Annotated in this window: 108 protein-coding genes (2 of these 108 only partly in view); 54 read left to right on the plus strand and 54 right to left on the minus strand. The window is 57.9% G+C overall.

The genetic code is table 11. The annotated features are described in order from the left end of the window. Positions 1-909 carry the 5' portion of a DNA topoisomerase IV subunit A gene (parC, locus tag ABIE59_RS06660; RefSeq protein ID WP_354445422.1) on the minus strand. Its footprint begins 1,398 nt before the window's first position, so the window shows 909 of its 2,307 coding nt (coding positions 1-909); it begins with the start codon at positions 907-909; its stop codon lies beyond the left edge, outside the window. A 220-nt stretch (positions 910-1,129) separates the two neighbouring features. Here parC and ABIE59_RS06665 point away from each other — a divergent pair, with 220 nt between their 5' ends. After that, positions 1,130-1,366 (plus strand): hypothetical protein, encoded by a 237-nt coding sequence (locus ABIE59_RS06665; RefSeq protein ID WP_354445424.1) that lies wholly within the window; start codon positions 1,130-1,132, stop codon positions 1,364-1,366. Positions 1,367-1,479: 113 nt separating this feature from the next. Further along, the gene (locus ABIE59_RS06670; RefSeq protein ID WP_354445426.1) at positions 1,480-3,117 is read left to right on the plus strand and encodes a methyl-accepting chemotaxis protein; all 1,638 of its coding nucleotides are present in this window, start codon (positions 1,480-1,482) and stop codon (positions 3,115-3,117) included. A 34-nt stretch (positions 3,118-3,151) separates the two neighbouring features. Here the strand turns inward: ABIE59_RS06670 and ABIE59_RS06675 are convergent, their stop codons facing one another. Together ABIE59_RS06675 and ABIE59_RS06680 are read right to left on the minus strand one after the other, a co-directional pair. Continuing rightward, positions 3,152-3,733: a YceI family protein gene (locus ABIE59_RS06675; RefSeq protein ID WP_354445428.1), complete on the minus strand. Its 582-nt coding sequence runs from the start codon at positions 3,731-3,733 to the stop codon at positions 3,152-3,154. 51 nt (positions 3,734-3,784) lie between these two features. Further along, positions 3,785-4,333, minus strand: a complete 549-nt coding sequence (locus ABIE59_RS06680) for a cytochrome b (RefSeq protein ID WP_354445430.1) — start codon at positions 4,331-4,333, stop codon at positions 3,785-3,787. 598 nt (positions 4,334-4,931) lie between these two features. Here ABIE59_RS06680 and ABIE59_RS06685 point away from each other — a divergent pair. Further along, the gene (locus ABIE59_RS06685) at positions 4,932-6,215 is read left to right on the plus strand and encodes an EAL domain-containing protein (RefSeq protein ID WP_354445432.1); all 1,284 of its coding nucleotides are present in this window, start codon (positions 4,932-4,934) and stop codon (positions 6,213-6,215) included. On the opposite strand, the gene ABIE59_RS06690 is transcribed toward ABIE59_RS06685, so the two are convergent. The 8 genes from ABIE59_RS06690 to ABIE59_RS06725 form a co-directional block, all read right to left on the minus strand. Continuing rightward, positions 6,203-7,969 (minus strand): SLC13 family permease, encoded by a 1,767-nt coding sequence (locus ABIE59_RS06690; RefSeq protein ID WP_354445434.1) that lies wholly within the window; start codon positions 7,967-7,969, stop codon positions 6,203-6,205. The genes ABIE59_RS06685 and ABIE59_RS06690 overlap by 13 nt on opposite strands. A 97-nt stretch (positions 7,970-8,066) precedes the next feature. Continuing rightward, positions 8,067-9,962 (minus strand): DNA topoisomerase IV subunit B, encoded by a 1,896-nt coding sequence (gene parE, locus ABIE59_RS06695; RefSeq protein ID WP_354445436.1) that lies wholly within the window; start codon positions 9,960-9,962, stop codon positions 8,067-8,069. Positions 9,963-10,062: 100 nt separating this feature from the next. Beyond that, positions 10,063-10,560, minus strand: coding sequence for a protease complex subunit PrcB family protein (locus ABIE59_RS06700; RefSeq protein ID WP_354445438.1), 498 nt, complete (start codon positions 10,558-10,560; stop codon positions 10,063-10,065). Continuing rightward, entirely contained in the window at positions 10,557-13,196 is a 2,640-nt protein-coding gene (locus tag ABIE59_RS06705; RefSeq protein WP_354445440.1) for a S8 family serine peptidase, read from the minus strand. Before ABIE59_RS06705 ends, ABIE59_RS06700 begins: the two co-directional genes overlap by 4 nt. Positions 13,197-13,495: 299 nt before the next feature. Beyond that, the gene (locus tag ABIE59_RS06710; RefSeq protein ID WP_354445442.1) at positions 13,496-15,547 is read right to left on the minus strand and encodes a TRAP transporter large permease subunit; all 2,052 of its coding nucleotides are present in this window, start codon (positions 15,545-15,547) and stop codon (positions 13,496-13,498) included. Positions 15,548-15,561: 14 nt separating this feature from the next. After that, the gene (locus tag ABIE59_RS06715) at positions 15,562-16,572 is read right to left on the minus strand and encodes a putative solute-binding protein (protein WP_354445444.1); all 1,011 of its coding nucleotides are present in this window, start codon (positions 16,570-16,572) and stop codon (positions 15,562-15,564) included. Between the two features lie 60 nt (positions 16,573-16,632). Next, complete coding sequence (locus tag ABIE59_RS06720; RefSeq protein WP_354445446.1) at positions 16,633-17,697, minus strand: hypothetical protein; 1,065 nt, start codon at positions 17,695-17,697, stop codon at positions 16,633-16,635. 277 nt (positions 17,698-17,974) lie between these two features. Continuing rightward, positions 17,975-18,595, minus strand: a complete 621-nt coding sequence (locus ABIE59_RS06725; protein WP_354445448.1) for a TetR/AcrR family transcriptional regulator — start codon at positions 18,593-18,595, stop codon at positions 17,975-17,977. Positions 18,596-18,727: 132 nt separating this feature from the next. On the opposite strand from ABIE59_RS06725, the gene ABIE59_RS06730 reads away from it, so the two are divergent. The 8 genes from ABIE59_RS06730 (at position 18,728) to ABIE59_RS06765 (ending at position 30,313) form a co-directional block, all read left to right on the plus strand. After that, positions 18,728-20,524, plus strand: coding sequence for an acyclic terpene utilization AtuA family protein (locus ABIE59_RS06730; RefSeq protein ID WP_354445450.1), 1,797 nt, complete (start codon positions 18,728-18,730; stop codon positions 20,522-20,524). A gap of 187 nt (positions 20,525-20,711) precedes the next feature. Next, the gene (locus tag ABIE59_RS06735) at positions 20,712-21,578 is read left to right on the plus strand and encodes an SDR family oxidoreductase (protein ID WP_152438726.1); all 867 of its coding nucleotides are present in this window, start codon (positions 20,712-20,714) and stop codon (positions 21,576-21,578) included. Positions 21,579-21,587: 9 nt separating this feature from the next. Next, on the plus strand, positions 21,588-23,204 hold the full coding sequence (locus ABIE59_RS06740; protein ID WP_354445452.1) for an acyl-CoA carboxylase subunit beta: 1,617 nt from the start codon (positions 21,588-21,590) through the stop codon (positions 23,202-23,204). A 30-nt stretch (positions 23,205-23,234) separates the two neighbouring features. After that, positions 23,235-24,395 (plus strand): citronellyl-CoA dehydrogenase, encoded by a 1,161-nt coding sequence (gene atuD, locus ABIE59_RS06745; RefSeq protein WP_354445454.1) that lies wholly within the window; start codon positions 23,235-23,237, stop codon positions 24,393-24,395. A gap of 181 nt (positions 24,396-24,576) precedes the next feature. After that, positions 24,577-25,401 carry an enoyl-CoA hydratase-related protein gene (locus tag ABIE59_RS06750; protein ID WP_354445456.1) on the plus strand — a complete coding sequence of 275 codons (825 nt, stop codon included), beginning with the start codon at positions 24,577-24,579 and terminating at the stop codon, positions 25,399-25,401. Positions 25,402-25,635: 234 nt separating this feature from the next. Further along, a complete protein-coding gene (locus ABIE59_RS06755) occupies positions 25,636-27,594 on the plus strand; it encodes an acetyl/propionyl/methylcrotonyl-CoA carboxylase subunit alpha (protein WP_354445458.1) in 1,959 nt (652 codons plus the stop codon). Beyond that, positions 27,591-28,415: an SDR family oxidoreductase gene (locus tag ABIE59_RS06760; protein ID WP_354445460.1), complete on the plus strand. Its 825-nt coding sequence runs from the start codon at positions 27,591-27,593 to the stop codon at positions 28,413-28,415. Before ABIE59_RS06755 ends, ABIE59_RS06760 begins: the two co-directional genes overlap by 4 nt. A 68-nt stretch (positions 28,416-28,483) precedes the next feature. Then, positions 28,484-30,313, plus strand: a complete 1,830-nt coding sequence (locus tag ABIE59_RS06765) for a long-chain-acyl-CoA synthetase (RefSeq protein WP_354445462.1) — start codon at positions 28,484-28,486, stop codon at positions 30,311-30,313. A 97-nt stretch (positions 30,314-30,410) separates the two neighbouring features. Here the strand turns inward: ABIE59_RS06765 and ABIE59_RS06770 are convergent, their stop codons facing one another. Continuing rightward, positions 30,411-31,391: an NADPH:quinone oxidoreductase family protein gene (locus tag ABIE59_RS06770; protein ID WP_354445464.1), complete on the minus strand. Its 981-nt coding sequence runs from the start codon at positions 31,389-31,391 to the stop codon at positions 30,411-30,413. Between the two features lie 163 nt (positions 31,392-31,554). Further along, positions 31,555-32,124, minus strand: coding sequence for a BLUF domain-containing protein (locus tag ABIE59_RS06775; protein WP_354445466.1), 570 nt, complete (start codon positions 32,122-32,124; stop codon positions 31,555-31,557). 221 nt (positions 32,125-32,345) lie between these two features. Here ABIE59_RS06775 and ABIE59_RS06780 point away from each other — a divergent pair, with 221 nt between their 5' ends. From ABIE59_RS06780 to ABIE59_RS06800, 5 genes are all read left to right on the plus strand, one after another. Further along, positions 32,346-32,963 carry a trimeric intracellular cation channel family protein gene (locus ABIE59_RS06780; protein ID WP_354445468.1) on the plus strand — a complete coding sequence of 206 codons (618 nt, stop codon included), beginning with the start codon at positions 32,346-32,348 and terminating at the stop codon, positions 32,961-32,963. Between the two features lie 137 nt (positions 32,964-33,100). Then, on the plus strand, positions 33,101-34,399 hold the full coding sequence (locus ABIE59_RS06785) for an NCS2 family permease (RefSeq protein ID WP_061331616.1): 1,299 nt from the start codon (positions 33,101-33,103) through the stop codon (positions 34,397-34,399). Between the two features lie 22 nt (positions 34,400-34,421). Continuing rightward, positions 34,422-34,964, plus strand: a complete 543-nt coding sequence (locus ABIE59_RS06790) for an adenine phosphoribosyltransferase (protein WP_072676649.1) — start codon at positions 34,422-34,424, stop codon at positions 34,962-34,964. Positions 34,965-34,985: 21 nt separating this feature from the next. Continuing rightward, positions 34,986-35,648, plus strand: coding sequence for a fumarylacetoacetate hydrolase family protein (locus tag ABIE59_RS06795; RefSeq protein ID WP_072676648.1), 663 nt, complete (start codon positions 34,986-34,988; stop codon positions 35,646-35,648). A 59-nt stretch (positions 35,649-35,707) separates the two neighbouring features. Next, a complete protein-coding gene (locus ABIE59_RS06800) occupies positions 35,708-37,012 on the plus strand; it encodes an ABC1 kinase family protein (RefSeq protein WP_354445471.1) in 1,305 nt (434 codons plus the stop codon). A 169-nt stretch (positions 37,013-37,181) separates the two neighbouring features. Here ABIE59_RS06800 and ABIE59_RS06805 read toward each other — a convergent pair whose 3' ends face one another. Together ABIE59_RS06805 and ABIE59_RS06810 are read right to left on the minus strand one after the other, a co-directional pair. After that, positions 37,182-37,859: an SIR2 family NAD-dependent protein deacylase gene (locus ABIE59_RS06805; protein WP_354445473.1), complete on the minus strand. Its 678-nt coding sequence runs from the start codon at positions 37,857-37,859 to the stop codon at positions 37,182-37,184. Between the two features lie 32 nt (positions 37,860-37,891). Beyond that, the gene (locus ABIE59_RS06810; protein WP_106694960.1) at positions 37,892-39,295 is read right to left on the minus strand and encodes a D-2-hydroxyglutarate dehydrogenase; all 1,404 of its coding nucleotides are present in this window, start codon (positions 39,293-39,295) and stop codon (positions 37,892-37,894) included. A gap of 187 nt (positions 39,296-39,482) precedes the next feature. On the opposite strand from ABIE59_RS06810, the gene serA reads away from it, so the two are divergent. Beyond that, positions 39,483-40,712, plus strand: coding sequence for a phosphoglycerate dehydrogenase (serA, locus tag ABIE59_RS06815; RefSeq protein ID WP_354445475.1), 1,230 nt, complete (start codon positions 39,483-39,485; stop codon positions 40,710-40,712). A 200-nt stretch (positions 40,713-40,912) separates the two neighbouring features. After that, a complete protein-coding gene (locus tag ABIE59_RS06820; protein WP_354445477.1) occupies positions 40,913-41,197 on the plus strand; it encodes a hypothetical protein in 285 nt (94 codons plus the stop codon). A gap of 92 nt (positions 41,198-41,289) precedes the next feature. Here the strand turns inward: ABIE59_RS06820 and ABIE59_RS06825 are convergent, their stop codons facing one another. Beyond that, on the minus strand, positions 41,290-41,946 hold the full coding sequence (locus tag ABIE59_RS06825; RefSeq protein WP_354445479.1) for a YiaD family glycine zipper/OmpA-like lipoprotein: 657 nt from the start codon (positions 41,944-41,946) through the stop codon (positions 41,290-41,292). 56 nt (positions 41,947-42,002) lie between these two features. After that, positions 42,003-42,992, minus strand: coding sequence for an alpha/beta hydrolase (locus ABIE59_RS06830; protein ID WP_354445481.1), 990 nt, complete (start codon positions 42,990-42,992; stop codon positions 42,003-42,005). 70 nt (positions 42,993-43,062) lie between these two features. Between ABIE59_RS06830 and ABIE59_RS06835 the strand changes: the two genes are divergently transcribed. Continuing rightward, positions 43,063-43,956, plus strand: a complete 894-nt coding sequence (locus ABIE59_RS06835) for an alpha/beta hydrolase (RefSeq protein ID WP_354445483.1) — start codon at positions 43,063-43,065, stop codon at positions 43,954-43,956. On the opposite strand, the gene ABIE59_RS06840 is transcribed toward ABIE59_RS06835, so the two are convergent. Both ABIE59_RS06840 and ABIE59_RS06845 read right to left on the minus strand, forming a co-directional pair. Further along, positions 43,934-44,212 carry a GIY-YIG nuclease family protein gene (locus tag ABIE59_RS06840; RefSeq protein ID WP_354445485.1) on the minus strand — a complete coding sequence of 93 codons (279 nt, stop codon included), beginning with the start codon at positions 44,210-44,212 and terminating at the stop codon, positions 43,934-43,936. The two genes, ABIE59_RS06835 and ABIE59_RS06840, sit on opposite strands and share 23 nt — an antisense overlap. Continuing rightward, positions 44,205-45,110: a DMT family transporter gene (locus tag ABIE59_RS06845; protein WP_354445487.1), complete on the minus strand. Its 906-nt coding sequence runs from the start codon at positions 45,108-45,110 to the stop codon at positions 44,205-44,207. Before ABIE59_RS06845 ends, ABIE59_RS06840 begins: the two co-directional genes overlap by 8 nt. A 134-nt stretch (positions 45,111-45,244) precedes the next feature. On the opposite strand from ABIE59_RS06845, the gene dctP reads away from it, so the two are divergent. After that, positions 45,245-46,300: a TRAP transporter substrate-binding protein DctP gene (gene dctP, locus ABIE59_RS06850; RefSeq protein WP_354445489.1), complete on the plus strand. Its 1,056-nt coding sequence runs from the start codon at positions 45,245-45,247 to the stop codon at positions 46,298-46,300. 14 nt (positions 46,301-46,314) lie between these two features. Here the strand turns inward: dctP and ABIE59_RS06855 are convergent, their stop codons facing one another. The 3 genes from ABIE59_RS06855 to ABIE59_RS06865 are packed head-to-tail and all read right to left on the minus strand — an operon-like array spanning position 46,315 to position 49,197. Beyond that, a complete protein-coding gene (locus ABIE59_RS06855; protein WP_354445491.1) occupies positions 46,315-47,118 on the minus strand; it encodes a mechanosensitive ion channel family protein in 804 nt (267 codons plus the stop codon). Between the two features lie 9 nt (positions 47,119-47,127). Then, the gene (locus tag ABIE59_RS06860; RefSeq protein ID WP_354445493.1) at positions 47,128-48,339 is read right to left on the minus strand and encodes a MarR family transcriptional regulator; all 1,212 of its coding nucleotides are present in this window, start codon (positions 48,337-48,339) and stop codon (positions 47,128-47,130) included. An 18-nt stretch (positions 48,340-48,357) separates the two neighbouring features. Further along, a complete protein-coding gene (locus ABIE59_RS06865) occupies positions 48,358-49,197 on the minus strand; it encodes a 23S rRNA (adenine(2030)-N(6))-methyltransferase RlmJ (protein WP_354445495.1) in 840 nt (279 codons plus the stop codon). 156 nt (positions 49,198-49,353) lie between these two features. Here ABIE59_RS06865 and ABIE59_RS06870 point away from each other — a divergent pair, with 156 nt between their 5' ends. Further along, positions 49,354-50,667, plus strand: a complete 1,314-nt coding sequence (locus ABIE59_RS06870; RefSeq protein ID WP_354445497.1) for an MFS transporter — start codon at positions 49,354-49,356, stop codon at positions 50,665-50,667. A gap of 8 nt (positions 50,668-50,675) precedes the next feature. Here ABIE59_RS06870 and ABIE59_RS06875 read toward each other — a convergent pair whose 3' ends face one another. The 5 genes from ABIE59_RS06875 to ABIE59_RS06895 form a co-directional block, all read right to left on the minus strand. Then, positions 50,676-51,044 (minus strand): DUF4870 family protein, encoded by a 369-nt coding sequence (locus ABIE59_RS06875; protein ID WP_354445499.1) that lies wholly within the window; start codon positions 51,042-51,044, stop codon positions 50,676-50,678. A gap of 42 nt (positions 51,045-51,086) precedes the next feature. After that, positions 51,087-52,727: a methyl-accepting chemotaxis protein gene (locus ABIE59_RS06880; RefSeq protein ID WP_354445501.1), complete on the minus strand. Its 1,641-nt coding sequence runs from the start codon at positions 52,725-52,727 to the stop codon at positions 51,087-51,089. Positions 52,728-52,944: 217 nt separating this feature from the next. Then, positions 52,945-54,978: a PhoX family protein gene (locus tag ABIE59_RS06885; protein WP_354445503.1), complete on the minus strand. Its 2,034-nt coding sequence runs from the start codon at positions 54,976-54,978 to the stop codon at positions 52,945-52,947. A 264-nt stretch (positions 54,979-55,242) separates the two neighbouring features. Continuing rightward, entirely contained in the window at positions 55,243-55,536 is a 294-nt protein-coding gene (locus ABIE59_RS06890; RefSeq protein ID WP_354445505.1) for a hypothetical protein, read from the minus strand. Positions 55,537-55,615: 79 nt separating this feature from the next. Then, on the minus strand, positions 55,616-55,867 hold the full coding sequence (locus tag ABIE59_RS06895) for a hypothetical protein (protein WP_354445507.1): 252 nt from the start codon (positions 55,865-55,867) through the stop codon (positions 55,616-55,618). Positions 55,868-56,113: 246 nt separating this feature from the next. On the opposite strand from ABIE59_RS06895, the gene ABIE59_RS06900 reads away from it, so the two are divergent. Further along, positions 56,114-57,415 carry an alkane 1-monooxygenase gene (locus ABIE59_RS06900; protein ID WP_354445509.1) on the plus strand — a complete coding sequence of 434 codons (1,302 nt, stop codon included), beginning with the start codon at positions 56,114-56,116 and terminating at the stop codon, positions 57,413-57,415. A 75-nt stretch (positions 57,416-57,490) separates the two neighbouring features. On the opposite strand, the gene ABIE59_RS06905 is transcribed toward ABIE59_RS06900, so the two are convergent. Continuing rightward, on the minus strand, positions 57,491-58,270 hold the full coding sequence (locus tag ABIE59_RS06905; RefSeq protein WP_354445511.1) for a crotonase/enoyl-CoA hydratase family protein: 780 nt from the start codon (positions 58,268-58,270) through the stop codon (positions 57,491-57,493). Between the two features lie 207 nt (positions 58,271-58,477). Beyond that, positions 58,478-60,280 carry an acyl-CoA dehydrogenase gene (locus ABIE59_RS06910; RefSeq protein WP_354445513.1) on the minus strand — a complete coding sequence of 601 codons (1,803 nt, stop codon included), beginning with the start codon at positions 60,278-60,280 and terminating at the stop codon, positions 58,478-58,480. A 107-nt stretch (positions 60,281-60,387) separates the two neighbouring features. Here ABIE59_RS06910 and ABIE59_RS06915 point away from each other — a divergent pair, with 107 nt between their 5' ends. Together ABIE59_RS06915 and ABIE59_RS06920 are read left to right on the plus strand one after the other, a co-directional pair. Next, the gene (locus ABIE59_RS06915; RefSeq protein ID WP_354445515.1) at positions 60,388-61,380 is read left to right on the plus strand and encodes a GlxA family transcriptional regulator; all 993 of its coding nucleotides are present in this window, start codon (positions 60,388-60,390) and stop codon (positions 61,378-61,380) included. 141 nt (positions 61,381-61,521) lie between these two features. After that, positions 61,522-61,686, plus strand: a complete 165-nt coding sequence (locus tag ABIE59_RS06920; protein ID WP_354445517.1) for a hypothetical protein — start codon at positions 61,522-61,524, stop codon at positions 61,684-61,686. A 68-nt stretch (positions 61,687-61,754) separates the two neighbouring features. On the opposite strand, the gene ABIE59_RS06925 is transcribed toward ABIE59_RS06920, so the two are convergent. Further along, complete coding sequence (locus ABIE59_RS06925; RefSeq protein WP_354445519.1) at positions 61,755-63,809, minus strand: FAD-dependent oxidoreductase; 2,055 nt, start codon at positions 63,807-63,809, stop codon at positions 61,755-61,757. A 269-nt stretch (positions 63,810-64,078) separates the two neighbouring features. On the opposite strand from ABIE59_RS06925, the gene ABIE59_RS06930 reads away from it, so the two are divergent. The 8 genes from ABIE59_RS06930 to ABIE59_RS06965 are packed head-to-tail and all read left to right on the plus strand — an operon-like array spanning position 64,079 to position 71,556. Continuing rightward, positions 64,079-66,382: a putative monovalent cation/H+ antiporter subunit A gene (locus tag ABIE59_RS06930; RefSeq protein ID WP_354445521.1), complete on the plus strand. Its 2,304-nt coding sequence runs from the start codon at positions 64,079-64,081 to the stop codon at positions 66,380-66,382. Continuing rightward, entirely contained in the window at positions 66,379-66,804 is a 426-nt protein-coding gene (locus ABIE59_RS06935) for a Na+/H+ antiporter subunit B (protein WP_058092147.1), read from the plus strand. The genes ABIE59_RS06930 and ABIE59_RS06935 overlap by 4 nt, the downstream gene beginning before the upstream one ends. A gap of 34 nt (positions 66,805-66,838) precedes the next feature. Beyond that, entirely contained in the window at positions 66,839-67,186 is a 348-nt protein-coding gene (locus tag ABIE59_RS06940; protein WP_058092148.1) for a Na+/H+ antiporter subunit C, read from the plus strand. Next, the gene (locus tag ABIE59_RS06945) at positions 67,183-68,697 is read left to right on the plus strand and encodes a Na+/H+ antiporter subunit D (RefSeq protein ID WP_354445524.1); all 1,515 of its coding nucleotides are present in this window, start codon (positions 67,183-67,185) and stop codon (positions 68,695-68,697) included. Before ABIE59_RS06940 ends, ABIE59_RS06945 begins: the two co-directional genes overlap by 4 nt. Continuing rightward, positions 68,694-69,167 (plus strand): Na+/H+ antiporter subunit E, encoded by a 474-nt coding sequence (locus tag ABIE59_RS06950; protein ID WP_061333096.1) that lies wholly within the window; start codon positions 68,694-68,696, stop codon positions 69,165-69,167. The genes ABIE59_RS06945 and ABIE59_RS06950 overlap by 4 nt, the downstream gene beginning before the upstream one ends. 11 nt (positions 69,168-69,178) lie before the next feature. Further along, positions 69,179-69,451 carry an MrpF/PhaF family protein gene (locus tag ABIE59_RS06955; RefSeq protein ID WP_058092151.1) on the plus strand — a complete coding sequence of 91 codons (273 nt, stop codon included), beginning with the start codon at positions 69,179-69,181 and terminating at the stop codon, positions 69,449-69,451. Then, positions 69,444-69,863 carry a monovalent cation/H(+) antiporter subunit G gene (gene mnhG, locus ABIE59_RS06960; protein ID WP_072676620.1) on the plus strand — a complete coding sequence of 140 codons (420 nt, stop codon included), beginning with the start codon at positions 69,444-69,446 and terminating at the stop codon, positions 69,861-69,863. The genes ABIE59_RS06955 and mnhG overlap by 8 nt, the downstream gene beginning before the upstream one ends. A gap of 46 nt (positions 69,864-69,909) precedes the next feature. Next, positions 69,910-71,556 carry a fatty acid--CoA ligase gene (locus tag ABIE59_RS06965; RefSeq protein WP_354445527.1) on the plus strand — a complete coding sequence of 549 codons (1,647 nt, stop codon included), beginning with the start codon at positions 69,910-69,912 and terminating at the stop codon, positions 71,554-71,556. A gap of 65 nt (positions 71,557-71,621) precedes the next feature. Here the strand turns inward: ABIE59_RS06965 and ABIE59_RS06970 are convergent, their stop codons facing one another. The 4 genes from ABIE59_RS06970 to ABIE59_RS06985 all read right to left on the minus strand — a co-directional run bounded on the left by ABIE59_RS06970 (position 71,622) and on the right by ABIE59_RS06985 (position 74,500). Then, positions 71,622-72,875, minus strand: coding sequence for a D-amino acid dehydrogenase (locus ABIE59_RS06970; protein WP_354445529.1), 1,254 nt, complete (start codon positions 72,873-72,875; stop codon positions 71,622-71,624). A gap of 36 nt (positions 72,876-72,911) precedes the next feature. Further along, positions 72,912-73,271 carry a translation initiation factor Sui1 gene (locus ABIE59_RS06975; RefSeq protein ID WP_061333092.1) on the minus strand — a complete coding sequence of 120 codons (360 nt, stop codon included), beginning with the start codon at positions 73,269-73,271 and terminating at the stop codon, positions 72,912-72,914. Positions 73,272-73,292: 21 nt separating this feature from the next. Next, on the minus strand, positions 73,293-73,820 hold the full coding sequence (locus ABIE59_RS06980; protein WP_354445531.1) for a DUF4136 domain-containing protein: 528 nt from the start codon (positions 73,818-73,820) through the stop codon (positions 73,293-73,295). Between the two features lie 74 nt (positions 73,821-73,894). Beyond that, entirely contained in the window at positions 73,895-74,500 is a 606-nt protein-coding gene (locus ABIE59_RS06985) for a YigZ family protein (RefSeq protein WP_342630895.1), read from the minus strand. A gap of 10 nt (positions 74,501-74,510) precedes the next feature. Here ABIE59_RS06985 and ABIE59_RS06990 point away from each other — a divergent pair, with 10 nt between their 5' ends. Next, on the plus strand, positions 74,511-74,729 hold the full coding sequence (locus ABIE59_RS06990) for a hypothetical protein (protein WP_354445534.1): 219 nt from the start codon (positions 74,511-74,513) through the stop codon (positions 74,727-74,729). Here ABIE59_RS06990 and ABIE59_RS06995 read toward each other — a convergent pair. Next, on the minus strand, positions 74,706-76,022 hold the full coding sequence (locus tag ABIE59_RS06995) for a sensor histidine kinase (protein WP_354445536.1): 1,317 nt from the start codon (positions 76,020-76,022) through the stop codon (positions 74,706-74,708). The genes ABIE59_RS06990 and ABIE59_RS06995 overlap by 24 nt on opposite strands. Further along, positions 76,019-76,708: a response regulator transcription factor gene (locus ABIE59_RS07000; RefSeq protein ID WP_354445538.1), complete on the minus strand. Its 690-nt coding sequence runs from the start codon at positions 76,706-76,708 to the stop codon at positions 76,019-76,021. Before ABIE59_RS07000 ends, ABIE59_RS06995 begins: the two co-directional genes overlap by 4 nt. A 182-nt stretch (positions 76,709-76,890) precedes the next feature. On the opposite strand from ABIE59_RS07000, the gene ABIE59_RS07005 reads away from it, so the two are divergent. From ABIE59_RS07005 to ABIE59_RS07020, 4 genes are all read left to right on the plus strand, one after another. Beyond that, positions 76,891-77,268, plus strand: a complete 378-nt coding sequence (locus ABIE59_RS07005) for a hypothetical protein (protein WP_354445540.1) — start codon at positions 76,891-76,893, stop codon at positions 77,266-77,268. Positions 77,269-77,327: 59 nt separating this feature from the next. Further along, positions 77,328-78,494, plus strand: a complete 1,167-nt coding sequence (locus ABIE59_RS07010) for a GNAT family N-acetyltransferase (RefSeq protein ID WP_354445542.1) — start codon at positions 77,328-77,330, stop codon at positions 78,492-78,494. 48 nt (positions 78,495-78,542) lie between these two features. Continuing rightward, positions 78,543-79,211, plus strand: coding sequence for a hypothetical protein (locus ABIE59_RS07015; protein WP_354445544.1), 669 nt, complete (start codon positions 78,543-78,545; stop codon positions 79,209-79,211). Positions 79,212-79,305: 94 nt separating this feature from the next. Further along, positions 79,306-80,076, plus strand: a complete 771-nt coding sequence (locus ABIE59_RS07020; RefSeq protein ID WP_354445546.1) for a DUF3750 domain-containing protein — start codon at positions 79,306-79,308, stop codon at positions 80,074-80,076. 192 nt (positions 80,077-80,268) lie between these two features. Here the strand turns inward: ABIE59_RS07020 and ABIE59_RS07025 are convergent, their stop codons facing one another. From ABIE59_RS07025 to ABIE59_RS07035, 3 genes are all read right to left on the minus strand, one after another. Continuing rightward, positions 80,269-81,609, minus strand: coding sequence for an SPM autocatalytic domain-containing protein (locus ABIE59_RS07025; protein ID WP_354445548.1), 1,341 nt, complete (start codon positions 81,607-81,609; stop codon positions 80,269-80,271). A gap of 85 nt (positions 81,610-81,694) precedes the next feature. Continuing rightward, entirely contained in the window at positions 81,695-82,006 is a 312-nt protein-coding gene (locus tag ABIE59_RS07030) for an AzlD family protein (protein WP_354445550.1), read from the minus strand. Next, the gene (locus ABIE59_RS07035; RefSeq protein ID WP_061333081.1) at positions 81,996-82,742 is read right to left on the minus strand and encodes an AzlC family ABC transporter permease; all 747 of its coding nucleotides are present in this window, start codon (positions 82,740-82,742) and stop codon (positions 81,996-81,998) included. The genes ABIE59_RS07030 and ABIE59_RS07035 overlap by 11 nt, the downstream gene beginning before the upstream one ends. A gap of 303 nt (positions 82,743-83,045) precedes the next feature. On the opposite strand from ABIE59_RS07035, the gene ABIE59_RS07040 reads away from it, so the two are divergent. The 4 genes from ABIE59_RS07040 (at position 83,046) to ABIE59_RS07055 (ending at position 90,207) form a co-directional block, all read left to right on the plus strand. Then, positions 83,046-86,549: an indolepyruvate ferredoxin oxidoreductase family protein gene (locus ABIE59_RS07040; protein WP_354445552.1), complete on the plus strand. Its 3,504-nt coding sequence runs from the start codon at positions 83,046-83,048 to the stop codon at positions 86,547-86,549. Between the two features lie 65 nt (positions 86,550-86,614). Beyond that, positions 86,615-87,715, plus strand: a complete 1,101-nt coding sequence (locus tag ABIE59_RS07045) for a Leu/Phe/Val dehydrogenase (protein WP_354445554.1) — start codon at positions 86,615-86,617, stop codon at positions 87,713-87,715. Between the two features lie 91 nt (positions 87,716-87,806). Next, positions 87,807-89,219 (plus strand): sodium-dependent transporter, encoded by a 1,413-nt coding sequence (locus tag ABIE59_RS07050; protein ID WP_354445556.1) that lies wholly within the window; start codon positions 87,807-87,809, stop codon positions 89,217-89,219. Between the two features lie 160 nt (positions 89,220-89,379). Continuing rightward, entirely contained in the window at positions 89,380-90,207 is an 828-nt protein-coding gene (locus ABIE59_RS07055; protein WP_286251204.1) for a metal-dependent hydrolase, read from the plus strand. Positions 90,208-90,229: 22 nt separating this feature from the next. Here the strand turns inward: ABIE59_RS07055 and ABIE59_RS07060 are convergent, their stop codons facing one another. The 3 genes from ABIE59_RS07060 to ABIE59_RS07070 form a co-directional block, all read right to left on the minus strand. Next, complete coding sequence (locus ABIE59_RS07060; protein ID WP_354445559.1) at positions 90,230-90,961, minus strand: polyamine aminopropyltransferase; 732 nt, start codon at positions 90,959-90,961, stop codon at positions 90,230-90,232. A 194-nt stretch (positions 90,962-91,155) separates the two neighbouring features. Then, on the minus strand, positions 91,156-91,725 hold the full coding sequence (locus tag ABIE59_RS07065; RefSeq protein WP_354445561.1) for a DUF1415 domain-containing protein: 570 nt from the start codon (positions 91,723-91,725) through the stop codon (positions 91,156-91,158). Positions 91,726-91,923: 198 nt separating this feature from the next. Continuing rightward, positions 91,924-93,510, minus strand: coding sequence for an ABC-F family ATPase (locus ABIE59_RS07070; RefSeq protein WP_354445563.1), 1,587 nt, complete (start codon positions 93,508-93,510; stop codon positions 91,924-91,926). Between the two features lie 190 nt (positions 93,511-93,700). Here ABIE59_RS07070 and ABIE59_RS07075 point away from each other — a divergent pair, with 190 nt between their 5' ends. Beyond that, entirely contained in the window at positions 93,701-93,979 is a 279-nt protein-coding gene (locus tag ABIE59_RS07075; protein ID WP_022987955.1) for a peptidylprolyl isomerase, read from the plus strand. A gap of 49 nt (positions 93,980-94,028) precedes the next feature. Here ABIE59_RS07075 and ABIE59_RS07080 read toward each other — a convergent pair whose 3' ends face one another. After that, positions 94,029-94,859, minus strand: a complete 831-nt coding sequence (locus ABIE59_RS07080; protein ID WP_354445565.1) for a DUF2059 domain-containing protein — start codon at positions 94,857-94,859, stop codon at positions 94,029-94,031. A 90-nt stretch (positions 94,860-94,949) separates the two neighbouring features. Between ABIE59_RS07080 and ABIE59_RS07085 the strand changes: the two genes are divergently transcribed. After that, positions 94,950-95,678 (plus strand): transglycosylase SLT domain-containing protein, encoded by a 729-nt coding sequence (locus ABIE59_RS07085; RefSeq protein ID WP_354445567.1) that lies wholly within the window; start codon positions 94,950-94,952, stop codon positions 95,676-95,678. A 2-nt stretch (positions 95,679-95,680) separates the two neighbouring features. Here ABIE59_RS07085 and ABIE59_RS07090 read toward each other — a convergent pair whose 3' ends face one another. Further along, positions 95,681-96,580: a LysR family transcriptional regulator gene (locus ABIE59_RS07090; protein WP_354445569.1), complete on the minus strand. Its 900-nt coding sequence runs from the start codon at positions 96,578-96,580 to the stop codon at positions 95,681-95,683. Between the two features lie 128 nt (positions 96,581-96,708). Here ABIE59_RS07090 and ABIE59_RS07095 point away from each other — a divergent pair, with 128 nt between their 5' ends. After that, on the plus strand, positions 96,709-96,903 hold the full coding sequence (locus ABIE59_RS07095) for a hypothetical protein (RefSeq protein WP_061333071.1): 195 nt from the start codon (positions 96,709-96,711) through the stop codon (positions 96,901-96,903). Positions 96,904-96,994: 91 nt separating this feature from the next. Here ABIE59_RS07095 and ABIE59_RS07100 read toward each other — a convergent pair whose 3' ends face one another. Next, on the minus strand, positions 96,995-98,677 hold the full coding sequence (locus ABIE59_RS07100) for an AMP-binding protein (RefSeq protein WP_354445571.1): 1,683 nt from the start codon (positions 98,675-98,677) through the stop codon (positions 96,995-96,997). Positions 98,678-99,021: 344 nt separating this feature from the next. Beyond that, complete coding sequence (locus ABIE59_RS07105) at positions 99,022-99,450, minus strand: Lrp/AsnC family transcriptional regulator (RefSeq protein WP_354445572.1); 429 nt, start codon at positions 99,448-99,450, stop codon at positions 99,022-99,024. A gap of 117 nt (positions 99,451-99,567) precedes the next feature. On the opposite strand from ABIE59_RS07105, the gene ABIE59_RS07110 reads away from it, so the two are divergent. Both ABIE59_RS07110 and ABIE59_RS07115 read left to right on the plus strand, forming a co-directional pair. Next, positions 99,568-100,647 carry an arginine N-succinyltransferase gene (locus ABIE59_RS07110; protein ID WP_354445573.1) on the plus strand — a complete coding sequence of 360 codons (1,080 nt, stop codon included), beginning with the start codon at positions 99,568-99,570 and terminating at the stop codon, positions 100,645-100,647. Continuing rightward, positions 100,637-101,443, plus strand: a complete 807-nt coding sequence (locus tag ABIE59_RS07115) for a DUF1338 domain-containing protein (protein ID WP_354445575.1) — start codon at positions 100,637-100,639, stop codon at positions 101,441-101,443. The genes ABIE59_RS07110 and ABIE59_RS07115 overlap by 11 nt, the downstream gene beginning before the upstream one ends. A gap of 24 nt (positions 101,444-101,467) precedes the next feature. Here ABIE59_RS07115 and ABIE59_RS07120 read toward each other — a convergent pair whose 3' ends face one another. After that, positions 101,468-102,127 carry a protein-L-isoaspartate(D-aspartate) O-methyltransferase gene (locus ABIE59_RS07120; protein WP_354445577.1) on the minus strand — a complete coding sequence of 220 codons (660 nt, stop codon included), beginning with the start codon at positions 102,125-102,127 and terminating at the stop codon, positions 101,468-101,470. Positions 102,128-102,298: 171 nt separating this feature from the next. Between ABIE59_RS07120 and ABIE59_RS07125 the strand changes: the two genes are divergently transcribed. The 3 genes from ABIE59_RS07125 to ABIE59_RS07135 all read left to right on the plus strand — a co-directional run bounded on the left by ABIE59_RS07125 (position 102,299) and on the right by ABIE59_RS07135 (position 105,185). Continuing rightward, positions 102,299-102,964, plus strand: a complete 666-nt coding sequence (locus ABIE59_RS07125; protein ID WP_354445579.1) for an AbiTii domain-containing protein — start codon at positions 102,299-102,301, stop codon at positions 102,962-102,964. Between the two features lie 89 nt (positions 102,965-103,053). Next, a complete protein-coding gene (locus ABIE59_RS07130) occupies positions 103,054-104,733 on the plus strand; it encodes a L,D-transpeptidase family protein (RefSeq protein ID WP_354445581.1) in 1,680 nt (559 codons plus the stop codon). Beyond that, positions 104,733-105,185: a hypothetical protein gene (locus ABIE59_RS07135; protein WP_354445583.1), complete on the plus strand. Its 453-nt coding sequence runs from the start codon at positions 104,733-104,735 to the stop codon at positions 105,183-105,185. The genes ABIE59_RS07130 and ABIE59_RS07135 overlap by 1 nt, the downstream gene beginning before the upstream one ends. Positions 105,186-105,214: 29 nt before the next feature. On the opposite strand, the gene ABIE59_RS07140 is transcribed toward ABIE59_RS07135, so the two are convergent. From ABIE59_RS07140 to ABIE59_RS07150, 3 genes are all read right to left on the minus strand, one after another. Then, a complete protein-coding gene (locus ABIE59_RS07140; protein ID WP_354445585.1) occupies positions 105,215-105,997 on the minus strand; it encodes a substrate-binding periplasmic protein in 783 nt (260 codons plus the stop codon). A gap of 141 nt (positions 105,998-106,138) precedes the next feature. Beyond that, positions 106,139-107,041, minus strand: a complete 903-nt coding sequence (locus ABIE59_RS07145; protein ID WP_354445587.1) for a DMT family transporter — start codon at positions 107,039-107,041, stop codon at positions 106,139-106,141. A 97-nt stretch (positions 107,042-107,138) separates the two neighbouring features. Next, positions 107,139-107,378, minus strand: coding sequence for a TIGR02647 family protein (locus ABIE59_RS07150; protein WP_354445589.1), 240 nt, complete (start codon positions 107,376-107,378; stop codon positions 107,139-107,141). Between the two features lie 183 nt (positions 107,379-107,561). Here ABIE59_RS07150 and ABIE59_RS07155 point away from each other — a divergent pair, with 183 nt between their 5' ends. From ABIE59_RS07155 to ABIE59_RS07170, 4 genes are all read left to right on the plus strand, one after another. Beyond that, positions 107,562-108,917: a dicarboxylate/amino acid:cation symporter gene (locus ABIE59_RS07155; RefSeq protein ID WP_354445591.1), complete on the plus strand. Its 1,356-nt coding sequence runs from the start codon at positions 107,562-107,564 to the stop codon at positions 108,915-108,917. A 129-nt stretch (positions 108,918-109,046) separates the two neighbouring features. Beyond that, positions 109,047-109,760 (plus strand): lytic transglycosylase domain-containing protein, encoded by a 714-nt coding sequence (locus tag ABIE59_RS07160; protein ID WP_354445701.1) that lies wholly within the window; start codon positions 109,047-109,049, stop codon positions 109,758-109,760. After that, a complete protein-coding gene (locus tag ABIE59_RS07165; protein ID WP_354445593.1) occupies positions 109,760-110,548 on the plus strand; it encodes a spermidine synthase in 789 nt (262 codons plus the stop codon). The genes ABIE59_RS07160 and ABIE59_RS07165 overlap by 1 nt, the downstream gene beginning before the upstream one ends. Beyond that, complete coding sequence (locus ABIE59_RS07170; protein ID WP_354445595.1) at positions 110,545-111,240, plus strand: pseudouridine synthase; 696 nt, start codon at positions 110,545-110,547, stop codon at positions 111,238-111,240. Before ABIE59_RS07165 ends, ABIE59_RS07170 begins: the two co-directional genes overlap by 4 nt. 17 nt (positions 111,241-111,257) lie before the next feature. On the opposite strand, the gene efpL is transcribed toward ABIE59_RS07170, so the two are convergent. From efpL to ABIE59_RS07190, 4 genes are all read right to left on the minus strand, one after another. Beyond that, entirely contained in the window at positions 111,258-111,824 is a 567-nt protein-coding gene (gene efpL / locus ABIE59_RS07175; RefSeq protein ID WP_058092192.1) for an elongation factor P-like protein EfpL, read from the minus strand. A 74-nt stretch (positions 111,825-111,898) separates the two neighbouring features. Beyond that, on the minus strand, positions 111,899-112,396 hold the full coding sequence (locus ABIE59_RS07180) for an acyl-CoA thioesterase (RefSeq protein ID WP_072678156.1): 498 nt from the start codon (positions 112,394-112,396) through the stop codon (positions 111,899-111,901). A gap of 107 nt (positions 112,397-112,503) precedes the next feature. Next, positions 112,504-113,202 (minus strand): crotonase/enoyl-CoA hydratase family protein, encoded by a 699-nt coding sequence (locus ABIE59_RS07185; RefSeq protein ID WP_152438793.1) that lies wholly within the window; start codon positions 113,200-113,202, stop codon positions 112,504-112,506. Positions 113,203-113,331: 129 nt separating this feature from the next. Continuing rightward, the gene (locus ABIE59_RS07190) at positions 113,332-113,709 is read right to left on the minus strand and encodes a hypothetical protein (protein WP_354445598.1); all 378 of its coding nucleotides are present in this window, start codon (positions 113,707-113,709) and stop codon (positions 113,332-113,334) included. Between the two features lie 318 nt (positions 113,710-114,027). Here ABIE59_RS07190 and ABIE59_RS07195 point away from each other — a divergent pair, with 318 nt between their 5' ends. Beyond that, positions 114,028-114,148 carry the start of a sensor domain-containing diguanylate cyclase gene (locus tag ABIE59_RS07195; RefSeq protein WP_354445600.1) on the plus strand. 818 nt of this gene lie beyond the right edge of the window, so the window shows 121 of its 939 coding nt (coding positions 1-121); its start codon is at positions 114,028-114,030; its stop codon lies beyond the right edge, outside the window.

Consider the following 114,148-nt stretch of genomic DNA (forward strand, 5'->3'; position numbering starts at 1 on the left):
CAGACGAGTGGGGTTCTCATGGTCGGATTCATCACGCAGGTCCGCCACCATGGGCAGCTTCTTGCCCTGCATCTGCTGGGCAATCTGCTCCAGCACCCGGTTACCGGATACCTGATGTGGCAGATCGGTAATCACGATCTCGCCACTTTCACGAACCCAGCGCGCTCTCATGCGCAGAGAGCCGCGACCGGTTTCATAGATCTGCATCAAATCCTTGCGGGGGGTAATGATCTCCGCATAGGTAGGAAAATCCGGCCCCTTGATGTGCTCGCAGAGTTGGTCAACGGTGGCTTCCGGATCGTCCAGCAAGCGAATACAGGCAGCGGTGACCTCTCGCACGTTGTGCGGCGGAATATCCGTGGCCATGCCCACGGCAATGCCGGTAGTGCCGTTCAGCAGTACGTGAGGCAACCGGGCAGGCAACACCGAAGGCTCTTCCATGGTGCCGTCAAAGTTCGGCGTCCAGTCCACGGTACCCTGCCCCAGCTCACCCAGCAGTACGTCAGCAAAAGCGGCCAACCGTGACTCGGTATAACGCATGGCAGCGAAGGATTTGGGATCGTCCGGCGAGCCCCAGTTACCTTGGCCATCCACCAGCGGATAGCGGTAAGAGAACGGCTGCGCCATCAGCACCATGGCTTCATAGCAGGCGCTGTCACCGTGGGGGTGGAACTTACCCAGCACATCACCAACAGTACGAGCGGATTTCTTGTACTTGGAGGTGGATTTCAGCCCCAGCTCCGACATGGCGTAAACAATCCGGCGCTGCACCGGCTTGAGCCCATCCCCTACGTTGGGCAATGCACGGTCCAGGATCACGTACATGGAATAGTCGAGGTAGGCCTTCTCGGTATAATCCCGTAGCGATACCCTTTCGAAACCTTCATCCGTTGTCTGAAACTCTGGCATAGATGCCTCTTTGCCTTAACTGCCTGTTTTGAAATGCGGCTTTGACGCAGCCCTGGTAACCCGGTACAAACACCGGGCGATGTGGCGCACATTATATGGACGCAAGCAACGATACACCAATTTCCAATAGCGGAATTCCCGCATGGAGAGTCTGTAAGGTGCACCGTATTCTCGCCCCAGTGAATAGAAAGCCGTTTTATCCTCTGACAAGCGGAAACCTATGAAACCCAATCTCAAAGCCTGCGGGCACGCCTTGGCGACAGCCCTGGTGAATGCCACCCTGGCCGTTGCCCTGATGCTGCTGGTGGAATTCGCCATCAGTGGATCATTCCAGATGCCGGAGCCCTACCTTTGGGCCGGCCTCGTCATCGGTGTCGTTATCTTTATCGCCCAATTCTGGCGACAACGACATCTGTGCCGAACCAGTGAACAGTCTGGCAACGTCCAACAGCCCTGATTAGCTATCAAATTCTGAGCTAAATCAAGATTTCACCCCCTTGTTCAAGGTGACAACCCCCCGCCCCCTGCTACGCTTAGCCTCAAGAGCAACAAGAATAATCTGGAGGCTGAATGAACGCTTTGAACAATCTGGGATTGCGCACCAAGATCGCCCTACCCTTCTTCATCACCGCTCTAGCATTGGTTGTCGCCGGTGGATTCGGCATGCTGACTGCCAAAAACCTGGTGGAAGATACCGAAGAGATTGCCGTCACCTTCCTGCCCTCCGTCGCCGAAATACTCAACGGCGACCGTGACCTGTATCAGGCTTTGGTTGCTCAGATGATGGTCGTTGACCAGACCCTGAACGGAGAGGACACCACAGACGCCATCGCAGATTTCGAGGAGAACGTCGAGCAGGCCCGCCGGCGTTTTACCGACAGCGTCGCGCGGCTCCGGGGCACCGGGATCAGCTCAGTGACCGGAGGCTTTGACCAGGCCTTTGACCAATGGGAACACTCTGCGCGCCAGGTTCTGGCGCTGGCGGAACGGGGGGATGGAACGCAAGCCAGAAATCTTGCAGCCACCGAAACCATCGGGCTGTTCCAGCGGCTACGGGCATTCTACGACACAGCCGAGGGCCACGCGGATGAACAGGCCCAGAGTCGCTACGCCGAAGCCCGCGCCGAAGGCAATTCCAGCACGGTGACCATTACCGCCATCACGGTCACGGCCATCATTATCAGCATTGCCCTGTTCCTGATTTTCCTGAGACTGATCATCCGATCCATTCAGGCCCTGCGCAGCCAGCTCGATAACATTGCCCAGGGTGAAGGCGATCTGACCCAACGAATACCGGTGGCCGTGGAGGACGATCTGGGACAACTGGCCAAAAGCTTCAACAAGGTACTGGAGAACCTTCAGGGCATGATCGGTTCAATACAGACCCTGAGCCGGGACCTGGGCCAGGGCGCCACTGAGCTGGCCTCTGCAGCGCGGGATAACAATGAGGGTGTTGCCAGCCAGACCGACTCCATTTCCATGGTGGCAACCGCCATCAATGAGATGCAAAGCGCAATCGAAGAAGTTGCCGGGAATGCCTCAAGGGCAGCCGAGATCACCCGGGAAGCTGATGCCAAGGGACAGAACAGCGCTGAGATCATCCGAAATTCGTCAAAACAGGTGCACAGGCTGGCCGCACAAATCTCCAAGGCAGTTGGCGTGATCCGCAAGTTGTCTGATGATTCTGACAACATCACCTCGGTTCTGGATGTGATTCGGGGCATCGCGGAGCAAACCAACCTGCTGGCGCTGAACGCTGCCATCGAAGCCGCAAGGGCTGGCGAGCAAGGCCGCGGTTTTGCGGTTGTGGCGGATGAGGTCCGAACCCTTGCCCAACGAACCCAACAGTCCACCGAGGACATTCAGACCATGATCACATCGCTGCAAAGTGGGGTCTCGGATGTGGTCAGTGTGATGGAAACCGGCAGCAAAGAAGCGGCTGAGACCGAGAAACTCGCCACCGAAGCCGAGCAGGAACTGCAAGCCATTCTGGAGGCCATCGCCAATATCACCGATGTAAATACCAGTGTGGCATCGGCTACCGAGGAACAAACTCAGGTTGTGGACGAGATCAATCGCAGCATTACCGACATTAACGACCTGGCCGCGGCCAGTGCTGAACGCTCCCGTGCCATCGATGGGATCAGCAAGTCACTTGAGGGCTATGCTTCAGAGCTGGAGCAACAGGCAGGCAGGTTCCGGGTTTAACCCCGGAACCTGATCACAGAGTGTTCGGTCAGGATTACTGACGAATGCCTTCGATGGAGATCTTGATTTCAACGGTTTCTGAGGCTTTACCCAGATCCATCGGAATACCGAAATCCTTTAAACGGAATTCGGTCTCGGCCTCAAAGCCCATACGGTAGTCGCCCCAGGGGTCTTCGCCGTGGCCAAGCATTTCGGCTTCCAGAGTGATCTCACGGGTCACGCCGCGCAGGGTGAAGTCGCCGATGATATCAGCCTCGCCGTCGTCATCCACAACCACCCGCTTGCTTTTGAAGGTGGCCTGCGGAAACTCGCCCACATGCAGGAAGTCCTCGCTGCGCAGGTGCTTGTCGCGCTCGGCGTGGTTGGAGTCCACACTGGCGGTGTCGATGGTAACGTTAACCGTGCTGTTCTCCGGGTTCTCGGCGTCGTAGACAAATTCGCCGTCGAAGTCGTTGAACCGGCCATACAGCCAGCTGTAGCCCAGATGGGAAATTTTGAAGGTGATAAACTGGTGGGCACCCTCTTTATCGAAGGCATAAGTGCCACTGTGTTCGCTGGCGTTGGCAGTGCCAATCAGTGCCACGGAAACGGCCGATGCGAGCAAGAGTTTTTTCATGGTGTTCTCCCTGTGTGAGTTATGGTTTTCGTTTGAGTCTTCTGATCAGGCTCAACCGCGGCCAAGCATGCGCTTGAGCGTGGCATCCCGATCAATAAAATGGTGCTTCAGTGCCGCCAGGGCATGCAGTCCGGCCAGCCCGATCAGTGACCAGGTACTCCAGTAATGGACAACGCCAGCGGTATCTTCCATTCCTCGAACCCGCCCGGTGACTGAGGGCACGTCAAACCAGCCGAATACGCTGATGGACGAACCGTCTGCCGTGGTGATCAGGTAACCGCTGATCATCGCAAAGAACAGCAGCAGGTAAAGCAGCCAGTGGGCCCCATGGGCGACCATTACCTCCCACCGCTGATGCTCCGGTAGCGGCTTGGGCGGTGGGCTTACGAACCGCCACACCAGCCGGGCCACCACCACTATGAACAGCAGTATGCCAATGCTCCGGTGAATGTGTGGCCCCTGTCGGTACCAGGGGTCGTAGTAGGACAGCTCCACCATCCACCAACCGAGCCCGAACAGCCCAATGACGGCCAGCGCCACCAGCCAGTGCAGGCTAACCGATATCGGGCCATAGGCCATTTTGGTATTGCGTAATCTCATAATCTGGGAACTCCTCCATCCCTGGACTGCGCCAGTCTGGGCCACAGCTTCGGTAAAATAAGTCTAGGCCCCGAACTCCCGGGTGAAAATCAAAATATTCTGCCGGGATGCATCAAATTATCTGATGAAGCGTGAGCGGAATGTCATCTCTGGTGCTGGCCACTTTGGTCGAATACGGGTTCTACGGATTGTGCAAAATCACAGCAACGCTAAACTTCTCACATACTTTAATTCGCCCCGTCGGGGGCCTCAGTGACCGAGAGGAAACGACATGGAACTGGAATTCGACGAATCCGTAGTAGTACCCAGCAACAATTGATCTGCCCATTCTGAATCCCCGGCCTGCCGGGGGTTTTGCTTTCCAACTCTCCCCTCCCGAAACACCGATACCAACACAAAGTCACAAACTGTTTCGAGTTTTACCGGTTAAACAGTGGTAATGATTCTTGTTTTTTGGCAATCTGCGCTTTAGCTAATCAGTTAACGCCTTGAAATACAGGCAATCGTGCCAGGGATGTGGGCACTCTGGCTAACAGTTCAGTAGTCGGCGCCTAACAGCGACGCCCTGATGTGTTCGTTAAACGATTCAGAATCGCCTATGTCCCACAGCCTTACCGATATCCTGCCAGCGCCAGAATTGGACCTGCTCTCCCCCATGCTCACCCAGCAGGGAGATTCCTGGACAGCCGATTTCAGAGGGCTAAAGCTCAGAACCGCCCTGCAACCGATTTACAGCATCTCCCACAAAAGGACCGTTGGTTATGAGGCCCTGATCCGGGCATTTGACAACGACAACGCGGCTGTACTCCCTAATCATCTGTTTGAACTTCCGGACACCGACGCTGAAAACCTGCTGCTGGACCGACTTTGCCGATACCTGCACATCCGTAACTACAGTGGCATAAAAGATCAGCTGAACTGGCTGTTTCTGAACGTATCCCCCCGGGTAGTGACCAGTGGCAGCCAGTCGGATTCGTTTTTCGGGTCACTGCTGAAGAAAACCGGGCTGCCGCCACACCGGATCGTTATGGAGATAGTTGAGCAGCCCACAGACGATGCTGAGAGACTGAAAGATACCGTCGCCTACTACCGGAAACTCGGCTGCCTCACCGCCATCGATGACTTCGGCGCAGGCCACTCGAATTTCGAGAGAATCTGGAACCTGTCGCCGGATATCGTCAAACTGGACAGGACGCTGTTAACCCGGGCCACAGATGATCAGCGGGCGCGGCAGATTCTGAATGGAATGGTGTCATTGTTGCACCAGTCGGGATGTCTGGTGCTGCTGGAAGGCGTAGAAACCCGGGACCAGGCCATGATAGCGATCGACGCCGGCGTAGACTTCGTACAGGGATTCTATTTCCGGCGCCCCTGCCTTGAACTGGAAGAACTTCCCCATACGCCGGCGGATCTCGAAGACTTGCTGCTGGAATACAAGAAGCGCAAACAGATTACCCAGGACCCGACACAGCAACTCGTCAGCTACTTCAGCGTGCCGTTCCGGCGGGCTATTGAACGGCTACAGGAAGGCAGCCTGATGTCACAGGCCTGCTTTGAGCTGCTGAACCATCCCGCGGTGTCCCGCTGCTATCTCGCAGACGACAAAGGTATCCAGATTGAAGACACCCTGGTCTCCGATTCCGCGATTGAGAAGCGGGACCCCCGATTCCGGCCGCTGGAGAACACCACCAGCGCCGACTGGTTCCGCCAGCAGTACCTGCGCCAGGCTCTGGCTCAGCCTGAGAGCCTGCACGTTACAACACCCTACCTGTGCGTGACCGGCGCTTACATGTGCGTCACTCTGTCACTGGCCTACCAGCATCAGGGGCGCTTGCAGGTGCTGTGCTGCGACATCCTCGCAAACCCCCATCAAACGCCGTAAACCAGAGAAATTACCCCGACAGTTATCAGCCCGATAAAGACATTCATCGGCAAGCCGACCCGGACAAAATCCCCGAAACGGTAGCCACCCGGCCCGAACACCATCATGTTGGTCTGGTAACCCAGCGGCGTTGCGAAGCTGGCCGAGGCGGCCATCATCACGGCAATGATAAACGGCTCTGAATCCACCCCCATGGCAGAGGTGAGCGACAACACCACCGGCACAATCAATACCGCGGCGGCATTGTTGGTGATCACTTCTGTCAACACCGACACCACCAGATAAACCAGCAGTAACGCCAGGAGAGTGTTGCCGTCGCTCAGGTTGAACACAGTACCAGCCAGGTAGCTTGCCGCGCCGGTCTGTTCCAGCGCGCCACCGAGGGCGAAAGACGCGGCGATGGTCAGAATCACCGGAACATCCACAGCTTTCTGGGCCTGGCCGACCGAACAGCAGCCAGAAAGAATCATCAGAAATGCCCCCACCAGGGCGGCGTTCAGCATAGTCATAATACCGCAGGCGGCGAGCCCGACCAGCGCCAACAGAATCCCCCAGGACAACCAGGCCCTGTCATGGCGCGGCGCTTCGGTCTCGAGGTCGTTGATCAGCAGGAAATCCTTGTTGTACCGCTGTCGGCTGACAAACGCAGGGCGCGCTTCCAGCAACAACACATCGCCGGGCTTTAACCGAATGTTGCCCAGGTTACCCGGCACTCGCTCACCACCGCGTGCAACCGCCAACACCACGGCACCGTAACGATCCCGGAAGCGGGCATCCCGGATGGTCTGCCCGAGTACGTCTGACTGGGGCGACAACACAGCCTCCACCAAACGCCGCTCGGCGCGGTCCTTGCTCAGTGATGGTTCATCATCGTGCACTGAGGGCACAATGCCGTTGATCCGCAACAAATCAGAAATCGCCTGGGTATCGCCGGCAAAGACGAGGCGGTCACCACCCCGAAGACGTTCTTCTGAGGGCACTGCGGTGACAACGCTGCCATCCCGCTCGATTTCAACCAGGTACAGGCGGTCCAGCTCCCGAAGCCCGGCTTCGCCGACGCTCTTGCCGACCAATGGGCCTTCGAACGCGACAGCCACCTCCAGGGTGAACTCTTTGACCGAGCCGAACTTCTGCTTGTCTTTTCGGTCTGGCAGCATTCGTGGCAGTACCAACAACATTACCGCAACCCCAATGATGGCAACCGGCAATCCCACCTGGGTAATGGCGAAGATTGAAAAGCCTTCCTCGCCGGTCAACTGCTGGTACTGACCATTGACCACCAGATTGGTACTGGTCCCGATCAGGGTTAACGTACCGCCAAAGATGGCGGCATAGCTGAGGGGAATCATCAACTTGGAAGGGGAAATACCGATCTTCCGCGACCAGGCGTGAACCGCCGGAATCATGGTGGCAACCACCGGCGTGTTGTTCAAGAAACCACTGAGAAGAGTAACAGGCAGGGCAATACGCGCCTGGGCACCGCGCACCGTTTTCGGGCTGCCCAGGATGTAACGCACGAGCAGATCCACGCCGCCGGAGTGATGCACTCCAGCCGCAACCACAAACATCGCCACCACAGTGATCAGCCCGGTATTACTGAACCCCACCAAGGCCTGTTCCGGGCCGATGATGCCCGTGGCGCTGAGAATCACCAGTACACCGAGCATCACCAGATGAGGGCCAAACCGACCAAAACTCATCAGCAGCAGGGCCGCTACCGCTAACCCGAGAGAAAACCAACCTTGCCAGACCATAAGCCCGAGTCATCCTAAAACATGAACGGGCAGGATAACGGCACACACCAATTCTTAGAAAGAATAAGTGATAATTTTTATAGCACGCAAAAGAATATCATACGGCAATATCCGCCATGTTGCCGTAGGCTTCCAGCCAGACTCGGCGGTCCGATGCCCGCTTCTTGCCCAGCAACATATCCATGCGCTCATCAGTATCGTCTCCCTCTTCCAGGGTGAGCATCACCAGGCGGCGAGTGTCTGGCGCCATGGTGGTTTCACGCAATTGCAGGGGATTCATCTCACCCAGGCCCTTGAAGCGCGTCACCTGAATCTTGCCCTTGCGCTTCTCGGCCGCCAGGCGGTCGATGATGCCCTGTTTTTCGTGCTCATCCAGGGCATAGAAGGTTTCCTTACCCAGATCCACCCGGTACAGCGGCGGCATGGCCACAAACACATGGCCGGCTGAAACCAGTGGGCGGAAGTGTTTTACAAACAGCGCGCACAGGAGCGTTGCGATATGCAGTCCGTCAGAGTCTGCATCCGCCAGGATACAGACCTTGTTGTAGCGCAAGCCGGTGAGATCGTCTGAGCCAGGATCGACACCGATGGCCACGGCAATGTCATGAACTTCCTGAGAGGCCAGGATTTCACCGGAATCCACCTCCCAGGTATTCAGGATCTTGCCCCGCAGTGGCATGACCGCCTGGAATTCCCGATCCCGAGCCTGCTTGGCGGAACCACCGGCCGAATCACCCTCCACCAGGAACAGCTCTGATCGGGTGGTATCGGCACCGGAGCAGTCGGCCAGCTTGCCAGGCAACGCCGGGCCAGAGGTGACCTTTTTACGGGCCACCTTCTTGCTGGCCCTCAGCCGGCGCTGGGCGTTGCTGATAAACAGCTCAGCCAGGGCTTCAGCAATATCGGTGTGCTGGTTCAGCCACAGGCTGAAGGCGTCTTTCACCACGCCGGAGACAAACGCCGCCGCCTCACGGGACGACAGGCGTTCTTTGGTCTGGCCGGAGAACTGCGGTTCCTGCATCTTGAACGACAGGACATAGGCCACCCGTTCCCAGATATCCTCGGGCGACAGTTTGACGCCGCGGGGCAATAAGCTGCGGAATTCGCAGAATTCCCGCATGGCTTCCAGCAGGCCCGTACGCAAACCATTCACATGGGTACCGCCCTGGGCAGTAGGAATCAGGTTGACGTAGCTTTCCATGACGGCATCACCGCCCTCCGGCAGCCACTGAATTGCCCAGTCCACCGCTTCCTTATTACCGGAAAAACTGCCGGTGAACGGCTCCAGCGGCACGGCTTCAATATCGGCCAGAGCGGTGCGCAAATAATCCCGAAGCCCGTCTTCGTAGAACCACTCGTCCTTTTCTCCGGTTTTCTCCTGCACAAAGGTGACGGTCAGGCCGGGACAAAGCACGGCCTTGGCCCGCAGGTTATGCCGCAGACGGCTGACGGAGAAATTGGGACTGTCGAAATATTTCGGATCGGGGGTGAACTTCAGCCGGGTACCGGTGTTGCGCTTGCCAACGGTATCGATCACTTCCAGCTCGGAGGCCTTGTCGCCATTGGCGAAGGTCATCCGGTGAACCTGACCATCCCGCCGGATGGTCACTTCCAGGTGGGTAGACAGAGCGTTAACGACAGACACACCTACACCATGCAGGCCGCCGGAGAAGTTGTAGTTACCCTCGGAAAACTTACCACCCGCGTGCAGGCGGGAGAGGATCAGCTCTACCCCCGGAACGCCCTCTTCCTTGTGGATATCGACGGGCATGCCGCGGCCATCGTCTTCCACACTCAGGGAGTTGTCACTGTGCAGGATCACATCAATCCGGCGGGCATGGCCGGCCAGCGCCTCATCCACGCTGTTGTCGATGACTTCCTGAGCCAGGTGGTTCGGCCGTGAGGTGTCGGTGTACATGCCCGGGCGCTTGCGCACCGGGTCAAGACCGCTCAGAACTTCAATGGCATCGGCGTTGTATTGTTGCTGGCTCATAGTAACGGCATGGCTCCGCAAGTGGTCGTTAAAGCTGAGCCATAGCTTAGGGATTCGGGCTGAAAGATCAATGTTTGTTTTGTGGCGACGCCAAGTGGTTTCAGTTTCCGAGGTCTTTCACCAACGGTGTTTCAGACAACCCGGAAACTTCCAGGCGCTGCCACTGGCTGTCCGCCACCGCGAGCACCACACAAGGCGAGGTAATCACCTGCGCCACCATCATGTCCGGCGCGGGCGAGTTGACCTTCATGGCCAGTTTCAGGGTTTTCCTGTCCGCCGTGGCAGACTCAAGGCCCACACTGTAGCCGGCGGTTGGTTTCTGGCCCAGGGTGACAATCACCAGTGACTCCCGATCCAGATTCACCTGGCGAATCACCCCGGTGGCCATGTTCTGCCCACTGACATCCAGCAATGCCTCAAGCTCGCCCTCAGAGCGCACGTGGGCAACCCCTGGGCCGGTCAGGCCGCAGTGGGCAGACTGGGTAACCTGGCGAACCTGGGGCTGCATGCCGGTACCTTCGCCACCGGTGGCACTGCAGGCTGTCAGCATCGCAGCGGTTAAAGGCACAAAGAAAAACCGGGCAAAACGTAGTGTCATTGTGTGATCCTGGGTCGGCTTTCATCATCGGCCGGAGCGCGGTCCCGCTCGGGTGAGATCAAACGGTAACCCTGAAAGCCCGGCCGGGGCAACACGTCGGGCGTGGCGGCAGAAATCGTCGGGCGGGTAAAACTGGTGGTCATCCGGATATCCAACAGGCTTTGCCCCTCCTCAATCGTAATTACCTCCCGCAAACCGGATATCGGGTACTCGGCGCAGGCCTCGCCAGGCTGACAGATTATGCCGTCGCCATCGATATCCGTGCCCGCCACCAAAAAGTAGTCGCCCGGACTGACTTCATTCAGCCGGCGCGGCTCCTCGCCGTCATCGGCATCAAAGCGGAAGCGATAACTTCCCTCAGAGGCTTCAACGGCTACCTGGGCCTCGGCCCAGTAGAATCCATCGTCATCCGGAGTGGTGTCTACCAGCAGGACGAAGTGGGTGCCGGCGTTCCGGGCCTGTTCGTCGCTGATGAGCTGGGCTATGACAGGAATGCGCAGGCTACGCGGGGTTCCATCATCTTTATAGGACACGCTGATATCACCTCGGTAAGCCTTATCCGGCTCGATCTCCGACTCCACCAATGATACGTGGAACACATACTGTTCGTTCTCAAGGGTCGGTTGAGTTGAGCTCAGCCAGACCAGGTTTTCGGTAAGAACAACGTCAGAAATTACCCCTTCACCAATCTGGTTCAGGGTCACCGTCGCACTCGTCGCTCCCTCATTGCTGAGCGAAACCTGAGAGGGTGATGGAGACAAAATCGTCACGTTGCCGTCCAGATTTGCCTGAAGCGCCTTGGCGGCATCAAGAACGCCATAGCCCAGCTGATCATTCCGGCTTCCCGGAAAATCGGTGAGTTCGCCGCTTTCCAGCAGGGCTCGGACGTCGCTGTAGGTGAGCGCACGTTCCTGAGCGTTCACCTGCGCTTTCAACAGTGCCATGACACCAGACACATGCGGAGTAGCCATAGACGTACCCTGAAGCCCGGTATAACTGGCAACAAACTGGCCGTCCTGCTCTACCGCACTGGTGCTCCAGATCACATCGGCCCGGCCATCGTTATTGCCATCCCGGCTGGCATCCCCACCGGGTGCTGCCAGATCAATCCAGCTGCCAAAATTTGAATAAGACGCCAGTCGCCCACCAGCATCTACGGCGCTGACCGCCAGCACGTTAGGCGATGCCGCCGGGAAAGACTGCGTGGAAGTTGCCGAGTTTCCTGCTGCGCCGACAAAGATCATGCCTCGCCCCACCCCGAAGGCAATGGCGTCTTCCAGGGCCTGGATACGAGGCAAACCGCCGAGGCTCAGATTGACGACATCGGCCCTCGGAGAGTTCAGAACCGGAGATTGACCTGTCACCCAACGTATAGCATCAATCAGGTCGGTGGATGAGCCGGCTCCACCCTCACCGAGAACGCGCACGGGTACGATTTTGGAACCGAAGGCAACGCCTCCAATACCATCTCCATTAACGACTGCCGCAACCGTCCCCGCCACATGGGTTCCATGGAAAACGCTGGCACCGACACTGCTACCAGGGTCTTCCGGATAATTGTCACCATCGACAAAGTCCCTGCCCGGGATTACGTTCTCGTTCAAGTCCGGATGCCAGGACGTCACTCCACGGGGGCTAAACAAACCACTATCCAGCACCGCTACCTCAACATCCTGACCACCATCCGACGCCAACTGCCAGGCACCCGGCCCATTGATCAGGTCGTAATGCCACTGCAAACGGTATAGAGGTTCATCCACCGGCGAGCTCTGCATGCTCGACATGGTGTAGTTGGGCACCGCATCTTTCACTCCCGGCATCTGCCGAAGCTGGGTAACCCAGGACAAGGTTTCCGCCTGCCTCTGAGTCGCACTGACAGCACGGGAAGAAGCCTGAGCCGGCATCCGCATCAACCAGTCCGAACCACCCAGATGCCGCTCAGCATTGGCCATACCGGTCGCCAGCGTGGACATGGTTCCAGAGTCGGTTGTATCCAGAGTGACAATGGCCTGGCCGGGGAGGAATTGGTGATCCGGCCAGTCAAGACTTAGGTTATCGAGTTGGGTGTCGGCCGCTTTAACCAGCACATAGCGGGCGGGACCGCCCCCGTTGGCCACAGTGACCTCAACAGAGTAATTCCGTTCCGGGGCGCCGCTATCTAGGGTCACGCTAACTGAAGGCTTGCCCGCCTCGGTCTCCTCTGCCCCATAGAGAATCCCTCCGGCGGTAACACGCAACCCAAGTTCCGCATTGCCGTCACGGCCACCAAAATTTCTCAGAATCACCGTTTCACCCGGCCCCATCGGCACAGTGAAAGTATCTACCGGGTCTGCCGCGTAACTGAACAACTGCCCGTTCAGCAGCGGATAGGAACCGCTACCTGAGCTGACATAGCCTGCCAGAACAAAACTGGCCGGCAGGGTTTGGGCACCCGAAGCGGGGCTGGCATCGGTAAACCGCAACTGATCCATCGTGTCCTGATCAATCCGGCTACCAGATTCGATACTGATGACGCCAGACAACGGGCCAAGATCAATGGCCGGAGGCTGGGAATCGGAGCTTCCGGAACCACCACCGCATCCTGCGAACAACACCACTCCCGAGAGCACAAGATACTGCGGCAATGTTCTTTTCACGGTCACCCTCTTTGCCTGTTTTTTATGAACGTCCTTATCCATACGCAAACTATAGGTCAAAAGTTCCAAAATCGTTTAATCCCGGCCCGGGGAAAATGAGCGCGAGGATGGAGGAGCAGGTTGGAGGGGCTTTCCGAAACACGCTGTGAATACATCCCTGTACGCTCCGCTCCGCCATCCATGGCTCCGCAGGGTTTCAGAAAGCCCCTCCAACCTTCTCCCTCCCCCAACATTTGCGGTCAACCAAAACAAGAAAACCCGTGAAGCAGAACTCCACGGGCTTCCGGTCTTCACGCCAACTACAAGGCGTAGAACAGCATCGGCACAAAGGCCACCAGCAGCAAGCTGGGTATCATCACCGCCAGCGGCAACAGCAGGCGCTGATAACGGTGCCAGAAGGTACCGGTGCGCTCTGCCGCCAGCACTTCAGTCTCACCAACCACCTGCCGCGTTAACAGATGGTTCAAGGCCACAGGCGGGCTCAGATAACCCAGCTCGAAGGCCACCAGACACACAATCCAGAAGTGCAGCGGGTCTACGCCAATCTGAATTGCTGGCTGGGCGATGGTGGCGGATACCAGAATCACCGCACCGAACGGGTCCATCACCATGCCGATCAGCGTCAGCATCACAACGATCACCATCATGGCAATCCAGGGGCTGGTCAGGGTCTCCGGGAAAATCGCGTGGACAATGTCGGAGCGCTCCAGAATACCGCCCAGGCAGATGGAGAACCCGATCAGGGCCAGCAGCGCTCCAATGTGAACGGCTGAATCACTGGCGGCATTGCTGCTGCGCTCAAAGAATGTCTGCATCCGGGAGACGGAAAGTTCCTTGCTCTCCCTGCCGGAGTCCAGCACCACCAGGGCCAGCATAACCAGCGGCAGAATCATCGGTGCACTGTATTCGTTGAACTTCAGGCCCAAGACCACCCAGATAGCAAAGATGACAGCGGCAGCGGTCAATGCATAAGGCACCAGTGGCAACAGTTGCTTCAGCGCAAGACGGAAAGCGCCCGGTGCCGGCTTAGGCTTCCAGTTACCCTCGGTCTTGCACACGATGAACGAGAACAGGCTAGCAGACAGAATGAACACCCAGAAGCCCCACCCGTACATTTCAGAGGTGGTCACTTCTTTGTTCAGCGCTGCAATAACCACAATCAGCAAGCATGGGTTGAGCACCACGCCCAGACTACCGGACATAGCCGTCGTCGCCAGGGAAAGCTGCCGCCCGGCACCGGCCTTGCGCAGTTCGTCATACACCACACCACCTACAGCCAGGATGAAGATACCGGAGGCGCCGGTGAAGGCGGTCGGAAAGGCGGTGGCAAAAATGATCACCGAGGCCAGCATGGGCGCTGGCAGGTTGAACGGTTTGACAATATTCAGCAACAGTTCGGGCACACGAGTCTGCTTGAGCATCATGCCCACCAAAACGTACAAGCCGATGTTGATGAACATGGAGGACAGGTTCGCCATCATGCCAAAGTAGATCGCCAGTCCCGAAGTGTAGCCGTCCACAAAAAAGAAGTAGGACATGGCGATCAAGCCCATGATGCAGTACAGGGGGATGACCAGACCGGAGGACAGGTTGAGGCTACCCGGCTTCATGCGCTCGGGAATATGGAAGAAACGAATGGCATTGATCACCATGAACATACCGAACACGCCGGCCCAAGCATATTGCAGAATCATCGTGCTCTCAGTGCCGGGCGATGTCGATAATCTCCCGAGATAGGCGTTGAGTGACAACACCATCAAACCGTTTACGATAAACTGGACTCCCTGGCTGAGCCGCCACTCCGACCTGTTGCGTGAGAGGCGCAGGGCAATATGGTCTGCATCGAGCGCGGAGATCGCAGCTGCCATGGCAAACATGGCAATAAACAGGTACTTGGTCAGCTCAATGTTATCAAGCAGAAAACCGGCCAAGCCCTGCTCAACACTCTTGTAAACTCCCAGCGCCCAGGTGGCGTGCTTCTGGTTCTCGGCAAACTGCAGGTGCCGCTGCTCGCACAAGGCCAGATTGCTTTCCAGTGATTGGCGAAGTGCCTCGGCATTGGGCGGCGAGCTGAACAGGTCGTCCGGGTCTGGCTTGTAGGCCTGGAGCCTTCGTTCCACCTCGGCCTCCACATCCATAAACATATTACAGGTGGGCTCCGTGGCATCCGGATTCAGCAGGTAATAGTTCGGCCAGACCTGCTCCCCTACCCACAACAACCGGGAATGAAGAGAATTCCCCATCCCCAGAAGCAGGGTCGATAGCAGCAGTAGCAAGAGAATAACCCCATGCATCCTGTGCACGGGGTACAGCGTCCTTGCTCCTGAGGCAGTCATCGCGCGCCAATTCATGTGCTTTTCTCCGATTATTCCCGGTTGTCAGCCGTGCACTCAGACGCACCCGGATTGCTGGCGCAGCGAATATTGCTCAAAAGGTTCATCATGCGCGGGTCGTAAACACTCGGGGCGCCATTGACACCATCACGCATTTCCAGACGATTCTCGCGGAACATTTCCTGGTAGCCGACAATGTCTTCATCCGGAATTCTTATCCATTGCTCTTCAGGAATGGCTTTTTCCTGACTTTCGATAAGGCTCATCGCCTGAGAGAACATACCCCAGGCAACTTCCCGCGATTTCTGAGCAGCTTCATCACTCAGTGCGCCTTCGCGGGCAACAATCTGGATAGTCAGTTGGGCCAGGGGATAATCGACGATACCGCCTTTGTCTCCAATGCCCTTGTAGAGCTCCAGTGCCTCGTAGGCAAACGCCGGAGCATAGGCGGCATCCACGGAACCATTATTGAACTTGCCGGCAAAGTTGGTAATGTCGGAGGGAACCACCGTCGCTTTCACATAATTGACCATATGAATGGCGTCGCGCTGGTAATCCAGAGTGGCCATTCGCTTACCCGCCAGCTTGGCGGCGGTATTGATGTTTCTGTCGTTAACGAACAGGTAGCCGGCCCCTGCGGGAACAATACCCAACACCTCGTAACCCTCAGACTTCATCAACGACGCGGCCCGTGGCTGAACGATGGTCGCCAGCAGAGTTTCCAGGTCGTTGTAGGTAGGAATCGCGCCCACCGCACTGACGCTGCCGGTGAACCGATTAAACGGCCGGATACGAATATCAGTGGCCGCAACAGCGTCACACTGGCCGGCATTGAAATCGCCAACGGCTACACCTTCATCAGTGTAGGGGCGAAGGTTGAAGTCCACTCCGTGGGCCCTCATTTCAAGTGCGTAGTCTTTGACCAGATTGTATACGTCGCCATTAGCGCCGATAACGTCAAACACACACATGGAAACTGTTTGGGCGGATGCCAATGGAGCAGCAACTGCCAGCGACAGGGCAGCAAGGGTTTTGCGGATCATAACGACCTCCGGGTCATTCTTGTGTTTGTAGATCAATCAGTGCGTAATCGGACGATTGCGTTAAAGCAACCCATCCAGATCCATGATTTCAATATTCTCTCGCTCGCGTTCAGGGCTCATCTTGCCGAAGAAGTTACGTGGCGTGCGATGGCCATACTCGGCGGTCCAGTGCTTATCAGAGGAGAACTGAACCATGGTGTAGGCTACTTCATCCAACAACCTGTAGTCGTCCCAAACGTTGATTCGGCCCTCGGAATCAGCGAAGCTCGCAATCGCACTCGCAAGCACATCCGGGCGCCCAAAGGTTTCGGCAGCCAAAACCTGCACCGCATGGGGTACACGCATACCAGCCTCTACACCCATCTCGCTGCTGTTATCAAGCACCTGCCAGGGGTCCGGCGACAGCTCAGGACGGGTATCTGGCAGCAGCAACCAGACCATTGCCCGCACAGCGTTAGGCAGCCCAGCCCATTTTTCATTGTCAAGGCACTGGAGGGCACGTTCCGTCCGGGGCGCAATATTGCGGGGCACACCGGCAAGCGCACCGGAATTGGCGTCGTTCACAATCGCCTGCATACCCGTCAGCAAACCGAGCAAAAAGGTCAGCTCATCTTGGTCGGTGAACAGGAACGGGCATTCGAGGGGTTCTGCAGATGGGTCAAAGTCATAGGCAGCCATCGCGCGCAGGTAAGAGCTATACCGGCGCTCAGCCGTTCTTGCATACAAACGCTTAGACCGCTCACGAGCGTCCCTCGCAGCCGGGACATCACTGTTGTACCGAGCCCGCAGGTAATCAAGCTCGGCATCCCAGGCGCGGTATTCCATGCAATTGCCCGCCAACAGCATCAGCAAGGCGCCGGTAGTGTCCGGGGGAGACGTTACCCTTGAGAATGAGTACACCAGTGGGTCGGTACCCTCACCCAGTGCGCAGGCCATTTCTGTGTCTGACATCTGCAACACGTAGGGTGTAGCCTCAGACTCCGCGTAGCCAGAAATCACCATGCCGGTGGTGGAGTATATCGGGTTCGCAGAGCAGCCGGCCAGCGCCACGGCCAGCCCTGCAAGTACAAACTTCTTGACCAAGGCTGAACCTCGGCCCAATAGAAAAACCTCTGGATTGAACATAATTTGACCTGTCTAGCTTTGTTATTGTCAGCAAGGGATGACGAGTGTTTTTATCACAATTTTTTCTCGCCAAACGGGTAACCAGAGCCTCTACAACCAATGCTCAGAACGCCCCAAGGAACCGATTTCTACGGCGCGAAGAATGCTTTGATTTTTGTCAGACAAGAATGGCTGGAATGACGAAAACAATAAGCCGATCAGGCCAATGGCCCACAAGGGAAGCATGGAAAATATAATTAAATTATAATAAACAATAGGTTATGAATCCGGCCTATTACTACAACCCGAGCATTACCATCACCTGGTCGGTCAGCCCATCCAGTGTCAGATCACCCCGTTCCGGCTTGTACCAGGTCACAGTCCAGCTCAGCGCACCGGTCAGCATACGCCGAACGATAAAGGGTTCCGCTTTGAGTTGCCCGAGCCCGCTAAGCTCCTCCAGAACGGACAGCCAGAGCCCTTCATAAATCTCACGCAATTCCAGCACCAGGCCTTGAGAGCTCTCAGAGAGGCTGCGCCATTCATAGACCAGCACCGCCATCGCCTCGCCGGTCTGGCCATTGATGGATTCCAGCTCGCTGCGCACCAGAGCCCTAAGTTTGTCCCGGGCCGATTCCTCGCTGTCGGCAGCCGCCTGCATCAACGCGGTGTTGAGCCGAATGGTCTCAACCATGACGGCTTTGAGAATTTCTTCTTTGGAGCGGAAGTGATGAAACAGGCTACCGGACTGGATGCCGACCGCTGCTGCCAGATCGCGCACGGTAGTGCGCTCATACCCTTTATCCCGGAACAACCTAGCCGCCTCTTTCAACAAGCGGCCGCGAGCACTGGTGGGGTCGGAAACAAGCTGCTCGGTAATCAGGGATTGAAGGATCTGGTTCTGGTTCACAAAGGCCATCCGGTTGTCTTGGTGGGACTTTTTATTCTACCTGAGATTTGCCTGTTTACAAACCAAGCGCTTGCTTGGTATTGTCATTCTCAACGTTGGATAACTTCCCGCCGACGCGGGCTTCACAACAAGGCCAAGAACATGTCACACGCCAACAAAACCATCCGCATCGGTTGCTCTGCCGCGTTCTGGGGCGACACTGAAACCGCCGCCGCCCAACTGGTGCGCCAGGGAAATATCGATTATCTGGTGGCCGATTACCTGGCCGAGATCACCATGTCGATCATGGCCGGCCAGAAGATGAAAGACCCGACCCAGGGCTATGCCCGGGATTTTGTACAAACGGTGATGGCGCCCCTATTGGGAGAGATAAAAGAAAAGGGCGTCCGGGTGCTGGCCAACGCTGGCGGTGTTAACCCGGTGGCTTGCCGAGATGCACTCCAGGCCCTGTGCGAAAAAGCGGGTGTCGACCTGAAAATTGCCCTGGTGCTGGGCGACGACCTGTTAATGAAGAAAAAGAAGCTGGCCGATGCCGTTATCACCGAGATGACCACCGGCCAGCCCTTCCCCGCCATGATGGTCAGTTTGAATGCCTATCTGGGCGCGCCTGGCCTGGTAGCTGCCTTGGAACAGGGTGCTGACATCATTATTACCGGCCGGGTGGCGGACAGCGCGCTGGTGCTGGCGCCGCTGGTGCATGAATTCGGCTGGGCCTGGAACGATTACGACAAGCTGGCCCAGGGCAGCCTGGCCGGGCATTTGCTGGAATGCGGCGCCCAGTCGACCGGCGGTAATTTCACCGATTGGGAACTGGTGGCTGACGGCTACGCCAATATGGGCTTCCCCATTGCTGAAGTGAACGCCTCCGGCGATTTTGTGATGACCAAGCCCGAGGGCACCGGCGGCCTGGTCAGCCGGGGCACGGTAAGCGAGCAGCTGGTGTATGAGATTGGTGATCCAAGGGCCTATCTGTTGCCCGACGTTACCTGCGATTTCACCCAGGTTGCGCTTGAGGAAATCGGTAAGGATCAGGTTCGCGTTTCCGGTGCCAAAGGTCTGCCACCTACCAACAGTTACAAGGTTTCCGGCACCTGGCCGGATGGTTTCAAGTGCACGGTCACGTTCCTGCTGGCCGGCCTGGATGCCCGCGCCAAGGCACAACGGGTAGCGGAGGCCATTCTGGCCAAAACGTCGGCGATGTTTGCCGAGCGGAGCCTGCCGGACTATTCCGAAACCAGTATCGAATTGCTGGGTACCGAAACCACCTATGGCGAACATGGCAAGGGCGACCAATGCCGGGAGGTAGTGGTGAAGATTGCTACTGCCCATCCCAAAAAAGAGGCACTGGTGCTGTTTTCACGGGAGATTGCCCAGGCGGCCACCGGGATGGCACCCGGCATCACGGGTATTGTCGGCGGCCGGCCGACGGTGTGGCCGAAGATTCGTTTGTTCTCCTGCCTGGTACCAAAATCGGAAGTGGCGGTTTCGGTGGATTTGGCTGGCGAGAAGTCTGAGGTGGTGGTCTCAACCGAGGGTGGTTTCGAGCCAGGTGCTCTGGCGGCTGAGCCGGACTCTCGGATGGAGGTGGCGGCGGATACTACGGTGCCTTTGATCAAGCTCGCTTGGGCGCGGTCCGGGGATAAGGGCGATCACAGCAATATCGGGGTGATTGCGCGGGATCCGGAGTATGTTCCTTATATTGAGGCGGCGTTGACGGAGCAGGCGGTGGCGCAGTGGATGTCGCATACGCTGAATCCGGAGTCTGGCAAGGTGACGCGTTGGTCTATGCCAGGGTTGCATGCGTTCAACTTTTTGCTGGAGCACAGTCTTGGGGGCGGTGGTGTGGCGTCGCTTCGGATTGATCCGCAGGGTAAGGCCTTTGCGCAGCAGCTGTTGGAGTTTCCGGTGCCTGTGCCTTCTAACTTGGTGCAGCAATGAACACAGTCATCTGGTTGCGGAGTACGCACCCCGCTGAGGGAGAGCCTTACAAAAAACGCTCCTTCGGCACTTCCCTGTGGCGCTTGGGCTCCGCCATCCTTGGCTCCGCACATTTTTGTAAGGCTCTCCCCCAGCGAGGTGCCCCAACCTTTTACGTGGATTCAGTTTATTCGGATAAGGATTTTTTATGAGTTATCAGTCTGTTCTTCGGCCGGGGTTGTTTGAAGGCCAGGTATTTATTGTGACCGGCGGCGGTTCCGGCATTGGCCGTTGTACCGCCCATGAATTGGCCGCTCTGGGTGCTCGGGTGGCGCTGGTGGGTCGTAAGCAGGAAAAGGTGGACGCGGTTAAGGCCGAGATTGAGGAAGACGGCGGCATTGCCAGTGCTCATGCCTGCGATATTCGTGAGGAGGAGTCGGTCAAGGCGACGGTGAAGGCCGTTATCGAGACCCACGGTGGGCTGAACGGGGTGGTGAACAACGCCGGCGGGCAGTTTGCGTCTCCGCTGACGGGGATTAACCAGAAGGGTTGGGAAACCGTGGTGCGGACGAATCTGACCGGTGGTTTTCTGATTTCCCGGGAGGCCTATACCCAGGCGTTGAGTAAGACCGGCGGTTCGATTGTGAACATTGTGGCGGATATGTGGGGCGGCATGCCCGGCATGGGCCACTCTGGCGCGGCTCGGGCCGGGATGGTGAATTTTACTCAGACGGCGGCGGTTGAGTGGGCGCCGTCCGGGGTTCGGGTGAATGCGGTGGCGCCGGGGTGGATTGCGTCCAGTGGGATGGATAACTACCCGGCCCATATGAAGTCGTGGATTCGTAGCCTGGCGGATGCGGTGCCGATCAAGCGGATGGGTACGGAATCGGAGGTGAGTTCGGCGATCTGTTTCCTACTTAGCCCGGGCGCGGCGTTTATCAGTGGCGATTGTCTGCGGATTGATGGCGCGGCGTCTCAGGGCGGGCGCGTGTGGCCGATGCCCAAGGCCAAGAATAACGAGCCCTATAACGGTTTCCACCGGGCGGTAACGCCGAAAGTATTGAGTGACGACTGAGGATTTCCCATGCAGGTACTGGAAACAACAATAAGCCCCCAGTCCGACGAGTTCCGGGCCAATGTAGAGGCCATGGAAGCCCACATCACCACTTTTCGGGACGTGGAGCAGAAGATTCTGGACCTGGCGGAATCGGCCCGGGAGAAGTTTACCAAGCGCGGTAAGCTGCTGCCGAGGGATCGCATCAATCGGCTGCTGGATCGTGGCAGTGAATTCCTGGAGCTGTGCTCCCTGGCCGGTTACAAGATGCACGATGACAAAGACGGCTCCATGGCTGGTGGCGGGATTATTGCCGGTATAGGCCAGGTATCAGGTGTTCGTTGCCTGGTGGTCGCCAGTAACAGCGCCATCAAGGGTGGCACCATTACCCCTGCAGGTCTGGATAAGACCCTGCGCCTTCAGCAGATTGCCATGGAGAACAAGCTGCCGGTGGTGTCCTTGTCCGAATCCGGCGGCGCTAACCTGAACTACGCCACCGACATTTTCGTGCTCGGTGCCCGGGGCTTTGCCAATCAGGCGCGGATGTCCGCAGCGGGCATTCCGCAAGTGACGGTGGTGCATGGCAATGCCACCGCCGGCGGTGCCTATCAGCCGGGCCTGTCGGATTATGTGATCACTGTGCGTGAGCAGGCCAAGATGTTCCTGGCAGGCCCGCCTCTGTTGAAAGCGGCCACCGGCGAAGTCGCCACCGATGAAGAACTCGGCGGCGCAGAAATGCACGCCACCGTGGCCGGCACTGCTGAATATCTGGCAGAGGACGACGCCGACGGCATCCGCCAGGCTCGTGAAATCCTCGGTGCCCTGCCCTGGAACGAAAACCTGCCGCTGAGGCAGGAACCGCAGTGGGATGAGCCGCTTTATCCGGCCGAAGAGCTGTTGGGCGTGATTCCTTCCGACGCCAAGAAACCCTACGACGTGCGCGAGATCCTCGCCCGGATCGCCGATGGCTCCCGATTCCTGGATTTCAAGAACGATTACGACAACCAGACCGTATGCGGCACCATCCGCATCCACGGCCACAGTGTCGGCATCATTGGCAACAATGGCCCGATCACACCGGCCGGTTCCACCAAGGCGGCGCAGTTTATCCAGCTCTGCGACCAGGCAGGCACGCCTATCCTGTTTCTGCATAACACCACTGGCTTTATGGTGGGCACGCACTCGGAACAGAACGGCATCATCAAGCACGGGTCCAAGATGATTCAGGCCGTGGCCAACTGCCGGGTGCCAAAACTCGCCGTGGTCGTCGGCGGTTCCTACGGCGCCGGCAACTACGCCATGTGCGGCCGGGGCCTGGATCCGAGATTCATCTTCGCCTGGCCCAACAGCCGCACCGCCGTCATGGGTCCGGCCCAGGCCGGCAAGGTGATGCGCATCGTGGCGGAAGACAAGCAACGCAAAAGCGGAATAGAACCGGACGAGAAAACCCTGGCGTTTCTGGAACAGGCCACCGCCAAGAAACTCGAAGACGGCTCCACGGCCCTGTTCGGTACCGCACGGCTGTGGGACGACGGTTTGATCGATCCACGGGATACCCGGCGCGTGCTGGCCATGGCGCTGTCTGTTTGCCGCGAAGCCGAACAACGACAACTGCGACCCAACGTTTACGGCGTCGCCCGCTTCTGATTTCCACACTGATTTACTGGGAGAACAACAATGAAATTCACAGCCGAACACGAAGCCCTTAGAAAAACTGTCCGCGATTTCGTGGAAAAGGAAATCAACCCACACTGCGACGAATGGGAAGAAGCCGGCGAGTTTCCGATTCACGACCTGTTCAAGAAGCTCGGCAACCTGGGCCTGCTGGGTATCCAGAAGCCGGAAGAATACGGCGGCATGGGACTGGATTACAGCTACAACCTGGTGGCGGCCGAGGAGCTCGGCATGGCCAAATGTGGCGGCGTGCCGTTGGCCGTGGGCGTGCAGACCGACATGTGTACACCTGCTATCGCCCGCTTCGGGTCCGACGAACTCAAACGGGATTTCCTGGCCCCGGCCATCGCTGGCGACATGGTGGGCTGTATCGGTGTCAGTGAAGTAGGCGCAGGTTCCGACGTGGCCGGCCTGAAGACCACAGCCAGGAAAGACGGCGATGACTACGTCATCAACGGCTCCAAGATGTGGATCACCAACTCCCCGAAAGCCGACTTCATGTGTCTGCTGGCCAACACCAGCGACGACAAGCCCCACAAGAACAAGACCCTGATCATCGTGCCCATGAACACGCCGGGCATCAGCTTTAGCCCGCACCTGAACAAGCTGGGCATGCGTTCCTCTGAAACGGCCCAGGTGTTCTTTGACGACGTGCGCGTACCCCAGCGCAACCGCATTGGCGCCGAGGGCACCGGCTTTATGATGCAGATGGTGCAGTTTCAGGAGGAGCGTTTGTGGGGCGCGGCTAATGTGATCAAGGCGCTGGAAAACTGCGTTACCCAGACCATCGAATACTGCCGCGAGCGCAAGACATTTGGTCAGCCGCTGATCGACAACCAGTACATCCACTTCCGCCTGGCGGAGTTGCAGACCGAGATCGAAGCGCTGCGGGCGCTGACTTATCAGGCCTGTGAGCTGCATGTTGAAGGTAAGGATGTGACCAAGCTGGCGTCTATGGCCAAACTGAAAGCAGGCCGTTTGGGCCGGGAAGTAACCGACACCTGCCTGCAGTTCTGGGGTGGCAACGGCTACATGTGGGATAACCCCCTGTCACGGGCTTACCGCGATGTGCGACTGGTCTCCATCGGCGGCGGCGCCGACGAAATCATGCTGGGCATTATCTGCAAGCTGATGGGTACCTTGCCTGGCAAAAAACGCGACTAACGTTGTGCAAGGCCTTGTGGGCAGGTAGGGCTTGGCGGAGGGCCATGAGGCGGGGATCCCTTTTCGGGACACGCCTACAAGCACTTCCCTGTGGGCTCGTTTCGGGCCGTCCATGGCCCTCAACGGTCCCGAAAAGGGATCCCCGCCTCACAGCCCCGAACATTTTACGTGGAGTCCTTTTATGGAACAGCAATTACCACAGTGTGAAACCCTGACTCTCGAAAAACAGGGCCCGACGCTGCTCATTACGATTAACAGACCCGACGTTCGCAACGCCATGAGCCTCCACATGGTCGCGGAACTGTCCACCGTGTTCAGCGAAGTCGAACACGACCAAAGCATCCGAGCCGTCGTCATCCGCGGCGCCGGTGGACACTTCTGCGCCGGCGGCGATATCAAAGACATGGCCGGTGCCCGGGGCCAGAAAGCCGGAGAAGGCCGCGACGACCCGTTCTACAAACTCAACCGCGCCTTCGGCCAGATGATCCAGCAGGTCAACGAATCCGCCAAAGTCGTCATTGCCATCACCGAAGGCGCCGTCATGGGCGGAGGCTTCGGCCTGGCCTGCGTCTCTGACCTCGCCATCGCCGGCCCGACAGCCAAGTTCGGCATGCCGGAAACCACCCTCGGCGTCATCCCGGCCCAGATCGCCCCGTTCGTTGTAGAACGCATCGGCCTGACCCAGGCCCGTCGACTGGCCCTGTTGGGATTGAGAATCGACGCAGCAGAAGCCTGCGCACTCGGCATCGTTCACCAGGTCGCCGAATCCGAAGAACAACTCAGCGACATGCTCAACCAGGCCCTGGAACGTGTCCGCCTGTGCGCCCCAAATGCCACGGCAGAAACCAAAGCCTTGCTGCACCGGGTCGGCCACGAAGCCATGGCCGGCTTGCTGGATGACGCCGCCGAGAAATTCGCCGCAGCCATCCGGGGGCCGGAGGGCATGGAAGGCACCATGGCGTTCATGCAAAAGCGTGAGCCAAAGTGGGTCGGCAACGAAAGCTAATCAACAACAAGAAGCAACAGCAGCAGACTGCTTGCACAACATGTCTGCAGGCACGAACAAAGTCAGCGGGAGCGCCGCTGGCGGGGAGGGCCTCCGGAAAATCTCGGAGGCCATGGATGGCCGGAGCGAAGCGCACACGGATGTGCTCGTAGCGTTTTTCCGGAGGCCCTCCCCGCCAACGGTGCGCACGAGCACCCAAACACGCAGGCGCGTATCAAGGCAGGTGACATACAAATGCTAAAAAAACTACTCATCGCTAACCGTGGCGAAATCGCCGTCCGGGTCATCCAGACAGCCAAGGCGTTGGGCTACCGAACCGTTGCCGTCTACTCCGAAGCCGACGCCAACGCCCTACACGTTGAACAAGCCGACGAAGCCGTCTGCATAGGCCCGGCACAAGTGGCCGCCTCCTACCTGAACGCCGACGCCATCCTCGATGCCGCAAAGAAAACCGGCGCCGACTGCATCCACCCCGGCTACGGCTTTCTCTCCGAAAACGCCGGCTTCGCCAAAGCCATCAAACAAGCCGGCCTCACCTTCGTAGGCCCACCCGAAAACGCCATCGAACTCATGGGCAGCAAACGCCGTTCAAAAATCGCCATGCAGGAAGCCGGCGTTCCCGTGGTCCCCGGCTTTGAGGGTAACAACGCAACCGACAACGAACTCATCAAAGCCGCCAAAGACATCGGCTACCCCCTCATGCTCAAAGCCTCCGCCGGCGGCGGTGGCCGGGGCATGCGCCTGGTTGAGAGTGAAAGCGAGCTGGCCGACAACATCAAACGGGCCCGCTCAGAAGCCAAACAGGCCTTTGGCGACGACGAACTGATCATTGAAAAAGCCGTTATCGAACCCCGGCACGTGGAAATTCAGGTGTTCGCTGACCGCCACGGCAACGCCGTCTACCTGGGCGAACGGGACTGCTCCGTACAGCGCCGACACCAGAAAGTGGTTGAAGAAGCGCCCTCACCCTTTGTCACCCCGGAGCTGCGTAAAGCCATGGGCGAAGCGGCCGTCAAAGCCGCCCTGGCCTGCGGCTATGAAGGTGCCGGCACCGTCGAATTCCTGGTAGACAAAGACCGCAACTTCTACTTCCTGGAAATGAACACCCGCCTGCAGGTGGAACACCCGGTCACCGAACTGATCACCGGTCAGGACCTGGTGGCCTGGCAGCTGATGGTCGCCGAAGGCCGGCCACTGCCGCTGGCCCAAGACAACATAGAACTCAACGGCCACGCCATCGAAGTGCGCCTGTACGCCGAAGACCCGGCCAGCGGCTTTACCCCGCAAACCGGCACCCTGCACCAGTTCATTCCTGCCGAGGGCGAAGGCCTGCGCTACGACAGCGGCGTGCGATCCGGTGATGAAGTCAGCCCCCACTATGACCCCATGCTGGCGAAAGTCATCGCCTGGGGCCAGAACCGGGACGAGGCGCGCCGCCGACTCATTCGCGCACTGGAGGACACCACGGTGTTCGGGGTGACTACCAACCGACATTTCCTGAGTCGCATCATCGCCAATGACACTTTTGGTGCAGGTGAAGCCACCACGGCCTTCCTGCAGCAGGCATTCAAGGACGATCCGTCACTGGTACCCCAGCCGCTCACCATCCGCGAACTGGCGCTGGGCGCCTGCGTTCTCAGCCTGAGCGGTAAAGGGCAGGAAGGCTGGAGCAACGCCCCGGCCACGGTCATGCCCATGAAGCTGGAAACTCAGGATGAAAGCCTGGAACTGCTGGTCCGCCACACCGGCCACACTCTGCAGGTATCCCACGGCGAAGAGCATTATGAACTGCAGCTGCAAAGTCACGAAACTGGCCTGCTATGCATTATCGACAATGGGATTCGTCAGCGGTGCCAATACTACCGGAGCGGAGATTCCCTATATTTGCAGGCACTCGGGCGCTCCTGGTTGGTTCGGGACATCACCCACCAGCCGGCACAGGGCGCCCAGGGCGCCGGCAGCGGTAAGGTACAGGCCAGCATGGATGGCGCCATCATCGATGTGCTGGTGGCCGAGGGCGATCAGGTTGAACAGGGCCAGACCCTGGTGATTCTGGAAGCCATGAAAATGGAGCACCCGGTAAAAGCCGATCGCAGCGGCACAGTCGGCCAACTGCTCGCCCGGCAGGGTGACCAGGTTAAACGGGGCCAACTGCTGGTTCAGGTAGAAGTGAACGAGGAGGCTGACGCATGAGCCGACTCAATCAACGTACCGTGTTCATCACCGGCGGCAGCCGAGGCATTGGCCGCGCCATTGCTCTGGCCTGCGCCCGGGAAGGGGCCAATGTGGTGATTGGCGCCAAGACCGATACACCGCATGCGAAGTTACCGGGCACCATTCACACCGTAGCGGAGGAAATCCGCAACGCCGGCGGCCAGGCGCTACCCCTGGTGCTGGATGTGCGGGATGAACGGCAGGTACAGCAACGGATGCAAGAAGCCGCCGATCATTTCGGCGGCATCGACGCACTGGTGAACAACGCCGGCGCCATCCGCCTGACCGGTGTGGAAAACCTGAAGGTAAGCCGCTACGACCTGATGCACCAGGTCAATGCCCGGGCGGTGTTCACTTGCAGCCAGGCTGCCCTGCCCTGGCTGAAGGAATCCGGTGGCCACATCCTGAGCCTGTCACCGCCTCTGAACCTGGACACCCGGTGGTTTGCCCAATATGGGCCTTACACCACCACAAAATATGCCATGACCATGCTCAGCATGGGTATGGCCGAGGAATTCCGCCGCTATGGTATCGCTGTTAACTGCCTGTGGCCGAAAACGCTGATTGCCACCGCCGCCATCGAGTACGAAGTTGGCGGGCCCCAGCTCATGGCTCAGGGGCGCAAGCCAGAGATCATGGCAGATGCCGCAGTGAGCATCCTTTCCCGTACAGCAGAGGAATTGACGGGGCAGGCGCTGATTGATGAAGAGGTACTTCGTCAGGATGGCGTGGAAGATTTTGAACACTACCGGTACGCCCAGGGCGATAAACCGCTGCTGCCGGATCTGTTCCTGGATTAGCCGCGGGGCTCTGTGTTGCTCCGCGGTTCAAAACTGATAAAGACAATGACGACTGAAACGGAAGCAACATGAGCCAAGACATCGTAACCGCGCGCGACATCCTACGCAGCCTGCCGACGGTACTGAAAAAGTTTCCCTATGTGGCAAAGGGGCTTTATTACTACCGGCTGAAGGACGACAACAAAGACCTGACGCTGGGTCGGCTGGTTGAACGCAATGCTGACAAATACCCCCATCGCCCGGCCATTCTGTTTGATGATCGCACCATTACCTGGTCAGAGCTCGACGCCTGGAGCAATCGGATTGCCCACTACCTGAAAGACCAGGGACTGGTGAAGGGCGACGCCATTGCCGTACTACTGGATAACCGGCCGGAACTTCTGGCCACCGTGGTTGGCGCCGCCAAGGTTGGCGTGGCCTGTGCCATGCTGAATACCTCACAGAAAGGCAAGGTACTGGCCCACAGCATCAACCTGATCCAACCCCGCATGCTGGTGGTGGGCGCCGAACTGGTTGAGCATGCCGAAGGGGTGCGAGACGACGTTCAACTACGCCATTCCAAGCCCCTGCAATACCTGGCCGATGCCAACACCCTGAATGTTTTCGGCGAAGCCCCTGAGGGTTACATCAACATGGCGTTCGAAGTGAGCCAGCGATCACCTACCCGCCCCGTGCTTTCAAAAAACGTCACCATGGGCGACACGGCTGTTTACCTGTATACCTCCGGCACCACCGGCCTGCCCAAGGCCGCGCCCGGCTCACACCGAAAGTTTATCCGCGCCTATGGCGGCTTTGGCATGCTGTCCCTGGCCATGGAACCGGAGGACGTCCTGTACTGCACCCTGCCCCTCTACCACGGCACCGCGTTGCTGGTGTGCTGGGGCTCGGTACTGGCCGGCGGCTCCGCCATCGCCCTGCGCCGCAAGTTCTCCGCCAGCGCATTCTGGGACGACGTCCGCAAATACAACGCCACCACCTTCGGCTACGTGGGCGAACTCTGCCGCTACCTGCTGAACCAGCCCGCCAGCGCACAGGACCGCAACCACGGCCTGACCAAAATGATCGGCAATGGCCTGCGCCCGTCCATCTGGACCGAGTTCAAGGAGCGTTTTGGTATCGACAAGGTGGCCGAGCTTTACGCCTCGTCTGAGGGCAACATCGGCTTCAGCAACTTCTTCAATATGGACAACACCGTGGGCTTCTCCACTGCCCCGTACAAGCTGGTGAAGTACCACGAAGGCACTCGTGACCCGATACGTAATAAAAAAGGTCGTCTGGAAGAAGTGAAAAAAGGCCAGCCAGGTTTGCTGATCGGCGAGATCAACATGAAATGGGCGTTCGAGGGCTACACCCAGAAAGAGGCCACGGAAAAATCGATCCTTCGTGATGCCTTCAAAAAAGGCGATGCCTGGTTCAACACCGGCGATGTACTGAAGGAAATCGGCTGCCGACACCTGCAGTTTGTCGACCGCATGGGCGATACCTTCCGCTGGAAGGGTGAGAATGTTTCAACCACGGAGGTTGAGAACATCATCGACGGCTCTGGCATGGTCCAGGAAGCCATTGTGTATGGTGTGGAAATTCCCAAAACCAACGGCAAGGCTGGCATGGTGACACTGGTACCGCAAAATCCGGAGGCGGAGTTTGATGCCGACAAGCTGTTTGCTTACCTTCAGGACAATTTGCCACCGTATGCGATACCGTTATTCGTGCGGGTAACCCACGCCATCGAGAAGACGGGTACGTTCAAGTACCGGAAGGTGGATATCCAGAAGCTGGGCTACTCTCTGTCTCGCCCCCATGAGGAGGTTTACGCGTGGCTACCGGGCTCATCCTCGTACACGCAGCTTACGCCGGAGTTGGTGGCCGATATCGATGCTGGTGGTGTTCGGTTCTGACTTTGGGTGGTGGGGTCCAGTTCGGCTCTAGCCTGTTTGTTTCTGAGTTAGCCGGGTTGGCTTGGGCTTCCAAAAAAGCTAGGAGCCCAAACCAGACCTAGGAACCAACCCGAAGAACAATCTTGCCAGTAGCACGGCGACCGGTCAGGGCACCCAGAGCCTCGGCGTACTGGTCGAATTCGAATACTTCGCTGACCTTCGGATCGATTTTGCCCTCGCTGTACAGCTGCAACAGCTCCATCATGTTCTGGGCACTGGCCTCCGGCTCACGCTGGGTGAAGCTGCCCCAGAACACGCCGACTACCGAACAACCCTTCAACAACGTCAGGTTCGCCGGCACCTTTGGAATATCGCCCGCGGCAAAGCCGATGATCAAATGGCGGCCATTCCAGGCCATGGAGCGCAGGGCCTGTTCGGTGAAGTCGCCGCCGACCGGGTCGTAGATCACGTCGACGCCTTTGCCTTTGGTGAGCTTCTTCACCGCTTCTTTCAGGGATTCTTCAGAATAGTTGATCACCTCATCAGCACCCGCAGCCTTGGCCACCTCCAGCTTTTCGGCTGTGCTGGCCGCCGCGATTACCTTCGCGCCCATGGCCTTGCCCAGTTCCGCCGTAGCCAGGCCAACGCCACCGCTGGCGCCAAGTACCAGCAGGGTCTCTCCCGGCTGGATGTTGGCCCGCTGTTTCAGCGCATAATAGGAGGTGCCGTAAACCATCATAAAACCGGCCGCCTGCTCGTAAGGCATGCTGTCAGGGAGGGGCAACAGATTGGATTCGGGGGCAACGACTTCCTCGGCAAACGCACCCCAGCCTGTGAGGGCCGCCACGCGATCGCCTGGTTTGAAACGAGTCACTTTCTCGCCCACTTCGATCACTTCACCGGCCAGCTCGCCACCCGGTGAGAATGGCATGGGTGGCTGCAGTTGGTATTTGCCTTCGATGATCAGGGTATCCGGGAAGTTGAGGCCCGCGGCCTTCACCCGGATTTTCACGCCCCGGCCCTTCGCTTCCGGGCTTGGGATGTCTTCAATAACGAGGTTTTCGGCAGGTCCGTATGCTTTGCACAGAATGGCTTTCATGATCTCTCCTGATGCCTTGGGGCCGATCAGCGTAACTGCAGGGTTCGGGCTAAAGCGGCGTCTTGTTCAGCTTCTTTATTGAATCGCACCAAGCTAAACGCAGTTGCATCATGAAGCAAATCAAGATCACTTATCGTTTCGCATAAACCACGCTGATTCAGCCTTACAGCATAGTCGCGCTAACCGCCAACGCTACGACCAGCCCCACCGCAGCAACAACCAGACCGGCTTTAAGGCCTGGTGACAGGGTTTGTGGGGCAGGCGACTTACTGCGGACCGGCTCGTCGTGGTTAACCAGCTTCTGGTCCTGGCTGGAGCGGCGGATCAAGTCGATCATTTCTTCACACTGGTTGCTGTCAAAAGCGGATGGATTGAATTCTGACAGGTGGTGCTTCTGAAGAAATGCCTGAACGTCCGCAGACGCCGGCACGTACTTCATTGACCAGTTTGTAAACGAACGCTCGGCTACCGGCTCCTCAATCAGCGTCCGGACATTCCGATGCCTTGAGTCTTGCAGAATTCGCTGGTAAGTGTCCCGGACGGCCTCTTCTTCACCCTCCAGGTACTGGAAAAAGCGGTTGTCGCCGTAATACAGCCCGCCCACAAGGCCCACTTTTCCGTTGTTCCGACGGGACACAAGCAGAATACGGGCAACGTGGGGCTCTACCCCTTTCTCCAGTGGTTTGGCTTCAAATGTTGCTTCACTGGCATAGGCAAGGCGAATCAGCGGCATTTATGGTGTACTCCGGATAAATGAAAACAGGGGTCGATGAACATACGCCTTATCAGCCTCAGCCAGATCACTCTTCACGTTAATCTGAATTCCGGCTTCGTATGACCTTCATGGTCCGGTACAGCAGGATCCCTCAGGTGAATCCGAAACTATTTTCGGCTATGCTTCGCGCACCAGAATGATTGCCTTTGCTTCCGTACACCTTCTGCCCAGAGCCTGCCATGTTCGACATCATCTATATACTTGAAATGATAGGGGTTGTGGCATTTGCCATTTCAGGCATGATTGTCGCGCGTTCGAAGAACATGGACCCCGTGGGCATTTTCGCCATCGGTTTTATAACGGCCTTGGGCGGCGGCACGTTGCGGGATCTGATCATGGATAACCATCCGCTGTACTGGATCAAGCACCAGGAGCAGCCCATTCTGATTCTGGCCATGGCGATTGTGTTCAGCTATTGGAGCCGGGCCCACAGCCTGAAAGAATCCCGCATCGTTTTTCCGGACGCCATCGGCCTTGGCATTTTCTCTATCCTTGGCGCCCAGCTGGCGCTGGATCTTGGCCATTCCTGGTTTATCGCATCCATGCTGGGAGTGATGACAGGCTGTTTCGGCGGCGCACTGCGAGACACTCTCTGTAACGAAGTCCCCTTTATCTTTCGTAAAGATCAGATCTACGCCTCCATCGCATTTGCCGGCTGCTGGCTGTACTTTGTGTGCCAGTGGCTCCTGGAAAGCGAAACCATCGCCCTGACTATCGGCCTCTTATTCATTGTGACCGTGCGCATGCTGGCCGTGCGCTTTGACATCCGGCTGCAGCGCGACCACAGCACCGGCTGAATTGTCAATCATTCCTTGGCCTTGGCCTCAGCCCCGTGAGCCGGTAAGATTGCCGTTTTTTCACACAGTTCACGATTTCCGCACGTAAACAGAGTTTCAAACCCCAACCCAGGCATCCCGAGAGGCAGACCCCCGTCATGCTTGAACGACTGTTCCAACTCCAGGCCCACGGCACCAATGTTCGTAAAGAAGTGGTCGCGGGTATTACCACCTTCCTGACCATGGCTTACATTATCGTGGTCAACCCCAGCCTACTGTCCTCTACCGGCATGGATTTCGGTGCAGTGTTTGTTGCAACCTGCCTGGCGGCAGTGATTGGCACGCTGATCATGGGCCTATGGGCCAACTACCCGATCGCACTGGCCCCGGGCATGGGCCTGAACGCGTTCTTCTCGTTCACCGTGGTTGGCAGCATGGGCTATACCTGGCAGGTGGCTCTGGGAGCTGTATTCCTGTCCGGTTTCCTGTTCTTCCTGTTGAGCATCTTCAAGGTGCGGGAGTGGATCATCAATTCCATTCCCATGTCGCTGCGGTTCGGCATTTCTGCCGGCATCGGCTTCTTCCTGGCCCTGATCGCCCTGAAGAACGCCGGCATTGTGGTTGATCACCCCGCCACGCTGGTCAGCCTGGGTGACGTCATGGTGCCCGAGGCACTGCTGTTCTTCGGTGGTTTTGTACTGATCTGCGCGTTGTCTTTCCGTCAGATCACCGGCTCTGTGATGATCGGCATTATCGCCATTACGGTGATCGCGATGATGCTGGGTATGGTGGAATACCAGGGGCTTGTGTCGGCCCCGCCAAGCATTGCCCCCACCTTCATGCAACTGGACCTGGCCGGTGCCCTGAACGTGGGCATGATCAGCGTGGTGTTTGCCTTCCTGTTTGTGGACCTGTTCGATACTTCCGGCACCCTGGTGGGTGCGGCCCAGAAGGGTGGCCTGCTGGACAAGGACGGCAAACTGCCGCGCCTGGGCCGGGCCCTGATGTCGGATTCGGTAGCAACCATGGCGGGCTCTGCCCTGGGCACCTCCACCACCACCAGTTATGTGGAATCCACCGCCGGTATCGCGGCGGGTGGCCGCACCGGCCTGACTGCCGTCGTGGTCGCCCTGCTGTTCCTGGCCTGTCTGCTATTCTCACCCATTGCCAGCGTGATCCCGCCTTACGCAACGGCCCCGGCCCTGCTTTACGTAGCCTGCCTGATGGCCAGCGGTCTGAAACTGGTGGACTGGGACGACATCACCGACATCGCGCCGGCCATCGTGACCGCCTTGATGATGCCGCTGACGTTTTCCATCGCCCACGGTATTGCCCTCGGTTTTATTACTTACGTGGCCGTCAAGGCCCTGGCCGGCAAATGGTCTGACCTGAACTGGAGTGTCACCACCATCGCCGTTGTCTTCGTTCTGAAATTCATGTTCCTGGATCTGGCGTAAGCCGGGTCCGCACAGGTGAGTTATGGATTATTTTTCCGAGAGCATCAAGAAAGCCATCCGCACCGTGCCGGACTGGCCCAAACCCGGAGTTTCCTTCCGGGATATCACCACAGTTCTGCAAGACAAGACCGCTTTTCGCAAGCTGATTGACGCCTTCGTGCACCGCTACCACGGCCAGCATATCGACGCCGTGGCGGCGGTGGATGCCCGCGGCTTTATCATCGGCTCGGCCCTGGCCTACGAGCTCAACGCCTCGCTGGTACTGGTGCGCAAGAAAGGCAAGCTGCCCTTCGACACCCTGGTGGAAGACTACGAGTTGGAATACGGCACGGCGTCGGTGGAGCTGCACAAGGATGCCTTCAAACCCGGCGATAAAGTGGTACTGGTAGACGACCTGATCGCAACCGGCGGCACCATGCTGGCCGCTACCCGGCTGATCCGACGCATTGGCGCGGAGATCGTGGAAGTCGCCGCCATGATCGACCTGCCAGACCTGGGCGGTTCACGCAAGCTGCAGGAAGACGGTCTGCAGGTTTATACTGTGTGTTCGTTCGAGGGAGAATAACCACCGTTACAGGAGGCGACCATGCCCGATTATCAACATCACTGGAAAGATGGCACACCGGTTCATCTGCCTCTGGGCAAAATTGTGTGCATTGGTCGCAACTACGCGGAGCACGCGCGTGAACTGAATAACCCGGTGCCCGACGAGCCGCTGCTGTTTATCAAACCCTCAACGGCAGCGGTGCACATCACCCGCCCTCTGGACTTCCCCCGCAACCAGGGCGAAGTCCACTTTGAAACTGAGCTGGCCGTGCTCATCGGCCGGCCGCTCACCAACGCCTCTGCCAGCGAAGCCGAGGGTGCCATTCTGGGCTACGGCCTGGCGCTGGACCTGACGCTGCGGGATGTGCAAAGCAAGCTCAAGGAGAAAGGCCAGCCCTGGGAGCGGGCCAAGGCCTTTGACGGCGCCTGCCCGCTCTCCCCGTTTGTGGCTGCCGACAAGCTTCCCAAAGGCAATATCCGTTTCACTCTGGACATAAACGGACAACGCCAACAGACCGGCGACACCCGTGATATGCTGAACCCCATTGTGCCGCTGATCGCCCACATGAGCAGCCAGTTCACCCTTCAGCCCGGGGACGTGGTGCTGACCGGAACCCCCAAAGGGGTTGGGCCACTGGTCTCCGGCCAGACCCTGTCGCTGGAACTGGAAGATGTGCTGTTTGTGGAAACGACAGTGGTCTGATTTGCCCGCCTGAACGCATATTCAGGCGAACCACTTGTTTCAGGGAAACAAACAGCACCATGGCGAAGAAACCGGTTACGTCACGTACAGGGCGCTTCTTCAAACTTGCAGGCATGACCGCCTCCGTGGCCGGCCAGTACGCAGGCCAGAGGGCCAGGCGCATGTTCCGCACCGTCGACGACGAAGGCGCCCGCAGCGAAAGCTACACCCGCATGGCCGGGGAAATTGCCGACACTCTGGGCGAGCTCAAGGGTGCGGTGATGAAAGTGGGGCAGATTGCCTCCCAAACCCAGGACTTCCTGCCCAAGGAGTTTTCCCAGGCGTTGGAAAAACTCCAGAAAGAAGCTCCACCGATGCCTTTCGAGGTTATTCTGGAGCAGGTGGAAAGCGAACTGGGCAAACCGGTGAGCGAACTGTTTGAGTACCTGCAGGAAACCCCCTACGCTTCCGCCTCTATTGGCCAAGTCCATCGCGCTCGCCTGCACGACGGCACCGATGTGATCGTCAAGGTACAGTACCCCGGCGTTGACGAATCCTGTGACTCCGACCTGAAACAGCTACGCCTTGCCCTGAAGCTGGGCGGCCTGCTGAAAATGCCAAAGGAGACCGTAGACCAGCTGTTCGGCGAAATCCGCCTGCGCCTGAAAGAAGAACTGGACTACGAAAACGAAGCCCGCAATCTCAAACTGTTTCACGAGTTCCACAAAGACCAACCCTGGGTTCTGATCCCGGAAGTGGTCGACAGCCACTCCACCCGACGGGTACTGACCCTGGAACTGGTGGAAGGCGACCATGTCAGCAAGGTCACACCCGAACGCTACAGCCAGGAAACCCTCAACGACATCGGCCACCGCATCTTCACCATCATGGCCGACCAACTGTTCCGCTTCCAGTGCATCCACGGCGATCCCCACGCCGGTAACTTCGCCTACCGGCCGGACGGCACCATCATCATGTACGACTTTGGCTGTGTGAAAAAATTGAAGCCGGAAATCGTGGAGGCGTACCGTAAGGCACTGATTGCGGCTCTGGATGAGGACTATCAGGGCCTGGACCAATACCTGATCGATCTTGGCGCCAGGGTTGATAACCAGCCAGCAGTAGACGAAGCCTACTACGCCATGTGGCGAGACATCCTGATCATTCCATTCCTGAATGATGAGCCTTACGACTTTGCCGAGGCCGACATCCACAAGCACGTAGCGGCAAAAACCAGCACCGTGTTCAAGTACCTGGATTACTTCAAGCCGCCCGTGGAGAGCATCTTTATAGACCGGATGATTGCAGGGCACTACTGGATGTTAAAAAGGCTGGGCGTACAGGCGGCCTTTAGATCAGAACTCGAGAAATACCTCCGTGGTTGAGGCAAGAGTCCTGTCGGGGAGGGCCAACTATCGAGCGCAGTGCTGCTATGGGGAAGGCTTTCCAAAACACGCTCCTTGAGGCACATCCCTGTGACGCTTGGGCTCCGCCATCCATGGCTCCGCACAGTTTTGGAAAGCCTTCCCCATAGCAGCACTCCCAACATGGGTGCTAGCCCAACATCGTGACCCACTCACTCAGGCCATCACTCGCACTTTTACGAATGACCCTTGCCCTGGAAACCGAGGCAGGCTCGCCGGGATCAATCACGGTGATGGGCACATCACTATCCACTTCGTAGACCAGCCCGGCGGCGGGGTAGACCTGCAGTGACGTGCCCACGATCAACAGCCGGTCAGCAGTGCGAACCACCTCCGCTGCCGCATCCAGCATCGGCACTTCCTCGCCGAACCAGACAATATGCGGCCGCAGCTGGGTGCCGCGTTCGCATACATCGCCGGGGTGAATTTCCTTGTAGCCGATGTCGTAGATCAGCTCCGGAAAACCTGAGCTGCGGGCCTTGGTGAGTTCGCCGTGAAGGTGCAGAACATTGGTGGAGCCGCCGCGCTCGTGCAGGTCATCCACGTTCTGGGTAACCACTGTGACGCGGTAGCGGCTTTCCAGCTCGGCCAGCAGGCGATGGGCAGGATTGGGCTGGGCAGATTTCAGCTGGTGCCGGCGCTCATTGTAGAAACGCAGCACCAGTTCCTGGTTACGGGCAAAAGCCTCCGGCGTGGCCACATCGTAAACGCTGTGTTGCTCCCACAGGCCGCCGCTGTCGCGGAAGGTGGAGAGGCCACTTTCGGCGCTGATACCAGCGCCCGTGAGTACCACAATGTGTTCCTGCACTCGCTGAAAACCTCGCCGTCAGTGAGCCGGGATCAATCGAAGATCTTACCCGGGTTCATAATGCCATTGGGATCAAACACCTGCTTGATGCCGCGCAGATAGGCAATCTCGGCTTCGCTGCGGGTGTATTGCAAGTATGGCTTCTTAGTCATGCCTACGCCATGTTCTGCGGACACACTACCCTGATAGCGTTCGACGATCTCAAACACCCATTTGTTCACCTGCTGGCATTTCTCGAAGAAATCCTCGTTAGCCATACCTTCAGGCTTGAGAATGTTCAGGTGCAGATTGCCGTCACCAATATGACCGAACCAGATGATCTCAAAATCCGGGTAGTGATCGGTTACCACACTCTCGATTTCCTGCAGGAAACCCGGCACCTTGGACACCACCACGGAAATGTCGTTCTTGTAAGGCGTGCGCGGGGCGATGGATTCGGAAATCCGCTCCCGCAGCTGCCACAGGTTCTGGGCCTGGGTTTCGCTCTGGCTGATCACACCATCCAGCACCCAGCCTTCCTCTACGCAGTGCTCGAACAGCGCCATGGCGTCGTCCATTACCTGGTCAGAGACGGCCTCGAACTCCAGCAGGGCATAATAAGGCGCTTCAGTTTCAAACGGCGCCTGCACCTGGCCATGAGCCAGCACGTGGCCCATGGCCTGATGGGAGAAGAACTCGTAGGCGGTCAGGTCCAGCTTGCTCTGGAACTTCTGCAGCACATCCATGGTGTTGGTCAGGTCGCCCAGCCCCAGCACCAGCACCGTCAGGTTGTCTGGCTGGCGGGTGAGCTTCATGGTGGCTTCGGTAATAAAGCCCAGAGTACCCTCGGCACCGATAAACAGATGGCGCAGGTCGTAGCCCGTGTTGTTCTTTTCCAAATCCTTGTTCAGGTCGAGAATATCGCCCTTGCCGGTGACCACTTTCAGGCCGGCTACCCAATCGCGGCTCATGCCGTAACGGATCACCTTGATGCCGCCAGCATTGGTAGACAGGTTACCGCCGAGCTGGCTGGAGCCCGCGGAGGCAAAATCCACCGGGTAGTACAGGCCGTTTTCTTCGGCAAAGTTCTGCAACTGTTCAGTCACCACACCGGCCTGGCAACGCACAATTCGGTCGCTGGCGTTGAAATCCAGAATCTGGTTCATGTTGTCGAACGCGACGACCACCTCACCGTTCGCCGCCACCGCACCGGCACTCAAACCCGTACGTCCGCCTGAGGGCACCAGCGCTATCTGGTTGTCATTGGCAAACTTCACCAGCGCCTGTACCTGCTCAGTGGTCTTGGGCAGAACAATTGCCAGTGGTTTGGGTGGATAGATCTTGGTCCAGTCCTTGCCGTAGGTGTCCAGGTCGGCCGGGTCCGTCAGCACTTTTCCCGGTGCGTCACCGGCGGCTACCAGCTCTTTCAGGGAAGCAATGATCTGTTCGGAATTCATGGATGCGTCAGTCTCGTCAGGTTTGGGCCGGGCCTGTGGTTCGGCGATTCGCAAGGAATTGATTCAGGCAAACCGGCGCGCTGTGAAAAGTTCCTTTTATGGTATCATACCGCCCCTGTTCTGTGAGCCGGGTTGACGATCCCCGGCCGCGGTCATTTCACGTGACGAAAGGTTCGGAAGCAAGCCCATGTCAAATACGTCTCTCGAAAAGAGCAAAATCCGGATCCTGCTGCTGGAAGGCGTGCATCAATCCGCCATTGATACCCTGAACGCTGCGGGTTACACCAACATCGAGTACCTGTCCCATTCCCTGGGCGAGGAAGAGCTGATCGAGAAGATTGCCGATGCGCACTTCGTTGGTATCCGCTCCCGCACCCAGCTGACCGAGAAGGTATTTGAGGCCGCCAAAAAGCTGGTGGCCGTGGGCTGTTTCTGTATTGGCACCAACCAGGTCGACCTGCAAGCCGCCACCCGCCGTGGTGTTGCGGTTTTCAACGCACCGTTTTCCAATACTCGCTCCGTAGCCGAGCTGGTGTTGGCCCAGGCCATCCTGCTGCTGCGCGGGGTGCCTGAGAAGAGCGCCAAGGCGCACCGGGGCGAATGGCTGAAATCCGCCAAGAACAGCTACGAAATCCGTGGCAAGAAGCTGGGCATCATCGGCTACGGCAACATCGGTACCCAGTTCAGTGTTCTGGCCGAAGGCCTGGGCATGGACGTGTACTTCTACGATGTGGTCTCCAAGCTGTCGATTGGTAATGCCACCCAGGTAGGCACCCTGCAGGAACTGCTGAACATTGCAGACGTGGTTTCCCTGCACGTACCGGAAACGCCGGCCACCAAGTACATGTTCAAGGCCGAGCAGTTCGCCCAGATGAAGCCCGGCTCCATCCTGATGAACGCATCCCGGGGCACCGTGGTCGACATCGACGCCCTGGCCGACGCCCTCCGTTCCGGCAAGCTGTTGGGTGCTGCGGTAGACGTGTTCCCGGTTGAGCCGAAGTCCAACGATGAAGAGTTCATCTCTCCGCTGCGGGAATTCGACAACTGCATCCTGACCCCGCACGTGGGCGGTTCTACCATCGAAGCTCAGGAAAACATCGGTCGCGAAGTGGCCGAAAAGCTGGCCATGTACAGCGACAACGGCACCTCGGTCTCCTCCGTGAACTTCCCGGAAGTGGCTCTGCCGTCACACCCGAACCAGCATCGCCTTCTGCACATCCACGAGAACGTGCCGGGCGTGATGTCCGAGATCAACCAGGTGTTCTCTGAGAATGGCATCAACGTGTGTGGCCAGTATCTGCAGACCAAGGAAGACATCGGATACGTGGTTGTTGATGTTGATAAGGCCTATGGCGAGCTGGCACTGGAAAAGCTGCGCCAGGTGAAGGGCACGATCCGTTGTCGGGTCCTGTTCTGAGCACAGCACTTACGCTAAAAGAACCGGGGCCTGGCTCCGGTTTTTTTTATGCCATTTCGGGCCACAATGCTCTGAATCAAGGTGACTTCACCAAAACTTAATCCTGATGCCCTTGAGTTTCCAGCACCCGAGGCCATGCTCATAGGTACCACTCATTGAAACGGTCGGAGCAAATCCCCGGCCCGACAGGAGAGTTAGCTATGTCATTGAAGGATTCTTTGCAGCGAAAACTGGAAACCCAGACAGAGCACTGGAGCAAACAGATCGAAAGTCTGAGAGCCGAAGCCAATGAGAAAATCGCCAAAGCAAAGGACGAAGAAGCCGAGGCGCAGATTCAGCGGGACTTCTCAGAGCGCATTCAGGCCATGGAAGACCAGATTGAAGCGGCCCGGAATAAGCTGGGCGAGCTGAAAGAGTCTGGCGAAAACCAGCTGGATGAGCTCAAAAAACGCATTGACGAGTGGCTGCCCAGTAACACCAACTGATGCCATGCCTGCCAACACGGCAAACAAAAAGCCCCGGTCTTTGCAGCCGGGGCTTTTTTTGTGCGCAGGTTCAAGACCTCCTGCGGGGCGATTTACTGCATCGGCACCAGCGTCAACTCAACCCGACGGTTCTGCTCACGGCCAGAAGCCGTGTCATTGGAAGCAATCGGGTAACGCTGACCGTAGCCCACAGCGCGAGTGCGACGCGGTTCAATGCCCTGGTTCAGCAGGAAGTCACGAACCGAAGACGCGCGACGCTCTGACAACAACTGGTTGTAGTTTTCAGAACCGGTACTGTCAGTATGGCCCTCGATCTGGATGATGGTCTTATCGAATTCCTTTAGCACCAGGGCCACCGACTCCAGCGTGTCGTTGAAGCCAGGACGAATAGTGGACTGATTGGTGTCGAAGGTGATATTGCCCGGCATCACCAGTTCGATCTGGTCACCGTTCCGCACGACTCGCACGCCCGTGCCTTCAAGACGATGACGCAGCTCCGCTTCCTGACGATCCATGTAATAGCCAATACCACCACCGATAGCAGCACCACCGGCGGCACCGATCAGGGCACCTTTTCCTCGGTCACTGCGGCTGGAGGTAGCAGCACCAACCGCGGCGCCACCGATAGCACCAATGATGCTGCCTTTCGTGGCACTGGAGGTTTTCTCTTCGCCGGTGTACGGGTCGTAAGTCATACAGCCGCTCAGGCCGACGGTTGCCACTGCAAAGGCAAGAATGGTCTTTTTCACGGTTATCTCCTGCTTCAGTTCCTGACTGGCGGCCACGTGTGGCGCAAACCAATGATTTACTCGGTGAACGTGTCAATGATGGTGTTAAACACCGTTGCCTGCAAATCTTGCGCTTCATTCACCAGATGATGACGCCCATCCGGGATTCTTTGTTCCCTTACAGAAGCGAATTTGTTCCTGATAATCCGCAAATTGTGCTGCCAGTCTACGGTCAGATCCTTCTCTCCCTGAACCACCGTGACCGGAAAGTCTACTGGTCGCGCGGATTCAATATGCGGCACCCATTTACGCAATGCCGTTACCCAATCCACATGCACAGCCCTGGCTTGCAGCGGATCGTGTTCCCGCAAAAAATCCAGAAAGCGGGTGTTGCCACTGTTGGTACCAAACACCCTGCGCCAGCGGGTCAGAAACGGCTTTACCAGACTGTGCAGAATCTTGGCGCCCAGCCAGCCCATGGGGCGAACGAGAGGAGCCAGCAACACAACCCGTCGAAAATCCGAGGTTTCGCGGTTATGGTGATTCGATAACAGGTAGTCGATCAGAATGGCCCCACCTGTACTCTGCCCTACGGCAAACCAGGGGCCACGAACTTTTTCCCGCACACGGGCCATCACCTCCGATAACACCGCCTGGTATTCCAGAAAGCTGCCAATGGCCGCCGGTGTACCGCTGGAAAGCCCATGCCCGGGCTGGTCGTAGGCCAGGACGTCAAAACCTGCCCCAAGGCAGCGATCAATCAGCTGCGTGTAGAGCCCCACGTGATCAAAATACCCGTGCAGAATAAACACCGTCCCCTTGGGACGGGCAGACTCCGGCAGCCGGAAATAATGAACCATCACTTCATGCCGTTCAGCCTTGATGTAACCCTGGTGGTAAGCAACTTCCGGATGCTCTACCCACAAGTCCAGGCCATAGAAACGGCAGTAGGCCTCCATCTCGGCACTGAGCTCGCGGTCGATGGCCGGGTCAAAGGACTCCAGACGATCCAGTAATGAATGTCTGTCCCAATTTGGAATTTCTATGGTATCTGTTTTCCAGTACACGTAGAGTTAAACGCCTGTCATGAATCGAGAATTGTTCGACATCCTAACGCATTCACGAGGGAGAACACAGATGTTCCAGCCGCTTCTTGAAGCCGGGCTGCGCCAGACAATGCAGCGCTTGGTCCGCCCGATGCTCTCGAATGCTGTACCCCTGAAGCTGCAACGCCAGCTGATTCGCCAGGCCTATCGGTCGTCGGTGCCGCCGCGCAGCGCCCGGTTTGTCCGGGACGATCTGGGCGATGTTCCCGTGGTGCGAACCACAGCAACAGAAGAGCCGTCCGGAACGATTCTCTACCTCCACGGCGGCGGCTACATCATTGGCTCTGCCGACACCCATCGGGGTATCACCGGGCACCTGGCCAAGCTGTCCGGGTGCGAAGTGATTACCCCCGATTACCGCCTGGCGCCGGAACATCCGTTCCCGGCAGCGCTGGACGATGCGGAATCCGTTTACCTGGCGCTGATCAGCCAGGGGCTGCCGGCCACAAGCCTGGCCCTGGCCGGTGACTCCGCCGGCGGCGGATTATCCATCGCCCTGGCAATGAAACTCCGCGACCATAAACACCCGCTTCCCTCCTCAATTACCTGCTTCTCGCCCTGGGTGGACCTGAGCCAGAGCGCGCTCTATCAGCCGGAACGCGAGCCCGTGCTGCATGCAAGCTGGACCGCCAATGCCGCCCGAATGTACGCCGGTAATGAGCCCCTGACCACGCCCCTGATATCACCCGTGTACGGCCAACTGGACAACTTGCCGCCGTTACTGATCCAGGCTGGCAGCCAGGAAATCCTCCTGAACGACGCCACCTGGCTGGCAGATGTCGCCAAACGTGATGGAGTGGAAACCCGGCTGGAGATCTACAACAACCTCTGGCACGTGTTTCAGGTCCATTGCGGCCAGCTGACCCGCGCCACCGAGGCCATGCAGGTTGCTGCTGATCATGTCAGGGCCCATCTGGCAAGCTGAGCGCTCCCTTTATTAGCGCTTCTTTTCGGGCTTTGGGCCAGCGCTTGACCTGCCATTCCAGTTTGGAGGCCCGGCTGCGGTTACCAACCGGGGCCTGGAATGCCAGGGTCAACGGCCCCTTGCCCCGCAGGCTGCGGGCCCCTTTCGGCGCTCCGGCCTGATGCTCTGAGAAGCGGCGTTCCACGTTTGTGGTGATACCGGTATACAGGCTGCCGGTTCTGGTGCGAACCAGATAAAGGTACCAGCCGTCATCCATGGTTGAGCCCCTGCTGCCGAACCCGAACCTTCCTCTGCTGTAACCACAACCCGGCCATGATCAGCGTCAGCCCGACGTAGGTAGACGGCAAAATGATTTCGCCGAGGATGAAGTAGATAAACACCAATGACAGAAACGGTGAGATGAAAATCAGGTTGCTGACCTTTGCGGTATTCTCCGCCTTTTTCATGGCCTGGGACCAGAGCACGAAGGCGACTCCCATCTCGAACACACCAACATAGACTGCCGCCGCCAGCGACCCGCCCAGCGGGAGCGACAGCCCCACCGTGTACCAGCACGCCAGCGTTATGAACGGCAAGCCGAACAGGAAATTCAGGAACAGGCCAACCACGGGGTCACGGGTGTCGCGGGTGGCAATAATCCAGTAGCTGGCCCACACCAGGGTACTGCCCAAAGCGAAGGCGACGCCCAGCGGATCAGAAAAACTGAGACTGGTGACCGCACCCCGGGTTGCAATCACCACCACGCCGGCATAGCAAACCAGACCAGCGAGGATGTCGATGCGGCGCAGCTTCTGGCCCAGAAAGGGCACCGAAAGATAGGCAAGCACCAGCGCCCAGGTGTAGTTGAGCGGCTGCGCCTCCTGAGCGGGCAGGCGATCGAAAGCGCCGAACAGAAAGAAATAGTACAGGCACGGGTTAATCAACCCCATCCCGATGGACTGCAGGTACTGCTTTCTGGAGAGCTCGAACACCCGATGCCATCGGCCCTGGGCCACCAGAATCGCGCCCATGACCAGGACCGACGCGACGCAAGCCACCAGCAGCATCTGTACTGGAGGCAGCTCGGCCAGGGCCAGCTTGAACGCGGTTGCCACGGTGGACCACAGCAGCACTGTGGCCAGGCCGTAGAGCATGGCCTGTTTCTGGTTAGTCAATTGCCCGCCTCCGTTTGGTTCTCGCCCGCTTGCATTGCGGCCTATCCGGATCTGCCACTGCAGTCATCTTGTGGTACCTTTCTTGTCAGGAGAAACCCAAGGCTTTCATGTATTCGGACCGGAGTCCGCCCGTTATGATCAGAACATACATCCGCCCCTGGCTGGCGCTGGCCGCCTGCTCCCTGATGCTTTCCGGTTGCTCCGATGATCCGGCGCCCGGCAATCAGGGCAGCGTACAACCCATCTCAGAGAAATACCCTATCACCTGGCGCTTTGCCCTGGAGGAAATTGAGGGCAGTGTACAGCACCGTTACGCTGAGGCGTTCCGGTCCCGTATAGAGGGCATTTCTGACGGCCGCATTGAAGTGGATGTTTTTCCCTACGGTTCTCTGGGCACCTCCACCCAACTCACAGAGCTGGCCCGCAATGGCTCGGTTAACCTGGCCTTTGCCTCGCCCGGCCACCTGGCCGACACGGTTCCGGAAGCGGGTATTTTCAACCTGCATTTTCTGATGCCGGAGCAACCGGAAGTCGCACGCCAGTTGCTGGAAGACCCGGAGCTCATTGCACAATTCCAGCAGCCCTATCAGCAAACCGGCCTGCAACTCTTGGGCTTTATTCCTGAAGGCTGGATGGCCTGGACTGCCAATAAGCCACTACGGGCACCGGACGACTTTGAAGGCCTTCGCATCCGTACCATGACATCGGACATCGCTGCGGAAGCTTACCGGGCCTATGGCGCGGAACCGGCACAAACGCCCTATTCACAGGTCTACAGCGACCTTCAGCTACGCAAGATCGACGGCCAGACCAACCCGGTGTTTGCGATCGAGGAAATGGACTTTCATGAGGTGCAGACCACCCTGACCATGGCCCGCGCCTCCTACTTCGTCGCCTCTATTGTGTCTAACCAGCAGTGGTACAACAACCTGCCAGACCGGGAACGCACCTGGCTGAACGAGGCGATGCGGGATCTGGCGGAGTTCGCCTGGGACAGTCAGGAAACGCTCAATCGTCAGCGGCTGGAGCGCATGATGGAAACCGGCGGAATTCAGATAGTCCGGCTTAACGAGGACGAGCGGGAGCGGTTCCGGCAGACCAGCCTGCCAGTACGGGACAAGTACCTGGAACAGACCGGTGAAACCGGCCAGGCACTGTTGGAATTTGTTGAAAACTGGCCTCAGCCTTAGTGCCTCATGGGACACTAGTCTGCCTCAGCCACCCTTTTAGATACCATGCGAACGCCCTCCCGGGCACAGACATCGGCTGCTCTTGCGGTCAGGTCCGAGATAAAACGGCTCTGCTCCTTTGGTTCCAATGGGTAGGCCTTGAGACGATAGCGCATGGCGTCGTCAGTGGCAGAAACAGTCACAATCACCGGCTGATAGGTTTTGGTCAATGGGCAGGTAAATACCACGTCCCTGAAAAGATGCTGCATCCGCGCCACGTTGTGGTTCGGGTCCAGGTGTAGCTCCGCAACACACATCAGGTTGTCGGTACCATCATTGCCGTTTGCCAGCAGGGTATTCCACAGCAGGCTGTGGGGAATCACGATGACGGTATCGTCCAGGGTGACAATCTCCGCTGCCCGCGTACCGATAGACCGCACCTCACCGTACCGACCGTTCACTTCAATCCAGTCCCCCGGGCGATAAGGCATCTCATACAGGGTAACAATACCCGCAATCAGGCTGTTGGCGTAATCCTTGAAGGCAAACCCCAACGCCAGACCCAGGGCCCCGAAAATCGCCACCATATTTTCAAACGACGGCTCCACCAGAATAGGCACCACCGTCACGATGGTCAGCACAATGATCAGTAACCGCAGAAGCGGCACCGATGCCAGCAGGTACAACCGGAGCTTGCCCCCCAACTTGCCGGCTAAGGCAGGTATCAGCTTCTGCACCAGCATGATCAGTACGGAGGCCAGTAGCACCACTGCCAATGCTTCGAGCAATGCGTCTGAGGTGATGGAAGAGAATGTCTCCTTGAAACCAAAATCGCCCATCGGGATCTCCTAGAAACCATCCACGGGATAGCCCCGGGCCTGAAGGTTCTTGCGAACGGCGGGATACCCCAGTGGGGCCACCCGAAACACATCGGATGCCTCTGCTCGGCCCACCAGCTCGGCCCGGATCAACCTGTCCAGCGTCAGGGCAATATCCTGTTTCTGCATTCCGGTCACCAATGCCAACTGCTCGGTATTCAGGCCGTCATGCAACAGCAAGGCATGCAGAATATGACCAGGCTGTTGCCCGGCACTCGCGGGTACCGAGGGCAGGCTGAGCTGATCCAGCGGAACAACCCAGCACCGGCTACCGGCCAACCGTACAGCTTCCTTGCCCGAGTCTTCATCGTCTTTTTCGGGCCGGGCCCGCAAGGTGCGCTGCCAGATGGCGAGGGCCACGCCCCGGTTGCCCCGGGCAAGGGTTGCCAGATCCTGGTTAAAGCTGCTGTATTTCAGATCAGAGTCCTGCCGGGGTGCCGGCAGGACATAGAGCCCATCACGGGTCATTCTGGCGGTTACCTGTTGCTCTCCCTCGCCGGAAGCCAGGTATTCCAGCCATCGGGTCAATTGTTCACCGGTAAGCGGCGCCAGGGTGTATGGTGCCAGACTGAGCTCCGGCGAATACTGGCGCCAGAACTGCCAGCACCAGCTGGAACAGCCGACCATACCGTTCCCGGCATGGTCCAGTGCGATGCGAGCGAAGAGCTCCCGAAGCAGGTTCAGCCCGGCTGGATGCCTGAGCCAGAAATCCGCCAGTTCCGGAATCACCCAGTCGCCGCCGGACAACTGCTCATCCCACCATCGCCCTGCGTCCTGCTCCGTCATCAACAGGTTATCCGGAGGGGTCAGCAGCCTCCGGGACAGGCACTGCAGGGCTTCAGGGACCCCGGAAAACGGAGGCGCCACCACAAATCTCACCTCTCGCTGACTGGCCCCTTCCTGATGTAGCTGTTCAAACTGGGCCTCTATGGCCTTGGCCAACAAAGCAGCATCCGGTTCCGGCGCAAATTCCCGCAGCCGGTCACCGGACAGCATCGGCAAATCATCCAGGCTCTGGAATGCCTGTTCCTCCGGGCTGATACCGGCTCGCAACTGGTCGAGAATGTCCTGAAAGGCGCCGCGGATGGTTTTCTGAACCGAAGTTTCCGGCGTTTTCCATCGCTCCAGCGGAATCAGTCCGCCAGGCAGATAGGGGTGGTCTTCAACAACGTCATTTGCCAATGCGTAACTCCCGCCAGATTATTCCGGAACCAGCCAGCTCTGGGACTGAGACAGGCCAAGCCCCGCGTCGCCCTGTACATCATCCATCATCGCCGCCAAACGTTGTTCAAAGCCCCATGGCGGATTAACCACTAAGATACCTGAACCGACCATGCCGCGCTCCGGCGGTTGGTCCAGGCGCACCTCATGGCGCAGGATTTTGCGCACTTCGCCTTTTCCCAGCTCGCTGATCAGACGCTGCTCCAAGCCACTGGTCAGAATCGGATACCAGATAAGATAGACCCCGTGGCGGCATTTTTTCCATGCCTTGAGCAAAGTATCCGCCACTTGATGGTATTCGTCTTTGATCTCGTAGGACGGGTCAATCAGGGTAAGCAGTCTTGGCTGGGGCGGCGGCAACTGCCGGAGCAGCCCTGCCAAGCCGTCCTGCTGAAGCACCCGGACACCGGCATCACAGGCCCAGGCTTCCAGGGCACGCCCCTCGGAAGGGTGCAGTTCGAAAGCGGTCACGGAATCCCCGGGGCGGGCAAATTGCGCAAACCAGGCAGGAGAGCCGGGATAGCGGGCCAGGGTCTCAGCAGAACCATTATGGCTCTTCAGCACCTCCAGCATCGGCCCCCAGTCTGGTGACGCCAGCCTCTTGCGCATGGCCCACAATCGCTGGATACCGCCGTCGGCCTCGGCGGTTTTCCTGGCCCGGTCGCTGGCCAGATCGTACAGGGCACTGCCTGCGTGGGTATCAAAACAGGCAATCGGGGTCTTTTTCGCCTGCATCATGGCCAGCGCCAGCGTGAGGGCAGCGTGTTTTTGCACATCGGCAAAGTTGCCGGCGTGAAAGGCGTGAAGGTAACTCAACATACGGGGCTCCTGATCTCAGGCGCCCATTAAGCATCACCTGCCAGGCCCAGGCAAGCCTGCTGAATGCCTGCAGGTGGCCTGGCAGCCCGCCAAGGCGGTGATCAGTCGCCCTGCAACCTGCTATGCTTGCGCTGATCTGAAATAAGGAGACCAAACTTGCCCGGCCAGAGCAAAGCCCCCGTTGACCAACTGTATGCCCTCATCGCCAACGAAGAAGATGCCAGAGTCTGCAAAGACATTCCCGAGGAAGCCTGCAGAGAAGTCCCCAGGAACTTCTTTCTGATTCTTGCGGCCAATGTTCTGACCAAGCTCGGCGACCTTCTGATCAGCCCGAAAACCGTTCTGGCCTGGATGATGAGCGCCGTCGGCGCGCCTGCCCTGGTGGCCTGGCTGGTACCGATCCGGGAATCCGGTTCCATGGTGCCGCAGATGGTGATTGCCGCCTGGGTTCGGCGCAAGGCAGTGCGCAAGTGGTTCTGGACCCTCGGCAGCTTCGGTCAATCGGTCAGTGTGGTTGGTATGGCCGCCAGCGTCTGGTTTCTGGAAGGGTATGCCGCAGGCCTCGGCATTGTCGCCGGGCTCGTGGTGTTTTCCCTGGCCAGGGGCTTCTGCTCGGTGGCGATGAAAGACGTTCAGGGCAAGTGTATTCCGAAAACCCGCCGCGGCCGGCTGTCTGGCCTGGCCACAACCATCGGCGGCGCCCTGACGGTGGCGATGACCGCACTGCTGTTCTGGGACCGGGGCGATCCAACCCTGGCGTTCTACAGCCTCCTTCTGCTTCTGGCTGCGGTGCTTTGGGTGATCGCCGGCTTTCTGTTTGCCAGTGTGGAGGAATTCCCCGGTGAAACCGGTGGCGGCAACAATGCTATGACTGAGGCTATTCAAAGCCTGTCCCTGTTGAGAGACGACGTGCCGTTCCGGCACTTTGTGGTTACAAGGGCCCTGCTGCTCTGCTCTGCCCTGGCGTCACCCTATTTCGTGGTGCTGGCGCAGAAGCAATCGGATGTCGGCTGGATGCTGGGTGTGTTTCTGCTGGCCAGCAGCCTGGCCAGCTCAGTCAGTGCCAGCTTCTGGGGCTGGGCGGCAGATACCTCCAGCCGTCGGGTAATCATCCGGGGGGCCGCCATGGCCAGCATCGTTTGCCTGTTGGTGGGCTTCAGTGCCCTGTTTTTCGGGCCGGGCGTAGGCGGCGCCTGGTTCTATCCCGCGGCGTTCTTTGTGCTGAGCATCGCTCATGCCGGCGTGCGCCTGGGGCGTAAAACCTACCTGGTGGATATGGCCGGCGGCAACAAACGCACAGACTACACAGCGGTCAGCAATACCGTGATCGGGGTTCTGCTTCTGGTCACCGGGGGGCTGACCGCCGCGCTGTCCCTGATTTCAGACGTTGCGGTGATCATCGTGCTGGGGCTGATGGGCTTTGCCGGAATGGTGAGTGCGGTGCGCCTGCAGGAAGTCACTGAAGGCTGAACAACCGATTACTCGGGTGCCTTGCCATCGTTCAGCGCCAGGGCACCTTTGACAATGCGGTAGATCACCCAGATAGCCATGCCCAGAAGGATGAACCATCCAATAATCACCATCAGGGTAATGGTGCCGATCACCAGCCACAACAGGCCAATCCAGAAGGTGCGGATCTGCCAGCGAAAATGGGGCTCAATCCAGGTGCCACGCACCTCATCCATCTTGACGTAGTTGATGATCACCCCGACCAGCGCGGTGATCCCGCCAAGGAAGAACGACAGCCCCTGCAGAATGTAAACGAGAATGGCCAGATTACGGGCAGGGTCCGCCCCCTGGGGCTTGCCCTGATCCGATTCGGCGGGAATAAACTCGGGTTCAGCCACACGCAACTCCTTTAAACGAAACCCGAAGCATAACAGCGAACCTCAGTGCCCGGAAGGTCGGTACCCAATCCGGAAACCACCCCAGTGCTTGCCGTTGACAAAAATAGGCACCGACAGATCATGCATGATTTCACCGGTATCGCGGCGGTAGGTCTGCAACAGCATGTCCTGGGTGTGACTGCCACAACGAATACCGGTGCGATCATTGAACAGGCGCTTGCTCCGGCTTTTCACCAGGTCCACTTCCGGATTGCCGGTGGGCGGGTGAGCAAAATCCCGATTATGGGTGGGCACGTAGCCGTCCGGGGCGCAGGCAATGGAGAATACAATGGCGTCGTGGGAATTCTTGATGCTCTCCTGGACGGCCGGCAACACCTGGTCAGTGAAACGGTCGAAGGCGCTGCTGTATTGTTGGGGGTTGGTGTTCGGGATGGGCTCTCGTTTCTTCTCGAATAAGGCTGATTCGCTGAGTTTGCCCTCCTGAATAGCCTTCTCAAAAAGCTTACCGATCTGCATTGCTCCCGCTTGCGCTTGATCAAAGAACGATCGGTGGTAACTTTGGCTACTGTTCAACGCAAACGCGGCATTGGCGTTTTCCGCCAGTTCCATCAGAGTGGCCGCCTGGCCCGCCAGCGACGCCACACTGCTGTCGCTTTCAGCAATGTGATCCCGCACCGATTCGATGGCAGAAAACACCTGCTCCAGACTCTGCTCGTTGGCCTGGTCAATCTCCGCTATCCGTGCAACCTGCTGCTGCACCCGGTCGGATTGGTCGCGAATCAGATCCAGCTGCGCGCCAACGCTTTCGACGGATGTCAGCCCCTGCTCCACTGAGCGGGCCAGATCCTCAATACGGGCAACGATCAGGGAAGTATCGCCCTGGATTTCCTCCAGCGTTTCCGCCACTTCGCTGGTCGCTTGCGCGGTGCGGCCCGCCAGCTGGCGAACCTCATCCGCCACCACCGCGAAACCTCGACCCTGATCCCCTGCCCGCGCCGCCTCAATAGCCGCGTTCAAGGCCAACAGATTGGTTTGCTCGGCAATGCCCTGGATCGTGCTGGTCACACCCTGGATCTTGGTGGACTTTTCATTCAGAGCCTGAATCAGGCTGAGATTCTCTCCCGACTGCTGATGCACAATCCGGACACTTTCAATGGCGGACACCAGCGCCTGGCGCCCCTCAACACTGACTTCCCGGTTCTGAAGCGCCATGGTGGCGGCATTGGTAGCCTGCTCGGAGGACTCACGAACCGACTCGGTGATCTTGCCGGCGTAATCGGCCATCTGGGCAGTTTCTTCCACCTGTCGGTCGAGGCGTTTTTTCACCTGGTCAGCCGAGTAGGATACTTCAGCGGCAGAAATGGCGTTTTTGTCGGCACTGTCCGACAACGTCTCCACCAGCGCCTTGCCGGCCCGGGCGTCAGCCAGCAATTGCTGGCACTGGGCTCTCAAGGGGTGGTCTTCTGCCAGCGTGCCATCGTTCAGCCCGGCAATACCCCGTTCAACCGGCTCCAGTACACGAACAATCAGATATCCAACCGCCACCACCAGACCAAGCACCAGACCTATCAACACCGAGGCCGCATCCAGACCTAACACCGGTGCCACCCACAGGCAGACAATGCCGAGCGCAACAGCAATGCCCACCCCCCAAATAATTGCAGCGCGATCGAGTAAACCCATGGTGCCCTCATCGTTATCATTGCATACGCAAACATTTTGTTATTTAAGGCCAGCGTTGAGAGTAAAGAAATGACACAGGTTAATAACTGCTACTTTAGTGGATTCTGGATGCCACTATTGGTGTCCTGATCAATTTATCGGCACATTCAGGGAAATCTATAATAAAAAACCCGCGCCACAAGGGCGCGGGTTTACGGGCGGGGCGCCTGGCGGAGCGTTAGCTACCGATCTTGCCACCATCATCCTTGGTGATCACTACGGTGGCAGAACGCGGAATGTTGTTTCCACCGTCCGGCCAGTGGCTGATCAGGTTGCCGTTCTGGAAATCATCACGGCTGGTTGTTGCGCCAGGATGCTGCACGTTGATAAACATTGTGCGCTGGTCCGGGGTGGTAACCACACCAGTGATTTCCTGGCCGATGGGGCCAGTCAGGAATCGGCGCAAAACACCATTGACCGGGTCTGCTGCCAGCATCTGGTTATTGCCGAACTGAGCAAAATCGCCACTGTTCTGAACACTTTCACTGATGTCGGTCTGGATCCACAGACGGGAATCTGCATCGAACCACAGGCCGTCGGGGTTAACGAATTTCTGGTCATCATCCAGACCGGCATTCTGAAACTCCGAGTCATCTTCAGGACCAGCCAGAAGGAAGATATCCCAGTTGAATACCATGGCAGTTCCAGAGTCGTTTCCTTCCTGCCAGCGGATGATATGCCCCCAGGGATTGGCAGCACGCGGGTTGGCTTCATCGCTCTCTTCCCGGCGGGAGTTGTTGGTCAGTGTGAAGTAAACCTCGCGGGTATTTGGATCTACTGCCCCCCACTCCGGACGGTCCATCTTGGTGGCACCAACGGCATCGGCAGCAGAGCGTGTGCGCACCAGAACATCTGCCTGGCTGCTGAAGCCATTCTCGGCAGTCAACTCACCCAGGCCAAAGACCAGGGGAATCCACTCGCCGGATCCATCTTCGTTAAACTTGGCAACATATAAGGTTCCAGAATCCAGCAGGTGTCCCCCGGCCGTGGCGGCATGATAAGGCTGGGCGCTGACGAACTTGTAAATGTACTCAAAACGCGCGTCATCGCCGGAGTAACAGACAACCGGCTGGCCTTCGATCGCGGGAGCAAAGACAACTCCTTCGTGGGCAAAACGACCCAACGCTGTGCGTTTGACCGGCTTGGAGGAAGCATCGAACGGATCGAACTCCACCATCCAGCCAAAGCAATGGGGCTCATTACGGAAGTCATCCGTTGCCGATGCACCGGACGGTGTTGCGTTGAAACGGGTGTATTGCTCTTCGCCGCTCTGAGCCAATTCCCACGCATAGCGGGACGAGCCGGAGGAGTTAACACCGTAGCGGCTCTGGGAATCCGGCTGCTCACCCGTGTTGAGGAAGTAACCTGCCCAGTTCTCCTCAGACATCATGTAAGTGTTCCAGGGCGTTACGCCGTGGGCACAGTTGTTCAGAGTTCCACGGGTTTCGGTGCCGGCTGGACTGAACTGGGTTTTAACAAAATCTGAGCCTCGGACAGGCCCGGAAATTTCCATCGCCGTCAGGGCGGTAATACGACGGTTAAACGAATCCCCTTGCACGGGAGCCCAAACACCGCTGGCATCACGCTGCACCCTGTAAACGGATACACCGTGGGCATTCATTTCGCGCAGAACCTGATCCGTATCCCGGGTTGACTCATCAATCATCGGGAAAGAACCGCTGTTAAAGTTCTGACCTTGAGCGGCTTGATGCATGAAGCGGGGCTCAATGTATTCATGGTTCAGCACAAGCAAACCATCTTCCGAGCTACCATCGATCGGGAAGTAATGCATACCGTCGTGGTGAGAACCGATCTGGGCCGCCTGGTCGGCGCCGGAGTTTTCCAGTGAAAACTCGGGGAAAACACCTTCATTAGATAGGATCGGGTCACCCCAGGCACCGATCACACGAGCCGAATACCCTTCAGGTACCACGATGGAGTCGGCCTCGCTGATGGGCACAGCCTTAAAACCCACCAGATCAGGTGCGGCTGAGGAACCGCCCGCACCACCAGAAGAACTGGAACCTCCGCAACCCGTCAACGCTGCACCACCGAAAACGCCAGCAACGGCAGCGGCAAGGCCACCTTTCAACACGCCACGACGGGCGAGACGGGCCTCAAGAATAGAGCCGAAGGTACGGTTATTGGAGTTGTTGCACTCAGGTTCATAACCTGGGTCCTGATGCACTGGGTTCAGATTACGCTTATCCATGGTTTCTCTCTCTTTTCGAGTTATGTTTCGGAAACCTGATGGTCGCTACTAATCATTGCGGTTGGTTGACGAAGTGATTGCAAATACTGGTCACATTTATGACAGCAGCGGCAAGGGTTGCTCTCTTGCAGATCGGGCAATCGTTTCAGGGGAAGGCACACAAGTGCGAATCTTGGTGTTCGGGGAGAGGTCAGGCGGGGCAGCGCACCCTGATCACCTGAAGGGCAAGGCACGCGTGTGCCTTGCCCTGGCATGTTTTGGGAGTTACTGGGTCATCTCGTCATATCCCTCTTCCATGGCATCACCAGCTTCATCGGCGGCCTCACCGATTTTCTCGCCAGCTTCTTCGGCGCCCTCTTTCACCTCGTCCCAGGCACCATCATCCTGGCCAGTGGCGTTTTGCCAGGTTTCTTCAGCAGCATCGGTGGCATCGTCGATCATCTCGCCGGCGTTCTCGCCAGCTCGCTCAAAATCGGCACCCTCGTCGCTTTCGGAGCTGCAGGCCGCCAGGCCGAACGTTGCAACCAAAGCCAAGGCGCTCAGTGTGAGCTTGCTCATATCATATCCCTCTGTTGATACATGTTTACGACACCAACAGAGTAGAGCCGAAGCACTTTAGATAGCAATTACCTGCCGATTACTCTTTGGTTAGCCGCTGGCCGTCCACCATGATGACATGCTCCACGCCAACCACTTTACCTTTTCCCAAAACGAGAAAATCGTGACCCGCCCGGCTCAGAAGGTCGCGAATAACCTCATGTACCAGGCAAACCTGGCCCGAGGGATCCTGATAGACAATCTCGGCCAATTGCTGCGAGCGAACGTACGCACGAAGCCGTTCCTGCACGCTCCAGGAGATGACGGAAGACGATGGGGTGGAGGCACTCATGGTTTCTTCCCTGTTGTTCTTGTTGCAGAGAAGTCTGGACCACAACCTTCCATCTTGCCACTTACCGGGACAGAACACTGGAGCAATCTGGGGATGCATGCCTGCAACCCTTCACAGGCTTCCTCACCGAAGAACGTTGTCATTCAGGGCCAACGTTACCACCCAAAAAGGACGACTGTTGAATTGCAAGATTGTCCGACATAAATTAGAAAAACAATAACCCAAGAGCACCACGGAGAGTCAGACATGAATGCCAAAGTGAAAGGATCCCTGGATTCCGAGAAAGTAAAAGCGAAGGTTACGCCCCCTGCTGAAACTTCCTCAGAAAATGACCTCACCCAAACCACCTGGAAAGATCCCAAGCGGTACATGTGGCTGCTCGGGCCAGCACTACCCGGTATCGGCCTGGCAGCATTAACTGGCTATGCCCTGGCCCCGAAAAAGCTCAAGGCCCTGGCCTGGACCGGCCCGGCACTGGTACATGGCATTATTCCGGCGCTGGACCGGGCGATCGGTGAAGACAAGAGCAATCCACCGGAATCTGCGGTGAAAACCCTGGAGCAGGACAAGTACTACGACCGCATTGTGAAGGCGTTTATCCCCACCCAGTACGCCATGACCTTTATGGGTGCCTGGCTGGCCAGCCGCAAGAAAACGCCACTTGAAGACAAGATTGGCCTGACCTTGACCGTGGGCGCCATTAACGGGGTGGGCATCAATACCGCCCACGAACTGGGCCACAAGTCCAACAAGTTGAACAAACTGATGGCCATGGCGGCACTGGCGCCAACCGGTTATACCCATTTCGTGGTTGAGCACAATTTCGGGCACCACAAGCGGGTGGCCACGCCGGAAGACCCGGCCAGCAGCCGGATGGGCGAGAGTTTCTGGAAATTCCTGCCGCGGACGGTTTTTGGCGGCATGAAGTCAGCGGTGAAGATTGAAAAGGCACGCCTGGCACGCAAAGGTAAAAGCTTCTGGAGCCTGGACAACGAGTTGCTTCAGGGTTGGGCCATGAGTGCCGGGTTCTTTGGCGCTACCACGCTGATCTGTGGCCCGAGGGCGGTGCCCTTCCTGGCGGCGCAGGCGGTGTACGGTGCGAGCCTGTTGGAAAGCGTGAATTACATTGAGCACTATGGCCTGCTGCGCCAGAAAGACGAGAATGGCAAGTACCAGCGCACTCAGCCGGAGCATAGCTGGAACAGCAATCACATTGTGACCAACCTGTTCCTGTATCAGTTGCAGCGGCATTCAGACCACCACGCCCATCCGACCCGCAGCTTCCAGGCCTTGCGGCATTTCGAGAAGGCGCCGCAGCTGCCAGGTGGTTATGCCTCAATGTTATTGCCGGCTTACCTGCCCCAGTGGTGGTACGAAACCATGGATAAGCGGGTGATTGACCACTACGAGGGGGATCTGTCGAAGATCAACTGGGACCCTGATCGTAAGGAGGAGTTGATGGCCCGGTATGCGGATTACGCTGCGAAAGTGGCGGCCGAGGCTGCGGCTCGGCGGGCTGACTCTGCTTCTGAGTCTGAGGCTGCCTGAGGCCTGACTGATTTGTTGGCTTGATTGCCGGCCCTAGCCTGTGGGTTATGGTGCCGGCGCCGGGTTGGGGCCACCCTACTTCCCTCTGAATACCGCTTCTCTTCTTTCCAGGAACGACTGGATTCCTTCTTTGACATCTTCGCTGGCCATGACCGGGCGTAGTTCCGGGAACAGGCGTTCCTTGGCCACTTCCTGGCCTTCGGAAACGGCAATCTTGGAGGATTTCAGGCTGCCCTGAACGCCCAAAGGTGCGGCCTTGGCGATCTTTTCGGCGATTTCCATGGCTTTGTTGAACTGTTCGCCGGGTTCAACCAGTTCCTGGATCAGTCCCCACTGATAGGCCTGTTCGGCGGTCCATTCGTCGCCGGTGAGCAGGTAGCGCTGGGCGTTGCCCCAGCCGATTTCCCTTTGCAGGCGGATGGTGGCGCCGCCACAGGCAAAGATGCCGCGTTTGACCTCCAGCTGGGCGAAGCGGGTGCCTTTGGCAGCTACGCGGATGTCGGTGTTGAGCATCATTTCGACGCCGCAGGTGAAGCAGATGCCCTGAGCGGCGAAGACCACCGGCTTGGTGAGGCCTTCTCCGGTGATGTGGAACGGGTCGAGTTCGCCTTCACCGGGTTCAATGCCTTTGCCGTTGGCGAACACGCCGGCCCAGTCGTCCAGTTGCAGGCCGCTGGTGAAGTGGTCACCTTCCGCGTACATCACGGCGACGCGGAGTTCCGGGTCGTTCTGGAGTTGATAATAGGCGGCAGCGATTTCGTGGTACATGGCCCGGTTCATGGCGTTCATTTTTTCCGGGCGGTTCAGGCCGACCAACAGGATGTGGCCTTGTTTTTCTATGTTTACGAGTGACATTGGCGTTTTCCTCGACTTTGGAAGCCTAGCCTGTTTGTTTGGGTGCTTGCACGATCAACGGGTAGAGCTTTCCGGGACCGTCTTTGGCCATGGATGGCCAAAGCCGAGCGCACATGGACGTGCTCGTAGCGTGTCCCTGAAAGGACTCCCAGCTGATCGTGCCTGCCCCCAAACACGCAGGCTACAACATGAACGAGAGCACCAAACTCAGAACCAATCAGCCTTCATATTCAGACACGTATCATCCTGATTGCGCAGCAACACCAGATCCTGCGCCACGGTGGGCAGCTCCCAGTGGAAGAAGTACTGGGCGGCCTGGAGTTTGCCCTGGTAGAAATTGCGTTCACTATCGCTGTTGGCTGAAGCCAGCGCATTGGCGGCCGCATTGGCCTGCCGCAACCACATCCAGGCGACGATAATGTGGCCGAACAGGTGCAGGTAGCAGCTGGCGTTGGCCAGGGTTTTGTCCACTTCGCCACCCATCAGGGATTTACCCAGGCTCTGGGTGACCTTTACCGCCTGCTGCAACGTCTCACTCAGCGACAATGCCCACTGCTGGCAGCGGTCGGTGGTGGCCGCCTGCAGGTCAACCTGCATTTCCTGCATCAGCAACTGCAGGCCGTGGCTCTGGTCCTGCCAGATTTTTCGGCCCAGCAGGTCCAGGGCCTGGATGCCGTTGGTACCCTCGTGAATCGGGTTCAGACGGTTGTCGCGCCAGCATTGCTCTACAGGGTACTCCCGTGTGTAACCGGCGCCGCCGTATACCTGAATCGCCAGGTCGTTGGCTTTCGGGCCGTATTCCGAGGGCCAGGCTTTGATTACCGGGGTGAGCAGGTCCAGCAGTTTGCCGGCTTCCATTCGTTTCTGCTCATCGGGGTGGGTGTGCTGGTCGTCCATCAGGCGAGCACCATAGAGGCACAGGGCCAGGCCGCCTTCGCTGTAGGCTTTCTGGGCCAGCAGCATGCGGCGCACGTCCGCGTGGTCGATGATGGGCACTTGCGGGCTTTCAGGGTTCTTTTCGCTGGCTTTGCGGCCCTGCAGACGGTCCTTGGCGTACTCCAGGCTGTGCATGTAGCCCCGGTAGCCGATGACCGCAGCGCCGAAGCCGACGCCGATGCGGGCTTCGTTCATCATCTGGAACATATATTTCAGACCCTGATGGGGTTCGCCCACCAGATAACCATGGCACGGGGCGTCGTCGCCGAAGCTCAGGGCGGTGGAGGTGGTGCCTCGGTAGCCCAGCTTGTGAATCAGGCCGGCGAGGCTGACGCCATTGCGTTCGCCCGGGTTGCCGTTTTCGTCTACGTGGAATTTCGGGACGATGAACAGGGAGATGCCTTTCACACCGGCCGGGGCGCCTTTGATTTTCGCCAGCACCATGTGAACGATGTTTTCGGTGATGCTCTGTTCACCGCCAGAGATGTAGATTTTGGCGCCTTTGATCAGGTAGTGGCCGTCGTCGGCAGGGGTGGCGGAGGTGCGGATGTCCGCCAGGCTGGAGCCAGCATGAGGCTCGGTCAGGGCCATGGTGCCGCTGTAGCGACCGCTGAGCATGTTGGGCAGGAATTTGGCCTTCTGTTCGTCGTTGCCGAATACGCGGATAAGGTTGGCAGCGGCAGTAGTCAGGAACGGATAGCCAGCGGTGCCTGGGTTGGCGGCGGTGAAGACGCCGTTGCAGGCGGCCATAACGGATTCCGGCAGTTGCATGCCGCCGAGGTCGTAATCATAACGGCCAGCGAGGAAGCCGGCTTCGGCGTAGGCGTCGAAGGCCTGTTTGACGTCCGGGAGCATCTCGACCTGGCCGTTGATGAACTTCGGTTCGTCTTTATCGGCGGCGCTGTTGTGGTTGGCGAATTTTTCTTTCGCCATTTTGTCGGCGGTTTCGATGACGGCATCGAAGGTGTCTTTGCTGTGTTCGCTGAAGCGCTCGCGTTCAGTGAGGACTTCGGTGTTCATTACTTCGTAGAGCTGGAATTCTAAATCTCGGCGGTCGATCAGGGTGTCGGTCATTCTGGGTCTCCTGTTTATTGCCTCTAGCGTCTCACAGTCTCTGCGGTTGTTGGAATTGTCATTTCTGACTTATTCTTGGTTAAAACCGCCACAAAGGAACAGCATCCTTGAAAACCGTCACTATCATCGGCTTTAACGGGGCGCTCGCCAGCGCCATCACCGGGATCATCGACTTGTTCCGTCTTGCGGGGGTTACCTGGGCGCGGATTCATGGGGAGCAGCCGGCGGCGTTGTTCAAAACGCGGCTTTTGACCGAGGGCGGGGAGCCCTGTCGGTGTATTAATGGGGTGACGTTGCTGGCAGATGGGTCGTGGCAGGAGGTAGACGGGCTTGGATTTGATGATTTGCTGATCATTCCGACCATCGGTGCACCAATTGATGAAATTCTGGCCGGCAATCAGGCGCTGATTAACTGGCTAACGCAGTTTCGGGCGGTGCCGGAGGGTGAGGTTCGGGTGGCGAGTAATTGTACCGGGGCGTTTTTGTTGGCGGCCGCGGGCTTGCTGGATGGTCGGGAGGCGACGACCCATTGGGGGTTCGGGGATCAGTTCCGGCGGCGGTTTCCGGAGGTGAAGCTCCATCCGGAGAAGCTGGTGACGGTGGACGGGCCGGTGGCCTGTGCCGGGGGCGGTATGGCCTGGTGGGATTTGGGGGTATATCTGGTGGAGCGCCTGGCGGGGGCGCAGGTGGCGCGGGAGTTGGCGAAGGCATTTGTGATCGATGCCGGGCGCACCAGTCAGGCACCTTACAGTGTGTTACAAGCCAAGCGTTATCATTCTGATTTGGCAGTGCTTCGGGTGCAGGATTGGCTGGAGGCGCATTTTCGGGAGCCGGTGTCTTTGGCGGCTATGGCCGATGCCGAAGGCATGTCGGAGCGGTCGCTGTTACGGCGCTTTCAGCAGGCGACAGGGGATTCTCCCTCAACCTATTTGCAGTTGTTGCGGGTGGAGGAGGCACGGCGGCAGTTGGAGTCTTCGCGGCTGGGACTGGAAGCGATCACCCGGGCGGTGGGGTATGAGGATGTGAGTTCATTCAGCCGGCTGTTTCGCAAGCATACAGGGTTGGCTCCGGGGGCCTATCGAGCAAAGTTCAGCCGTTAGTCGAAGCATTCAGAGGCAGATTGCGTCTTTGGTAGTATTCGACTGGCCCGGGTTATGCATCAGAATAAGCGAGTAGGCGGTTTTTTGCCGTTTTACGTAAATAAATCTGACATAGCCAACCCCTGCGGGGAGGTCGTTCACATGAACACATCACTGAAGCAAAGCCAAGCCGATATTCTCAGCCGTCTCTACGACATGAAGTGCAGGCAGGTAGAGCACGCCCTGCAGCAAGGTAACAGCCTGCGCTGTCAGGTGCTTCAAGCCGAAGCGGAAGCCATTTCCAACGCATTGAAGTCCGTTCGGTAGTCATCTCTCGGCGAGACAACCACCGAACGCCCTTTCACGTCATCTGCTGACGTTTTCTGTCAGCTTTGTCAAATAGCGGCAGCCACCTCGGTACCCTGCCGGATGGCGCGCTTGGCATCCAGCTCTTCCGCCAGATCGGCGCCGCCGATCAGGTGCGCTTTGACTCCCCCCTGCGTAAGCTGATCAAACAACTCACGATAGGACTCCTGGCCCGCACAGATAATCACATTATCCACCGGCAGCACTTTGGTCTCTCCGGCTTTGCCATCCTTGTCTGTCAGGGTGATATGCAAGCCCTGGTCATCAATCCGGTCGTAACGGCACCCTCTGAGCATTTCAACATCCCGGTGTTTGAGGCTGCTCCGGTGCACCCAACCTGAGGTTTTGCCAAGGCCGCCGCCCACTTTTCCGGTTTTGCGTTGCATCAGGTAGATCTTGCGGGGTGACGCCGTTGGCTCCCGCTCCGCCAGGCCGCCCGGGCCCTCAAACGCGGGGTTCACACCCCATTCGGCCTGCCAGTCGGCCACACTCACCTGCTCGCCTTCGGGTTGTTTGCCGAAGTCGTGGGTCAGGAACTCGCTGACATCAAAACCGATACCCCCGGCGCCGATCACCGCAACACTCTTGCCCACCGGCTTGTTGTGGCGCAGCACGTCGAGATAACCCAGCACTTTCGGATGGTCAATGCCGTCGATCTTTGGTGTCCGGGGTTTCACGCCGGTGGCGACGATGACATCGTCAAAGCCTTGCTCAATAAGGTCTGAGGCCTCCACGCGGGTTTCAAGTTTAAGATCAATCTCCAGCAACTGGATCTGGCGCTGGAAATAACGCAGGGTCTCGTAAAACTCTTCCTTACCCGGTATGCGCTTGGCGTAGTTGAACTGACCACCAATCTTGTCGTCGGCTTCAAACAGAGTCACCTTGTGGCCACGCTTGGCAGCGGTGGTTGCCGCCGCCAGGCCCGCCGGCCCGGCACCGACCACGGCCACCCGCCGCACCACCGGGGCAACGGTAAGCACCAGTTCGGTTTCGTAACAGGCCCGTGGGTTCACCAGGCAAGATGCACGCTTGGCCTGGAACACATGGTCCAGGCAGGCCTGGTTGCAGGCGATACAGGTGTTGATTTCATCGCTACGCCCCTGCTCTGCCTTGCGTACAAATTCGCTGTCGGCCAGCAACGGGCGAGCCATGGACACCATGTCCGCCTTGCCGGCAGCAAGGATCTCTTCGCCTTTCTCGGGCGTGTTGATGCGGTTGGTGGTGCACACCGGAATGTCCACCTCGCCGTAGAACTTGGCGGTAACATCGGCAAAGCCACCGCGGGGCACCGAAGTCACGATGGTGGGAACCCGGGCCTCGTGCCAGCCGATGCCGGTATTGATGATGGTGGCACCGGCCTGTTCGATGGCTTTGCCAAGCGTCACTATCTGATCCCAGGTCTGGCCGCCTTCCACCAGATCCAGCATGGACAGCCGGTAGATGATGATGAACTCCGGCCCCACAGCCTCACGCATACGACGCACGATTTCCACCGGCAAGCGCATACGGTTCTCGTAGGGCCCGCCCCACTTGTCCGTTCGTTTGTTGGTCCGCTCACACAGAAACTGGTTGATGAAGTAGCCTTCGGAGCCCATCACTTCAACGCCGTCATAGCCAGCGAACTTGGCCAGCTTCGCCGCGCTGACGAAATCGTTGATCTGCCGCTCAACGCCTTTGGTCGACAGGGCACGGGCCTTGAACGGGCTGATCGGCGCCTTGGTTGCCGAGGCGGACACAATCAGCGGCTGATAACCATACCGGCCAGCGTGCAGTAACTGGAGGCAAATCTTCCCGCCCGCTTCATGCACTGCTCCGGTCACATGACGATGCAACAAGGCTGTTGCACGGTTATTCATGGTTGACGACAAAGGCGCAAGTTGGCCAACCAGGTTGGGCGAAAAGCCTCCCGTTACCATAAGGCCAACGCCACCCTCGGCGCGTTCTGCAAAATACCGGGCAAACTTGTGAATATTCCAGAAACGGTCTTCCAACCCGGTGTGCATGGAACCCATGAGCACACGATTTTTCAGCTCGGTGAAGCCAAGGTCGAGCGGTTTCAGCAAGTTAGGGTAATTCGCAGTCATGATACAGGTCGCCAGAGTGTGATGAATGAACGCTGACTGAGATTAGCACACCCTCTACGACCAAGGTATTACCCGGCGGGAACCTTCTGCTTTATTTACCGTCAGACGGCACCGGTTGCGGAGCACGGTTTACCTTGCCTTTGATCAATCTGTCAGATAGTCTTTCTGGCACCTATAAAGGGCTAAACCATAGATATTCCCTATCAATGAATATCCTGCACCCCGGTGTCGGCATATCGCCGCGGTGCCCAAATGGAGCTTTGACGCACATGCTGTTAGCTGTGTTATCCGGCTTTTTGCTGGCAATTGCCGCCCCTTTCCTACACCGGGTTGCGGGCAAATACATTGGGTGGGTGCTGGCACTTTTGCCGGCAAGCCTTGCGGTCTACTTCAGCACCTTTCTTTCTCAGGTTCAGGATGGACCGGTGCTGCTGGAGTATCAGTGGCTGCCAGGCCTCGATATCTCCCTGAACTTTCTTGTTGATGGTCTCTCGCTGACGTTTGCCTTACTGATCAGCGGTATCGGTACCTTTATCCTGATCTATGCCGGTTCTTACCTTGCCGGCCACAAGTATCTGGCCCGCTTCTATGTGATCATGCTGTCGTTCATGGCATCGATGCTCGGGCTGGTGCTCTCGGATAACCTGATTACCTTGTTTGTGTTCTGGGAGCTGACCAGCATCACCTCTTACATGCTGATTGGCTTCAACCACGAAGATCTGGATGCCCGAAAGTGTGCATTGCAGGGTCTGTTTGTGACCGTGGCCGGCGGCCTGGCGCTGATGGCCGGACTGATCATGCTGGCCATAATGACTGGCAGCTATTCCCTCGCGGAAATCCTGGCATCCAGTGAGCCGCTGCATCAGCATGTTTTCTACACGGGTGCCGTGCTGTGCATACTCGCGGGCACCTTTACCAAATCGGCGCAGGTGCCCTTCCATTTCTGGCTGCCAAATGCCATGGCGGCGCCGACTCCGGTCTCCGCTTTCCTGCACTCCGCCACCATGGTCAAGGCCGGCGTTTATTTGATGGCACGCCTGAATCCCTCCCTGGGTGAAGGTGAGCTATGGAGCCTGATGCTGATGGGCTTCGGCGCTGCCACCATGTTTACCGGTGCCTGGCTGGCCTTCGGTAGCACTGGCATCAAAAAGATTCTGGCCTATTCAACCGTAATGGCACTTGGCACTTTGACCATGCTGATCGGTGTGGGCACCGAGCTGGCGATGACTGCCTTTATCTGTTTCCTGGTGGCCCACTCGCTCTACAAAGGCGCATTGTTCATGCTCGCCGGTGCCCTCGATCATGAAACCGGCACCAAAGACATCACGCTGATGGGCGGCCTGCGCAAGTCCATGCCCGCCACCGCAACCATTGCCGCATTTGCTGCGCTGTCCCTCGCAGGCTTACCCCCGCTGTTCGGGTTTATTGCCAAAGAACTGATGCTGGAAGCCCTGATTGACGCACCGGTTTGGAGCGGTGTGTTGCTGTTTATTACGGTTGCGTCCGCCATGCTGATTGTTGGTGTGGCCGGGCTCGTTGCCATCAAACCCTTCTTTGGTGCCCAGGGTGAAACGCCGAAAACCCCTCACGAGGCGCCGTTTGGCATGCTTATCGGCCCGGCGGTGCTGACCATCATCGCCCTGGTTTTCGGCTTGTTGCCGTTTATTCCGGAGAATGCGCTGCTAACCGCGGCGGTCGCTTCGGTTTACGGCAGCCCGGTGGATTTCTATCTGGCGCTCTGGCACGGCATCAACGCACCGCTGATGCTCTCCGCAGCCAGCCTGATCGTTGGTCTGCTGCTGTTCAAGGCCTGGCCGCGCATTCAGCCAACGCTGTATGCCATCAATTACGCAGGTGGTCGTGTTGGCCCGGAGGCAGGTTACTTCAAGTTCATGGAGTGGATTACCGTGGTGGCCAGCTGGCAGACGCGAATGCTGCAAAACGGCGTACTAGGCATCTACATGCTGGTGATGGTTGCTGTCACCTTTGGTCTGGCGGGCTATACGATGCTGGATCACTACGGGCTGCACTTCGCCCTGAATCTGGCGGACAGCCATTTCTATGAATGGGGTATAGCCCTGCTCCTGGTGGCCTCTGCCGTGTTTGCCAGCGGCACCCACTCCCGCCTCGGTTCCGTGGCTTCGATGGGGGTTCTGGGCTTCGGTGTAGCACTCACGTTTATCCTGTTCAGCGCACCAGACCTCGGGATCACCCAGCTATTGGTGGAAACCCTGACCGTTATCCTGCTGGTTCTGGTGCTGTTCAAGCTACCAGAATTCGTCAACCTGTCTTCGCCTTTCCAGCGTTATCGGGATCTGGCCGTGGCGGTCTTCGGCGGCGTTGTCATGACCCTGATGATTCTGGCGGTACTGGACATTCAGTACTTCGAGTCCATCTCATCCTATTATGTTGAAAACAGTGCCACGCTGGCCTACGGCCGGAACATCGTGAACGTGATTCTGGTGGACTTCCGGGCCCTGGATACCCTGGGCGAAATCTTCGTACTGGCACTGGCGGCCCTGGGCGTGTTCTCCATGCTGAAACTGAAAGCGGAGGATCAGCACAAGCCATGAAATCCAACACCATGATTCTGCATACCGCGGCCTTGCTGATCATGCCGCTGCAGCTGATGTTCTCGATTTTCCTGCTATTCCGGGGCCATGATGAACCCGGTGGCGGTTTCATCGGCGGGCTGGTTGCCTCTGGTGCTTTCGTGCTCTACGCCTTTGCCTTTGGCGCCGAGGCCACTCGCCGGATTCTGCGGGTTGGCCCCCGCGATCTGCTGGCAGCAGGCCTACTGATGGGACTGGCATCCACACTGCCGGCGTTTTTCTCTGGCCAACCCATGCTGACAGCCCACTGGTGGGAAGTACCGTTGCCCGGCGATGCCTACCTGAAGCTGTCCACGCCGCTGATTTTTGATATCGGCGTCTATCTTGCCGTTCTTGGCACCATCATGACCTTTGTGGTTGGCCTGATGGAGTCCGAAGAATGACCTTTTCCCAAGAGCAGAATACCGGAGGATCTCTATGGAGAGCCTGATGGCGTACGTGGTGGGCATCATGTTCACCGCGGCCTTTTACATGATGCTCAGGCGGTCCATCGTCAAGCTGGTCATCGGCTTGATGATACTCAGTAATGCCGCCAACCTGCTGATCTTTGTTGTTTCCGGCATGACCCGTGGCGCGCCGCCTCTGATTGCGGAAGGTGCCAGTGCCCCGGCAGGCATGATTGCAGACCCGTTGCCCCAGGCCCTGATCCTGACTGCAATCGTGATTGCCTTTGGTGTGTTGGCCTTCGCCGTGGTTCTTATCCGCCGAGCTTACGAAGTGGTTGGAACCGATGACCTGGACCAGATGAAGGATACGGACACTTGAGCCCGGAAATCATTCTTCCTGTATTTATTCCCCTGACGGCTGGCGCCCTGTCGCTGGCACTGTGGCGGTCGATTCGCTATCAGCGCATTCTGGGTGTGCTGGCCAATATCCTGTTGCTGTGGAGTGGCATCTGGCTACTGATGTCCACCACCGACCAGGGCTTTGTGACCATGGAAATGGGCAGTTGGCCGGCACCGTTCAGTATTGTGTTTGTGGCCGATGTTCTGGCGGCCATCATGATCGTACTGACCGGGATTATCGGTTTGGCCATCGCCATCTACTCGCTGGCGTCAACGCCCAGGGGCCATGAAAAGTTCGGCTACTACCCGCTGATGCACCTGTTGCTGGCCGGCGTGGCTGGCTCTTTCCTGACCGGCGACATCTTTAACCTGTTTGTCTGGTTTGAGGTGATGCTGCTGGCCTCCTTCGCCCTGCTGACCCTTGGCGGTGAGCGAGCGCAAATGGAAGGGGCCATCAAGTACGTCACCCTCAACCTGTTCTCGTCTGCGATTTTCCTGTCTGCGGTAGGCCTGCTCTACGGCATGGTCGGCACCCTGAACATGGCGGATATCGCCCAGAAGGTCAGCCAGGTGGAAGACACCGGCATGCTAACGGTGGTTGCCATGATGTTCATGGTGTCGTTTGGCGTAAAAGCGGCGGCGTTCCCGCTGTTTTTCTGGCTGCCAGCGTCTTACCACACACCCCAGGTAGCGGTTTCAGCGCTGTTTGCCGGCCTGCTCACCAAGGTGGGCGTGTATGCCCTGTTCAGGATGTTCACTCTGGTTTTCACCCAGGACGTCGATTACACCCACAACATCCTGCTTTGGGCCGCCACCCTGACCATGCTGACCGGTGTTCTGGGCGCGGCAGCACAGTTCGAATTCCGACGCATCCTGTCGTTCCACATCGTCAGCCAGATTGGCTACATGATGCTTGGCCTGGCCTTGTTCACCCCGCTGGCCATCATCGGCGGTGTGTTCTACATCATGCACCACATCATCGTGAAGACGAACCTGTTCCTGGTCAGCGGCTTTACCTATCGCCTGCTGGGTAGCTATGAACTGAAAGACCTGGGCGGTGTTTACAAGTACCGCCCGCTGCTAGCGGTGCTGTTCCTGATCCCGGCCCTCTCTCTGGCGGGCATTCCACCGCTGTCAGGTTTCTTTGCCAAGTTTGTGGTGATTCGCGCCGCACTGGAGGCAGAAGCCTACCTGGTCACCTTTGTGGCCCTGCTGGTTGGCCTGTTGACGCTCTACTCAATGATCAAGATCTGGGCGGAGGTGTTCTGGAAGAAGGTACCAGACCACGTCAGGAATACCGAAGAGCTCAAGGGCAAGCTGAACGAAAAACACGCCTGGGCCTACTATCTGCCAATGGTTGGCCTGGCCATCTGCACCCTGATTATCGGCCTGTATGGCCAGCCAATCTATGAGCTGGCAGAGATGTCTGCCGAGCAGCTGATGAACCCGCAGCTCTACATCGAAGCGGTGTTGGGAGGTGATCAGCCATGATCGGATTTTTCTGGAACGTTTGCCTGGCACTGGCCTGGGTAGCCCTGAGCGGTTCGTTCACCGCCTGGAATCTGTTTGCGGGCCTGTTCTTCGGTTACCTGGCGTTGATGGTGCTGCAGAAGCATGTTCCCGCGCTGAAGGGTTATTCCCGGCGACTACCGAGACTGATTTCCTTTTCCCTGTTTTTCATCAAGGAGCTGGTCAAGGCCAACTTCCGGGTGGCGTACGACGTAGCCACCCCCGTCTGGTACATGAAGCCCGGCGTTATTGCCTTTGAGATGGAAGCACACACCGACGCGGAAATCATGTTCCTGAGCAGTTTTATCTCGCTGACCCCCGGCACCCTGAGCCTGGACGTCTCCGATGATCGGCGAGTGCTCTATATTCACGCCATGTTCCTGCAGGACGAGGAGCAGTTGCGCAAGGATCTCAAGGAACTTGAGTTCCGGATTCTCAAGATCATGCGCTGAGGAGCCCAAACGTGCTGGATGTTGTTATCAATATTGTCTATTTCATGCTGTCGGTGGCCCTTCTGTTCGGGTTTATCCGGTTGATTAAAGGGCCATCATTGCCCGACAGGGTGGTTTCTCTGGAACTGATCGCCTCTATCGTGGTCGGTTACGTAGGGGTGCACGCCATCGATACCGGCGTGCCCAGCCTTCTGGATGTTGCCATTGTTATTGCCCTGACAGCGTTCCTGACGGCCGTTGGTTTTGCCCGGTTCCTGGAGCGAGGAGGACCCAAAAGTGAGTGAACTGATAGTTGCCATATTGCTCCTGACGGGTGCCAGCTTCATGATTCTGGCTTCTGTGGGCATCCTCCGGCTTCCGGACCTGCCCACCCGAATGCACGCGTCGACAAAGGCCGGTGCCATGGGTGCCATGATGACCATGGCCGGTGTGGCGGTGTATTTCGCGGATGTGGTGGTGTTTACACGGGCGTTCGCGATTGTGATTTTTATCCTGATCACCGCGCCGATTGCCGCCCATGTGATTGGCCGGGCAGGCTACTTCCTGGGCACACCACTTTGGGAAGGCACCGTGAAGGATGAACTCAAAGATAACTACGACGACAAAACCCACAAGCTGTACAGCGGCTTTGAACCCGCTCCGGAAAGCGTGATCCCGCCCAAGCACGAAAAGCGCAGCGAGGATGACGAAGACTGAACAAACAAGAACAACCATCCAACAAGACGTCGAAGAGGTGTAGACCATGGCACAAACCCGCATTCTCCCCGCGGCCGACAACGCTTATCAGTACCCCCTTCTGATCAAACGGCTTCTGCTGTCTGGCCCCCGCTATAACCCGGACCAGGAAATCGTTTACGCCAACCGCAGCAAGTACACCTATACCGACCTGGTAGAGCGCATCCACAAACTCGCCAACGCCCTGACAGACGCGGGCGTAAAGCCCGGCGACACCGTTGCCGTCATGGACTGGGATACCCCACGGTACCTGGAATGTTTCTTCGCGATTCCGATGATCGGTGCCATTCTGCACACGGTTAATGTGCGCCTGTCACCGGAACAGATTGTTTACACCATGAACCACGCGGAAGACGATGTGGTGCTGGTACATGACGACTTCATGCCGATCATCGAAGGCGTGAAAGACGAAATCAAAACCGTCAAAACCTGGATCCAGGTCACCGACGAAGCCAGCGCCAAGGCCACCTCTATCGACACGCTGGGCGAATACGAAGAGCTGCTGGCAAAGGCCGACAACCAGTTCGACTTCCCGGACTTTGACGAAAACAGCGTAGCCACTACCTTCTACACCACCGGCACCACCGGTAATCCCAAAGGCGTTTACTTCAGCCACCGCCAGCTGGTACTCCACACCCTGGCCATGACCGGCAGCATTTCCGCCTACGATGAAATGCCCCTGCTGCGCTCGTCTTCCGTGTATATGCCGGTTACCCCCATGTTCCACGTTCACGCCTGGGGTGTGCCCTATGCTGCCACCATGCTGGGGGTCAAACAGGTTTATCCGGGCCGCTACGAGCCGGAGCTGCTGGTCGACCTGATCAAGACTCACCGGGTAACCATGTCGCACTGCGTGCCAACCGTCATGCAGATGATGATGGCCACCGAGTCCATCAAAACTGCCGACCTCAGCAACTGGCATGTCCTCATCGGCGGCAGCGCACTGACCAAGGGCCTGTGCGACGCGGCGGCGAGGCTCGGCATTCACATGTACACCGGTTACGGCATGTCGGAAACCTGCCCGCTGCTGAGCACCACGCACCTGAAGCCGGAAGACCTGGACCTGCCGCTGGAACAGCAAACCGCCATCCGGGTGAAAACCGGTATCGCCGTGCCCATGGTCGAGCTGGAAATTGTCGATCCGGATGGCAACCCGGTGCCCCACGACGGCGAAGCCAAGGGCGAAGTGGTTACCCGTGCGCCCTGGCTCACCCAGAGCTACTTCAAGGAGCCCGAGAAGGGCGAAGAGCTGTGGCAAGGTGGCTGGCTGCACACTGGCGACGTGGCGTCCATGGAGCCGGATAACACACTGACCATCAAAGACCGCATCAAGGATGTGATCAAGACCGGTGGCGAGTGGCTGTCCTCCCTGGACCTGGAAAACCTGATCAGCCAGCATCCGGCCGTTGCCGGTGCCGCCGTGGTGGGTGTGCCGGACGAGAAATGGGGCGAACGGCCGCATGCCCTGGTGACACTCAAACCCGGTGAGCAGGCCGGCGTCGAGGACATCCAGAGCCACCTGAAACAGTTCGTGGAGAGCGGCGAGATCAACAAATGGGCAATCCCGGAGCAAATTGATTTCGTGGAGGATATCCCCAAGACCAGTGTTGGCAAAATCAACAAGAAGTTGATTCGAGACCAGCTCAAGGACTGACCACCTCCGATCTAAAAAAACCGGCCACTGCCATGCAGTCGCCGGTTTTTTTCTGTGCCCGGAAATCAGAGCCCGGAGAACGTGAAGTCAACCTCGGGTTTACGCCCTGCCATAATGTCTGCCAATGCCGCTGCGGAACCACAGGAGTGAGTCCAGCCCAGGGTGCCATGACCGGTGTTCAGGTACAGATTGGCGAAATGGCTTTTCCCGATATAGGGCACGTTCGAAGGCGTTGCTGGCCGCAGGCCAGTCCAGAACTCGGATTTATCCCAGTATGCCGCGTCCGGCATCAGTTCCGCTGATCTTCGCACGATAGCCCGGCACCGAGTGTAGTTCAGATCCCGGGTATAGCCATTGAGTTCAGCCGTACCAGCCACCCGTATCCTGTCCCCCAGTCGCGAATAGACCAGTTTGTACTCGTCATCGGTCAAACTGACATTGAACGCCGCGTCCGGGTTCTTGACCGGCACGGTGATTGAGTAGCCCTTGGCGGGGTAAATGTTCAGGAATAGCCCCAGTTTGCGGGCCAGGATGGCACTGAAGCTGCCGAGACTCAGCACATAGCTGTCCGCGCGCAGTATCTGATGCTTGCCTTCGTTGAGAACCTGCACGCCCAGAATACGGTCACCGGCGCGATCAAAATCCAACACCTCGGTCCCGTACACAAACGTTACGCCGGCCTCCTCACAACGCTTTGCCAACGCCTGGGTGAAGGCCCGGGCATCACCACTTTCATCATCGGCAGTGTATGTGGCTCCGGCAATTCGATGGCGTACTGGCTGTAATGCTGGTTCAATCTGCACCGCCTGCTCCGCATCGATCACCTGTCGGTCACAGCCAAGCTCACGCATGATCCGGGCTGGCTCCATGGCCGCATCAAATTCTGCAGGGTTGGTGTAAAAATGAAGGATACCTTTCTCGAGGTGGTCGTATTCGATACCCACATCTCTGCGCAGGGCCTGCAGGCAATTCCGGCTGTAGGTACCCAGATTTACCATCTGGCGAATGTTATGGGCCGCCTTGGCCGACGTGCACTGGGTCAGGAAAGACAAGGCCCAGCGCCATTGGTAAGGGTCCAGTCGGGGGCGGAACAACAGAGGCGCATCCGGCTGAAACAGCCACTTCAGCACCTTGACAGGCGCCGAGGGATTGGCCCAGGGCTCGGCATGAGAGACAGAAATCTGGCCACCATTGGCATAACTGGTTTCCAGGCCTGACTGGCTCTGACGGTCGACTACCGTTACCTGATGGCCCTGCTGGTGCAGATACCAGGCCGAGGTAACTCCTACGACACCGGCCCCTAGAACCAGTACATGCATGCGCGCCTCCTCTGAATCGTTGTCTGTAGTGAAATCTCAGCCTCCGGATTTTTTTACCGTCCATCCTTTCTGCTGAAGCAAGGGCACGAGAATATCCCGTTGATCTCCCTGAATTTCCACCACACCGTCCTTCACTGTACCACCTGTGCCGCATTTGGCTTTTAGCACTTTGGCGTAGGCCTTCAGGTCTTTGTCATCCATCGGGATACCGGTAATCAGAGTGACTCCCTTACCTTTTCGCCCTTTGGTTTCCCGGCTGACCCGAACAACTCCGTCACCCGACGGCCGTTCCGGCTGCCCGCAGGTGCAATCCGCGACAGGGTTCCGACACTCCGGGCACATACGCCCCTGCTCTGTGGAGAAAACCAGGCCGCCTTCCCGCTTTTTCATTCCCATACACCAGCCTCTGCCTGTTGATCAGTTCAGGCCGGGAGGGTATTTGGAAAACATTTCCGAGACAACCTCGTCAATCAACTTGCGCCGGGTTTCCGGTGACTGGTTCTCGTTCAGGTAACGGCGGCTCGCAGCACGCCAGACCACCTCTGAGGAACGTCTATCAGCCAGTTCGACAACCAGCTTGCCCTCGGTGATTTCCCGAACCGGTGGCGGAGCCGATACGCCCCAGCCAAAGTTGCCTCGACCAAAACCGAAGCCGAGCCCTACACCCACTTGCTCCAGGCGCTCTTCCGGAACGATCTGCCAGGTAACCAGCAGATCAGCCTCCGTATCAGGAACCCGCTTCATTGCCTTGCGGGTCATTTCGCGCTCTATCGCGGCACGAACCCGACTGTCATCCAGCGACGTGAAGCCGGAATCCTGTTGTCCCGGTGCGTATGCCCAACTGGTGAAGTTTCCGAACACGGTCGCCGAGTTGTAGTCGGTAACCACGTTGCTGGCGCAGCCGGCCATAAACGCAGCCATCACCGCTATGATAAGAACTCGCATGGTTTTTCTCCTGCGTTAAATACCCATAATTCACAGTATACGCCCCACCGGGCACTTTCAGTTTGCCACCGGGTTCAGGTTTCCAAACGGTAATCCATCTTCTGCGCATCACAGAACGCTGCAAGCTCACCCGCCCGGATTTCAGGGACCGACACCAACGCATTGACCCGGTCACTGTACCGAATCGACTCAATGTGGCCTTCATGGCCTTCGCACCAGTGCCTAAGTGGCTGTTCGTCGGCAAAACCCAGAACCACCTCTGCCTGCACCCGGGACTGCTGTATGGTCCGCCCCACCTCCGACAACACACTCTCCGCCGCGCCGGCGTAGGCGCGAACCAGACCGCCCGCACCCAGCTTGATGCCCCCGAAGTAGCGGACAACGATCACCAGTACGTCCCCCATGTCCTTGTGCTGGATCACGTTCAGTATGGGCTTGCCGGCCGTACCGGAGGGTTCGCCATCATCATTCATGGCGGCTTCTGCCGCCGAACCGGGCCGGCCAATCTGGTAAGCCCAGCACACATGGCGGGCATCCGGGTAGTCCTGATGGGCACGAGCAACATGTTCCCTGACCTCATCACGGGAGCTTACCGGATACACCCGGGCGATGAAGCGGCTCTTCTTCACTTCCGTTTCTCGCTCAAGGTATCCTGAGGGTACAGGGTAATCTTTACTCATGGAGCAACCTATGACCTCCGAAGATAACGATCAAAACAGTCCTGGCACCGCTGCCCCGGCAAAAATACGCAAAGCGGCCTGCGGCATTCGCTTTGATGAGGACGAGCTGCAAGAAGGCATCGACTTCTCAGCCGCTGAACGCCTTAAACCCGAAGACGACGCTGAACTGGAAATCGCCGACAAGCCAAAACCTGAAAAAAAGCACTCAACCACCGATAAAAACCGGTAGCCGGATGGTTACCTGCAAACCGCCCTCCGGACGGTTGCGGGCCGAGATCGTGCCATCGTGAGCGTTAACAATGTCCCGGGCAATTGCCAGCCCCAGGCCCCAGCCTTTACCGCCCCGGGACTTGTCAGCCCGGAAAAACGGCTCGAACAACTGCTGTAACAGCTCGTCTGGTGCGCCGGGACCATCATCCGCAATCTCCAGCTGGATGCTGCCATCCACCAAAGCCAATGATGCGTGCACGGATTTTCCCGGTGGCGTGTGGTCCAGCGCATTCTGCAATACGTTATCCAAGGCTCGCTGCAACAACCCCGAATCGCCAAGCACTGACACCGCCCTGGCGTCATCGGCCGCGATCAGTTTACAGTCCACCCCCCGGTGTTCCGCGTAATCGGCCGCATCCCGCAATACCCGGTTCATCAGCGAAAGGGGTTTCACCGGCTCACGCTCCATCGAACCACCGTTCTCGGACACCCGGTAAAGCGTCAGAATCTGCCCGGTCATGGTTTCCAGCCGCTCGTTCTGGCGCAGGATGCTGTCCATGAGTGCGGGATCAGCGCCGCCGTCACTGGCAAGCTCAATGGCAACCCGCTGTCGGGCCAGCGGCGTTCTCAGGTCATGGGAAATATCACGCAACAGGTGATTCTGGCGTTCCAGTAACTGACACAGCCGATCGGTCATGGCGTTAAACGCACTGGCCAGCTGACCGACTTCGTCCCTGCGGCGGGCAATCCTGTTCGGAACCCGCAACTGGGTGTCGCCATCCGCGATTGCCTTTGCCGTCGACTCCATGTGGCGCAGAGGCCTGGAAACAAATCGGGCAATCCACCAGCAAGCCAGAGAGATCAGCACAAAGGCCAGACCAAGCTCGACAAACCGGAAGAATTTAGGGTCTAGCCAGCCATCACTGCCCATCCGCGGCCAGGCGACCAGTTGATAGCCTTCTTCCAAAGTGATTACCGCAGGCTTGTTGGGATACCAGCCCGACTGGATGCGTTCCCGAATCTGGGGTGGCAATCGGTGATGCCCCTCTTCTTTTTCGATCAGCATCAGGTGCAGGTCAAGGCGCTCGCCTTCGGCTCTCAGAAAACGCCACATCGCCCCGCGATCTTCTCCCAAGCGCAGGGCCAGGGCTTCCCGGGCCAGCTCATGCAATCCTACCTGGCGCTCAATGGCCTGGCGTTCCCGGTCCAGCAGATACCGGGTTGCGAGATTGCTGGCCACCACGGTAACCGCCATGGCGAGCCAGATTGACAGGAAAATACGCCAGAACAAGGGGAACATAAAACGCTTCATACAGCAGGCACCCGGTAGCTGTAACCCAGGCCTCGTACGGTTTCGATTCGAGGAGGATCATCATTGCCGAGCTTCTTGCGCAGGTTGCTGATGTGCATATCCAAAGTACGATCGTAGGCTTCCAGCCTGCGGCCAAGCGCCCACTGCATCAGGTCGGTTTTACGCACCACACTGCCGGCGTGGGCCAGCAACACCTGAAGCACTTCGTATTCGGTCGCTGTCAGTTCCAGGGGCGCATCATCCTGATATATTCGCCGTTGGCCGGGCTCAACCCGCAGGTCCCCGTAGGTGCGGGTGGCGTCCACATCGGATTTCTGGTCCCAGGCGATCCGGCGCAACAGCGCCTGCAAACGGGCAACCAGTTCGCGGGGGTTGCAGGGTTTCGGGATGTAATCATCGGCGCCCACCTCAAAACCGACAATACGGTCGGTCTCGTCGCCCCGGGCGGTCAGCAGAATCACCGGCAGGTGGGTTTGCCCACGCAGCTCGCGCAGTACATCCAGGCCATTGATGTCTGGCAACATGATATCCAGAACCACAATATCGCAATCCTGCCCCAGGGCCAGCGCCAGGCCATCCCGGCCATTGGCCGCTTCCCGTACAGTGAACCCCTGATTGGTCAGGTATCTGGCCAGCAGTTCTCTCAGCTCGTCATCGTCTTCGATCAACAATACCCGGTTCTGCATGCTGTTCTCTCTTCTGTTGTCCGGCCACAGTCTAGCACGGCCGCCAGAGGGTTCTGATCTACCACGTTTTTTCTTTACCGAACCTTTACAACGACCTGACACCACCTGACACGGGCTAGGCTTACCATGGCAGTCATCCGAGACCGCCTGACAGGCAAAACCGAACCCACGAGGTAATCACCATGAAAGCAAGAACATCCCTGCTCACCGCCGGCGTACTGATGGCTGCAATGTTTGCCGCCAGCCCGGTTGCCATGGCCGACCATCACGGCAAAAAGCACAAGTCCGGACAGTGGGACAAACAGGAAATGTGTGAAAACTTCCGCGAGGGCAAAGGCCCGTTCAGCGAAGAAATGCGGGAGAAGTACCAGGAGAAGCGGGAAAAGCGCCAGCAAAAGATGCAAGAACACCGTGCAGAAATGGCCGATCGCCTGAAACTGAACGAAGAACAGCGCCAGATCTGGAGCGAAATCCATCAGGAACGCCAGGAAAAGTATCAAAACCGCCGAGGTAGCTGGCAGGAAAAAATGGAAAAGCACTGCGCCGACACCCAGGAGTGATCACCAGCGGGGTTCTGTCGTATGGTATAGGGTCACCTAAACAAGCTTGATCCGACCCCATGACCGAACCCGCTGTTCCTGAAATCACACTAAGCACCTGCGCCAGCATTGCCGATATCCCGGAGCGGGACTGGCAACGGCTGGCCGGGTGCAATAACCCGTTCCTGCGCCATGAATTCTATCAGGCACTGGAGCTCTCGGGCTGCACCTGCACCGAAACCGGCTGGACACCCAGTCATCTGGTATTCCGGGCTAACGGCAGGATCTGCGGCCTCGCCCCTGCCTACCTGAAAAGCCACTCCATGGGCGAGTATGTGTTCGACTTTAGCTGGGCGGAAGCCTATCAGCGCTACAGTCTGCCCTATTACCCGAAGTTGCTGATAGCCGTGCCCTTCACTCCTTCCCAGGGCCCCAGACTGTTGTTAAGCGACGAACTACGTGCCCAACTGACACCGGATTTACTAGACACCCTGTTAACCAACCTGACCGAACAACTTGGGGCCCACTCCTGGCACCTGCTATTTCCGAACACCGCCGACCAGGCGCTACTTCAGCATGAGGACGAACTGCACCGAATCGGTTGCCAGTTTCACTGGCACGACCATGGCTATCGGGGCTTTGAGGGTTTCCTGGCAGCACTCACCTCCCGCAAACGCAAGTCCATCCGCAAAGAGCGCCGTCAGGTGGCCGAGCAAGGCATCCGTTTTCAACGTTTTCACGGGAGGGATATCTCAGACCAGGTACTGTCTGCCTTTTACGTGTTCTATCAGGCCACCTACCTCAAGCGTGGCCGCCCTCCCTACCTGAACAAAGCGTTCTTCGAGCAATTGCGGGAGACCATGCCAGAGCACCTACACCTGATCATGGCGGTTCGTGACGGCCAACTGATTGCCGGCGCCCTGTTTCTGGCCAGCGACACGACCCTCTATGGCCGCTACTGGGGATGCCTGGAAGAGTACAACCACCTGCACTTTGAAACCTGTTACTACCAGGGTATTGAACTTGCCCTGAGCCTGGGACTAAAGCACTTTGACGCAGGGGCCCAGGGGGAACACAAGCTGGTGCGAGGCTTTGAACCTACCATCACCCACTCCTGGCACGGCATCCTGCACCCGGGGTTTCGGGAGGCTATCCAAAGCTTCACACATGAAGAAGCAGAGCATGTGATAAGTTACTTTAACGACGCTCAATCCGCCCTGCCATTCCGACAGCAGGACCAGGATTAGCCTCTATACTGTAACCTCAGTACGGGAATTCGACGGAGGTCGAACGCCATGGACATGGGCCAACTGGGCACTTTTCTCTCATCAGATCATCTGCCGTTACTGCTCTCGGCTGCAGCCATACTGCTTGCGTTGGGCACCATCCTGTTCACCGCCAGCGCCCGGCGTCGGCACCGGGAGGAGTTAACAACCCTGCGTGAGCGGGCCGACACCCTCTGGCGGGAGGTCGACGAGTTTCGGGTAGCGCAGTTCAACCGCACGGGCGAGTCCGGTTCATCACCACACATGTCCTCTTTGTTTGACGAAGCCCGGTACCACACTGAAAAAGAAGCCTATGACAAACTCTGGCCACAGGTGTGGCACCTGTACGAGCGCCTGGGCATGTTCCTCAGGGCCGTTGAAGCCGGTGAGGCATCGGGGGAATTGAGGCTGGAAGCCCGCCATGCGGCCCTCGAAGCCCGGAATCTTCTGAACAGAAATCGCCCATTCTGCAGCGACGTGGTCGACGGGCTCGCCACCCGACTGATTGATACCGAAATCAAGGCACACCTGGCAGCCTGCCAGCATCTTGACCTGCTGAAAGATGTCTCCAACACCTCGTCCAGCCATGACCGACGGGTGTTGCAGGACAAATGCCACAGCCTGCACGAAGGCGATGCCCGGGACCTGATCAACCAGCTCGCATCAACCATCCGCGAAAGAAGTATCCGTAACTCATAGAGTGCGACCCGGGTTATATTGCTTTGACCAAGGGTGATCCGGAACTTATTTGCCCGGGTAAAGTCTGTGAAACCTCCCCAAGACGGACACGCCAATGACACGACTATTGAAGTACTCTGGCTGGTTTCTGGGCGCCCTGTTGCTGCTGTTCTCCGGCCCCCTGCTGCTGGCAGCCACCGGCACCCAGCCAGAACGAAATGCCTGGCAAACCGCCAGCCGTGACAGCGCTGGTATAGCACCAGCGGCGGTAGACAATCACGAAGCCATCGTTCAGGTATACGGCGCCCGGGCCTGGAGCTGGCGCGGCTATTTCGCGGTACACACCTGGGTGGCCACCAAAGAGGAAGGCGCCGATCACTACAAGGTGCATGAGGTCATTGGCTGGCGCCAGCACGTAGTCAGCTCCCGCCCGGACGATCCAGATCGCCACTGGTTCGGCGCCCGGCCAGAGTTGTATGCAGATATTCGGGGCGATGAGGCCAAGGCTCTGATTCCCGACATCTACGAGGCGGTGCAGTCATACCCGTACATTAACGAATACGAGGCCTGGCCCGGCCCCAACAGCAACACCTTCGTGGCCTGGGTTATCCGGGAAACACCGGGGTTGAACGTGGCGTTACCCAATCACGCCATCGGCAAGGACTATCTGGGCAGCCGTGTGGGGGCAACAACACCCGGTGGTGCCGGTTACCAGCTTTCGCTGGGAGGCTATGTTGGTGTTCTGGCGGGCGTCCGGGAAGGCGTGGAGCTGAACATTCTGGGATTGTCGCTGGGTGTTAATCCCTTGGCGCTCGGCATCAAATTACCTGGGATTGGTGAGCTGGCTCTGCGTAATACCAATCCTATGCCGGAGGCTACGCCTTAGTTTGGGAGACGGCCGGGGAGCGGGTAAGCCTCCCCGACTAAAGCAGACCACGCCGAAGTTTGAAAGAGCTGGTCGGGTGGACCTTCCCAAAAATGTGCGGAGCCAGGGATGGCGGAGCCAAGCGTACACGGACGTATTCACAGCGTTTTTTGGGAAGGTCCACCCGACCAGCTCTAACTCCCAAGCTCAAAGTCAGAGCCTGGCAAACTCCAAATACCGACTGGCCGCCTGTTTTTTCTCGTCCTGAGAATTCAACAATTCCAGGCGTAGCCGGTCGATCAACTTCAGATAGTCATCCAGCGGTGATTTCTTTTTGCCCTGATCCTTGGAAGCCTCGATAAAGTCCTGCTGCTTCTTGCGAATTTCGTTTAGCTTTTCCAGAGCGTTCTGGATGGCTTCAATGCGGGCATTTACCGGACCATTACCGTTAGAGTTCCCGTTTCCGTTGCCATTGGCGGCTTCATTACCACCGCGCACACCAAGGAAGGTGCTCTCCGCCGGCGCGGACTCAGTGTTCTGCTCTGCCAGGTCCAGCTCTTCCAAGGTGCGCACCTCACCATCTGTGGTCAGGTAAATGCCGGAAGCTTTGATCTGGCCCAGGGGAATGCCCTGAGGGTTGGTCAAGGTAAACTGATCCTCTACGCTGCCAACGTAGAGAGCCTGAACGCCAACTTCCTCCAGTGACCGCAAGGCACCGCCGCCGTCGGCGGTTTGCACCCATACAGACAGGGACTTGAACACCTCGTCGTTGGCGTCAATCCAGCGGTTGCCGTCGTCGTCATACTTGGCGAGTTCGCTGAAACCGGAACCGGTTTGGGGACCAAACAGCTCGGAGCCGTCGTCTACCTTGCCGTTGCCATTGCGGTCAAACACCAGGTAACCGCTGCCACCACCCAGGCTGGCAAACTGGCTGGTCTGGCCGTCGCCGTTCATGTCAAATTCGAACAACGTGTCGGTCAACCGCGCGGTGGAAGCGCCGAAGTTGATCACCAGCGGGTCAGTCAGCGGGCGTTCCTGAATCTGGATCAGTTCGGAGTATTCGTAGGTGCGTGACTGTGATTGTCGAAGTGATAGGGTAAAGTCAATGGTTTCGCCGTTTTGCAGGGTGATGCTGCCGGTGGATGCAAAGCTACGACTCTCGCTTTCCGAGTAGAACATATAGCGGCCGGCCGTCACCGACAGGCTGCCCTGGGATTCCCCCACGGCCTCTCCGCCCAGAGCCGCCCGGCTGACGGTCAATGCCTGCTGGCCGAGCAGGAACAGGTCGGCGGATTTTTCGATCAGCTCGGCACTGGTAAACGAGGCCGTGCGATTATCCCCACTCACCTGGCTGGCACTGCTGAACGCCAGCTGTTCCTGGCTGCTATAACGGTAGGCCGCCTGTCGGAACAAAGACAACTCAGTGGCGCCGGCCTGCAATCCCTGTTGGGGCAAACCCGCGTTCTGCTGGGTAATGCGCAACTGGCTACTGTCCATAGCCTGCACCTGGCGGGTGCTGTTCTGAAACAGGGAAATCTGACTGGATGAAATCATGGTGTTCGTACCTCAACTGACCTGTCAGGGTATCGGCACATCACCGGAAAACTTGAGCAGTTTTTAACCAGCCAGAATCAGAGACTTAGTTGAGATACCGCACCAACGCGGCAGCCAGGAGGCCCAGAGTAATGGCCGGCAGGGGTTTGCGGATGGCCAGCATGGCAACGCCGGTGGTCATCAGCGCAGCCAGGGCGCCCAGATCGCCAGCCACCGCCATGGGAACGATGATAGCGATCAGCACCGAACTGGCCATGGTGTTGATGAAACTCTCAACCCGCGGGCTGATGCGCAGGAACGACATGATGAACACCCCGCCGAAGCGGGTTACCAGGGTCACCAGTGCCATGATGGCGATCAACGCCAGAACACCCAGGGTTGTGGTTTCAATCGCCATGCCGGACCTCAAGGTTATCTTCCCGGCTCTGGGCTCCGGGTTCCAGCCAGAACAGTCCGATCACACCACCGGCCAGTGCACCCACCACAACGTGCATATTGGGCGGCAGCCATTTCCACGCCGCCAGCGAAGCAGCACCGGCCACCAGCCAGGCCACGAGAATGCGGGGCGATTTCTTGCCACCGAGGGCCATGGCCAACAGAAAGCAACCCAGTACCATATCCAGGCCCAGGGCTCTGGGGTTCTGCAGCAGGCCACCGAAGTACACACCCAACCCGGTACCGATCATCCAGGCCAGCCAAAGCACCAGCCCGCCCCCCAGGATCACCTCAAGATTGCGCCGGCCACTCTGATACTCCTGCGCCGAGACCGCCCAGTTGGCGTCTGTCAGCAACAGCAATAGTCCGTAGCGCTTGCCCGGCGAGACGTCTTTGAGCATGGGGTACAAAGAAGCGCCCATCAGCAGGTGCCGGGAGTTGATGGCAAACACCACGGCAATCATTGGCAGCACCGAGACTTCGGTGCCCCACATGTCCACCGCGGCGAACTGGGACGCACCGGCGAACACGGTGGTGCTCATCAGGATGGATTCAAGCGGCGACAAGCCCTTCTGGATGGCCGCCAGGCCAAAGGCAGCACCAAACGCCACCACGAACAATGAGATGGGAAGTAAACGAAAAAACTCAGCTCGCACCCTGTGCGGCTGAAATTGGTAAGGATATAAACTGGCAGACATTACGAGAAACTAAGCCGGAACCGCCAAAACGCGAATAGGTAATAACCGCTAGCCCGGAATTATTTTTCCTATTTTGCTCAATCAGTTATATGAACAAATCACACTTTTGCGAACTCGGTCGCCTCGCCCTTGTTGACGTGAACGTAAACTTATTCTAGTTTGTTTTTCGTCCAGCCCCAAAAGGGCAACCCGGCCAATCCACCGGGCAGGACTGATGAAATCGAACATCCGGCCAAAAGCCGGGATTACAAAAACAAGACAAACCTACCGCCGCGATCCGGCCAGGTGGGAGAGGATTTCAACATGTCTGATCTTTTACGCTCCCCAAAGGGGCTGCGTCCCGTCAGCCTTGACGATGTCTGGGAAAAAGATGCCGGTTCGGTCTACATGAACGGCAGCCAGGCCCTGGCGAGACTTCCCCTGCTCCAAGCCCAACTCGACCGCAAGAACAACCTGAACACCGCAGGCTTTATCTCTGGCTATCGCGGATCTCCCCTTGGCGGTTTTGACAAGGTTCTGTGGAAAGCCCGGGACCACCTCAAAGAAAACAACATCCATTTTTTACCCGGGGTGAATGAAGACCTTGGCGCCACCGCTGTCTGGGGCAGCCAGCAGGTCAACATCTTTGAAGGTGCCCGTTACGACGGCGTGTTTGCCCTCTGGTATGGCAAAGGCCCGGGTGTGGACCGCACCGGTGATGTGTTCAAGCACGCTAACGCGGCGGGCACCTCCCGATTTGGTGGGGTACTGGCCGTCGCTGGCGACGACCATGCCTGCAAATCTTCCACCCTGCCCCATCAAAGTGATTATGCGTTTCTGGATGCGGGTATGCCGGTGCTCAACCCCGCCGGCATTCAGGACATTCTGGATCTGGGCCTCTACGGCTGGGCCATGTCGCGGTTTAGCGGCTGCTGGATTGGCTTCAAAGCCCTGGCCGAAAACATGGATTCGTCCATTTCTGCCAACCTGGATCTCAGCCGGATCAACATCCGCATTCCCACACAGTTTCCCATGCCGGAAGGTGGCCTGAACTCCCGCTGGCCAGACAAACCCATGGCGCAGGAGGAACGACTGCACCGCCATAAGCTGGAAGCCGCCAAGGCCTTTTGCCGGGCCAACCGCCTGGACCGCACGGTGCTTTCGGTTGAACGGCCCCGACTGGGCATCGTCACCACCGGCAAAGCCTACCTGGATGTGATCCAGGCGCTGGCGGACCTCGGCCTGGGCGATGAGGAACGTGAAGCCATCGGGCTGGCCGTGTACAAGGTCGCCATGCCCTGGCCCCTGGAACCCGAGGGTATTTTTGAGTTTGCCTCAGGGCTGGAGGAAATTCTGGTAGTCGAGGAAAAACGGGGATTGATTGAAGAACAGATCAAGACCCAGCTTTACACCTGGCAGGATGGCCGACGCCCCAATGTCATCGGCAAGCGGGACGACCAGGGTAACGACCTGCTACCGACCATCGCTGAACTGACACCGGCCATGGTGGCACGAGCCATCGCCTCCCGCCTGGATGGCCGTTATTGCAACGACAAACTGCAACAGCGCCTCGGTTTCCTGACCGAGAAGGAGAACAGTCTGGCGCAACCCCGGGAGCGCCTGGAACGCACTCCGCACTTCTGCTCTGGTTGCCCCCACAACACGTCTACCCAGGTACCGGAAGGCAGCCGGGCCCTCGGCGGCATTGGCTGTCATTACATGGCGACCTGGATGGAACGAGGTACCGACACCTTCACCCAGATGGGTGGTGAAGGCGTCACCTGGCTTGGCCAGGCACCGTTTACCAACCAGAAACACGTGTTCCAGAACCTCGGCGACGGCACCTACTTTCACTCAGGCGTACTGGCCATTCGCGCGGCCATTGCCTCCGGTGCCAACATCACCTACAAGATTCTCTACAACGACGCCGTGGCCATGACCGGCGGCCAGCCGGTGGATGGCACCCTGACGGTGCAGCAGATCAGCCATCAGCTGTATGGTGAGGGCGTGCGACGTATCGCGGTGGTCAGCGACGATATCGACAAATACCCGTCGCGGGCGGATTTCGCGGACCGCACTACCTTCCATCACCGGGACGACTTGGACGCCCTGCAACGGGAAATGCGTGAGATCGAAGGCTGTTCGGTGATCATCTATGACCAGACCTGCGCGGCCGAAAAGCGCAGGCGCCGCAAGCGCGGCACCATGGAAGACCCAAACCAGCGCGTGATGATTCACTCGGACGTGTGCGAAGGCTGCGGTGATTGCGGTATCCAGTCCAACTGCCTGTCGATTCTCCCGAAAGACACAGACGCCGGGCGCAAACGCACCATTGACCAGTCCTCCTGCAACAAGGACTTCTCCTGCGTGCGCGGTTTCTGCCCGAGCTTTGTCACCGTCAAAGGCGGCAAACTGAAGAAGCCAGCCGGCGTCAGCTCAGACGTGGACTTCCCTGAGCTTCCGGAACCCACGCCGGTCACCGGCAATAATCCTTACGGTATTCTGCTGACCGGCGTCGGCGGCACCGGCGTGGTGACCGTCAGTGCCCTGCTGGGCATGGCAGCCCACCTTGAGGGCAAAGGCGTCTCCGTGCTGGACCAGGCCGGCCTGGCCCAGAAGTTCGGCGCTGTCGTCAGTCATATCCGCATCAGTGACCGGCAAGACAACATCCATGCCGTGCGCATTCCCGCCGGCGAGGCCGACCTGATGATCGCCTTTGATCTGATGGTCGCCGCCACCGACGATGCCCTGGCCAAGCTGGATAACCGTTTCTCACGGGCGGTGGTCAATACCGAACAGGCCATGCCCGCCGCCTTTACCCGAGACCCGGACATCCAGTTCCCCGGCGAATCCATGGAGCAGACCGTCAAGGAAGCCTGCCGGCCTGATGGCAGCTGGTTCCTCAACGCGGGTGACCTCGCCAAAGCCCTGATGGGTGACGGCATGGCGGTCAACCTGTTCACCGTCGGCTTTGCCTGGCAACAGGGGCTGCTGCCGCTCAGTGCCGCAGCCATAGAGCGGGCCATTGAGCTTAACAACGTGGCGGTCGAGAAAAACAAACAGGCATTTCTGTGGGGCCGCCGGGCTGCCCATGATCTGGACCGGGTGATGGCCCTGGCGTTCCCGAAACCCCAAGGCACACCTGTGCAGGTGATGGAAACCACGGATCAACTGATCCAGCGCAACATGGAACACCTGAGCGATTACCAGAACACCGCCCTGGCCAAGCGCTATGAAAGACTGGTGCGCCAGGCGGAACACACCATCTCCCAGAAACTCGGCCGTGACCCGTTGTTGTTCCGGGCCATCGCCGACAACTACGCCAAGGTGCTGGCCTACAAAGACGAGTACGAAGTGGCGCGACTGTTCAGCAATGGCAGCCTGCGCAAGCAGCTGGAGGAGCAGTTCGAGGGCGACATTGAGCTGGAGTTCAATCTGGCACCGCCGCTGCTCAGCCGGAGTAAAAACGGCGAACGCCCTAAGAAACGCACTTTCGGTCCCTGGATGGAAACCGTGTTCGCCTGGCTGGCGAAAGCCCGCAGCCTGCGAGGCACACCCCTGGACCCCTTCGGATACACCGCGGACCGCCGCCTGGAGCGCAAGATCATCCGGGAGTACGAAACCGATGTGGCCTTCCTGCTCAAACACCTGAGCAAAGACCACGCCGATGCCGCGCGAAACCTGGCCAGCCTGCCTGCGAAGATCCGCGGTTATGGCCCGGTCAAAGAAGCGGCCTATCATGCCACCCGAAAAGAACGGGCGCAGTACCGGGCTGAACTGAACCCCGGTGAACGGGCACACCAACAAATCGCCAACGCGGCGGTCTAAAACAAAAACAGCCGCCGCAGGCCCCACAAGGGTAGCGGCCGGCCACGGAACAGAGGTGAAACGCCATGAACGTATTCAGCCATCCGGAGTTCGATCACCACGAACACCTGTCTTTTGTCTGCGACGCCGAAACCGGCCTGAAGGGCATCATTGCCATCCACAATACGTCAAGGGGTGCAGCACTCGGCGGTTGCCGAATGTTCCCCTACGCAAGCGATGAGGAAGCGTTGAGGGATGTGTTGCGACTGTCCCGGGGGATGACCTATAAATCGGCCCTGGCCAATCTCGACCTGGGTGGCGGCAAGTCAGTCATCATCGGCGACCCGCGTAAGCACAAGACCGAAGCCTTGCTCGAAGCCATGGGCAGGCACCTGGAAAGCCTCGGCGGCCAGTACATTGCCGCTGAGGACTCCGGCACCAGCGTGCCAGACCTGAAAGTGATGGGCCGCCATACCCGGCACGTGGCCGGCGTAACCACCCGCACCGGGTTTGATGGCCAGCCCAGCACAGGCGACCCGTCGCCGGTAACCGCCTACGGCACTTTTATTGGCCTTAAAGCCGCCGTAAAACACAAACTCGGCACGGATAATCTGACTGGCCTGAAGGTGGCTATCCAGGGCATTGGTAATGTTGGCTTCCGCCTGGCCCGCTACCTGAAAGAGGCCGGTGCAGAACTGTGGGTCACCGACATTCACGCCGACAACCTCCAGCGCGCGGTGGACGAGTTTGGTGCAACGCCCGTTGCTTCCGGTGACATCCTGAGCCTGCCGGTGGACGTTGTAGCCCCCTGCGCCATGGGTGCAGTGCTGAACGACCAGAGCATTCCGGCCATCCGGGCGGCCATCGTGGCCGGCGCCGCGAACAATCTCCTGGACCGCCCCGAACACGATGCGGCCCTCAAACATCGGGGCATCCTCTACGCTCCGGATTTCGCCATCAACGCCGGCGGCATCATTGATGTGTTCTACGAGCGCACCGGAGGCTCACCCGAGCAAATCCGCGCCCACGTGGACACCATCGGTGACACCCTGTCGGAAATATTCCAGCGCTCTGATCGAACCGGACTCCCCACCGGGGAGATTGCCAACGAACTGGCAGAGGAGCGCTTCCGAAAGCACGCCGCGGGTGCTGGGCTGGCGCCCAGGCGGCTGGCTTGCGCCGGGTGACCTGACACCGGTGCTTCCCCTTGGGGGCCGCAGGGTTCTGCGGCTCCCCTTTTAACCCCTGAAACAAAAACAACACCTTCGGGAGATCACTATGTCTGTCACTTCATCCGGCTCCGCAACCTATTCGGATGCCCTTGAGGGCTCCAATGCGAAACGAGGGCTTTGGTCCTCACGGTTCGCGTTTATTCTGGCTGCCACCGGCTCCGCCGTCGGGCTTGGCAATATCTGGAAATTCCCCTACGTTACCGGCGAAAACGGTGGCGGCGCCTTTGTGCTGGTGTACCTGCTGTGCATCGCCGTTGTCGGCATTCCCATCATGATGGCCGAGGTCATGATCGGCCGCCGGGGTGGTCGCAGCCCGGTCAACAGCATCCGACTGATTACCGAACGGGACAGACTCAAACCGGCCTGGAAACTGGTGGGCGCTATCGGCGTTCTTGCTGGCTTTTTAATACTGTCGTTCTACTCGGTGATTGGTGGTTGGGCAATATCCTACGTGGGTACCACTGCCAGCGGGCAACTGGCTGGTCAGTCGGCAGAAGCCGTAGGCGCCATTTTCTCCGGCTTGCTAAGCAATCCGTCCACCCTGCTGCTCTGGCACACGGTGTTTATGGCCCTGGTGATGGTGGTCGTCGCCCGGGGCGTCCGCTCCGGCCTTGAGCGGGCCGTCAGTATCCTGATGCCAGCGCTGTTCGTATTGTTGCTACTGGTGGTCGGCTACGCCATGACCACCGGCCACTTCGGCCAGGCCGCGGCCTTCCTGTTCCAGCCAGACTTCTCCAAGCTGACCACCTCCGGCGTGCTGGTCGCCCTTGGCCACGCGTTCTTTACCCTGAGCCTGGGTATGGCGGTAATGATGGCCTACGGCTCTTATCTGCCGAAAAAGATCTCCATCGCCAAAACCTCCATCACCGTCTCCGTGATCGACACCGGCGTGGCCCTGCTGGCTGGCCTGGCGATCTTCCCCATTGTCTTTGCCAACGGTCTCGAACCCGGTGCCGGCCCTGGCCTGATCTTCCAGACACTGCCCCTGGCCTTCGGGCAGATGCCCATGGGCACCCTGTTTGGCACGTTGTTTTTCGTGTTGCTGATCTTTGCCGCCTGGACCTCCGGCATCTCCCTGCTGGAGCCCATCGTGGAGTGGCTGGAAGAGCAGAAAGGCATGAACCGGACCATCAGCACCATCGCTGCTGGCGGCGTATGCTGGGCTCTGGGCATTGCCTCCGTGCTGTCACTGAACCTGTGGGCGGACGTTGCTCCGCTGGGCTTCATTCCCATGCTGGAAGGCAAAACCATTTTCGACCTGCTGGACTTCTTCACCGCCAACATCCTGTTGCCGCTGGGTGGCCTGCTGGTCGCACTGTTTGCCGGCTGGGTGATGTCCCGCCAGGCCATGGAGAACGAACTGTCGCTGTCACCTGCCATGTTCAACCTGTGGTTTATCACCGTGCGGTTTGTTACCCCGGTGGCCGTTGCCATCGTGTTTATCTACAACCTGATGTAAGCCCTATTGCCCGGGCAATACACTGCCCGGGCTCTCCCATCCCGCCTGTTCCGGGCACCAACGTACCAATTGATAAGCATCTGTCCCTTTCTGACCGGACTTTTACGGCTCTTGGCGCGTAATGTGTGATTGTTAGACAAACACAATCGAGGCAGTCGCTATGTCAGCAGTCACAGCATCTTTTCCGGTACGCCGTCAGGACTTTGGTTTTGAGGATGTACCGCGCCACTGGGTCGACAGTGACCCGTTTATGACCCACCTGTTCAACGCCCTCTCCGCACTTTTCCCAGACGGTGAGCGCTTCTTCGTGGACAGTGTTCGGGCAGTACGTGACCAGATCAACGACCCTCAGTTGCAGAAGGACATCAGCGCCTTTATCGGGCAGGAGGCCATGCACGCGAAGGAGCATGGCCACTTCAACGAGGGTGCCATCAATCAGGGTTTCGATATCAAGAAACTGGAAGGCTGGACCCGAGGCTTCCTGTCCGCGAAAGACCTGCCGCTGCTCAACAACAAGCGGGTGCATCTGGCCGCTACCGTTGCCCTTGAGCACTTCACCGGCATCCTCTCAGCACAGCTGCTGAAGCGCGAAGACCTGGTGAATGCCATCGACCCGTCCATGCGAACCCTGTGGGCCTGGCACTGTGTCGAAGAGAACGAACACAAAGCGGTGGCCTTCGACACCTATGAAAAACTCTACGATAAAACCGTAGTGGACTACGCCATCCGCATGGGTGTCATGGCGTTGATCACAACGCTGATCATGGTAGCCATCCACTCGTTCATTTTTGAGCTGATGCGCGAAGACAAGCAGTTACTGAATCTGAAGTCCTGGGCCAAAGGTCTGAACCGTGTGTGGGGCCGCAAGGGCATGTTCACCGCGATCATTCCGGAGTACCTGGATTACTTCAAACCAGACTTCCACCCCTGGCAGCACGACACCGAGTTCCTGCTGCACAAATGGCGCAAGCAGCTGAACTTCGCCTGATGCCCGCGCCTGCTCGCCGGACTCAGTCCGGTTTTCGGGCGACGTAGACGGTGTTGAACGATTCGCGATTCTGGAAGGGGTTGTAGAAGCTAACCACGTGGCAGGCTACGTCGGTAAACACTTCCCGCAGCGTCGCCATGAACTCATCATCCTCACCTTCGTTGGACCACATGGCAAACACGCTTCTGGGCTTGAGTTGCCGGGCCATGAGGCGGAGGTTGTTGGCGGTGTAGAAGCTGGCACTGGAATCGTGCAGCAGGGCCCTGGGCGAGTGGTCGATGTCGAGCAGGATGGCGTCGAACTGTTTGCCCGGTGCTTCCGGGTCAAAGCCGCCGGTTTCGGGGTCGGCGATGGCGAGGTCGAAGAAGCTGCCGTGTATGTAGCGGTTGCGGGGGTCGGCGTTAAGGTCTTTGCCGAGGGGCACTTTTTCTTGCTGGTGCCAGCCGATGACGGGTTTCAGGTATTCGACGACGAGCAGTTCGCTGACGCGCTCATGTTTGAGAGCTGCCACGGCGGTGTAGCCAAGGCCGAGTCCGCCTACAACGACGCTGAGGTTGTCGCCTTCGGTTTCACCCAGGCCAATGTCTGACAGGGCCACTTCGGCGTCGACAAACATGCTGGACATAAGAAATTCTTCGCCCAGTTTCACTTCGTAGATATCGCGGTCACCCAGTGCCGGAATCCTGCGGCGGCGCAGCGCGATTTCCCCGATCACCGAGGGCTGGCTGTCAATTTGTTCGAAAAGCAGTCCCATAGTCTTTGACTCTTATTCTGGAATTTCACGAGCGCGCATCTTCGGGAGTTACGATCACCCAGCCTGATGGACCGTGCTGTCGCAGTTGGGGTAAGGCTTTCAAAACACGCTCAAGCACATCCATGTGGCGCTTGGGCTCCGCCATCCCTGGCTCCGCACAGTTTTGAAAGCCTTACCCCAACCGCTCCTGTCGTCTACTCCCCTGCCCGCTCCTGGGCAGAGACGTTCATACAATTTGCGAGAATACTCCGCATCTTCTCCGCACCCAGCTCATTCATCAGTGCGATATTCCGATCAGGAATCCCGTCCACATCCGGATGGCTGTCAATCGCCGCCTCCAGACTCGCCTCCCGCAACAGGTGCAGCATGGGGTACGGAGACCGGTTGGTGTAATTCTCCGCAGCAGCCGGATCGGTTTCAGCAAACTGGTAATCCGGATGGAAACTGGCGATTTGGTAAACGCCCTCCAGTTCAAGGTACGCCAACAACGCATCGGCAGCGTCCAGAAACTCATTGTAGGCGTAGAAATCCTTCAGCACGCCCGGGTGTATCAACAACGTGGTTTCGATTTCCGGTTCGTCTTCCAGGCGCTGCAATTCCGCGTGCAGGGCCTGCAGGAGGTCGTCTTCGTTGTTGGCGTCTGTCACCGTAAACCGAACCCGGTTCTTGACCAGTTCCCGTTTGGCGAAGGGGCAGAGGTTGTAGCCAACGACTACGTCTTCGACCCATTTTCGGGTTGCACTCACAATCTGGTTGTCATTCACAGTATTCGCCTTTAGAACCTGAAGCCACTCCGATGTATGAGTGGGCGTGTGGGTAGAGCCTTCCAAAACTGTGCGGAGCCATGGATGGCGGAGCCCAAGCGTCACAAGGACGTGCCGAAGGAGCGTGTTTTGGAAGGCTCTACCCACACGCCCACCGGCACCGATGTTAGCCAGGAACAACTAGCTCCATAGCCAACTTTAGGCGTAGCCTTGGCTCCGGAGATAGTCATCATAAGTACCGCTGAAATCGGTAATGCCATCCGCCTTCAACTCAATAATCCGGGTCGCCAGCGACGAAACAAACTCCCGATCATGGCTGACGAAAATCAGCGTGCCCGGATAATTCTCCAACGCCAGGTTCAGCGCCTCGATCGACTCCATATCCAGGTGGTTGGTCGGCTCATCCATCAGCATCACATTCGGCTTCTGCAGAATCAGCTTACCGAACAGCATCCGCCCCTGCTCACCACCGGAAATCACCTTCACCGACTTACCAATGTCATCCCCGGAGAACAACATCCGCCCCAGAGTACCACGCACCAGCTGTTCACCACCGGTAGTCCACTGGGCCATCCAATCGGTCAGGGTGTCATCCCGGGCAAAGTCGGCGGTGTGGTCCTGGGCAAAAAAACCAACCTCAGCACTGTCGGTCCATTTCACCTCCCCGGCGTCCGGCTCATAAGCGCCGGCCAGGCACTGCAGCAGCGTGGTTTTTCCGATACCGTTCGGGCCGATGATGGCCACGCGCTCGCCGGCTTCGATCTGCAAGTCCAGGTTCTTGAACAGCGGGCCTTCATCGAAGCCCTTGGTCAGGCCTTTCAGGGTAACCGCCTGGCGATGCAACTTCTTGCCCTGTTCAAAACGGATAAACGGGCTCACCCGGCTGGACGGCTTTACTTCTTCCAGCTGGATCTTGTCGATCTGGCGGGCGCGGGAGGTGGCCTGCTTGGCTTTCGAGGCGTTGGCGGAGAAGCGGCTGACGAACTGCTGCAGTTCGGCAATCTGGGCCTTTTTCTTGGCGTTGTCTGACAACATGCGCTCGCGGGCCTGGGTGGCGGCGGTCATGTATTCGTCGTAATTGCCCGGGAACAGGCGCAGTTCACCGTAATCCAGGTCCGCCATGTGGGTACACACACTGTTCAGGAAGTGGCGGTCGTGCGAAATGATGATCATGGTGCTGTTACGGGCCACCAAAATGTTTTCCAGCCAGCGGATGGTGTTGATATCCAGGTGGTTGGTGGGCTCGTCCAGCAGCAGTACGTCCGGGTCGGAGAACAGGGCCTGGGCCAGCAGTACACGCAGTTTCCAGCCGGGGGCCAGGGCGCTCATGGGGCCGTTGTGCTGTTCCAGCGGAATGTCCAGGCCCAGCAGGAGTTCGCCGGCGCGGGATTCGGCGGTGTAGCCGTCCATTTCGGCGAATTCCACTTCCAGGTCCGCCACCGCCATGCCGTCTTCTTCGCTCATTTCCGGCAGGGAGTAGATACGGTCCCGCTCTTTCTTCACCCGCCACAGTTCCCCATGGCCCATGATCACGGTGTCCATCACCGTGCAGTCCTCGTAGGCGAACTGATCCTGGCGCAGTTTACCGAGGCGGATGTTGGGCTCCAGCATCACCTGACCGGCGGACGGCTCCAGGTCGCCACCGAGAATTTTCATCAGGGTGGACTTGCCGCAGCCATTGGCACCGATCAAACCGTAACGGTTGCCGTTGCCGAACTTGGCGGATACGTTTTCAAACAGGGGCTTGGCCCCGAATTGCATGGTGAGATTGGCGGTGGAGATCAAGAAAAGAACCTGTCAGCGTGAGGGCCGGCAACAAGCCGGCAAACAAAAGCCGGCATTGTACAGGTTTGGGCGCAAGACTGTGAGGCCGCAGAAACACGGATAAAAAGGGCTTGCCAGCAGCACGCTGTGCGGGCAGCATTCACGTCAGACGTTTCCGTCCATTCCTCCATCCGACAACAGGAACTTGACCATGGCACAAGCAACTGCACGCCACATTCTGGTAGACAGCGAAGCAAAATGTGAAGAACTGAAGAAGGCCATTGAAGGTGGCCAGGATTTCGCCGAAGTGGCGAAACAGCATTCCTCCTGCCCGTCCGGCCGTAACGGTGGCGACCTGGGTTCATTCGGCCCTGGCCAGATGGTTCCCGAGTTTGACAAGGCCGTGTTCAGCAGCGACCTGAACACCGTGATTGGGCCAATCAAGACCCAATTCGGCTACCACCTGCTGGAAGTGACTTCCCGCAGCTAAGCCAGCGCAACTGCTGTTTGCGCTTGACTGCGCAGACAGCAGGCGTTTGTTATCGGGATTCGCCTGTCCCGAAATTCCTGAACCGCGCCAATTGGCTACCGATGGTTTCAATCGGGTCCGTAATAGACGCCTGAATGCTCTCTGTGACCACGTCGGTAAAGCGCTTACCCGACTCACTCTCCAGAAAGTCCAGATAAAGACCCAGTTCCTGAACACTGATATCACGGTAGGTGTACAAATAGCTGTCGTATACCTGTTGCCCAACCATGCCCTGCAACATCCCACGCTGGTTCTCCAAACGCTGTCGTAACCGCTCATAATGCACCGAGTCACTGCTCAGGGCCGCCATGGCCGTTGCCAAACCCAACTGCACGGCAATGGTAGTATCCACTGTGGTTTCCGTTGCTCGGGAAGCCCGGTCAAAACGGTCAAACAGCTTTTCCCGGGTGGTGCCCTTGTAAGCTTCGTTCAGCTCTCCGGCGCGGCTTCGTACCTCTGACCAGGCGGCAGGTGCAGACGCTGCTATCTCCGCACGGGATATCTTCTGCGCAACAGGCGTCTGGTACCAGGCATGAACCTCCTCAAGCTGTTTGTTCGTCAGCGACTCATCAAGGCTGGCTACCAGCTTTCGCTCGATATCTTCTGCACGATAGCTACTACTGACCACATAACCGATAGTATCCGCCACCATCGGCGGCACCTGGCCGCTCTGTTTGAGACCGTCACGAATACCCTGGCTCATCATGGCCGGGTACTGGCCCACGATGTCATCAATGGGCGATGCCGCCAGAACGTCACGGGCATCCGTTGATGCATGGGCCGTCCCCGACAACAAAAGCCCGGCAACTAAAAGAGGTTTAACTAGGGTGATCAGTCTCATTTCTCTATTATCCTGTTACTGCAATGGCCCTGTTTATGACACGCCCGAAGCCATTACGGCAAGTGCCCCAAGGCCTTTGGAGATGACAGTTTGGTAGGGAAGTGGCGCAGAAGAACCCGAAAATCTCGGAAAATCCGCAACAAGCGGTTTAATGTATGGCGCTCCCGCCTGAGCTGGTATGGCCTGCCTTTGCTGGGGCTGGTGATCGGCACCTGGGCCACCCTGCGTTTCAGCCTGCTGGCCCCGGAACCTCCGGCCAACCCGGAAAACATCTGTGAGATCTTCAGGGAGCATACGGTGTGGTACGACTATGCCCGGGCCTCCGAGGAGAAATGGGGCACCCCCATCGCCACGCAACTGGCTTTCGTCTATTACGAATCGTCGTTCCGGAGCCATGCCCGGCCGCCCCGCACCCGGCTTTGGGGACTGATTCCCTGGAAGCGCCCCACCACTGCCTACGGTTATGCCCAGGCTCTTGACCCCGCCTGGGGTGAATACCTGGTGGCCAACGACGCATCCTGGCGAACCGTGCGCACCGACATGCAATACGCCCTGGATTTTGTCGGCTGGTACAACCACCTCAGCAATCGCCAACTGGGCATTCCATTCAGCTCCCCCAGGCAGCTCTACCTGGCCTACCACGAAGGCCGGGGCGGCTACGCCCGGCGTTCCTATGAACAAAAACCGGCCATACAGTCCCTCGCCCAAAGGGTTCAGAACCGCGCCTTCCGCTACGACAACCAGTTAAAGCAGTGCGAAGCGGAGTTCCAGTGTTGGCGCTGGTACCAGTTCTGGCCGTTCTGCAAGGCCGACAATTAGGTTCAGAACGACGCGCTTATCTCAATGGCAGATTCCAGAGCTTTCAGGCGATCAACCAGAAACTCCATGACGATGCGCACCCTGGCCATCTGCTGGGTATCCTGGTTTACGTGTAGCCACAAATCCACGCTCTCGCCCTCCAGCGGGTCTGATAACCTGCGCAGCTCTTTCGCAGCTTCGCCCAGATAGCAGGGCAACACCGCCAACCCCGCTCCGGACCTGGCCAGGGTTGCCATGGATTGCAGGCTGTTGCAGCGAATCACCGAGGAGACGTTCTTCAGGTGCTTCCGGTACCAACGCCCGGTCGCCAGATGGCTGAAACTCTCATCCGGCAGTATCCATGTGCAGTCTTCCGGGTGGTTCTCGATATCCATATTGCGGTGTCGGCGGCAGTATCTGGCGGCCCCGTAGACGGCGGAATCCACAGCGGCAATGCGCTCGCCCTCCAGGGTCGCCTGGGGTTTATTCTCTGGCCGCAGGGTGAGGTCTGCCTCCCGGTGGCTGAGGTTCGCCACATCGTTATCGGTCAGCACCTCCAGCTCGATATCCGGATAGGCATGGACAAGCTCCGCCAGGATCGGCCCGAGCAGCTCATTCATCATGGCATCCTCCGCCGCCACCCGAACCTTACCCACCGGCGCAGCATCATCACCTACCAGCTTGCGTTCGAGGTTTTCCACATCGGTAGCCAGCCGTTGGGCCTCGCGAAACGCCATTTCGCCAACCGGGGTGAGCTGCAAACCATCCCGGTTGCGCTCGAAGAACTGCACCCCCAACGACTCTTCCATCTGATCAAGTCGTCTTAAAACAGTGGTTTGGTGTACACCCAGCAATTCACCGGCCTTTGCCAGCGTTCCACCTATTGCCAGAGCCCGTATATATCGAAGATAATCCCAGTCCATAGTTACTGCATATTCGCAACGTGAGTACGGATTTTAACGTATTCAAACTGCAAATAAGAACTCCTAGAATAATTGTTAAATTAAAGATAGATCGCTAATTAATCCACCAGACAAAGGAGGAAGGCGCTATGACCAAGAGCCATATCGCAACCGTAAACCCGCTGCCGTCAAGTATCCTCCACAACAGTACCGAGGTCAGGCGCCAGTATACCCGTGCTGCTGCACAGCAGGCGATGCAGTTTTTCAGCCGTAAGGTGCGGATTTTCAACCGCAAAGCCGCTGCGGTCGCCCCAGACATGCCCCAGGTACAGGGCGGTCACTGAGATTACCGGAACCCGGTAACCGAAGCACAAATAAAAACGCCGGCATGTTTCCATGCCGGCGTTTTCTTATGGTGAGGGTTTAACGCCCTGATCAGAACTCCCAGATCACCTTACTCTTCTTACCAAACCACTCGTCCATCTTTTGATTGTAGAAGTCCTCGATCACATTGCGCTTGATCTTCATGGTCGGCGTCAGCATGCCGTTTTCCATGGTCCAGGGCTCCTTGACCACCACCACGAAGGCCACTTTCTCATGGGCTTCGCTCTGGGCGTTGACGGCATCCAGTTCCCGGGCCAGTTCCTGTTCCAGCTCCGCCCGGTCACCACCACGATCCAATTCATCCCGCGCCTCTTCTGACAGCAACACCATCAGGCACGGCTGAGGCTGATTGGCACCGGCCACACACACCACTTCGGCTTTCGGGTGATTGAACCGGTTCTCAATTGGCACGGGCACCACGTATTTGCCCTTGGAAGTTTTGAACAGATCCTTCACCCGGCCAGTAATGCGCAGGCAGCCATCCTGGTCGATTTCACCCATATCGCCGGTTTTCAGGAAGCCGTCGTCGGTCAGGTCCTCCTTGGTCTTTTCTTCGTTCTTGTAGTAGCCCAGCATCTGGCCGGGACTCTTCACCTGAACCTCGCCGCCTTCACCAATGCGGTGTGTCACACCAGGGTTCGCCATGCCGACCGTACCCACCTTGGCCTGGCCGGGGCGGTTGGCGTGGGAGTAACCGAAGTTTTCCGACATGCCATACACTTCCAGCAGTTCCAGACCAAGACCCCGATACCAGCCGATAATCTCTCCAGACAACGGTGCCGCGCCCGTCAGTGCCGCACGGCAATGATCAAGGCCCAGCTGTTTGAGCACCTTCTTTTTAACCAGTGAGTTCAGGATCGGAATATTGAACAGGATTTTCTGCTTCTTCGGCGGCAACTTGGCATTCACGCCCAGATAGAACTTCATCCACAGGCGCGGTACCGAGAAGAACAACGTGGGCCGGGCCCGCTGCAGGTCTTCCTGGAAGGTATCCAGGGAGTTGGCAAAGTACAGGTGGAAACCGTAGTAAAGAGACTGGGTTTCAACCGCTGCCCGCTCCGCCACGTGAGCCAGCGGGAGGTAAGACAGCATGCGTTCGTTGGAGGATACCGGGAACAGTTGCTGCAGGCCATCGGCCACCGAAATCATGGTGCGGAAGCTGTGCATAACGCCCTTGGGCCGGCCGGTACTGCCAGAGGTGTACACGATGGTGGCCAGCGCATCCGAATCAGGCAGTTTTGGCTCCGCCGGTGATTGCTCTTTGATGATCTCCTGCCATTTGGGAGTGTCATCGCGCGGCGACAAAGGCAGAGACACGATGGGCATGTCAGCAGGAATATGATGCTTGATGTCGTTCCAGCCGTCGGCCGTGCCGTCCAGCTTACCCAGGAACAACAGTTTGGCCTCGCTGTGTTCAAGAATGTAAGCGGCTGTTTCACCATTCAGGGTCGGGTAAAGCGGCACGCTGACATGACCGGCTGCCCAAATGGCCAGATCCGACAGTATCCAATGCGCGCTATTCTTGCCCAGGATTCCGATATTGCTGTGCTCCGGCAGACCAAGGCTGTTCAGGTAGGCCGCCATTCGGGAAACCTGGTCAGCGGCCTGCGCCCAGGTAATGTCTTCCACCCGGCCATCCGGGAATGGCTGGGTCAGGTAAACGTTATCGGGAGTGTGCTGGGCCCAGTAGTACAGGCAGTGCAAAGACGTCTGCTTTTGTGGGTCTATAGCCATGGTAACTCCTTGTTGTTGTTATCTTCGGTTGTCTGGAATCGCTTTTTATCGTTGCATTCATACTAGCCAACTTTCCCGTGTGCTCAATAGCAATAAACATCCCGGGCGTTGACCATTTAGCTCGAAGCTGAGACGCACCTCCCAAAATATTTCGTGACATCCATCAAGTCTGGTCTAGATTGAGAAGTACCGCGTATTGATAACCAATACCACAGGAGACTGTCGCTCTATGAGAACCTCGACTCGCTCTGCTTTGATCTTTCCCGCCTGGGCCGTCATTCTTATCGGTTCTGGCGCCTTTCTCTATACCGCCTATGCGGGTTTTCTTGGTTCCTGAGCGCTGGCTAACGCCGGAACCGGGTCTCAAGCACAACTGCCGAGTTAGTCCGCTCAACCCCTTTCAGGTTCCCTATGTCATCCAATACACGGCTCAACTCCTCCAGAGATTGGGCCTGGACGATGGCAATCAAGTCGTACTCACCACTGACCGAAAACAACTGGCAAACCTGAGTAATCTGCTCCAGTTCAGCGTTGGTGCGAGCGGTAAGTTTCTGGTGCACCTTGACCGACACATGGGCCTCCACCTGGTTGGCGGCGTACTCACCGCCCAGCTGAACGGTATAGCCGCGGATGATTCCCTGCACCTCCAGTTTCGCCAGTCTGTTTTGTACGGTGGAACGGGAAATATGCAGCCCCTTGGCCAGGTCAGTGACACTGGCGCGAGCATTCTGCCGAAGCAGTCCCAACAGTTTCTGGTCTTGCATACTAATCATTTTGATTACCTGATTCGTCAATATGGCTAAATTCTAGACCATATCGGCCAATTTGAATCTACAGATCGGCATAACCAGCCGCCATACTGGACCTAAACAACGTTCAGGATGTCGGCTATGTTGATCCGCCCTATCACGCTTCGGGATCTTGATCCCCTTTATCAGATTGCCGTTGAATCCGGGCCGGGATTTACATCCCTGATGCCAGACCGGGACGCGCTGGCACAGAAGATCGTGCATTCCATGAAGAGCTTTGAGCGGCGCGTAGACAATCCCACAAACGAGCAGTATCTGTTTGTACTTGAGGATGAGCACAGCCATGAGATCATGGGCACAACTGGCATCCAGGCCAGTGTTGGGCTCGACCGGCCGTTGCACCACTTCAAACGCGACAGAACGATCGGGCCAGCAGGCCTCGCGAGGGAAACCCTGACCCGTTGCGAGCACTACGCGGGCTGCACCGAAATCTGTTCGCTGTACCTTCGCCCGGACTATCGCCAGGCCAATGCCGGCAAACTCCTGTCAAAAGTCCGGTTTCTGTTTATGGCACTGCACCCCGAGCGTTTTGCAAACACCGTGATAGCAGAGATGCGGGGGGTGTCTGACACTCATGGCCACTCGCCTTTCTGGAACTGGCTGAGACATCAGGTGGTCGATCTGGATTTTTCCACGGTAACGCAACTCTCCGCCCAGAGTGATGCTCGCTTTCTGGAACAACTTGTTCCCCCTGGCCCGTTCGACATTGCAGACATGACCATTGAAGCTCAGGCAGTCATCGGCCAGGTTCACCCCGACACCCGCCCGGCACTACACTTACTGAAACAGGAAGGGTTCCGGCATCGCGGCCTGGTGGATCTTTTCGATGCCGGCCCGACCATTGAATGTCCCAGAGATGCCATCGCCAGTGTTCGCAACAGCGGTTTCTTCCATGCTGCACCTGGCGGCACCGGCATGGCTAACACCAGCGGGTCGCCGTTGATTGTGGCCAATGGCCAGTGTTCCGGATTTCGTGCGACGATAATCGATTCGTTGCCTGAGCAAGCGGAACCAGGCCGACTTCCGCTACCGGCAGGCATTCAGCGGACACTGGCCTTGAATGGCGGAGACCTGATGTGTGCGTTGCCACTGGCTATGTGTCAACCGTTACTGAACGCAGGTGAGATGAGCGCTCACCAGGAGTTCCATCATGCAGGATGAACTGACCACGCTGTTTTCAAAACTCTGGCAATCCTATCGACGAGTGACGCCCTCAGCTGAGCGCATTCATCAGTTGCTGGGCGAACGGGAAAGCCAACCCATCGTGAATGATCACATCGCGTTGCGCACCTTTAACCTGGACCCGGTGCGCCTGGACAAACTGGCCGGCCACTTTCTCAAACTGGGCTATCAACCGGGTGGTGAATATCATTTTGAAGCCAAAAAACTCTACGCCCGGCATTACGAGCACCCTGACCCGGATGTTCCCAAGGTGTTCATCTCTGAGCTGCTGGTGGATCACTGTTCGGCGCAGCTGCAGGCCATCGTTTCTGACCTTGTGGCCCAAACAAGCCCGGACGCAGTCAGTGCCGACGATTTTCTGATTTCCGGCCGCCACTGGAAGTTGGATTACGGCACCTACCAGACCCTTCTGGAGGAAAGCGAATACGCCGCCTGGACAGCCGCCTGGGGTTATCGAGCCAACCATTTTACGGTCAGTATCAATCATCTTGAGAGCATCAAAACGGTTGCACAGATCAACCAACTGCTTAAAGAACACGGCTTCGCTATAAACACCTCCGGGGGCGAGGTGAAGGGGTCACCGCAAGAACTGCTTGAACAATCATCCACCCTGGCAGACCGGGTAGCCCTGGAGTTCACTGACCAGGTGGCCACGGTACCGAGCTGCTTCTATGAGTTTGCCCTGCGGTATCCGAAGCCGGATGGCAACCTGTACTCCGGCTTTGTGGCGGCTTCTGCTGACAAGATCTTCGAGAGTACCCATGCGTCAAACTGACTTCGGCGCCTCCTGGCGCTGAAGTCAGGACCATCCCTGCTCGCCCAACAGAGGTACAAATCGGACATCACCGAAGTCTTCGCGTTCGAAGTCGGCATCGGTCAGGCGGGTAATGCACACCAGCCGTTGCACTGAATGTTCCGCCCCCACCGGAATAATCAACCGGCCACCGACGGAAAGCTGCTGTTTAAGGGTCTCAGGCACGGCGGGGGCTCCTGCGGCAACGCAGATGCCATCAAAGGGCGCAGCCTCCGGCCAACCAAGGGTTCCATCACCACAGCGAACGCGCACTTGGCTGAACCCCGCCCGTTCCAGGTTTATTCTAGCCTGGTCTGCCAACTCGGGAATTCGCTCAATGCTGAAGACTTCCAGCGCAACGCTGGCCAGCACGGCTGCGGCGTATCCTGATCCCGTGCCGATGTCCAACACTCGCTCGCGCCCCTCCAGCTGAAGCGCCTGTGCCATCAACGCCACGATGTAGGGCTGGGAAATCGTCTGCCCCCAACCAATGGGCAAGGGATAATCCTCGTAGGCTTCGCCCGCAAGGTGATCTGGAATAAACCGCTCCCTCGGGACCCTCGCCATGGCCTCCAGCACCCTGGAGTCCTGTATCCCCCTGTCAGCGAGCTGATTCCGCACCATGCTCGCACGGACGCTGCTGAAATCCGGAACCTGCTCATTCATCACCGGTCCCTCCCTGATTACCCGTCGTTACAAAGCCATAACGCTTTTACAACAGCGCAAACTTTAACCACTGTCTACTTTTTACCCACAGGTTACTCCTCTGAATGGATCAGGAGAACCAAAAACAAAAATAACGACGAGGGTTTAACCCTCATGCTCAGGGAGATAATCATGTCTACATCTGTCGACCACCTGATGGAACGCACCCAGGACGCCAGCGATCTGCTCGGTGATATCGTGCCTTCTGCCATTACCCTGGCCACCATGCTCCGGCATCGCCAGATGGCAGCCTGGTTAAGAGCCGAGTTCGACGGCTACGCCGATATAGCCAAAGCACCACCCTACCGTATTGACCTTCCGGGACACATCGTTGCCAAGTCTCCACAATATGGCTGGATTCCGGCCCCGGTGAATGACAGCCAAACCAAAGAGTTCGGGCACCTGAACCTGGTACAAGGAATAAAAGAGCTTGAACATACCTGCCTGAGCTGCAAAAAAGGCAACGGCAACCGGGTGTTGCTGGAAAAAAGCGACATGGTAGAGCTACAGAAGCAGATCAACCTCAGTGCCGAACTGGCCATCAATCTCAGCCGGGAGGTTTATTGCCGGTTGCTCCGGACCATTCGGGCCACAATTTTTCTATGGACCGAACAACTGATCGACGCCGGTGTTTCCGGAGATCACAACCACTACAGCCCGGAAGAGCGAAAACTGGTCTCGCACCTGGACACCCCTGACGTATTCTGGCGCAAAGCCATGCAGGAGCTGGACACAGTGCCGGTAGCGGATGTTCGGGAGCTGGGCTTCCTGGAACGCATGTTTGGCCGGGCCGGCTAAGTCAAAAAAGCCACGCAAATACCAAAAGGCTATACTTGGAGGACACGCGAACCGATTGAATCGTCAATAAAGGAGCCAGGAGCGCCACCATGGGAGACGCACGATGGAGTTATCTCAGATCACGCGGCCTGGCTCTGATTCTTCTTTTGGCCTGCCCCCCTGTCCTCAGTGACGACAGCATCATCAATCGTATAGAAGCCCTGCAGGCCGGGCATCCTGTCACGGTTCTCGACGCACCAATACTTGCAAAGGAGGCCCTGACCCGTTTTTACGAACTCAGAAGCTTTGACCTGGCTTGGGATTCCTACAGCGCCCGGCGCCAACTGGCTCAGGCCATCAGTGAGGTGGCGGATCAAGGGTTGAACCCGCTGGATTATCACCACGAAACCATTGCCGCCCTGGCCCTGCAACCCACGGATCACGTGGAGGAAGAAGTACGGGCCGATCTGGACATCGTGTTATCAGACGCGTTTCTCTTGCTGGCGTCACATTTACAGGCAGGAAAAGTTAACCCGAGAACCATTCATGCGGAATGGACCGCCAATCGCCAGGACCTGGAAACCCATGCGGTGCTTGAACAAGCGCTGGACTCGGATGCTATTTACCAGACACTGCAACAGTTAAAACCCTCGGCGCCGGCCTATCAGAAACTGGTCACGGCGCGCCGCACCCTGACCGCGTTGCTGGGGCAACCCTGGCATGAAATCGCCGCCACTCCCACACTCCGACCGGGAGACATTGACCCGCGCATCCCCGAGATACGTCGCCGGCTTGCCCTCCTTGGGGATATCCCGACCGCCGACCATGATCGCCAGGACGCCTACGATGCCACGTTCGACAGCGATGTCTACGGCGACGACCTTTTAAACGCCCTTCCCACGTTCCAGGCCCGGCACGGCCTCGAGCCAGATGGAATCATCGGGCGCCAGACCGTCGCTGTCCTGAACAAGCTGCCGGTGGAACGTATACGTCAACTGGACGCCAGCCTGGAGCGGTGGCGTTGGTTGCCGGACGATCTTGGCGACACCTTTGTACTGGTCAATATTGCCGGCTTCGAAATGATCATGGTGCGCGCTGGAGAGGAAATCCTGCGTCAACGTGTGATCGTCGGGCAACCTTACCGCCAAACGCCGGTATTCAGTGACCGCATTCGCTACCTGGTATTCAACCCTACCTGGACCGTCCCACGGAAGCTGATGATCGAGGACCAACTGCCGATCATACGCAGCGATCCCGGCTATCTGGAACGCATGAATTTCAAGGTCTACCGGGGCTGGGGCGCCGATCGCGTGGAAGTGGACCCGGCCACCATCGACTGGCACTCGCTGTCTGCCAACAACTTTCCTTACCAGCTGGTTCAGGAACCCGGGCCACAGAATGCACTGGGACAGATAAAATTCATGTTCCCGAACCAGTATGATATCTACCTGCACGACACCCCGGGCCAGGCCCTGTTTGGGCGAGCAGAACGAACCCTCAGTTCTGGCTGCATCCGGGTTGAGCGGCCCTTTGAATTGGCGGAACGCCTGCTAGAACAGAACAGCAACTGGTCCCGGGCGAATATAGATCGAGCCATTGAGCTCAGAGCCCCGGTCAATGCGATGTTGAGAACGCCGATACCGGTTCATCTGCAATACTGGACGGTGTGGGTTGATCAATCAGGAGTAATACAGTTCCGGAACGACATCTACGGACGAGATCAGCGGCTGATCGACGCACTCCGGTCTGACCCAAAGGGCATGCTGTTGCCAACACCACGGAGGCCTTGATGAAGAGAGTAGTCGTAATAACTGCGCTTGCGCTGACCCTGGCAGCCTGCCAGAACCTGCCGGATCGTCAGGAAGGCCAGGACAGCAACGTCGTGTTTCTCAAAGCTCACCACTGCCTTGAGGAATCTGTGGACGACGTCAACCGCATTCACTTCGGCCCTTGCCTGAAAGTTATCGAAATCAACGGTCAACCACCGTCGGTCAGGGACGACGACTTTATCGAACTCCCCCTTCGTCAGGCGCTCACCATCGGCACAAGCTGCGTTTATCGGCACGCTGATGGCACGCCGATACCAGCCACCGTTGAAACCGCTGACTTTCAGGTGCGCCCAGACATGTTTACCCGCGGCGGCCAGCGGTGGTACCTGCACGCCCACAAACAGGCCCGCAGAGTCATCGGTTGCGAGCCCACGCTATCCCGGTCTGTTCACCCCAGCCGAAGCTCAGATTGACCAGTTAACGGGGCTGCCAGTACCAAGAATCAATCGTACTGGGCAACAATCGCATCCAGTTCGCCCTCACTGCGGGCGCTATCCAGAGCTTGCTGTAGCTCCGCCACAATGTTTGGACTGGTTTCCCTGCTCATCGCCAGATACATAGGGGTTTCCCGAAAAACCAACACCGGCTTGAGGCCAGTAATTCCATGTTCGTCTTCGGCGACTAGCGGCCCGACAAGACCATCGGTTACCCACAAATCGGCCTGGCCCAGCACCAGACGACGGGGGTTCACATCGCCCGATGTATTCATGATCACGTTAAATCCCTGATCCACCAGGTACTGCGACATGACATCGCCCCGGTAGCCGGCAATTCTCAGGTCTTTGGCATCATCCAGAGTGGATAGGGTTATATCGGAGTCTGGAGCCGCAAACAGGGTCCATTCGATGGATGCCAACGGGCCCACCCACTGGAACAGCTCCTCGCGTTCATCGGTGCGCGCCGTACAGAACAGACCGTGGTTTTCACGGCCCTGCACCCAGTCGTAGGCGTAGCTCCACGCTCGCATCTTCATCTGCACATCGTAATCTACCCTTGCCAGCATGGCTTTCACCATATCGGTGCAGATACCGGTTATCTGGTCCTCGTTGTGGGCAAAGCCCTCACCTGAGACAGACGCATTATAAGGAGGATAATGTTCGGTAAAGATATACAACCGCTCAGAAGCCTGAACCGTGGCACTTGAGGCCGCTAGCGTTAATCCGACGAACAATGCCCTCGTGACGTTTCGCAGGGCGTTTCTGGCTGATGCGATGACAACGTGCATGTTTTTTCCTTTTGGCTGGCAATCGTTGGTATGACGCAAAAATAGGCAGATTTGGAAGTTTGTGCCAATCGTTATGGCAGTTTATGACAGCATAACTCCGTAATCCGTATCCGGCATTGAAAGTTCCGTGACAGAACGTAACTAGCTCGACCTGGCTATTCGCCGCCCTGAGGCGACAACCAGGGCCACGCCAGCCACGGCAACAGCGCCTCCAGCCATGGCCATGGGCCCCAAGCGCTCATCAAACAGGATAAACGCCTCCAGTGCCGTGACCGGCGGCACCAGGTAGAACAAACTCGCCACCTGAGAGGCGGCGCCGCGTCGAATCAGCCACATCAAAAGCAGAATGGCACTGACGGACAGGCCAAAAACCAGCCAGCCCAGAGCCAGTTTAAACTGCAGCGTCCACTCCAGTTCACGGGTTTCCAGAGTCAGGGCACCGATACCAAACAAGACGGCTGCGGCGGTGTACTGAATCATGGTGCCAGACACCAGATCAACCGATGTGCCATGTCGTTTCTGGTACACGGTGCCAAGGGAGATGCCAATCAGCGCCAGACCTGCCCAGACCAGCGTCAGCCCGGGTAGCCCTTCCGCTCCGGCGTTGGTGCCACCAAACTTTTCCGCGATCACCAGCGAAACACCCACTAGCCCCAGGACCAACCCCGCCCACTGCTTACCCGAAACCGCCTCGCGCAAGAACACCACAGCCGCCAGCGCCGTTACCAATGGCTGCAAGCCCACAATGAGCGACACCAACCCTGACGACATACCCTGATCAATGGCGTAGAAAACGCCGCCAAGGTAACAGCCATGCACCAGAATACCGGTGATCGCCACATGACCAGCGCTGCGCCATCCCGGCCATCGGGCGCGCATGACGATGGCCAGCACTCCCAACGGTATTAACGTGAGCAACATGCGGATAAACAACAGCGTGAAAGGCTCCGCATACGGTAGGCCGTACTTGGCACCAATAAAACCGGTGCTCCAGAGCCAGACAAACAGGGCAGGAACAAAAAAGGAAAAGAAAACCGGGGGCATGGATCAAATCTCGGCTGCTGTGAAAAACTGGCCCCAGACTATACCCCGCCCACGCCCGGCCACACAGACACAGAAACCGGTCAACCGACCGTCACAGTCAGCTTCCGGCAAGCATAGACTGCAACTTCTGGGTAAACTCCACCGCCTCACAACCGAGTGGCGTCAGATAACCACCGTCTTTCTGGCTGATCAGCCCCTTTGCATACAACGACTCCGCAGCGCTCACCGTTTCCGGCGCCGCCGTATGGGCATGCACCTTGATACCCTCCTGAGTAGAAATCGAGGGAAATTGCAGCAACAGGTTCAGCTCAGCAAGATGGTTCGGAGAGAACGGCATAAAAGCTCCTTATCGTTCGAATTATCTGCAGTTTAGCTTAAATACCGGAGCGCCATGGCGGAATTAAGAAGAAATTGATCCAGGTGCATATTTTCCCTGAATATCCTATTGTTACGTTCACCACTTCATTATTTTAATTGCACAAAGCTGGCACTGGCTGATCGCAACACGGACATGTTGACCATGGATAACACGAACGGCCAGCAGGCCGACTACTACCCCCGCCCCCTGCGTCACCTGAGCGTCTACCTGGCCACACTGGTTAAAGGCAGGCTCTGGCTCAAGGTGCTGATTGGCATGGGACTGGGCCTTGTGGTGGGCACCCTGCTCGGCCCCTCTGTTGGACTGGTCGAGCCGGAAACCGGCACGCTGATCGGCAACTGGCTGGCCTTTCCCGGGCAACTGTTCCTCGCCACCATCCAGATGATTGTGATACCGCTAGTGATAGCCTCGGTGGTAAGAGGCCTGGCCGCCAGCGACAACCTGGAACAACTGCGCAAGATGGGCGTCCGGGTTACCCTGTTCTTTGTCATCACGACAGCGATTGCAGCGACCATTGGCCTCTGGGTGGGCGGCCTTGTTAACCCGGGCGATCTGATGACCGGCCTGACGGCACCGCCTGTCGATGCTGTGCCGGTTGCCGCCGACATCCCCGGTCTGGATGCAATCCCCCAGACTCTCATTGGCCTGCTGCCCGGCAACCCCCTCGATGCCATGGTGGAAGGGCAGATGCTGCAGGTGGTTATTTTCTCTATCATCATCGGCGTTGCACTGGTCAGTATGTCGGGGGACAAGGCCAAGCCGATGCTGGACCTGCTCGACTCCCTGCAGCAAATCTGCATGACGGTGGTTCGGTGGGCGATGCGCCTGGCGCCCTATGCAGTCTTCGGATTGATGGCGCAACTGACCACCACGCTCGGGTTCCGTGCCATGCTGGGCATGGCCTCCTACGTCGCTACGGTGCTGCTCGGCCTCGCCGTTTTGATGGTTTTCTACCTCGCCCTTCTCAAGCTCCTCGCAGGGGTGCGACCACTTCAGTTTCTGAAAGACACCCGCGATGTGTTGCTGCTGGCCTTTTCAACCTCCAGCTCCGCCGCCGTCATGCCACTGTCTATTCGCACCGCGGAAGACAAACTGGGTGTGCGGCCTTCCGTTTCCCAGTTTGTGATTCCCTTGGGCGCCACCATCAACATGAACGGCACTGCGCTCTACCAGGCCGTGGCCACCGTCTTCCTGGCACAGGTATACGGCATTGATCTGAGCGTGGGCAGTATGGCTCTGGTGGTTGCCATGGCCGTGGGTGCGTCCATCGGTTCGCCGGCAACACCGGGCGTTGGCATTGTCATTCTCGCCATGGTGCTGCAATCGGTGGGCGTGCCGCCCGCCGGTATCGCCCTGATCATGGGCGTGGACCGGATTCTGGATATGTGCCGTACCGCGATCAACGTGACCGGTGATCTGGTTGCGTGCAAGCTGATGGAAAACTGGTCGGGCAAACGATTACCAGACCAACCCGAACCGGTGCCCGGTGAAGCCTGAAGCCTACGGTGAGTTTGTGACCCCATGAACAATCGGTATCATCAAGGTACGAAATTCCTACACTTGTGCGGGCATCTACCGCGATAATATCGGTAGATTGTCATGCAGAATCAGCGCACTGGGTCTTTGATGAATTTCAGCGGTATCTCCCTACTGACCAGATCAGCGGTCGCCCTTCTCACCGGATTCGTTCTGGTGACCGGCATCGCCCATGCCGACAGCATCCAGCGCATTGTGCACCCGGATGGCCGGGTGGAATTCACCAACGTGAAAAGCCCAAACCAGCCCCGTGCCTCCACGCGCAACCAGACCGTGTACCGCTACACCGATGAGCACGGTGTGGTGGCGTACAGCAGCCAGCGCCCCGGTACGGAAGACGTTGAAGTTATCCGCTTCCATTGCTATGCCTGCGATCCGGGTTCCAAGGTGGACTGGCATAGAACACCTCTTTTCCTCAGCCCGTTCCGGGATGAAATCCTGACGGCCGCTCAGGAGTTTGATGTCGACCCGGCCCTGGTGCGGGCAGTTATCCATGCAGAATCCGCGTTCAATCCGAAGGCCGTGTCACCGGTGGGTGCCCAGGGGCTGATGCAGCTCATGCCCGGCACCGCAGACGAACTGGGTGTACGAGACCCCTTTGCCATTCAGGACAACATCCGCGGAGGGGTCGATTACCTCGCCCGTATGCTCAAACGTTTTAACGGCGATATTCGACTGGCAACAGCCGCATACAACGCCGGCCCCGGCGCCGTCGGCCGCTTCAATGGCGTCCCCCCCTATGCGGAAACCAAGGCCTATGTTGAACGGGTAGGCATTCTGCACCAACGCTACGCCAGCAACTGATGGGCACGATTATCAAGCGCCCTGAAATCAAGGGCGATATCGTACATGTGGCAAGCGACCCCCATGGCAACATCCTGGTGATCGATGACCGCAAGCACCGGATTCTGAGCTTCGATTCGGTGTTTGAGCAAAGCAAAATTTTGCGCGCATCCCCCAACGTGCCAGTGCATGAATACAACCGCGCCATGCTGCTGCCAATCGCTTTTGCCTCACCCGCCCGGGTAACAGTTCTGGGCCTGGGTGGTGGCGTACTGGCCCATGGTCTGTTCACGCTGCTGCCGGACAGCACCATTGATGTGTATGAACTTCGGCGAAAGGTTGCGGAAATCGCAAAGGACTGGTTTGCACTACCCGAATCAGAACGGCTAAGGGTGCATATTGCCGACGCCCGCCTGGCCGTCGACCAGCTACCCGAAGCCAGCACCGATATGATCCTGACGGACCTGTACAGTGCTGACCGTATGAGCCCGGCGCAAAGCCAGCGGCAGTTTATCAAAGCCTGCAGCCGGGCATTATCCTCTACCGGCTGGCTGGTGCTTAACTACCACCGAATGCCGGAACCAGATGGCAATCTGCTGCGGGAACTCAAGCGCCAGTTCCCGTTACTTCTGGTGTTCAAGAGCCGGACCAACAACTGGGTGATCTACGGGCGCAAACAGGACTTTGACCCCTGGTCCATAGACAAATCCCGGTTGAACGCGCTGGAAGAGCGTCTGCCGATTGGCTGGCGCAAACTGATCAAGAAGCTGAGCCGGCTGGTGCCGGCCGTCACCCCAAGCGAGCCATGAAGCTCTCGCGCATTATCAGTAACCAGAACGGTGTCAGTCGCCGGCAGGCCAATCAGCTTCTGGCGTCTGGCCGGGTGAGCGTGGACGGCCAGAGGTGTCAGGACGGCGCAGAGGAGGTTTCCCGGTTTCAGGAAGTCAGAATTGACCAGAACATCATCCAGCAAGCCGAACCCGCTTATTACCTGATGCTCCACAAACCCGCCGGCTACCTGAGCGCCACTCAGGATGACCAACACCCCACCGTCATGGAACTGATTGCGCCGGAAATACGGGAGCACTTGCACATCGGCGGCCGCCTGGATCGGGCCAGCACCGGGCTTCTGATTCTGAGCAATGACGGGCTCTGGACTCGCCGGCTCACCGAGCCTGCCATCAAACTACCGAAAACCTACCGGGTCACAACCGCTTCACCCATCAGCCCGGAAACGGCCACGCGCTTTGCCGAGGGTATCTGGTTTGCGTACGAACAGCTGACAACCTCCCCAGCCCGATTGGAGCAACTGAATGAACGTGAGGCTCGGGTAACCATCTTTGAGGGGCGATATCACCAGGTAAAGCGCATGTTCCACGCGGTCGGCAATCGGATCACATCGCTGCACAGGGAAAGCATGGGCAGTCTGGTACTGGACCCGGAACTTCCTGTTGGTGGGTATCGTCACCTCAGCGGCGACGAAATCAGCTCCGTCGGCTGACGGAGCTGATCAAAACATCAGGCGCGGCTGAGGAACTTACGCTCTTCCACGTTCACCTTGATGCGATCACCGGTAGAGATGTGCTCAGGCACCTGAACCACCAGGCCGGTGGTCAGGCGGGCTGGCTTGGTGCGAGCCGTTGCCGAACCGCCCTTGATAGACGGGTCGGTTTCTTCAATGGTGAGCTCAACGGTCGGCGGCAGATCAATGGCCACCGGCGTTTCACTGACCAGAATCGCCATCACGCCCTGGGTATCCTCGGTGATGAACAACAGCTCGTCTTCAATGGCGCTTTTATTCAGCATGTACTGGGTGAAGTCTTCGTTATCCATGAACACGTACTCGTCGCCATCGGCGTAGGAGAACATGACCGGACGACGCACCAAATCGGCCAGATTCAGCATGTCAGAGTCTTTAAAGGTCTCATCCAGCTTCTGGTTAGTCACTACATCGTACATGCGCATGCGGTACAAGCTGCCGCCAGCACGGCCCTGAGGTACCGAGCGCTCGATATCCTTCACAAAATAGACGCGTCCGTCGTATTCAACGGCCTGGTTCTTCTTGATCTCACTCGCTTTAGGCATAACATCCGATTCCGATAAAAAGGGTTTTCTGTGGCGCTGATATACCATGACTGGAATCAATAAGCGATAGTCTCTCAGCCATTTGCTTTTGAAAGCGCGTCTCGCGTTCTCAGCCGCCCTTCCCGGCGAATTTCGGCTTTCTCGTAACGACGAATCTGGTCTTTCGTTTCCGGAATCACCGGTGGCACCTCAACAGGCCGATCGTTCTTGTCCAGGGCCACAAAGGTGAAAAATGCGGAAAGGATGTGGCGGGTCTCACCGGTATAGCTGTTCTCGGCCTCTACACGGGCACCAATCTCCATCGACGAGCCCCAGCTGCGGTTCAGAGACAGATTGAATAGCAGTGTGTCATTCCCCTTGGCAGGGGCCCGGAAGTGGATGGAATCCACCGCAGCAGTCACGCAAACATGGGCCGAATGGCGCTCTGCCACCACCAGAGCCAGGCGATCACACTTGGCCATGATCATGCCGCCAAACACTGTGTTGTGTGAGTTCATATCGTTGGGGAAAACCTTGTACACATGCTTGTCGATGGCGGATGCCGCCACCGGCTTACCCGGCTTTTCAGACATTTCACTCGCCCCCTCTCGTGTTTACCCACAAACTCTGCGAAACCTCTTCTGGCCTGGCTGTTCAGAATCAAACCTGCCAGCCAGTTCCAGAAAGAGGTGGGCTCGGGTTAACCCATCAGATCAAAGTGAGCAGCGTCCTGTTCGATGCAGCGGTCCAGCAGCGCCAGGTAATCGCCTTTCACCTTCAGCTTGGTTTGCTTATGCGCATTCAGGTTGAGCTGCTTCATCTGAGTTGCAACCGCTACCGCTCGCTCCATCAGCTGCTCAGGAGCCACCGCCTCATCCAGGAAACCAGCCGCAACGGCACCTTCCGGGTTAAAAATCTCGGCATTCACCACCGAACGGTAGAAATACGGCGCCGGCATACGGTGGCGGGCGATCTCGATACCAGCGTGGTGCATGGTCATACCGATAGCCACTTCGTTCAGGCCCAGCTTGAAGCCGCCCTCTACGCCAATGCGGTAATCCACAGACAACAGGATAAACGCACCCTTGGCGATGGCATGGCCGCTGCAAGCACCAATCACCGGGAGCGGGAACGCCGCCAGGCGACGGGTCAGGGTTGAGCCCACCTTCACCAGCGCCATTGCTTCTTTCGGGCCTTTCTGCATTTCTTTAAGGTCGTAGCCGCCAGAGAACATACCCGGCTGGCCAGTCAGAATCACAATGGCCTTGTCTTGCTCGGCCTGGTCCAGAGCGGCATTCAGCCCGGCAAACACGTCGTGGCTCAAGGCATTGGCTTTGCCGTTGTTCAGGCTGATGGTGGCAATGCCGTCGTTCAGTTCGTAGCTTACAAGTTCAGTCACCTGTGCATCCTCATCTACTGCGTTTTATTAAAGTGAGTGTTTGTTAACATCAGAATCCCAAGATTGTGGGCGATCTGCGGCATCAGGTAAAGCCCTGATCATCACCAGGCCACCGCCCCGCGCCAATGGTCAGGGCCTGACAATACCGCCCTGGGGCACCAGGCAATTCATCATGGAAATAGAGACATCCCGGAACATCGCCTCGGAGGTCACGTTGTCCGGGAAATTGTCGTACACAGCCCGACGGCACGTAGACGTTCGGGATTGCGCACGCTTTTCACAGTCTTTAACGGCGTCACTGCCCGCAGGCTGCCCTATCGCCTGTGCGCACACCTCCGGAATCTGGGTGATCGCCCAGTCCACCACTTCACTGCTTTTGGCAGGATTGGCCTGAAGATTGGCAAAGCGGGCGGGATCGGTCGGATCAGAGGATTCCTGGGTCTGGCCCCAGAACACGTAGACGAGGGCAACAGACACCATGGCAACCGTAACAATGGGGAACTTCATTAACGCTTTCCGTTTATGCGGCGACAACGCCGGGTGATAGACATGCAGGCAGCCTACCCCAAGCGGCTTCGTCATGCATCACCCAAGGTTACGCACAGAATCTGTGGATAACTTTGTGCGTAGCGCAAGGATAGCCGGCCTGAGCCCAATAGAACCGGGGGTTCAAGCAATATGGCCGCAAAATGACCGGGTCATAATTTATGCACCGAAGAGTAGCTTCCCTCCAGACGCCAATGCCCTATACTGCGACATATCCCATGCTCTCGAATCCATCCACCGAAGACTCCACCCAGAGTAGCCTAGCCTGGAGGTACGGTCTTGAAAAACAAACCTGAAGAACTGGCCACCGACAGCTCGGTCTACAAAACCCTGCTGGAGTCTACCAGGGCCATACCCTGGAAGATCGACTGGAAAACCATGAAGTTCGCCTATATCGGCC

It is taken from the genome of Marinobacter sp. MBR-99 (genome assembly GCF_040547575.1).
GTDB lineage: Bacteria > Pseudomonadota > Gammaproteobacteria > Pseudomonadales > Oleiphilaceae > Marinobacter.

What these genes read in the sequence shown, in the direction of transcription:
- ABIE59_RS07155 (WP_354445591.1), top strand. Translation starts at nt 107,562, where the DNA reads ATGGATAACACGAACGGCCAGCAGGCCGACTACTACCCCCGCCCCCTG.
- ABIE59_RS06970 (WP_354445529.1), bottom strand. Translation starts at nt 72,875, where the DNA reads ATGCATGTACTGGTTCTAGGGGCCGGTGTCGTAGGAGTTACCTCGGCC.
- ABIE59_RS06790 (WP_072676649.1), top strand. Translation starts at nt 34,422, where the DNA reads ATGGATTATTTTTCCGAGAGCATCAAGAAAGCCATCCGCACCGTGCCG.
- ABIE59_RS06895 (WP_354445507.1), bottom strand. Translation starts at nt 55,867, where the DNA reads ATGAGTGCCTCCACCCCATCGTCTTCCGTCATCTCCTGGAGCGTGCAG.
- ABIE59_RS06725 (WP_354445448.1), bottom strand. Translation starts at nt 18,595, where the DNA reads ATGGCCTTTGTGAACCAGAACCAGATCCTTCAATCCCTGATTACCGAG.
- ABIE59_RS06880 (WP_354445501.1), bottom strand. Translation starts at nt 52,727, where the DNA reads ATGGGTTTACTCGATCGCGCTGCAATTATTTGGGGGGTGGGCATTGCT.
- ABIE59_RS07095 (WP_061333071.1), top strand. Translation starts at nt 96,709, where the DNA reads ATGACCAAGAGCCATATCGCAACCGTAAACCCGCTGCCGTCAAGTATC.
- ABIE59_RS06680 (WP_354445430.1), bottom strand. Translation starts at nt 4,333, where the DNA reads ATGAGATTACGCAATACCAAAATGGCCTATGGCCCGATATCGGTTAGC.
- ABIE59_RS06835 (WP_354445483.1), top strand. Translation starts at nt 43,063, where the DNA reads ATGTTCCAGCCGCTTCTTGAAGCCGGGCTGCGCCAGACAATGCAGCGC.
- ABIE59_RS06755 (WP_354445458.1), top strand. Translation starts at nt 25,636, where the DNA reads ATGCTAAAAAAACTACTCATCGCTAACCGTGGCGAAATCGCCGTCCGG.
- ABIE59_RS07090 (WP_354445569.1), bottom strand. Translation starts at nt 96,580, where the DNA reads ATGGACTGGGATTATCTTCGATATATACGGGCTCTGGCAATAGGTGGA.
- ABIE59_RS06765 (WP_354445462.1), top strand. Translation starts at nt 28,484, where the DNA reads ATGAGCCAAGACATCGTAACCGCGCGCGACATCCTACGCAGCCTGCCG.
- ABIE59_RS07025 (WP_354445548.1), bottom strand. Translation starts at nt 81,609, where the DNA reads ATGATTTCATCCAGTCAGATTTCCCTGTTTCAGAACAGCACCCGCCAG.
- ABIE59_RS06795 (WP_072676648.1), top strand. Translation starts at nt 34,986, where the DNA reads ATGCCCGATTATCAACATCACTGGAAAGATGGCACACCGGTTCATCTG.
- dctP (WP_354445489.1), top strand. Translation starts at nt 45,245, where the DNA reads ATGATCAGAACATACATCCGCCCCTGGCTGGCGCTGGCCGCCTGCTCC.
- ABIE59_RS06775 (WP_354445466.1), bottom strand. Translation starts at nt 32,124, where the DNA reads ATGCCGCTGATTCGCCTTGCCTATGCCAGTGAAGCAACATTTGAAGCC.
- ABIE59_RS06750 (WP_354445456.1), top strand. Translation starts at nt 24,577, where the DNA reads ATGGAACAGCAATTACCACAGTGTGAAACCCTGACTCTCGAAAAACAG.
- ABIE59_RS07145 (WP_354445587.1), bottom strand. Translation starts at nt 107,041, where the DNA reads ATGCCCCCGGTTTTCTTTTCCTTTTTTGTTCCTGCCCTGTTTGTCTGG.
- efpL (WP_058092192.1), bottom strand. Translation starts at nt 111,824, where the DNA reads ATGCCTAAAGCGAGTGAGATCAAGAAGAACCAGGCCGTTGAATACGAC.
- ABIE59_RS06840 (WP_354445485.1), bottom strand. Translation starts at nt 44,212, where the DNA reads ATGGATGACGGCTGGTACCTTTATCTGGTTCGCACCAGAACCGGCAGC.
- ABIE59_RS06855 (WP_354445491.1), bottom strand. Translation starts at nt 47,118, where the DNA reads ATGGGCGATTTTGGTTTCAAGGAGACATTCTCTTCCATCACCTCAGAC.
- ABIE59_RS07060 (WP_354445559.1), bottom strand. Translation starts at nt 90,961, where the DNA reads ATGGGACTGCTTTTCGAACAAATTGACAGCCAGCCCTCGGTGATCGGG.
- ABIE59_RS07030 (WP_354445550.1), bottom strand. Translation starts at nt 82,006, where the DNA reads ATGGCGATTGAAACCACAACCCTGGGTGTTCTGGCGTTGATCGCCATC.
- ABIE59_RS07035 (WP_061333081.1), bottom strand. Translation starts at nt 82,742, where the DNA reads ATGTCTGCCAGTTTATATCCTTACCAATTTCAGCCGCACAGGGTGCGA.
- ABIE59_RS07125 (WP_354445579.1), top strand. Translation starts at nt 102,299, where the DNA reads ATGTCTACATCTGTCGACCACCTGATGGAACGCACCCAGGACGCCAGC.
- ABIE59_RS06810 (WP_106694960.1), bottom strand. Translation starts at nt 39,295, where the DNA reads ATGAATTCCGAACAGATCATTGCTTCCCTGAAAGAGCTGGTAGCCGCC.
- ABIE59_RS07015 (WP_354445544.1), top strand. Translation starts at nt 78,543, where the DNA reads ATGGACATGGGCCAACTGGGCACTTTTCTCTCATCAGATCATCTGCCG.
- ABIE59_RS07045 (WP_354445554.1), top strand. Translation starts at nt 86,615, where the DNA reads ATGAACGTATTCAGCCATCCGGAGTTCGATCACCACGAACACCTGTCT.
- ABIE59_RS06925 (WP_354445519.1), bottom strand. Translation starts at nt 63,809, where the DNA reads ATGACTGCGAATTACCCTAACTTGCTGAAACCGCTCGACCTTGGCTTC.
- ABIE59_RS06785 (WP_061331616.1), top strand. Translation starts at nt 33,101, where the DNA reads ATGCTTGAACGACTGTTCCAACTCCAGGCCCACGGCACCAATGTTCGT.
- ABIE59_RS07010 (WP_354445542.1), top strand. Translation starts at nt 77,328, where the DNA reads ATGACCGAACCCGCTGTTCCTGAAATCACACTAAGCACCTGCGCCAGC.
- ABIE59_RS06665 (WP_354445424.1), top strand. Translation starts at nt 1,130, where the DNA reads ATGAAACCCAATCTCAAAGCCTGCGGGCACGCCTTGGCGACAGCCCTG.
- ABIE59_RS07130 (WP_354445581.1), top strand. Translation starts at nt 103,054, where the DNA reads ATGGGAGACGCACGATGGAGTTATCTCAGATCACGCGGCCTGGCTCTG.
- ABIE59_RS06890 (WP_354445505.1), bottom strand. Translation starts at nt 55,536, where the DNA reads ATGAGCAAGCTCACACTGAGCGCCTTGGCTTTGGTTGCAACGTTCGGC.
- ABIE59_RS06900 (WP_354445509.1), top strand. Translation starts at nt 56,114, where the DNA reads ATGAATGCCAAAGTGAAAGGATCCCTGGATTCCGAGAAAGTAAAAGCG.
- ABIE59_RS06965 (WP_354445527.1), top strand. Translation starts at nt 69,910, where the DNA reads ATGGCACAAACCCGCATTCTCCCCGCGGCCGACAACGCTTATCAGTAC.
- ABIE59_RS06930 (WP_354445521.1), top strand. Translation starts at nt 64,079, where the DNA reads ATGCTGTTAGCTGTGTTATCCGGCTTTTTGCTGGCAATTGCCGCCCCT.
- ABIE59_RS07080 (WP_354445565.1), bottom strand. Translation starts at nt 94,859, where the DNA reads ATGAGACTGATCACCCTAGTTAAACCTCTTTTAGTTGCCGGGCTTTTG.
- ABIE59_RS07110 (WP_354445573.1), top strand. Translation starts at nt 99,568, where the DNA reads ATGTTGATCCGCCCTATCACGCTTCGGGATCTTGATCCCCTTTATCAG.
- ABIE59_RS07000 (WP_354445538.1), bottom strand. Translation starts at nt 76,708, where the DNA reads ATGCAGAACCGGGTATTGTTGATCGAAGACGATGACGAGCTGAGAGAA.
- ABIE59_RS06760 (WP_354445460.1), top strand. Translation starts at nt 27,591, where the DNA reads ATGAGCCGACTCAATCAACGTACCGTGTTCATCACCGGCGGCAGCCGA.
- atuD (WP_354445454.1), top strand. Translation starts at nt 23,235, where the DNA reads ATGAAATTCACAGCCGAACACGAAGCCCTTAGAAAAACTGTCCGCGAT.
- ABIE59_RS06865 (WP_354445495.1), bottom strand. Translation starts at nt 49,197, where the DNA reads ATGTTGAGTTACCTTCACGCCTTTCACGCCGGCAACTTTGCCGATGTG.
- ABIE59_RS07165 (WP_354445593.1), top strand. Translation starts at nt 109,760, where the DNA reads ATGGGCACGATTATCAAGCGCCCTGAAATCAAGGGCGATATCGTACAT.
- ABIE59_RS07050 (WP_354445556.1), top strand. Translation starts at nt 87,807, where the DNA reads ATGTCTGTCACTTCATCCGGCTCCGCAACCTATTCGGATGCCCTTGAG.
- ABIE59_RS06720 (WP_354445446.1), bottom strand. Translation starts at nt 17,697, where the DNA reads ATGTTCAATCCAGAGGTTTTTCTATTGGGCCGAGGTTCAGCCTTGGTC.
- ABIE59_RS06990 (WP_354445534.1), top strand. Translation starts at nt 74,511, where the DNA reads ATGACCTCCGAAGATAACGATCAAAACAGTCCTGGCACCGCTGCCCCG.
- ABIE59_RS07160 (WP_354445701.1), top strand. Translation starts at nt 109,047, where the DNA reads ATGAATTTCAGCGGTATCTCCCTACTGACCAGATCAGCGGTCGCCCTT.
- ABIE59_RS06975 (WP_061333092.1), bottom strand. Translation starts at nt 73,271, where the DNA reads ATGGGAATGAAAAAGCGGGAAGGCGGCCTGGTTTTCTCCACAGAGCAG.
- ABIE59_RS06780 (WP_354445468.1), top strand. Translation starts at nt 32,346, where the DNA reads ATGTTCGACATCATCTATATACTTGAAATGATAGGGGTTGTGGCATTT.
- ABIE59_RS07120 (WP_354445577.1), bottom strand. Translation starts at nt 102,127, where the DNA reads ATGAATGAGCAGGTTCCGGATTTCAGCAGCGTCCGTGCGAGCATGGTG.
- ABIE59_RS06950 (WP_061333096.1), top strand. Translation starts at nt 68,694, where the DNA reads ATGATCGGATTTTTCTGGAACGTTTGCCTGGCACTGGCCTGGGTAGCC.
- ABIE59_RS06985 (WP_342630895.1), bottom strand. Translation starts at nt 74,500, where the DNA reads ATGAGTAAAGATTACCCTGTACCCTCAGGATACCTTGAGCGAGAAACG.
- ABIE59_RS06820 (WP_354445477.1), top strand. Translation starts at nt 40,913, where the DNA reads ATGTCATTGAAGGATTCTTTGCAGCGAAAACTGGAAACCCAGACAGAG.
- ABIE59_RS06715 (WP_354445444.1), bottom strand. Translation starts at nt 16,572, where the DNA reads ATGATCCGCAAAACCCTTGCTGCCCTGTCGCTGGCAGTTGCTGCTCCA.
- ABIE59_RS07115 (WP_354445575.1), top strand. Translation starts at nt 100,637, where the DNA reads ATGCAGGATGAACTGACCACGCTGTTTTCAAAACTCTGGCAATCCTAT.
- ABIE59_RS07150 (WP_354445589.1), bottom strand. Translation starts at nt 107,378, where the DNA reads ATGCCGTTCTCTCCGAACCATCTTGCTGAGCTGAACCTGTTGCTGCAA.
- ABIE59_RS06735 (WP_152438726.1), top strand. Translation starts at nt 20,712, where the DNA reads ATGAGTTATCAGTCTGTTCTTCGGCCGGGGTTGTTTGAAGGCCAGGTA.
- ABIE59_RS07075 (WP_022987955.1), top strand. Translation starts at nt 93,701, where the DNA reads ATGGCACAAGCAACTGCACGCCACATTCTGGTAGACAGCGAAGCAAAA.
- ABIE59_RS06685 (WP_354445432.1), top strand. Translation starts at nt 4,932, where the DNA reads ATGTCCCACAGCCTTACCGATATCCTGCCAGCGCCAGAATTGGACCTG.
- ABIE59_RS06670 (WP_354445426.1), top strand. Translation starts at nt 1,480, where the DNA reads ATGAACGCTTTGAACAATCTGGGATTGCGCACCAAGATCGCCCTACCC.
- ABIE59_RS07135 (WP_354445583.1), top strand. Translation starts at nt 104,733, where the DNA reads ATGAAGAGAGTAGTCGTAATAACTGCGCTTGCGCTGACCCTGGCAGCC.
- parE (WP_354445436.1), bottom strand. Translation starts at nt 9,962, where the DNA reads ATGAGCCAGCAACAATACAACGCCGATGCCATTGAAGTTCTGAGCGGT.
- ABIE59_RS07190 (WP_354445598.1), bottom strand. Translation starts at nt 113,709, where the DNA reads ATGAAGTTCCCCATTGTTACGGTTGCCATGGTGTCTGTTGCCCTCGTC.
- ABIE59_RS07100 (WP_354445571.1), bottom strand. Translation starts at nt 98,677, where the DNA reads ATGGCTATAGACCCACAAAAGCAGACGTCTTTGCACTGCCTGTACTAC.
- ABIE59_RS06905 (WP_354445511.1), bottom strand. Translation starts at nt 58,270, where the DNA reads ATGTCACTCGTAAACATAGAAAAACAAGGCCACATCCTGTTGGTCGGC.
- ABIE59_RS06690 (WP_354445434.1), bottom strand. Translation starts at nt 7,969, where the DNA reads ATGGTCTGGCAAGGTTGGTTTTCTCTCGGGTTAGCGGTAGCGGCCCTG.
- ABIE59_RS07105 (WP_354445572.1), bottom strand. Translation starts at nt 99,450, where the DNA reads ATGATTAGTATGCAAGACCAGAAACTGTTGGGACTGCTTCGGCAGAAT.
- ABIE59_RS07005 (WP_354445540.1), top strand. Translation starts at nt 76,891, where the DNA reads ATGAAAGCAAGAACATCCCTGCTCACCGCCGGCGTACTGATGGCTGCA.
- ABIE59_RS06700 (WP_354445438.1), bottom strand. Translation starts at nt 10,560, where the DNA reads ATGACACTACGTTTTGCCCGGTTTTTCTTTGTGCCTTTAACCGCTGCG.
- ABIE59_RS07140 (WP_354445585.1), bottom strand. Translation starts at nt 105,997, where the DNA reads ATGCACGTTGTCATCGCATCAGCCAGAAACGCCCTGCGAAACGTCACG.
- ABIE59_RS06770 (WP_354445464.1), bottom strand. Translation starts at nt 31,391, where the DNA reads ATGAAAGCCATTCTGTGCAAAGCATACGGACCTGCCGAAAACCTCGTT.
- ABIE59_RS06995 (WP_354445536.1), bottom strand. Translation starts at nt 76,022, where the DNA reads ATGAAGCGTTTTATGTTCCCCTTGTTCTGGCGTATTTTCCTGTCAATC.
- ABIE59_RS06730 (WP_354445450.1), top strand. Translation starts at nt 18,728, where the DNA reads ATGTCACACGCCAACAAAACCATCCGCATCGGTTGCTCTGCCGCGTTC.
- ABIE59_RS06740 (WP_354445452.1), top strand. Translation starts at nt 21,588, where the DNA reads ATGCAGGTACTGGAAACAACAATAAGCCCCCAGTCCGACGAGTTCCGG.
- ABIE59_RS06910 (WP_354445513.1), bottom strand. Translation starts at nt 60,280, where the DNA reads ATGACCGACACCCTGATCGACCGCCGAGATTTAGAATTCCAGCTCTAC.
- ABIE59_RS06980 (WP_354445531.1), bottom strand. Translation starts at nt 73,820, where the DNA reads ATGCGAGTTCTTATCATAGCGGTGATGGCTGCGTTTATGGCCGGCTGC.
- serA (WP_354445475.1), top strand. Translation starts at nt 39,483, where the DNA reads ATGTCAAATACGTCTCTCGAAAAGAGCAAAATCCGGATCCTGCTGCTG.
- ABIE59_RS06935 (WP_058092147.1), top strand. Translation starts at nt 66,379, where the DNA reads ATGAAATCCAACACCATGATTCTGCATACCGCGGCCTTGCTGATCATG.
- ABIE59_RS06675 (WP_354445428.1), bottom strand. Translation starts at nt 3,733, where the DNA reads ATGAAAAAACTCTTGCTCGCATCGGCCGTTTCCGTGGCACTGATTGGC.
- ABIE59_RS06710 (WP_354445442.1), bottom strand. Translation starts at nt 15,547, where the DNA reads ATGAATTGGCGCGCGATGACTGCCTCAGGAGCAAGGACGCTGTACCCC.
- ABIE59_RS06940 (WP_058092148.1), top strand. Translation starts at nt 66,839, where the DNA reads ATGGAGAGCCTGATGGCGTACGTGGTGGGCATCATGTTCACCGCGGCC.
- ABIE59_RS06800 (WP_354445471.1), top strand. Translation starts at nt 35,708, where the DNA reads ATGGCGAAGAAACCGGTTACGTCACGTACAGGGCGCTTCTTCAAACTT.
- ABIE59_RS07055 (WP_286251204.1), top strand. Translation starts at nt 89,380, where the DNA reads ATGTCAGCAGTCACAGCATCTTTTCCGGTACGCCGTCAGGACTTTGGT.
- ABIE59_RS06920 (WP_354445517.1), top strand. Translation starts at nt 61,522, where the DNA reads ATGAACACATCACTGAAGCAAAGCCAAGCCGATATTCTCAGCCGTCTC.
- ABIE59_RS07040 (WP_354445552.1), top strand. Translation starts at nt 83,046, where the DNA reads ATGTCTGATCTTTTACGCTCCCCAAAGGGGCTGCGTCCCGTCAGCCTT.
- ABIE59_RS06885 (WP_354445503.1), bottom strand. Translation starts at nt 54,978, where the DNA reads ATGGATAAGCGTAATCTGAACCCAGTGCATCAGGACCCAGGTTATGAA.
- ABIE59_RS07180 (WP_072678156.1), bottom strand. Translation starts at nt 112,396, where the DNA reads ATGTCTGAAAAGCCGGGTAAGCCGGTGGCGGCATCCGCCATCGACAAG.
- ABIE59_RS07170 (WP_354445595.1), top strand. Translation starts at nt 110,545, where the DNA reads ATGAAGCTCTCGCGCATTATCAGTAACCAGAACGGTGTCAGTCGCCGG.
- ABIE59_RS07020 (WP_354445546.1), top strand. Translation starts at nt 79,306, where the DNA reads ATGACACGACTATTGAAGTACTCTGGCTGGTTTCTGGGCGCCCTGTTG.